Annotated in this window: 95 protein-coding genes and 5 tRNA genes (1 of these 100 running past the window's edge); 37 read left to right on the plus strand and 63 right to left on the minus strand. The window is 67.4% G+C overall.

What is annotated here, in order from left to right; all coding sequences use genetic code 11:
- The 4 genes in view from ABZ789_RS15335 to ABZ789_RS15350 are tightly spaced (at most 10 nt apart) and all read left to right on the plus strand, a layout consistent with a single transcriptional unit that may run on beyond the window.
- A protein-coding gene (locus tag ABZ789_RS15335) for an ABC transporter ATP-binding protein (RefSeq protein ID WP_358425068.1) crosses the window boundary here: on the plus strand, positions 1-267 show its 3' end. It extends 453 nt beyond the left edge of the window; 267 of the gene's 720 nt are visible here — the last part of the coding sequence; its start codon lies beyond the left edge, outside the window; it ends in the stop codon at positions 265-267.
- Between the two features lie 10 nt (positions 268-277).
- The gene (locus tag ABZ789_RS15340) at positions 278-1,156 is read left to right on the plus strand and encodes a branched-chain amino acid ABC transporter permease (RefSeq protein WP_358425070.1); all 879 of its coding nucleotides are present in this window, start codon (positions 278-280) and stop codon (positions 1,154-1,156) included.
- Positions 1,157-1,158: 2 nt separating this feature from the next.
- Positions 1,159-2,265, plus strand: a complete 1,107-nt coding sequence (locus ABZ789_RS15345; protein WP_358425072.1) for a branched-chain amino acid ABC transporter permease — start codon at positions 1,159-1,161, stop codon at positions 2,263-2,265.
- Positions 2,262-3,524, plus strand: coding sequence for an ABC transporter substrate-binding protein (locus ABZ789_RS15350; RefSeq protein WP_358425073.1), 1,263 nt, complete (start codon positions 2,262-2,264; stop codon positions 3,522-3,524). The genes ABZ789_RS15345 and ABZ789_RS15350 overlap by 4 nt, the downstream gene beginning before the upstream one ends.
- A 21-nt stretch (positions 3,525-3,545) precedes the next feature.
- Here the strand turns inward: ABZ789_RS15350 and ABZ789_RS15355 are convergent, their stop codons facing one another.
- Positions 3,546-4,508, minus strand: coding sequence for a YafY family protein (locus ABZ789_RS15355; protein ID WP_358425074.1), 963 nt, complete (start codon positions 4,506-4,508; stop codon positions 3,546-3,548).
- Between the two features lie 61 nt (positions 4,509-4,569).
- Between ABZ789_RS15355 and ABZ789_RS15360 the strand changes: the two genes are divergently transcribed.
- A complete protein-coding gene (locus ABZ789_RS15360) occupies positions 4,570-5,142 on the plus strand; it encodes a DinB family protein (protein WP_358425076.1) in 573 nt (190 codons plus the stop codon).
- 1 nt (position 5,143) lies between these two features.
- Entirely contained in the window at positions 5,144-5,581 is a 438-nt protein-coding gene (locus ABZ789_RS15365) for a VOC family protein (RefSeq protein ID WP_358425078.1), read from the plus strand.
- A gap of 17 nt (positions 5,582-5,598) precedes the next feature.
- Here ABZ789_RS15365 and ABZ789_RS15370 read toward each other — a convergent pair whose 3' ends face one another.
- On the minus strand, positions 5,599-5,988 hold the full coding sequence (locus ABZ789_RS15370) for a VOC family protein (protein WP_358425080.1): 390 nt from the start codon (positions 5,986-5,988) through the stop codon (positions 5,599-5,601).
- A 71-nt stretch (positions 5,989-6,059) separates the two neighbouring features.
- On the opposite strand from ABZ789_RS15370, the gene ABZ789_RS15375 reads away from it, so the two are divergent.
- Entirely contained in the window at positions 6,060-6,827 is a 768-nt protein-coding gene (locus ABZ789_RS15375) for a TetR/AcrR family transcriptional regulator C-terminal domain-containing protein (protein ID WP_358425232.1), read from the plus strand.
- 16 nt (positions 6,828-6,843) lie between these two features.
- Here ABZ789_RS15375 and ABZ789_RS15380 read toward each other — a convergent pair whose 3' ends face one another.
- Together ABZ789_RS15380 and ABZ789_RS15385 are read right to left on the minus strand one after the other, a co-directional pair.
- Positions 6,844-7,506 carry an NAD(P)-binding domain-containing protein gene (locus ABZ789_RS15380; RefSeq protein ID WP_358425082.1) on the minus strand — a complete coding sequence of 221 codons (663 nt, stop codon included), beginning with the start codon at positions 7,504-7,506 and terminating at the stop codon, positions 6,844-6,846.
- A gap of 79 nt (positions 7,507-7,585) precedes the next feature.
- Positions 7,586-8,335 (minus strand): SDR family oxidoreductase, encoded by a 750-nt coding sequence (locus ABZ789_RS15385; RefSeq protein WP_358425084.1) that lies wholly within the window; start codon positions 8,333-8,335, stop codon positions 7,586-7,588.
- 94 nt (positions 8,336-8,429) lie between these two features.
- Between ABZ789_RS15385 and ABZ789_RS15390 the strand changes: the two genes are divergently transcribed.
- On the plus strand, positions 8,430-9,038 hold the full coding sequence (locus ABZ789_RS15390; protein ID WP_358425086.1) for a TetR/AcrR family transcriptional regulator: 609 nt from the start codon (positions 8,430-8,432) through the stop codon (positions 9,036-9,038).
- 3 nt (positions 9,039-9,041) lie between these two features.
- On the opposite strand, the gene nhaA is transcribed toward ABZ789_RS15390, so the two are convergent.
- The 4 genes from nhaA to ABZ789_RS15410 form a co-directional block, all read right to left on the minus strand.
- Positions 9,042-10,892, minus strand: a complete 1,851-nt coding sequence (gene nhaA / locus ABZ789_RS15395; protein WP_358425088.1) for a Na+/H+ antiporter NhaA — start codon at positions 10,890-10,892, stop codon at positions 9,042-9,044.
- Positions 10,893-11,192: 300 nt separating this feature from the next.
- Positions 11,193-11,639, minus strand: coding sequence for a hypothetical protein (locus tag ABZ789_RS15400; RefSeq protein ID WP_358425090.1), 447 nt, complete (start codon positions 11,637-11,639; stop codon positions 11,193-11,195).
- Positions 11,640-11,745: 106 nt separating this feature from the next.
- Positions 11,746-11,819, minus strand: a tRNA-Ile gene (locus tag ABZ789_RS15405).
- 190 nt (positions 11,820-12,009) lie between these two features.
- Positions 12,010-12,082 (minus strand) — tRNA-Asn (locus tag ABZ789_RS15410).
- 148 nt (positions 12,083-12,230) lie between these two features.
- Between ABZ789_RS15410 and ABZ789_RS15415 the strand changes: the two genes are divergently transcribed.
- Entirely contained in the window at positions 12,231-12,476 is a 246-nt protein-coding gene (locus ABZ789_RS15415; protein WP_358425092.1) for a hypothetical protein, read from the plus strand.
- 3 nt (positions 12,477-12,479) lie between these two features.
- Here ABZ789_RS15415 and dnaG read toward each other — a convergent pair whose 3' ends face one another.
- The 3 genes from dnaG to ABZ789_RS15430 form a co-directional block, all read right to left on the minus strand.
- Positions 12,480-14,369, minus strand: coding sequence for a DNA primase (gene dnaG / locus ABZ789_RS15420; protein WP_358425094.1), 1,890 nt, complete (start codon positions 14,367-14,369; stop codon positions 12,480-12,482).
- 66 nt (positions 14,370-14,435) lie between these two features.
- The gene (locus ABZ789_RS15425; protein WP_358425234.1) at positions 14,436-15,707 is read right to left on the minus strand and encodes a deoxyguanosinetriphosphate triphosphohydrolase; all 1,272 of its coding nucleotides are present in this window, start codon (positions 15,705-15,707) and stop codon (positions 14,436-14,438) included.
- Between the two features lie 39 nt (positions 15,708-15,746).
- Positions 15,747-16,439 carry a YdcF family protein gene (locus ABZ789_RS15430; protein WP_358425096.1) on the minus strand — a complete coding sequence of 231 codons (693 nt, stop codon included), beginning with the start codon at positions 16,437-16,439 and terminating at the stop codon, positions 15,747-15,749.
- Between the two features lie 86 nt (positions 16,440-16,525).
- Here ABZ789_RS15430 and ABZ789_RS15435 point away from each other — a divergent pair, with 86 nt between their 5' ends.
- Together ABZ789_RS15435 and ABZ789_RS15440 are read left to right on the plus strand one after the other, a co-directional pair.
- Positions 16,526-18,523 carry a TPM domain-containing protein gene (locus ABZ789_RS15435; RefSeq protein ID WP_358425098.1) on the plus strand — a complete coding sequence of 666 codons (1,998 nt, stop codon included), beginning with the start codon at positions 16,526-16,528 and terminating at the stop codon, positions 18,521-18,523.
- 3 nt (positions 18,524-18,526) lie between these two features.
- Positions 18,527-19,597 (plus strand): DUF6670 family protein, encoded by a 1,071-nt coding sequence (locus tag ABZ789_RS15440; RefSeq protein WP_358425100.1) that lies wholly within the window; start codon positions 18,527-18,529, stop codon positions 19,595-19,597.
- A gap of 63 nt (positions 19,598-19,660) precedes the next feature.
- Here the strand turns inward: ABZ789_RS15440 and ABZ789_RS15445 are convergent, their stop codons facing one another.
- Positions 19,661-21,052 carry a glycine--tRNA ligase gene (locus tag ABZ789_RS15445; RefSeq protein WP_358425102.1) on the minus strand — a complete coding sequence of 464 codons (1,392 nt, stop codon included), beginning with the start codon at positions 21,050-21,052 and terminating at the stop codon, positions 19,661-19,663.
- A 177-nt stretch (positions 21,053-21,229) separates the two neighbouring features.
- Here ABZ789_RS15445 and ABZ789_RS15450 point away from each other — a divergent pair, with 177 nt between their 5' ends.
- Both ABZ789_RS15450 and ABZ789_RS15455 read left to right on the plus strand, forming a co-directional pair.
- Positions 21,230-21,613 (plus strand): metalloregulator ArsR/SmtB family transcription factor, encoded by a 384-nt coding sequence (locus ABZ789_RS15450; RefSeq protein ID WP_358425104.1) that lies wholly within the window; start codon positions 21,230-21,232, stop codon positions 21,611-21,613.
- Positions 21,610-22,026 (plus strand): Fur family transcriptional regulator, encoded by a 417-nt coding sequence (locus tag ABZ789_RS15455; RefSeq protein ID WP_358425106.1) that lies wholly within the window; start codon positions 21,610-21,612, stop codon positions 22,024-22,026. Before ABZ789_RS15450 ends, ABZ789_RS15455 begins: the two co-directional genes overlap by 4 nt.
- Before the next feature lie 11 nt (positions 22,027-22,037).
- Here the strand turns inward: ABZ789_RS15455 and ABZ789_RS15460 are convergent, their stop codons facing one another.
- The 4 genes from ABZ789_RS15460 to recO are packed head-to-tail and all read right to left on the minus strand — an operon-like array spanning position 22,038 to position 24,682.
- A complete protein-coding gene (locus tag ABZ789_RS15460) occupies positions 22,038-22,589 on the minus strand; it encodes a hypothetical protein (protein ID WP_358425108.1) in 552 nt (183 codons plus the stop codon).
- Positions 22,586-23,011 carry a hypothetical protein gene (locus ABZ789_RS15465; protein WP_358425110.1) on the minus strand — a complete coding sequence of 142 codons (426 nt, stop codon included), beginning with the start codon at positions 23,009-23,011 and terminating at the stop codon, positions 22,586-22,588. The genes ABZ789_RS15460 and ABZ789_RS15465 overlap by 4 nt, the downstream gene beginning before the upstream one ends.
- The gene (locus ABZ789_RS15470) at positions 23,008-23,814 is read right to left on the minus strand and encodes an isoprenyl transferase (protein ID WP_358425111.1); all 807 of its coding nucleotides are present in this window, start codon (positions 23,812-23,814) and stop codon (positions 23,008-23,010) included. The genes ABZ789_RS15465 and ABZ789_RS15470 overlap by 4 nt, the downstream gene beginning before the upstream one ends.
- The gene (gene recO / locus ABZ789_RS15475; RefSeq protein ID WP_358425113.1) at positions 23,771-24,682 is read right to left on the minus strand and encodes a DNA repair protein RecO; all 912 of its coding nucleotides are present in this window, start codon (positions 24,680-24,682) and stop codon (positions 23,771-23,773) included. Before recO ends, ABZ789_RS15470 begins: the two co-directional genes overlap by 44 nt.
- 102 nt (positions 24,683-24,784) lie before the next feature.
- Here recO and ABZ789_RS15480 point away from each other — a divergent pair, with 102 nt between their 5' ends.
- The 4 genes from ABZ789_RS15480 (at position 24,785) to ABZ789_RS15495 (ending at position 29,259) form a co-directional block, all read left to right on the plus strand.
- Positions 24,785-26,194 (plus strand): amidase, encoded by a 1,410-nt coding sequence (locus ABZ789_RS15480; RefSeq protein ID WP_358425115.1) that lies wholly within the window; start codon positions 24,785-24,787, stop codon positions 26,192-26,194.
- Complete coding sequence (locus ABZ789_RS15485; protein ID WP_358425117.1) at positions 26,191-26,760, plus strand: TetR family transcriptional regulator; 570 nt, start codon at positions 26,191-26,193, stop codon at positions 26,758-26,760. Before ABZ789_RS15480 ends, ABZ789_RS15485 begins: the two co-directional genes overlap by 4 nt.
- Positions 26,761-27,031: 271 nt before the next feature.
- Entirely contained in the window at positions 27,032-28,573 is a 1,542-nt protein-coding gene (locus ABZ789_RS15490; RefSeq protein WP_358425119.1) for a permease, read from the plus strand.
- Between the two features lie 41 nt (positions 28,574-28,614).
- Positions 28,615-29,259, plus strand: a complete 645-nt coding sequence (locus tag ABZ789_RS15495; protein WP_358425120.1) for an isochorismatase family cysteine hydrolase — start codon at positions 28,615-28,617, stop codon at positions 29,257-29,259.
- Positions 29,260-29,283: 24 nt separating this feature from the next.
- Here the strand turns inward: ABZ789_RS15495 and era are convergent, their stop codons facing one another.
- The 5 genes from era to ABZ789_RS15520 form a co-directional block, all read right to left on the minus strand.
- A complete protein-coding gene (gene era / locus ABZ789_RS15500) occupies positions 29,284-30,201 on the minus strand; it encodes a GTPase Era (RefSeq protein WP_358425122.1) in 918 nt (305 codons plus the stop codon).
- Positions 30,198-31,514 carry a hemolysin family protein gene (locus ABZ789_RS15505; RefSeq protein ID WP_358425124.1) on the minus strand — a complete coding sequence of 439 codons (1,317 nt, stop codon included), beginning with the start codon at positions 31,512-31,514 and terminating at the stop codon, positions 30,198-30,200. The genes era and ABZ789_RS15505 overlap by 4 nt, the downstream gene beginning before the upstream one ends.
- Before the next feature lie 58 nt (positions 31,515-31,572).
- The gene (gene ybeY / locus ABZ789_RS15510) at positions 31,573-32,115 is read right to left on the minus strand and encodes an rRNA maturation RNase YbeY (RefSeq protein WP_358425126.1); all 543 of its coding nucleotides are present in this window, start codon (positions 32,113-32,115) and stop codon (positions 31,573-31,575) included.
- Positions 32,116-32,164: 49 nt separating this feature from the next.
- Positions 32,165-33,223 (minus strand): PhoH family protein, encoded by a 1,059-nt coding sequence (locus ABZ789_RS15515; protein WP_358425128.1) that lies wholly within the window; start codon positions 33,221-33,223, stop codon positions 32,165-32,167.
- A 102-nt stretch (positions 33,224-33,325) separates the two neighbouring features.
- Complete coding sequence (locus ABZ789_RS15520) at positions 33,326-33,976, minus strand: TetR/AcrR family transcriptional regulator (RefSeq protein ID WP_358425130.1); 651 nt, start codon at positions 33,974-33,976, stop codon at positions 33,326-33,328.
- A 132-nt stretch (positions 33,977-34,108) separates the two neighbouring features.
- Between ABZ789_RS15520 and ABZ789_RS15525 the strand changes: the two genes are divergently transcribed.
- Positions 34,109-35,719, plus strand: a complete 1,611-nt coding sequence (locus ABZ789_RS15525) for an MFS transporter (RefSeq protein ID WP_358425132.1) — start codon at positions 34,109-34,111, stop codon at positions 35,717-35,719.
- Here ABZ789_RS15525 and ABZ789_RS15530 read toward each other — a convergent pair.
- Genes ABZ789_RS15530 through hrcA form a run of 4 tightly spaced genes read right to left on the minus strand, consistent with a single transcriptional unit; the run spans position 35,663 to position 39,494 of the window.
- A complete protein-coding gene (locus tag ABZ789_RS15530; RefSeq protein WP_358425134.1) occupies positions 35,663-36,475 on the minus strand; it encodes a prolyl oligopeptidase family serine peptidase in 813 nt (270 codons plus the stop codon). The two genes, ABZ789_RS15525 and ABZ789_RS15530, sit on opposite strands and share 57 nt — an antisense overlap.
- A gap of 8 nt (positions 36,476-36,483) precedes the next feature.
- Positions 36,484-37,242, minus strand: coding sequence for a 16S rRNA (uracil(1498)-N(3))-methyltransferase (locus tag ABZ789_RS15535; protein ID WP_358425136.1), 759 nt, complete (start codon positions 37,240-37,242; stop codon positions 36,484-36,486).
- Positions 37,243-37,251: 9 nt separating this feature from the next.
- Positions 37,252-38,403, minus strand: a complete 1,152-nt coding sequence (gene dnaJ, locus ABZ789_RS15540) for a molecular chaperone DnaJ (protein WP_358425138.1) — start codon at positions 38,401-38,403, stop codon at positions 37,252-37,254.
- 47 nt (positions 38,404-38,450) lie between these two features.
- On the minus strand, positions 38,451-39,494 hold the full coding sequence (gene hrcA / locus ABZ789_RS15545) for a heat-inducible transcriptional repressor HrcA (protein ID WP_358425140.1): 1,044 nt from the start codon (positions 39,492-39,494) through the stop codon (positions 38,451-38,453).
- Positions 39,495-39,670: 176 nt separating this feature from the next.
- Between hrcA and ABZ789_RS15550 the strand changes: the two genes are divergently transcribed.
- Positions 39,671-40,042, plus strand: a complete 372-nt coding sequence (locus tag ABZ789_RS15550; RefSeq protein ID WP_358425141.1) for a type II toxin-antitoxin system VapB family antitoxin — start codon at positions 39,671-39,673, stop codon at positions 40,040-40,042.
- 12 nt (positions 40,043-40,054) lie between these two features.
- Here ABZ789_RS15550 and hemW read toward each other — a convergent pair whose 3' ends face one another.
- The gene (hemW, locus tag ABZ789_RS15555; protein ID WP_358425236.1) at positions 40,055-41,308 is read right to left on the minus strand and encodes a radical SAM family heme chaperone HemW; all 1,254 of its coding nucleotides are present in this window, start codon (positions 41,306-41,308) and stop codon (positions 40,055-40,057) included.
- 363 nt (positions 41,309-41,671) lie between these two features.
- Here hemW and ABZ789_RS15560 point away from each other — a divergent pair, with 363 nt between their 5' ends.
- The 7 genes from ABZ789_RS15560 to ABZ789_RS15590 all read left to right on the plus strand — a co-directional run bounded on the left by ABZ789_RS15560 (position 41,672) and on the right by ABZ789_RS15590 (position 49,153).
- A complete protein-coding gene (locus ABZ789_RS15560; RefSeq protein WP_358425143.1) occupies positions 41,672-43,390 on the plus strand; it encodes a nitrite/sulfite reductase in 1,719 nt (572 codons plus the stop codon).
- 49 nt (positions 43,391-43,439) lie between these two features.
- Positions 43,440-44,168 carry a phosphoadenylyl-sulfate reductase gene (locus tag ABZ789_RS15565; protein ID WP_358425144.1) on the plus strand — a complete coding sequence of 243 codons (729 nt, stop codon included), beginning with the start codon at positions 43,440-43,442 and terminating at the stop codon, positions 44,166-44,168.
- The gene (gene cysD, locus ABZ789_RS15570; protein ID WP_358425146.1) at positions 44,165-45,109 is read left to right on the plus strand and encodes a sulfate adenylyltransferase subunit CysD; all 945 of its coding nucleotides are present in this window, start codon (positions 44,165-44,167) and stop codon (positions 45,107-45,109) included. Before ABZ789_RS15565 ends, cysD begins: the two co-directional genes overlap by 4 nt.
- Before the next feature lie 2 nt (positions 45,110-45,111).
- The gene (locus tag ABZ789_RS15575) at positions 45,112-46,446 is read left to right on the plus strand and encodes a GTP-binding protein (protein WP_358425148.1); all 1,335 of its coding nucleotides are present in this window, start codon (positions 45,112-45,114) and stop codon (positions 46,444-46,446) included.
- Positions 46,443-47,189, plus strand: coding sequence for a sirohydrochlorin chelatase (locus ABZ789_RS15580; protein ID WP_358425150.1), 747 nt, complete (start codon positions 46,443-46,445; stop codon positions 47,187-47,189). Before ABZ789_RS15575 ends, ABZ789_RS15580 begins: the two co-directional genes overlap by 4 nt.
- Positions 47,190-47,295: 106 nt before the next feature.
- A complete protein-coding gene (gene ppk2 / locus ABZ789_RS15585; RefSeq protein WP_358425151.1) occupies positions 47,296-48,186 on the plus strand; it encodes a polyphosphate kinase 2 in 891 nt (296 codons plus the stop codon).
- An 82-nt stretch (positions 48,187-48,268) separates the two neighbouring features.
- Positions 48,269-49,153 (plus strand): universal stress protein, encoded by an 885-nt coding sequence (locus tag ABZ789_RS15590; protein ID WP_358425153.1) that lies wholly within the window; start codon positions 48,269-48,271, stop codon positions 49,151-49,153.
- Between the two features lie 6 nt (positions 49,154-49,159).
- Here ABZ789_RS15590 and ABZ789_RS15595 read toward each other — a convergent pair whose 3' ends face one another.
- From ABZ789_RS15595 to ABZ789_RS15620, 6 genes are all read right to left on the minus strand, one after another.
- Positions 49,160-50,149, minus strand: a complete 990-nt coding sequence (locus tag ABZ789_RS15595; protein WP_358425155.1) for a TOBE-like domain-containing protein — start codon at positions 50,147-50,149, stop codon at positions 49,160-49,162.
- Positions 50,146-50,952 (minus strand): sulfate ABC transporter permease subunit CysW, encoded by an 807-nt coding sequence (cysW, locus tag ABZ789_RS15600; RefSeq protein ID WP_358425157.1) that lies wholly within the window; start codon positions 50,950-50,952, stop codon positions 50,146-50,148. The genes ABZ789_RS15595 and cysW overlap by 4 nt, the downstream gene beginning before the upstream one ends.
- Entirely contained in the window at positions 50,949-51,746 is a 798-nt protein-coding gene (gene cysT, locus ABZ789_RS15605; protein WP_358425238.1) for a sulfate ABC transporter permease subunit CysT, read from the minus strand. Before cysT ends, cysW begins: the two co-directional genes overlap by 4 nt.
- Before the next feature lie 111 nt (positions 51,747-51,857).
- On the minus strand, positions 51,858-52,883 hold the full coding sequence (locus ABZ789_RS15610; protein ID WP_358425159.1) for a sulfate ABC transporter substrate-binding protein: 1,026 nt from the start codon (positions 52,881-52,883) through the stop codon (positions 51,858-51,860).
- Positions 52,884-53,039: 156 nt separating this feature from the next.
- Positions 53,040-53,132, minus strand: a complete 93-nt coding sequence (locus ABZ789_RS15615; protein WP_358425161.1) for an Ms4533A family Cys-rich leader peptide — start codon at positions 53,130-53,132, stop codon at positions 53,040-53,042.
- Between the two features lie 154 nt (positions 53,133-53,286).
- A complete protein-coding gene (locus ABZ789_RS15620) occupies positions 53,287-53,493 on the minus strand; it encodes a hypothetical protein (RefSeq protein WP_358425163.1) in 207 nt (68 codons plus the stop codon).
- A gap of 66 nt (positions 53,494-53,559) precedes the next feature.
- On the opposite strand from ABZ789_RS15620, the gene ABZ789_RS15625 reads away from it, so the two are divergent.
- Complete coding sequence (locus ABZ789_RS15625) at positions 53,560-55,506, plus strand: glycoside hydrolase family 15 protein (protein ID WP_358425165.1); 1,947 nt, start codon at positions 53,560-53,562, stop codon at positions 55,504-55,506.
- A 49-nt stretch (positions 55,507-55,555) separates the two neighbouring features.
- Here the strand turns inward: ABZ789_RS15625 and ABZ789_RS15630 are convergent, their stop codons facing one another.
- Both ABZ789_RS15630 and lepA read right to left on the minus strand, forming a co-directional pair.
- Positions 55,556-56,488: a nitronate monooxygenase gene (locus ABZ789_RS15630; protein ID WP_358425167.1), complete on the minus strand. Its 933-nt coding sequence runs from the start codon at positions 56,486-56,488 to the stop codon at positions 55,556-55,558.
- A gap of 34 nt (positions 56,489-56,522) precedes the next feature.
- A complete protein-coding gene (gene lepA / locus ABZ789_RS15635) occupies positions 56,523-58,418 on the minus strand; it encodes a translation elongation factor 4 (protein ID WP_358425239.1) in 1,896 nt (631 codons plus the stop codon).
- Positions 58,419-58,481: 63 nt separating this feature from the next.
- Here lepA and ABZ789_RS15640 point away from each other — a divergent pair, with 63 nt between their 5' ends.
- The gene (locus tag ABZ789_RS15640) at positions 58,482-59,105 is read left to right on the plus strand and encodes a type II toxin-antitoxin system PemK/MazF family toxin (RefSeq protein WP_358425169.1); all 624 of its coding nucleotides are present in this window, start codon (positions 58,482-58,484) and stop codon (positions 59,103-59,105) included.
- Between the two features lie 30 nt (positions 59,106-59,135).
- On the opposite strand, the gene ABZ789_RS15645 is transcribed toward ABZ789_RS15640, so the two are convergent.
- A complete protein-coding gene (locus ABZ789_RS15645; protein WP_358425171.1) occupies positions 59,136-59,990 on the minus strand; it encodes an aquaporin in 855 nt (284 codons plus the stop codon).
- Positions 59,991-60,229: 239 nt separating this feature from the next.
- Here ABZ789_RS15645 and rpsT point away from each other — a divergent pair, with 239 nt between their 5' ends.
- Positions 60,230-60,490, plus strand: a complete 261-nt coding sequence (gene rpsT, locus ABZ789_RS15650) for a 30S ribosomal protein S20 (RefSeq protein WP_006554505.1) — start codon at positions 60,230-60,232, stop codon at positions 60,488-60,490.
- Between the two features lie 124 nt (positions 60,491-60,614).
- Here the strand turns inward: rpsT and holA are convergent, their stop codons facing one another.
- From holA to ABZ789_RS15720, 14 genes are all read right to left on the minus strand, one after another.
- Positions 60,615-61,586 (minus strand): DNA polymerase III subunit delta, encoded by a 972-nt coding sequence (gene holA / locus ABZ789_RS15655; RefSeq protein WP_358425173.1) that lies wholly within the window; start codon positions 61,584-61,586, stop codon positions 60,615-60,617.
- Positions 61,583-63,949 carry a DNA internalization-related competence protein ComEC/Rec2 gene (locus ABZ789_RS15660; protein ID WP_358425175.1) on the minus strand — a complete coding sequence of 789 codons (2,367 nt, stop codon included), beginning with the start codon at positions 63,947-63,949 and terminating at the stop codon, positions 61,583-61,585. The genes holA and ABZ789_RS15660 overlap by 4 nt, the downstream gene beginning before the upstream one ends.
- A complete protein-coding gene (locus ABZ789_RS15665) occupies positions 63,946-64,758 on the minus strand; it encodes a ComEA family DNA-binding protein (protein ID WP_358425177.1) in 813 nt (270 codons plus the stop codon). The genes ABZ789_RS15660 and ABZ789_RS15665 overlap by 4 nt, the downstream gene beginning before the upstream one ends.
- A gap of 145 nt (positions 64,759-64,903) precedes the next feature.
- On the minus strand, positions 64,904-65,752 hold the full coding sequence (locus ABZ789_RS15670; protein ID WP_358425179.1) for a DegV family protein: 849 nt from the start codon (positions 65,750-65,752) through the stop codon (positions 64,904-64,906).
- Between the two features lie 5 nt (positions 65,753-65,757).
- Positions 65,758-66,540 carry a diglucosylglycerate octanoyltransferase gene (gene octT / locus ABZ789_RS15675; protein WP_358425181.1) on the minus strand — a complete coding sequence of 261 codons (783 nt, stop codon included), beginning with the start codon at positions 66,538-66,540 and terminating at the stop codon, positions 65,758-65,760.
- On the minus strand, positions 66,527-67,177 hold the full coding sequence (locus ABZ789_RS15680; RefSeq protein WP_358425183.1) for a histidine phosphatase family protein: 651 nt from the start codon (positions 67,175-67,177) through the stop codon (positions 66,527-66,529). The genes octT and ABZ789_RS15680 overlap by 14 nt, the downstream gene beginning before the upstream one ends.
- Before the next feature lie 17 nt (positions 67,178-67,194).
- A complete protein-coding gene (gene rsfS / locus ABZ789_RS15685; protein ID WP_358425185.1) occupies positions 67,195-67,605 on the minus strand; it encodes a ribosome silencing factor in 411 nt (136 codons plus the stop codon).
- On the minus strand, positions 67,602-68,327 hold the full coding sequence (gene nadD, locus ABZ789_RS15690) for a nicotinate-nucleotide adenylyltransferase (RefSeq protein WP_358425187.1): 726 nt from the start codon (positions 68,325-68,327) through the stop codon (positions 67,602-67,604). The genes rsfS and nadD overlap by 4 nt, the downstream gene beginning before the upstream one ends.
- Positions 68,328-68,346: 19 nt before the next feature.
- A complete protein-coding gene (locus ABZ789_RS15695) occupies positions 68,347-69,792 on the minus strand; it encodes a VWA domain-containing protein (RefSeq protein WP_358425189.1) in 1,446 nt (481 codons plus the stop codon).
- On the minus strand, positions 69,792-70,688 hold the full coding sequence (locus ABZ789_RS15700; protein WP_358425191.1) for a MoxR family ATPase: 897 nt from the start codon (positions 70,686-70,688) through the stop codon (positions 69,792-69,794). Before ABZ789_RS15700 ends, ABZ789_RS15695 begins: the two co-directional genes overlap by 1 nt.
- Positions 70,689-70,718: 30 nt before the next feature.
- A complete protein-coding gene (locus ABZ789_RS15705) occupies positions 70,719-72,002 on the minus strand; it encodes a glutamate-5-semialdehyde dehydrogenase (protein ID WP_358425193.1) in 1,284 nt (427 codons plus the stop codon).
- 49 nt (positions 72,003-72,051) lie between these two features.
- Entirely contained in the window at positions 72,052-73,158 is a 1,107-nt protein-coding gene (locus ABZ789_RS15710; protein WP_358425195.1) for a D-alanine--D-alanine ligase family protein, read from the minus strand.
- A gap of 44 nt (positions 73,159-73,202) precedes the next feature.
- Positions 73,203-74,363 (minus strand): cystathionine gamma-lyase, encoded by a 1,161-nt coding sequence (locus tag ABZ789_RS15715; protein WP_358425197.1) that lies wholly within the window; start codon positions 74,361-74,363, stop codon positions 73,203-73,205.
- Positions 74,360-75,358, minus strand: a complete 999-nt coding sequence (locus ABZ789_RS15720) for an NAD(P)H-dependent glycerol-3-phosphate dehydrogenase (RefSeq protein ID WP_358425199.1) — start codon at positions 75,356-75,358, stop codon at positions 74,360-74,362. The genes ABZ789_RS15715 and ABZ789_RS15720 overlap by 4 nt, the downstream gene beginning before the upstream one ends.
- A gap of 145 nt (positions 75,359-75,503) precedes the next feature.
- Here ABZ789_RS15720 and cofC point away from each other — a divergent pair, with 145 nt between their 5' ends.
- Genes cofC through ABZ789_RS15735 form a run of 3 tightly spaced genes read left to right on the plus strand, consistent with a single transcriptional unit; the run spans position 75,504 to position 79,363 of the window.
- Positions 75,504-76,199, plus strand: coding sequence for a 2-phospho-L-lactate guanylyltransferase (gene cofC / locus ABZ789_RS15725; RefSeq protein ID WP_358425201.1), 696 nt, complete (start codon positions 75,504-75,506; stop codon positions 76,197-76,199).
- A gap of 32 nt (positions 76,200-76,231) precedes the next feature.
- A complete protein-coding gene (locus tag ABZ789_RS15730) occupies positions 76,232-78,391 on the plus strand; it encodes an RNA degradosome polyphosphate kinase (RefSeq protein WP_358425240.1) in 2,160 nt (719 codons plus the stop codon).
- Between the two features lie 12 nt (positions 78,392-78,403).
- Positions 78,404-79,363, plus strand: coding sequence for an NUDIX domain-containing protein (locus tag ABZ789_RS15735; protein WP_358425203.1), 960 nt, complete (start codon positions 78,404-78,406; stop codon positions 79,361-79,363).
- Positions 79,364-79,427: 64 nt separating this feature from the next.
- Here the strand turns inward: ABZ789_RS15735 and ABZ789_RS15740 are convergent, their stop codons facing one another.
- The 3 genes from ABZ789_RS15740 to leuC all read right to left on the minus strand — a co-directional run bounded on the left by ABZ789_RS15740 (position 79,428) and on the right by leuC (position 82,281).
- Complete coding sequence (locus ABZ789_RS15740; protein ID WP_358425205.1) at positions 79,428-80,057, minus strand: HU family DNA-binding protein; 630 nt, start codon at positions 80,055-80,057, stop codon at positions 79,428-79,430.
- A gap of 171 nt (positions 80,058-80,228) precedes the next feature.
- Positions 80,229-80,825, minus strand: coding sequence for a 3-isopropylmalate dehydratase small subunit (leuD, locus tag ABZ789_RS15745; RefSeq protein WP_358425207.1), 597 nt, complete (start codon positions 80,823-80,825; stop codon positions 80,229-80,231).
- A 28-nt stretch (positions 80,826-80,853) separates the two neighbouring features.
- On the minus strand, positions 80,854-82,281 hold the full coding sequence (gene leuC, locus ABZ789_RS15750; RefSeq protein ID WP_358425209.1) for a 3-isopropylmalate dehydratase large subunit: 1,428 nt from the start codon (positions 82,279-82,281) through the stop codon (positions 80,854-80,856).
- A gap of 116 nt (positions 82,282-82,397) precedes the next feature.
- Between leuC and ABZ789_RS15755 the strand changes: the two genes are divergently transcribed.
- Complete coding sequence (locus tag ABZ789_RS15755) at positions 82,398-83,099, plus strand: IclR family transcriptional regulator (protein WP_358425211.1); 702 nt, start codon at positions 82,398-82,400, stop codon at positions 83,097-83,099.
- Between the two features lie 56 nt (positions 83,100-83,155).
- Positions 83,156-83,668, plus strand: a complete 513-nt coding sequence (locus ABZ789_RS15760) for a PPOX class F420-dependent oxidoreductase (RefSeq protein WP_358425213.1) — start codon at positions 83,156-83,158, stop codon at positions 83,666-83,668.
- A gap of 53 nt (positions 83,669-83,721) precedes the next feature.
- Here ABZ789_RS15760 and ABZ789_RS15765 read toward each other — a convergent pair.
- The 5 genes from ABZ789_RS15765 to ABZ789_RS15785 all read right to left on the minus strand — a co-directional run bounded on the left by ABZ789_RS15765 (position 83,722) and on the right by ABZ789_RS15785 (position 86,589).
- A tRNA-Glu gene (locus tag ABZ789_RS15765) sits at positions 83,722-83,794 on the minus strand.
- An 84-nt stretch (positions 83,795-83,878) separates the two neighbouring features.
- Positions 83,879-83,951 (minus strand) — tRNA-Glu (locus tag ABZ789_RS15770).
- A gap of 84 nt (positions 83,952-84,035) precedes the next feature.
- Positions 84,036-84,107: transfer RNA gene (locus tag ABZ789_RS15775), tRNA-Gln, on the minus strand.
- A gap of 166 nt (positions 84,108-84,273) precedes the next feature.
- Positions 84,274-85,746: a glutamate--tRNA ligase gene (gltX, locus tag ABZ789_RS15780; protein WP_358425215.1), complete on the minus strand. Its 1,473-nt coding sequence runs from the start codon at positions 85,744-85,746 to the stop codon at positions 84,274-84,276.
- Between the two features lie 66 nt (positions 85,747-85,812).
- A complete protein-coding gene (locus ABZ789_RS15785; RefSeq protein WP_358425217.1) occupies positions 85,813-86,589 on the minus strand; it encodes a fumarylacetoacetate hydrolase family protein in 777 nt (258 codons plus the stop codon).
- Between the two features lie 110 nt (positions 86,590-86,699).
- Between ABZ789_RS15785 and ABZ789_RS15790 the strand changes: the two genes are divergently transcribed.
- Complete coding sequence (locus tag ABZ789_RS15790) at positions 86,700-87,893, plus strand: MFS transporter (RefSeq protein WP_358425219.1); 1,194 nt, start codon at positions 86,700-86,702, stop codon at positions 87,891-87,893.
- A 49-nt stretch (positions 87,894-87,942) separates the two neighbouring features.
- Here the strand turns inward: ABZ789_RS15790 and ABZ789_RS15795 are convergent, their stop codons facing one another.
- From ABZ789_RS15795 to ABZ789_RS15820, 6 genes are all read right to left on the minus strand, one after another.
- Entirely contained in the window at positions 87,943-88,953 is a 1,011-nt protein-coding gene (locus ABZ789_RS15795; protein ID WP_358425220.1) for a 3-isopropylmalate dehydrogenase, read from the minus strand.
- Positions 88,954-89,033: 80 nt separating this feature from the next.
- Positions 89,034-90,626, minus strand: a complete 1,593-nt coding sequence (gene serA, locus ABZ789_RS15800) for a phosphoglycerate dehydrogenase (RefSeq protein WP_358425222.1) — start codon at positions 90,624-90,626, stop codon at positions 89,034-89,036.
- 208 nt (positions 90,627-90,834) lie between these two features.
- Complete coding sequence (locus ABZ789_RS15805) at positions 90,835-92,649, minus strand: SulP family inorganic anion transporter (protein WP_358425224.1); 1,815 nt, start codon at positions 92,647-92,649, stop codon at positions 90,835-90,837.
- Positions 92,650-92,796: 147 nt separating this feature from the next.
- Positions 92,797-93,798, minus strand: coding sequence for a ketol-acid reductoisomerase (ilvC, locus tag ABZ789_RS15810; RefSeq protein WP_358425242.1), 1,002 nt, complete (start codon positions 93,796-93,798; stop codon positions 92,797-92,799).
- Positions 93,799-93,848: 50 nt separating this feature from the next.
- Positions 93,849-94,352, minus strand: coding sequence for an acetolactate synthase small subunit (gene ilvN, locus ABZ789_RS15815; protein ID WP_006554535.1), 504 nt, complete (start codon positions 94,350-94,352; stop codon positions 93,849-93,851).
- Positions 94,349-96,289 (minus strand): acetolactate synthase large subunit, encoded by a 1,941-nt coding sequence (locus ABZ789_RS15820; protein WP_358425226.1) that lies wholly within the window; start codon positions 96,287-96,289, stop codon positions 94,349-94,351. The genes ilvN and ABZ789_RS15820 overlap by 4 nt, the downstream gene beginning before the upstream one ends.
- 264 nt (positions 96,290-96,553) lie before the next feature.
- Between ABZ789_RS15820 and ABZ789_RS15825 the strand changes: the two genes are divergently transcribed.
- Together ABZ789_RS15825 and ilvD are read left to right on the plus strand one after the other, a co-directional pair.
- A complete protein-coding gene (locus ABZ789_RS15825; protein WP_358425244.1) occupies positions 96,554-97,099 on the plus strand; it encodes a PH domain-containing protein in 546 nt (181 codons plus the stop codon).
- A gap of 140 nt (positions 97,100-97,239) precedes the next feature.
- Entirely contained in the window at positions 97,240-99,081 is a 1,842-nt protein-coding gene (gene ilvD, locus ABZ789_RS15830) for a dihydroxy-acid dehydratase (RefSeq protein ID WP_358425228.1), read from the plus strand.
- Positions 99,082-99,217: the final 136 nt, after the last annotated feature.

The following is a 99,217-nucleotide window of genomic DNA, read 5'->3' on the forward strand; positions in this document are numbered from 1 at the left end:
GCACTGGTCGCGCGACCCTCACTGCTCCTCCTCGACGAGCCGTCGCTGGGTCTCGCACCGCGCATCGTGGACCTCATCATGACGGTCCTGCGCGACCTGCGCGACCGTACCGGGCTCACAGTGGTGCTCGTCGAGCAGAACGTCCACAGCGCCCTCCCGATCGCCGACCAGGCGATCGTGCTGGCACTGGGCCGCATCGTCGTCGCCACTTCGGCTGCAGAACTCGTGATGGACAGCGACTTCCGCACCGCCTACCTGGGATTCTGAGGAGTAACCGATGGACAGGTTCCTGTTTCTCACTGTGGACGGACTCGCGCGGGGTGCCGTTTTCGCAGCGTTCGCTCTGGCCCTGGTGCTGATCTGGCGCGGCACCCGCGTGATCAACTTCGCGCAGGGTGCGATGGCCGCGGCCACCACGTACATCGCCTATTCGGTGACGTCGGCAACCGGTTCGTACTGGTACGGCCTCGTCGCAGCGGTCGTCAGCGGCTTTCTCCTGGGAGCGCTCGTCGAGCGGGTGCTGATCCGGCGTCTCGACCGCGGACGTCCACTGGCCGCGGTGATCGTCGCACTCGGACTCGTCATGGTGATCCACTCCGTCCTGGGCATGATCTACGGCAACGACTTCCGGCCCATGCAGTTGCCGTTCGGTCGTGACCCGTTGCGAGTGGGGAACGTTCCGCTCTTGTCCCCGTACGACGTGTTCGTCTTCGCCGCGGTGGGAGTGGTGGTCGTCGGACTCGGCCTTCTGTTCACCCGGACCGATCTCGGCTTGAAGATGCGTGCCTCTGCGTTCGCACCGGACGTGTCGAGGCTGCTGGGGGTGAAGGTCTCGTCGATGCTCACCCTCGGCTGGGCGCTGGCCGGTGCGGTCGGGGGGCTCGCAGCCTTTCTCGTCGTACCCACCGAGCTCGGATTGAACCCGCACTCGGTCGATCTCGTGTTCATCTTCGCCTTCACCGCAGCTGTGATCGGCGGGCTCGACAGCCCGGTGGGCGCTGTCCTCGGCGGTCTCGCGACGGGCGTGCTGCTGAGCTTCGTCAGCGGTTACCTCAGTGGGAGCGTAGCGCCGATCGCGGTACTGGTGATGCTGCTGGCAGTGCTCCTGCTGCGGCCCCAGGGCATCTTCTCCGGCGTCACTGCCAGGCAGGTCTGATCATGCACAGGTACCGTTTCGATTCGTTTGCCGGGCGCGCGGCGGTGGTCGGTGCCGTCACTGTCTCCGTCATCGCGATCATCTTCGTGTTACCGCCTTTCCGGAACTACCAACTGGCCACGATCGCCGCCTATCTGTGCGCGACCGCCGGTCTGACAGTGCTCATCGGCCGCAACGGTCAACTCTCACTCGGACACGGAGCGTTGATGGCCTGCGGCGCATACTCGTTCGCGCTGACCTCGAACGCGATGGGCGACGCGGGTGCCACCGGGATCTCGATTCTGCTCGTGCCGCTCGCGGCTTCGGTGATGGTCACTTCCGTGGTCGGGGTCGTCGTCGGGGCAGCCGCGGCGCGGTTGCACGGCCCCTACCTGGCCGGCTTGACGCTCGCGCTCGTGGTCGTGATCCCCTCCGTCACAACCACGTTCTCGAGTGTGCTCGGCGGCGACCAGGGACTGTGGGCGTACGTCGAGGGTCCACCGAGCAGCATCGCGGCAGCCTTCACGGTCGAACAGTGGCAGGCCACGATCGCCGTGCTGGCAGCGGCCCTGACTGTGCTCGCCTTGTCGAACCTCGTTGCCGGCGACTTCGGCCGCCGCATGCAGGCCGTGCGCGACGACGAGATCGCTGCGCGCCTCACCGGTATCGACGTGGCCCGCACCAAGATCACCACATTCGTGGTGAGTGCCGGTGCCGCGGGTCTCGGGGGCGGTGTGCTCGCGATGGTGTCCCAGAGCGCCTCCCCGGGGGCGTTCGGCGTCACCTTTTCACTGTTCCTCCTGATGGGCGTGGTCATCGGTGGCCTCGGATCCCTTCTCGGCGCGGTGTGGGGCGCGGTACTTCTCGTCGTGCTCCCCGCCCTCGTGTCCGCGCTCACCGACTCGCTCGCGCTGTCTCCGTCCCTCGCCGAACGGCTGGACGGAAACCTTGCGCTCGCCGTCTTCGGCGTCGCCGTCATCCTCATCGTGCTGCTCGCCCCGGCCGGCCTCCAGGGCCTGTTCGGTGCAGCGATCCGCCGCCTCCGGCCGGGTACCCGCAGGACCCGGCATGGACGTCCCCGCAATTCCGCTTCCGTCTCCACCCCACCGAAAGCAGAGGCCAGTATATGAAAACGGTTCGGCGGCACCAACTCTCCCTCGTCGCGGTAGCCGCGACGACTGCCTTGACGCTTGCCGCGTGCGGCAGCGGCACCAGCGCTTCGACCGGGGCATCCGGGGACGGCGACACCACCGGTGTCACCGACACCTCCGTGCTGATCGGTACACATATGCCGCTCACGGGCCCGGCCGCTGCCGGATACTCGAAAATCCCACCCGCCACCAAGGCATATTTCGACTACATCAACGAGCAGGGTGGCGTGCACGGCCGCGCCATCGAGTACAAGGTCCTCGACGACGGGTACAACCCGTCCAATACCCAGCAAGTGGTTCGGGAGCTGGTGCTGCAGGACCGCGTGTTCGCGATACTCGGCGGACTGGGAACGCCCACCCATTCGGGTGTACTCGACTTCCTCGACTCCAACAACGTTCCGGATCTGTTCGTCGCGTCCGGCTCGCGAGTGTGGAACCAGCCCGACAAGTATCCCAACACCTTCGGCTTCAACGCCGACTACACCGTCGAGGCCAAGATCATGGCGCAGTACGTCAAGGACAACCTCCCGGGCAAGAAGGTGTGCACGCTGGGGCAGGACGACGATTTCGGGCGCGACTATCTGGCGGGAGTCGAGCAGATCGTCGGCGCCGACGCAGTCGTCGAAAAACAGTTCTACGCGACCAGCAACACCAATGTGGCTCCGCAGATCGGCGCGCTTCAGGCGGCAGGGTGCGAGGTCGTCATGCTCGCCACGATTCCCGGTTTCACGGCGTTGGCGATCGGGACCGCCGGCCGGCTCGGATTCCGTCCCCAGTGGACCACCGCATCGGTCGGCGGCGACTATCTGACGCTGTCCAAGACACTCGGTGAGGCGGCCCCGCTCGCCGAGGGGCTGCTCAGCACCAACTACCTGTCCTCGCACTTCAGTGAGGACGACGAGTGGACCACCAAGTTCCGGGAGATCAACGCGCAGTACAACAACGGCGCCGAGTTCGACGGCAATGTCGTCTACGGCATGTCCATGGCGCACACCTTCGTGCAGGCACTCGAAGCTGCGGGCGAGAATCCCACGCGCGAATCGATCGTCGAGGCGGTCCGGACGACCGACTTCACCGGCCCCAACCTTGTGCCGTTCCGGTTCTCCGAGGACGACCATTCCGGGGCCGGGGGCGCACGGGTCAATCAGGTCGTCGACGGTGTCCAGGAGTACTTCGGACCCGCGTACACCACCACCGACGCGGCCGGCGACCCCGTGGTGGAGTACCGACCGGAATAGCCCACGCCTCAGCGGCCGGTCTCAGTCCGTAACGGTCGCCATCGCGGACAGTCGGCGCGCGAGAAGTGCTGCGGCCTGCCGCAGCTCGGGAGGTTCCACGATGACGGCTTCGAAACCCAGGCGTGCGATGTGCAGGGCCAGCCAGTCCAGGTCGTCTCCGCCGACCACGAGCACACACCACCCGTCGGGGCCGTCCTCGACCCGCCCGACCTGCGGCGGCACGAGGTCACGCACCTGTCCGGCATGCGCATGCAGGCGGACGCGGGCGATGTAGCGATACGGCGACTCGGTCACGGACCGCTGGACGTAGGCCGCCGGATCGGGGTGCTTTCGCGGCCGGAACCGCCACGTCGTGGCCGTCACCTCCCGCATCCGGTCGAGCCGGTAGGTACGCCAGTCGTCGCGGTCGACGTCCCAGGCCATGAGATACCAGTTCGGTCCGGCAGCGACCATCCGTACCGGTTCCACGGTGCGCTCGTCGTCGACGTCGTGCCTCGTGGTGTAGCGGAACCGCACGCGGGTCGCATCGCGACAGGCTCGGGCCAGTGCGATGAGCACGTCCGCGTCGATCTCGGTTCCCGCTCCGACGACGGTCTCGGTGGCGCCGTATACGGCCCGCACCTGTTCACGCAGGCGTGGCGGCATCACCTGGTCGAGTTTGGTCAGGGCGCGTAGGGCCGCCTCGGCCGCGCCCGCGATCGTGCTGCCCGACGCCAGTCGCAGCGACACCGCCGTGGCGATCGCCTCGTCGTCGTGCAGGAGCAACGGCGGCAGCCTCGTGCCGGCTCCGAGTTGATAACCGCCACCGACTCCCGGCGTCGCACGTACCGGATAGCCGAGGGCGCGCAAGCGCTCCACGTCACGGCGCACCGAGCGCTCGGTCACGCGAAGCTCCTCGGCCAGTTCGACCCCCGTCCAGGACGGGCGGCTCTGCAGCAGCGCCAGCACCCGCAGGACCCGCTCGGTGGTCGACTCGACGGTCACACCACGATGGTCGCACGGATCACGGACCGTAGCTGTCCGCAATGTGCGCGAGGGTGAGTCCATGACCGAGTACAGCTTGAACGATCTGCTGCGGGAGCAACTCGTCTATCCGGCACGCCGCCGCCTCGACGGCCTCACCGACGACGAGTACTTCTTCGAGCCCGTGCCGGGCTGCTGGAGTGTGCGAGCCCGCGGTACGAGTGCCGCGCCCGTGCAAGCGGGAGCCGGGGCGATGACCATCGATTTCGCGTTCCCCGAACCCGATCCACCGCCGTTCACGACGATCGCGTGGCGCCTCGGGCACGTCATCGTCGGCGTGCTGGCAATGCGGAACGCGAGCCATTTCGGGCGTGCCCCCACCGATTACGCGTCGTTCGAGTACGCGGCGACCGCCGACGAGGCCCTCGCCCAACTCGATACCGAACTCGCCACATGGACGGCAGGCGTCGAGTCTCTCGGCGAAGAGGGGCTCGCTCGTCCCTGCGGCGAAGCGGAAGGACCGTACGCCGACTACCCCATGGCACTACTGGTCCTTCACATTCACCGAGAACTCATCCATCATCTGTCCGAGGTCTGCCTCTTGCGGGATCTCTACGAACATTCCCTACCCGGAGTCCGCCAGGAGGCGAGCTGACATGACCCGCGAAGTTCAGATCACGTTCGATTGCGCCGATCCCGGATCCCTTGCGGAGTTCTGGGCCGAGGCCCTCGGCTACGAGATTCAGAAGCCCCCGGGCAGTTTCACCTCGTGGGACGACGCACTCGATGCGATGGGAGTGCCGCCCGAACGGCGCAACGACGCGTCTGCGGTCGTCGATCCCGACGAAGCCGGACCACGGCTGTTCTTCCAGAAGGTGCCCGAGGGCAAGCAGGCCAAGAATCGGGTACATCTGGATGTGCGGGCCGCTCCCGGGCTCGACGGCACGGCACGCATGAACGCCTTGGAGGCCGAAGCCGAGCGCCTCGTCGCGTGTGGGGCCACCCGCCTCGAGCGCCATGACCCGCATCTCCCCTTCGGGGCCGGACACATCGTGATGGCCGACCCCGAGGGCAACGAGTTCTGCCTGGACTGAACCCCTTCCGGAGGCGATCAGGCCGGGTCCGAGACCCAGTGCACGAGCTGCCAGACGATTCCGTTGGGATCGGCGAACTGGCAGTACCTCTCACCCCACGGCTCGGTTTCCGGCGGCGTCACCACCGTTGCGCCGGCGTCCGCGATACGCGCGAATTCGGTGTCGACGTCGTCGACGACGAAGGCGATGAGCATGCCCTGCCCCGCCGAGCCGGCGATGGATGCGGGTTTGAAGGTTCCCAGCCCGGTACGCAGGAGTGCGATGTTGAAAGCTGCGTCCGGGTGGGTGAGCGAGACGAATCCGTCCGCCGACATCTCTTCTCTGAAACCGAAATGCTCGATCGCGAACTCGGCCGAGGAGGCGGGGTCGGGGACGTTCAGGGACAGAGCTGTCGCATGGATCTTCACGGTACCTCCCGAGACAGAAACCTTGTACAGCGTATAGATTACGCTTGACGCAAGGAGTCCGGGAGGAATACATGGCGCGCGACCTGATCGATCTGCTGTGGCGCGACCACCCTGATGCCCCACCGAGTGGCTCGCGCGGACCGAAAGCCAGGGTCACCACGACTTCCGCGGTAGACTCTGCCGTTGCCCTCGCCGACACGGACGGCATCGAGTCGGTGACGATCCGTCGTCTCGCGACGGAGCTGGGCATCTCGGCGATGGCCCTGTATACCCACGTCGGATCGCGCGACGACCTCCTCGTCCTCATGGTCGACCGGGTACATTCCCGGCAAGAGCGGCCACCGTTCGTGTCGCCCTCGTGGCAGGAACGGATCCGGCAGGTCGCCCACGCTGAACTCGAGCACTACGAAGCACACTGGTGGCTCCTGGACGTCGACGACCAGCGCACTGCGCTCGGACCCGGAACGATCGCGAAGTACGACTACGAATTGCACGCCTTCGACGGAACACCCGTGAGCGACGTCGATCGCGACGCGGCGCTCACGTTCGTCGCTGACTTCGTCCGGGGTGCGGCGCGAGCACGCCGCCCCGACCCGCACGCCGCGGACATGGCCGAGACGTGGACGAGGTGGAACGACCGCCTGGCCCACTATCTCGGCGACACCCACCCGCTCGCGCAACGTGTCGGCGGGGCCGCCGGGGAAGCGATGAACGCCGCCTACAGCCCTGAACACGCGTGGGAGTTCGGCTTACAGCGGGTCCTCGACGGTCTCGAGCCCCTCGTCGCGACTTCGGTGGGTCGAGCCCCGGAAACCGGGGTCCGACCCACCGAGGAATGACTTTCCCGCGGGCGTCCTACAGGCGGTAGGCGGATCGTTCCCGCCGCGCCGAGGCAAGATTGTCGATCAGCTCGGAGCGGGTCTGGCGCTCATGGGCGTCCCAGGCCGGCTGGCCGGGTTCGGTACGCCAGGATTCACTGAGGGGACTGTTGTCGACGGTGTCGAACCCGAACCGATCGTAGAGCTCGGTTGCGACTGCGACCGCCTCGGGGAAGTTGCTCGAGACGGACAGAGCGATGCGGCCGGGAGTTCCTGCGGGCCGCCCCGCCGTGGTGATGCGGGGAGCCTGGATATGGGTGAACGCCTTGGCCACCTTGGAGGTGGGCAGATGATCCTGACGCAGCTCGTGGACCGTCTTCTCCCCCGAGTCGACGAGCGGATAGCGCCCGTCGCGCCAGGGCATGTAGTTGTTGGTGTCGAGCACGACCTTCCCGGCGAGCTCGTCGACCGGCATGTCGTTGACCGGCTTCAACGGGACCGCAATGACTACGAAATCGCCGGCCGCAGCCGCGTCGGTGGCGGTTGCGGCACGCGCCGACGGCCCGAGTTCGTCGATGAGATCACTCAGGGTGTGCGGCCCACGCGAATTGGCGATGACCACCTCGTAACCGCTCGAGACCGCAGCCCGGGCCACCTGGCTGCCGATTTCACCCGCACCGATGATGCCGATGACTTTCATGGGTCCATACCTCGATCAGATCGGGGCGAGAGGAGAGCACTGCCGGCCGGGACTCGCCTTCCCGGCCGGCCGAGGAAGCTCAGACCTGGTTCATGCCACCGTCGACGTACAGGCTCGAACCGGTGACGAAGCTGCTCTGCTCGGAGGCGAGAAATGCCACGGCAGCGGCGATCTCGTCCGGGTGGGCGAGCCTGCCGAGCGGAACGTGTGCGGCCAACTGCTGCCTGAAGCCCGCAGCGTGTTCCTCGTCGGGCATGAGTCCCGACAAGCCGGGAGTGTCGGTCGGCCCTGGCGTGATGGTGTTGACCCGGATGCCGCGGCCCCGGAGTTCGTTGGCCCAGGTTCGGGCGAACGACCGAGTGGCGGCCTTGGTCGCCGCGTAGACGCCGAATGCCTCTGCGCCGACGTCGGCGTTGGTGGAACCGTTCAGGATCACCGATGCACCGTCGTTGAGGACCGGCAGCGCTTTCTGCACCGTGAACAGCAACCCTCGGACATTGATGCCGAAGAGGGTGTCGAAGTGCTCCTCGGTGATGTCTTCGAGTCTGACGAACGCCGCAACGGCCGCGTTCGCGAACAACACGTCCAGCCCTCGCCCGGTGTTCGCGATCGTCTCGTAGATCCGGTCCAGGTCGGCCAGGTTCGAGATGTCACCGGCGATGGCGGTGGCCTGCGGCCCGATCTGTTCCACGGCCGCGTCGAGTTCGACCTTGCGTCTACCGGTGATGAAGACGTGCGCGCCCTCGGCCGCCAGTCGTTCGGCACTGGCCAGTCCGATGCCGGTGCTGCCGCCGGTGACGAGTGCGGTCTTTCCTTCGAGTGATCCCACGCGGATGCCTCCTCCTAATTGTGCATCGATCGATGCACAATTAGGACCGTAGCACTTCCGCATCGATCGATACAAAATAGGTACACTGAGGTCCGTGGCAACCAAACAGAGCGGGAAGGTCGGCCGACCACGCGGATTCGATGCCGACGAAGCACTCGACCGGGCAATGCGGGTCTTCTGGGAACACGGTTACGAGGGCGCCAGCCTCTCCTGCCTGACCGAGGCGATGGGCATCTCGACGACGAGCATGTATTCCGCCTTCGGCAACAAAGAGGAACTGTTCCGGAAGGTATTGGAGCGCTACACCGCAGGTCCGGGCGCCTATCTGAACCGAGCGCTCGACGAGCCCACCGCACGCGAGGTCGCCGCCGCGATACTCGACGGCGCCATCCGGGCCACCACGTGCCCGACGAATCCCGCTGGATGCCTGGGTGTCCAGAGCGCATTGAGCGTCGGCGATTCCGGTCGTGAGGTTCGCGACCTCCTCGCCGACTGGCGAAACAACGGGTGCTCCCGTGTCCACGAGCGGTTCCGGCAAGCCGTCGACACAGGTGATCTACCTGCCGGTACCGATCCGGGGCTGTTGGCCCGATACGTCACCACCTTGGTCTTCGGCATCTCCGTTCAGGCGGCGAGCGGCGCCACTCGTGACGAACTCCAGGAGATGGCCGACGCCGCCATGCGCAGCTGGCCCATCCACTGAGCCCTACCGGTCGTGCACCTCTTCGAGCTTCCGGATCAGGGTCGCCGCGTCGAACGGGCCGGTGTGCAGGGCTAGCTCCGAGCCGGTGGCGCCGAGATAGAAGGTGGGTGTCCCGTGCAGGTCGCTGGTCTCTGCGTCGAGGTCGTCGTCCTCGACGCGATGCCGGTACCGCCCCAGTCGTATGTCCTCGTCGAACCGCTCCATGTCGAGCTCCAACTGCGCGGCGTGTTCGTAGATCTCGTCTCGGGACAGAGCGTCGCTGTGCGCGAAGAGATGGTCGTGCATGTCCCAGAATCGTCCCTGGGCAGCGGCCGCTTCGGCAGCTTCGGCAGCGAAACGCGCGTGGGGGTGGACCTCATCGAGCGGCAGATGCCGGAAGACGTAGCGCAGGTTCTCGCCGAAGTGCCTGTGCACGTCCCGGATACTGCCGGTCGCCCGGCTGCAGAACGGGCACTCGAAGTCTCCGTACTCGACGAGCGTGAGCGGGGCATCGTGCGGTCCACGCACATGATCGCGCTCCGGGTCGACCGGCCGCAGCAACACGAGCCCCGCCGGCCCCTGAGGCGGATGACGCAGATCAGACAGCCGGAACAATGCCCAGCCCAGAACCGTGGCCAGAACGGCGGCGAGAAGCACGCCGATCCGGGCATCGTCGGCTTCGGGCTGTTCGAGCGCCAGCTCCACGATGAACAAGGAGATCGTGAATCCGATTCCGGCGAGCGCGGCACCACCGCTGATCCGGGAGAGCGTGAGCCCCGGCGGCAAACTGCCGGGACGCAGCCGCGAGAAGGCAGCTGTGGCCCCGGTGATGCCGACCAATTTGCCCACCACCAACCCGAGGACGACACCCCACGTGATCGGCGACCGGATCGCGCTCCCGAGAGTCTCGACGGAGATCACCACCCCGGCATTGGCGAGGGCGAATATCGGCACCACGAGAAACGCGGTGTACGGCCGGTAGAACCGCAACAACCGCTCATTGACGGAGACCGCGCGGAGCACGCCGAGCTGCGCTGCCCGCGCATAGTCGGAGTTGGGCGACTGACGGAATGCTCGGGAGAGTTCGCCCGCGCGTTCCACCTCGCTGCGCCGCGGCGGATAGACGGGAAGGATCAACGCGATGAGCACACCGGCGAGGGTCGGGTGCACACCGGATTCGTAGAAGGCCACCCAGGTTCCTGCCGCGACGACGAAGTAGACCACGCCCCGCCATACCTCGAGGCGGCGGAACTGCAGGATCAGAAGTAGTCCGATCGCCGCGGGTATCAAGAAGACCGGCCGCAGCTCGTCGGTGTAGACGAACGCGATGATGGCGAGTGCCCCGATGTCGTCGGCCACGGCGAGCGTGAGGATGAATACGCGCAACCGTGCCGGGCACTTGGGGCCGACCAGCGCGAGCGCACCGAGGACGAAGGCAGTGTCGGTGGAAACGACCACTCCCCACGCTCCCGCGGCCTCCCCACTGGGATTGAGCAGTAGGAACAGCGCTGCAGGCAATGCCAGACCCGCGATCGCCGCCACCAGCGGAACCGCCGCGCGCGCCCGATCGGTGAGCTCACCGATGGTGAGTTCGCGCTTCACCTCGAGGCCGACGACGAAGAAGAACAGCGTCATCAACGCGTCGTTGACCCAATGCTTCAGGTCCAGGTGGATCCCGTAATCGCCGATGCTGATGCTCAACGGCGTATGCCAGAACGCTTCGTACGAGTCGCCCAGGTTGGCCCAGATCAGCGCGACGATGGTGGCAGCGAGTACGAAGCCCGCCGCGAGCGCGTCGTCGTCCGTGCCGTCGCGCACTCCTGCGAGCAGTCCGGACATCCGGCGGAGCACCGTCGGATTCTCGTCGACCGTCATGTGCCCCTCGTTCCGCCGCCCGATCCGAGTCGCCGTCGCCGTGGGTCACCCCAGTCGAGGTAACCGACGAATCCTCACAACAGCGACGACATCGTCGATTATTTCCGGGACCGACCCCGTTCGTCGCCAACTCCTCCGACTACCGGACTGCTGACGCAGGGAGCACCGCCACGATCCACCGAAGCGCGATTGCGAATCTCGTTCGGCACGAACGATTTCTCGGTCCCTTTCAGGACTGTGTCGTGTGACCGGCTCCGATCGCCGGCCACCGCCTCCCCGGAGCGAACCTGGTTGTCCCGGCTAGGCCGTCAACACCAGCAGGTACCCGCCTCCGGCCGATTCGATCCGAGTGTCGAACCGCACTTCCGGCTCCAGGCGCGACAACCGGTCGAGAAGCCATTCGGCGGCGTCTTCCGCGTCCGTTTCTTCCGGACACCGGGCGACGGCGACGCGACCGCCTTTACGTGCGAGTTGTTCGACCACGCCCACGATAGGCGCAGGATCGACGACGAACAGCCGGTCGGGCCACGGCACAACAGGCTTGACGGCACCCTTCCTGGTGTTGCAGGCCCGATGCGCGAGACGTTCGACGCCGCTCCCTTTACCCTTGCCACCCTTCCTGGCGGTGTTGATGCTGTCGATGCTGGGACCGCGCGGGTCGTTGACCGACATGTCGGGGTCCACCGGCTCGTCGCACAGCCAGCAGCGCCACGCTTCGCGGTCGCCGACTTCTCGAAGGGTGCTCATGAGGCCGAACGCTACCGCGCCGACCGGAAAGGACGCGCCGTGGCCGGAAGCGACCGAAAGGGGAACGGGTCGGCCCGTGAGAAGCGGACCGAGTCGCGTTCCGAGGTGGGGCGGGCGGGGCTCGAACCCGCGACCAGCGGATTATGAGTCCGCGGCTCTAACCGACTGAGCTACCGCCCCGTCGCGACGACCAGTTCGCCGCACAGCACCGCACTCGTAGCGCGGCGCGATCGAATGCTACCCGGATGCAGCGAGCAATACTGCCCCGGGTGCGAAGTAGCCGAAGTCACATGAATGGAAACCCCACCGCATCCGTGCCCCGCATGCAAAGAATCCTCCCACCCGTGACGGGTGGGAGGATTCTTCGACGCTCCCCCGGCTGGACTCGAACCAGCAACCGTTCGATTAACAGTCGAATGCTCTGCCAATTGAGCTACAGGGGATTGTCCTGCGGTGCTCCGCGGTTTCCCTCGGTGCGTGAAAAACCATAGCGTCCTACCCGCCGCAGCGCCAAATCGCCTGCTTGTGGGCATGCCGCGGGGTCATCGGGCAGGATGGTGGCGACGCAGTCACGGGTGGAAGGACAACACATTGATGGGTTTGTTGGTCGGGGTCGCTGCGGGATACGTGCTCGGTACCCGAGCAGGGCGCGCCAGGTACGAACAGATCAGCAAGACGGCCAGGGCGGTGGCTGCGAGCCCCGTCACGAAGAAGGCGATCGAGGTGGGCCGGCAGAAGCTCGCCGACTCGCTCAGCCCTCAGCCCAAGCTCGAACCGATGAAGCCCATCGACGAGACGACCACGATCATGATCCCGCGGGATCAGCTGAAGAAGTAGCTATCAGCCGACCAGGCCGTCACCGATGGCCTGGTCGAGCAGGCTCCGCCGGTACTGTTCGAGCGCCATGAGGTCCCCGAGCAGGGCGTGGAATTCCTCCGACTCGGTTGCCGGGGAGATCCGCTGCAGTTTGGACTTCAGTTCGGCCACCTGCTCACCGACCCACACTTCCTGCAACCGCGCCAGAACCCCGCCGATGTAGCGCGGAAGCCGATCCTCTTCGGCGGGGACCGGCTCGACGGCGAGTTCCATCACGAGCGAACGCGCGACGGGATCCGTCGCCGCTCGTCCCACGGCGTCGACCCACTCGGCTCCCCCGAGACCGGCAGCCGTCCCCCCTGCGAGGGCGACGGCTTGACGCACCGCCGCGTAGGCAGGATCGGTGAAGGTCTCCGGCGGCAGGGAGTCGAACACGGTCCCTGCGATGCCCGGATACTGCAGTGCAGCCTTGAGCGCGTCGCGCTGCGGCCACAGTGCCGGATCGTTCGGGCGCGGCCGCCGCAGCGCCGACACGGGCTTCGCCGTCGCAGTGCGCGTCTTCGCTTCCGGCGCACGAACTCCGCGACGTGCCTCCTCCTGCACACGCCGGCGCACTGTGGGGATGTCGTCCCATCCCGTCCAGTGCGCGAGTTGCACCGCGTAGTTGTCGCGGATGGTCCGGTCCTTGATCCGGGCCACCACCGGAACGCATCGCCGCAGGGCCTCGACGCGGCCTTCGACTGTGTCGAGGTCGTGTTCGGAGAGAATCGATTTCACGACGAACTCGAACATCGGGGTACGACGCGCCACGAGGTCGCGCACCGCTCCGTCGCCCGACTCCTGTCGCAGCTCGCACGGATCCATCCCCTTGGGCGCGATGGCCACATACGTTTTCGCCGCGGTCTTCTGATCCCCCTCGAACGCCTTCATCGCCGCCGCACGACCGGCGTCGTCGCCGTCGAAGGTGTAGATGACCTCGCCACGGAAGAAACTGTCGTCCATGAGCAGGCGACGCAGCAGCGCGAGGTGCTCGTCGCCGAAAGCGGTCCCGCACGCTGCGACTGCGGTTCTCACGCCAGCCAGATGCATGGCCATGACGTCGGTGTATCCCTCGACGATCACCGCCTGATGCGACTTTGCGATCTCACGCTTGGCGAGGTCGAGTCCGAACAAGACCTGAGACTTCTTGTACAGCACCGTTTCCGGTGTGTTCATGTACTTCGCGGTGATCTGGTCGTCGTCGTACAGGCGCCGGGCACCGAAACCGATGACGTCGCCCGCGAGGTTGCGGATGGGCCACAGAAGACGACGGTGGAACCGGTCGATCGGCCCGCGCCGTCCCTGGCGCGACAGTCCGGCGGCCTCGAGTTCGGAGAACTCGAACCCGCGGCCCAGGAGATGCTTGGTCAGCGCGTCCCATCCCGCCGGCGCGTAACCGCAGCCGAACATCTCCGCAGCCGCCTGATCGAAGTTGCGTTCGGTGAGATAGTCGCGGGCGGCCTGCGCTTCCGGGGTGCGCAATTGCTCGGCGTAGAACTGCTGAGCCGCCGCGTTCGCCGCGACCAACCGGGCGCGGGTGCCACGGTCGCGCTGGACGGACGGGCCACCACCCTCGTAGTTCAGCGTGTACCCGACGCGCTCGGCGAGCTGCTCGACGGCTTCGACGAAGCTGACGTGCTCGATCTTCTGCAGGAAGGAGTAGACGTCGCCGCCCTCACCGCAGCCGAAGCAGTGGAAGTGCCCGTGATTGGGCCGCACGTGGAACGACGGGGACTTCTCGTCGTGGAAGGGGCACAGTCCCTTGAGCGAGTCGGCGCCACCGCGTTTGAGCGCGACGTACTCGCCGACGATGTCCTCGATGCGCACGCGGTCGCGAATGGCCGCGATGTCTCTGTCTGAAATACGGCCGGCCACGGTGACGAGTCTAAGCCGCCGCGCCGACGGTCCGGCACGACGGTCCGCCCACAGCGTCTCGGCGCGTCAGCCCCAGCTCGCTTGGGCGGCGAGGCTGTCGCGATCGATCCGTTCGAGTCGTGATTCGGTGCACGACGCGATCTGATCGACCACCACCCGAACCTTCGCGGCATCGTCGGGCGCCGTCTTCCAGGCGGCGACGAAGAACGGGTCGAGCCCGACCGGCGCGGTACGCAGCAGCCATTCGGCGACGCGGTGGATGCGTTCGCGTTGCGATTCCTGCCGGGTCCGGTGTGCACGATCGGACATGACGAACTGCAGCGCCATCGTCTTGAGCAGGGCGACCTCCGAGGCCACGACCGGCGGAACCACGAGATCGGCGTCGTACCTGCTCACAGGCCGGCTCTCGGTCGCTTCCCGTGTTCCGAGGATCGCCGCGGTCGCGTATCGGCCGACCAGCTCGCTCGTCAGTCGCTTCAATGCGACGGAGCAGGCGAGTGTGCCGTCGAAGGTACCGACCTCGCGGACCACCGGCATCGCCGACAATCGCTTGGCCGCCTCGGTCAGCTCGGCCGGATCCAGACCCGAGAATTCGCGCATGCCCACCTCGATGAGCCCGGCGACCTCGTCGGCGTCGCCGAGCACACGCAGGTCGATCCGGCCGTCGATGACGCCGTCCTCGAGGTCGTGCACCGAATAGGCGACATCGTCGGACCAGTCCATGATCTGCGCCTCGAGGCACTGCCGGCGGTCGGGTGCCCCCTCTCGCACCCAGGCGAGCACCTCGGCATCGTCGTCGTACGCACCGAACTTCGCTCCCGGCCGCGGGCGGGTCCACGGGTACTTCAGCGTCGCGTCCAACGACGCCCGCGTGAGGTTCAGTCCCGCGCTCGTGCCGTCGGGATAGAGGACCTTCGGTTCGAGGCACGTGAGGATCCGCAGGTTCTGCGCGTTACCTTCGAACCCTCCGCAGGACTCTGCGACCGCGTCGAGCGCGCGCTCGCCGTTGTGGCCGTAGGGCGGGTGCCCGATGTCGTGCGCGAGGCCGGCGAGGTCGACGAGGTCGGGGTCGGCTCCGAGCCCTTCGGCGATGCTGCGGCCGATCTGCGCGACCTCCATCGAGTGCGTCAGGCGAGTCCGTGGGGTGTCGCCGTCGCGGGGTCCGACCACCTGGGTCTTGTCGGCCAGACGGCGCAGAGCGGCACAGTGCTGCACACGGGCGCGGTCGCGTGCGAAGGCGGTACGTTCCGACGCCGCGCCCTCCGACCCCGCGAGGGCAGAGGTCTTCCGTGACTCGACGACGCGCCGCTCGAGATCGTGTTCGCTGTAGCCCTGCACGTCACTGCCTCCCCTCACCCAAGAACCCTACGTTCCGCCTCACTGCTCCGCCGTGTACGGGAAATCTGCGGAGAAGTGGGTGATCTGGTACCAGATCAGGGCACCGGTCTCGCGGGCGATCCCGCGGAACTGCGACTCGCGGGTGAAAACCGCCGGGCCCTGCCGGGTGGGTGCTGTCCACGCGTCCAGCCCCGCATCGCGCGCCATGGTGCGGGTGCGCAGCGAATGCCATGGGTCGCTCACCAGCACGACCGACGACAGTCCCAGATCCGACATCTCCCGGCTGACTGCCTCCACGCTGCGCAGCGTGTCGGAGCCCTCTTCGACCGCGACGATCGAATCGGCGGGCACACCGCGAGAGACGAGGTAGTTCTTGCCCGCGGCAGCCTCGGTGAACAGGTCGCCTTCCTGCTTGCCTCCGACCGTGACGATCCGCGGGGACACTCCGGCCTCGTAGAGCTTGAGCGCTTGTTCGAGCCGGGCCTCGAACACCGACGACGGCGTACCCGAATACTGGGCCGCACCGAGCACGACGATGGCGTCGGCATGGGTGCGGTCGTCGACCCGCGCGACCTGCCACACCCGCAGCGCCGTACCTGCGACGACGAGGAGCGTGGCGAGCAGGACACCGACGAGCAGTCGTCTGAACCAACGAGCGATACGCGCGCCCGTCCCGGGATCGTCCCCGGTGTACGTCGCGTCGGTGCCGTTGCGGCGGGATGCGGTGCTCACCCCCCGATTCTGCCAGCGAACACCAACGCATCGGCCGGACGACGCGCCGACCCCGCTCACGCCTCACAGCCACTAGATTCGAGTTCATGCCACACCTATCGGCCGCACCGTTCCCGCGACCCGCACGTTCCGCGCTCGCGTTCGTCCCTGCTCTGCTGGCAGTGGCCGCGTGGCTGCTCCTGCCGGCGATGGCTTCCGCCGAACCCCCGTCGCGGCTACCCCAGCCGATCACCGACTCGGCAGGAGTGCTGGACCAGGCCGACATCGCGCGTATCCAGGAGGCCACGAACACGCTGTACGACGAGCGTGGGCTGCAATTGTGGGTGACCTACGTGTCGAGCTTCGACGGGCGCGATTACGACAGTTGGGCGCAGGCCACCGCACAGGCGAGCAACTTCGGTCGGAACACGGCCCTGCTGGCGGTCGCGACGGCGGACCGCGAGTACGCGCTGTGGACTCCGACGGGATCCGAGATCTCCCAGAGCGAACGCGACCGGATCAGTTCGTCCGACATCGAACCTGCCTTGCGGAACAGTGACTGGGCGGGTGCCGCGGTGGGTGCGGCGGACGGTCTGAACAACGCCCTCGCGCCGTCCAGCGCACCGGTGACGACCCTGGTCGTCGGTGGGGGCGTGGTCGCGGCCGGCGGCGCCGGCGTGTACGCCTACACCCGGCGGTCGAAGAAGAAGCGCGCCGAGGCCGGCGCCGCGCAGGCCGCGCAGATCGATCCGGCCGACACCACAGCCTTGCGCGCCCTCCCGATCGAAGGTCTCGACCAGTACGCCCAGACCCTGCTGGTCGCGACCGACAATGCGGTCCGCTCCAGCTCCGAAGCCCTCGAACTTGCCCGAGACGAATTCGGGGACGCGGCGGTGGCTCCCTTCGACCGCGCCTACCGGCAGGCTCAGGGCGCGCTGGCGAACGCGTTCGAAATCCGCCAGCGTCTCGACGACGACATCCCCGAGACACCGGAGCAGCAGCGCGACATGCTCGTGCAGTTGATCTCCTCGTGCGGTCAGGCCGACCGCGAACTCGAAGCGCAGGTCGAGGCGTTCGACGAGATGCGCAACCTCCTTCTCGACGCACCGGCCCGCCTGGACGGCCTCACGCAGCGCGCGATCGCGTTGCAGGCGCGCATCCCCGACGCAGAAAGCATTCTCGGGCAGTTGCATGCAGAGTTCCCTGCCGGCGCCCTGACACCCGTGGCGGACAACGTTTCGCTCGCGCGAGAAGAGATCGCGTTCGCGGAGAACGCGGTCGATCAGGGCCGCGCAGCGGTGGCACGACCGGTCGGCGAGCAGGGCGACGCAGTGCGGGCGATCCGCGAGGCCGAGCGGGCTCTCGGTCATGCCTCGACGCTGCTCGACGCGCTCGATCACGCCGCCGAGGACATTCGGCGCGCGATTGCGACACTTCCGGCCGCGATGGAGGACGCCGAGCAGGGCGTGACGGACGCGAAGCAACTCGTTGAGGCGGGCGGTCCCGAACTCGCCGACGCGCTGAAGGCCGTGCAGGAGGCCCTCGAGCATGCGCGCGCGGAGCAACACACCGACCCGCTGGGCAGCTTCACGCGGGTGGTGGAGGCCGACGCGCGGCTCGACGAACTGCGGGCGCGAACCCGGCAGGCTCAGCAACAGGCCGCGGAGATGCGTCGTCGTCTCGAGCAGGATCTGACCGCGGCGCAAGCCCAGGTCACGGCTGCGGCCGACTTCATCGGAACGCGCCGGGGTGTCGTCGGCGCACAGGCACGCACGCGACTGTCGGAGGCCCAGCGGCACCTGCAGGCCGCACAGCAGGCCGCGGACTCCGATCCGGCAGCTGCGGTCCAGTACGCCCGGTCCGCTGCATCGCTTGCCGTTCAGGCTCTGCGCAGCGCCCAGAACGATGTGCAGCGCTGGGACTACCAGCAGCGCCCGCCGCGCGGTGGTTCTTCGGGCGGGAACATCGCCGGGGCGGTGCTCGGTGGCATCCTCATCAACAGCGTGCTCAACAGCGGGCACGGGGGCGGTTTCGGCGGCGGCGGATTCGGCGGTGGCGGATTCGGGGGAGGTGGTTTCGGCGGGTCGAGCGGCGGGCGCTTCTAGGCCATGCGTGCGATCGCAGCACGCGCACTCGGCGCCGGTCTCGGCTCGGCGATCCGCCTGTTCGATTCTGCCGACGGGTCGGACGGAAAGCCCTTCTCGGAGCCCGACATTCTGCGCCCCCGCGTCGATTCACGGCGGTTCGGGTGGGTCCACTACGGCGTCATGATTCCGGACCTTCCCGAACCGCACCGGTTCTTCTCGATGATGTCGCTCGTCGGCGCAACGGGTTCGCTGGCCTTCGACAACGACGACGCGCTCGTCGCGCCGCCGCGACGCAATGCCTCGGTGGTGGCCGGAACGGCAGCCTCTCATCCCGCGCACTTCGGGAACTACGCGGTGGGAGACACTTTCGTGTCCTCGCCGGACGGCTCGCTCGTGCAGTTCGGCGACGACGTGAGGTTGACCGGACGCTTCCCGCGCTACGAACTCGTGGGTCGGCTCGGCGGAGTCGACGTCGCCTTGACGCTGACCAACACCCCCACGGTGTCGTGGTTCTTCCGGAGTCCCGTCTACAAGCACTTCGGGCTGCTCACCGAGTACGAAGGCACCTTCACATGTGACGGGCACACCATCGCGGCCGAGGGTCTGTGCTCGTTCGAGTACGGCGCGATGCCGAGTCCGTATCTGGTGCGGTCCACTCCCCTGTCTCCGGCAGCGAAGGTACCCCTCGACCTTTTCGTCTACCAGATCGCCGATCTCGACGCCGACACGCAGATACTGCTCAGCCACTACACGATCGGCGGCAGGCCGTTGATGACGACGGCGATCCTGCGCACCCGCACCGGCTACGGAACCCGATTCCGGGACGTGAAGTTCGACGTGCTCGAACTGCGTGACGAACCCGAGCCGACTCCCTACGGCATCCCGATGCCCGTGCCGCGCCGAACCCGCTTCCTGGTGAAGGATTCCGGCGGCCGTCCCTGGCTGGATCTCGAAGCGACGATGGACACCCCGTTCACCTTCGGTCTGGGCACCGGATTCGTCACGGGCTTCGCCTATTCGGCGACCTGGCGCGGAACCGGGATCACCGGGCGCGGCTACTTCGAGTACATCGATCGTCGTTCGGCCGGCTGAGTGTGCAGACGACGGTGCCCTCCGGCCCAGTCGGACCGGAGGGCACCGTGTCGGGCGAAACCGTCAGCAGCCGAGCAGGCGCTGCGCGAGGTAGCCCTCGACCTGGTCGAGGCTCACACGCTCCTGCGCCATCGTGTCGCGTTCGCGGATCGTGACTGCCTGATCGTCGAGGGTGTCGAAGTCCACCGTGATGCAGAAGGGCGTGCCGATCTCGTCCTGCCGGCGGTAACGGCGACCGATCGCCCCGGCGTCATCGAACTCGATGTTCCAGTTCTGACGCAGCTTGGCTGCGAGGTCCTTGGCCTTGGGGCTGAGGTCGGCGTTGCGGCTGAGCGGCAGCACAGCGGCCTTGACGGGCGCGAGGCGACGATCGAGGCGCAGCACGGTGCGCTTGTCGACACCGCCCTTGGCGTTCGGCGCCTCGTCCTCGGTGTAGGCATCGACGAGGAAGGCCATGAGCGAGCGGGTCAGGCCGGCCGCCGGCTCGATGACGTAGGGCGTGTACCGCTCGTTGGTGGCCTGATCGAAGAAGCTCAGGTCGGTGCCGGAGTGCTTCGAGTGCGTCGACAGGTCGAAGTCGGTGCGGTTCGCGACGCCCTCGAGCTCACCCCACTCACTGCCCTGGAAGTGGAAGCGGTACTCGATGTCGACGGTGCGCTTCGAGTAATGCGACAACTTCTCCTGCGGGTGCTCGTACAGGCGCAGGTTGTCCTTGTTGATGCCCAGATCGGTGTACCAGTTCATGCGGTAGTCGATCCAGTACTGGTGCCACTGCTCGTCCTCGCCGGGCTTGACGAAGAACTCCATCTCCATCTGCTCGAACTCGCGGGTGCGGAAGATGAAGTTGCCGGGCGTGATCTCGTTGCGGAAGCTCTTGCCGATCTGGCCGATGCCGAAGGGCGGCTTCTTGCGCGAGGTGGTGAGCACGTTGGCGAAGTTCACGAAGATGCCCTGCGCGGTCTCCGGGCGCAGGTAGTGCAGACCCTCTTCGCTCTCGATGGGACCGAGATAGGTCTTGAGCATCATGTTGAAGTCGCGGGGCTCGGTCCACTGACCTTTGGTGCCGCAGTCCGGGCAGACGATCTCGGTCATCGGCACGGCATCGGGGTCGTCGAGCTTGTTCTTCTCGGCGTAGGCCTCCTGCAGGTGGTCCTGCCGGTGGCGCTTGTGACAGTTCAGGCACTCCACGAGCGGGTCGTTGAAGACCCCGACATGGCCTGATGCGACCCAGACCTGGCGCGGCAGGATCACCGACGAGTCGAGGCCGACGACATCGTCCCGGCTGGTGACCATGTTGCGCCACCACTGCTTCTTGATGTTGTCCTTGAGCTCCACACCGAGCGGCCCGTAATCCCAGGCCGACCTGGTGCCGCCGTAGATCTCACCGCAGGGATAGACCAGGCCCCGGCGCTTGGCGAGGTTGGCGACGGTATCGATCTTGGATTTGGGTGCCACTCGGATTCTCCATCTTCGATGCGGGGTTTTCGCAGCATGCGTCGATCTGTAAGCCTATCGCTCCGCGTTCGGAGCTCGAATTCGCGCCGGTTGACATGCACAACCATGCATATCAAAATGGAATCGATTTGCAATAAGGCCCGCCGCCCGGCGGCCACCCCGCCTCCGAGGAGCCCCGTGAGCATCGACGCCGATCCACGTGAGTGCAGCACGGGCGAGCGTGCCCGCAGACCGCTCGGGACCGACGCCCTGACGTCCCCGCTCGACGTGTCCCCCGGCAACCTGACCGCGGCGGGTGAACTGCTGCGCGCCCTGTCGGCGCCCGTTCGCATCTCGATCGTGCTCGAACTGCGTGAATCCGCCCGCTGCGTGCACGAGCTCGTCGGCGCTCTCGGCGTCACCCAACCGCTCATCAGCCAGCATCTTCGCGTGCTCAAGACCGCCGGTGTCGTGCGCGGCGAACGCTCGGGCCGCGAAGTGCTCTACCACCTCGCCGACGACCATCTCGCCCGCATCGTCGTCGACGCCGTTGCTCACGCCCAGGAAGGACGATCTCAGTGACCTCCGCCCGCAAACCTCTCGTGGGGGTCCGCTCGACCCGTCAACGCAGCGCCATCGTCGACCTGCTCGACAACACCGTGGAATTCCGGTCCGCCCAGGACCTGCACGACGAGCTGCGCAAACGCGGCGAGGGAATCGGCCTGACGACGGTCTACCGCACACTGCAGTCGCTTGCGGAGGCCGGAAGCGTCGATGTGCTGCGCACGGACAGCGGAGAGTCACTGTTCCGGCGTTGCTCCTCCGGGCACCATCACCATCTCGTCTGCCGTCACTGCGGCTTCACGGTCGAGGTGGACGGCCCGGAGGTCGAACGCTGGTCGCACGAGGTGGCCGAGTCGAACGGCTTCGTCGATGTCAGTCACACGGTCGAGATCTTCGGTGACTGCCGCGAGTGTGCGCTCGCGAACAACTGATCCCGCGGCGCTCAGCCGCAGTCGCAGTCGCCGCACCCGCAGCCGTCGACCAGCAGATTCTCTTCGTCGTCTTCTTCACCGTCGAAGACGGACGCTTCGCCGCCGAGGCGCTGCGCCAGCACGCGTGCCTGTTCGACGACCGGGACGAGTGCTGCCACGGCCCGCACGAGGTGGATCGGGACGAGCGGTGAGGCCGCGACCCGCAGTTCGGCGGTCACCTTGTCCTTGTCGAGGACGAACTTCACCTCGGGGAATTCGATCTGCAGATCGCCGAGAACTTCCGCTGCCCGGGTCCGGCCCGTGACATCTTCCACCAGATAGGTGGTGAGCAGCACGAAACCGCCTTCGGCGTCCACCACGGCGTAGGTGAGCACGTTGTCGATCCAGATCGGGATCTCACCGTCCTCGTCGGCCTCGGGGGCTTCTTCGAGAATCTGCGACAGTGTCTCCACGACGGCCGCGCGCAGGGCATCGTCGTCCTCGGTCGGTATCGCAACGGCGAACGACCCGTCCACGGCGACAGCCTCCTCGGCAGTAGCGGTCTCGACGTCGGGCGTGGTCACGAGTTCTCCTTGGGGTCGGGGGTGCCGGCGACAGAAGCTCGCGCTTCGGCGGCACCGTCGAGTACGAGCAGCAACATGGTGGTCAGCGCCGCGTCCTCGAGACCGGTCGCCGGGAACGAGTAGCGCAACACGACGTCGGCATCGTCGTCGCGTTCGATGAGGTGGACCGATCCGAACTGCAGGGCGTCGGCGGCGGTCGCGACGCGGGCGCGGGCAATGGTGTCGAGCGGAAGATCCCACGCGAGCACTCCGGTTACCGAAACCACATCGAGTCCTTCGGTGAGGGTGACGACCTGCAACGCGAAGGGAACGGCGCCGTAGTCGAATCCGAACGATCCGTCGCCGTTGCCGGAAGCCGATGGCGTGCGAACGTCGACGAAGGGAGTGAGGGCGGCCGCGATCCGCTCGCGGAGCGTGGTCACTTCACTCCTCCGAATCGTCGGTCGCGGGAGGCGTACTCGACACACGCGGCCCACAGGTCGCGCCGGTCGAAGTCGGGGAACATCGTGTCCTGGAACACCAGTTCCGCGTAGGCGGACTGCCAGAGCAGGAAGTTCGAGGTCCGCTGCTCACCCGAGGGCCGGAGGAACAGATCGACGTCGGGCATGTCGGGCTCGTCGAGGTACCGGGCGACGGTAGCCTCGGTGACACGCTCGGGATCGAGCTCGCCTGCCGCAACTCGACGCGCGATTTCCCTTGCAGCGTCTGCGATCTCGGCTCGGCCACCGTAGTTGACGCACATCGTCAGAGTCATGACGTCGTTGTCCTTCGTCAGCTCCTCGGCGATCTCGAGTTCCTTGATCACACTGCGCCACAAACGCGGCCGGCGGCCGGCCCACCGGACGCGCACACCCATCTCGTGCATCTCGTCACGGCGTCGGCGGATCACGTCGCGGTTGAAGCCCATGAGGAATCGAACCTCGTCGGGGCTGCGCTTCCAGTTCTCGGTGGAGAAGGCGTAGGCCGAGAGCCACTTGACACCCATCTCGATGCATCCGCACACCGTGTCCATCAGTACGGCCTCGCCGCGCTCGTGCCCTGCAGTGCGCGGCAGACCCCGCTCCTGCGCCCAGCGACCGTTACCGTCCATGACGAGTGCCACGTGCTGGGGGATCAGCTCCGGCTGCAGCACGGGCGGTCGCGCACCGGACGGGTGCGGGTCGGGCGGGCGGATCGCGCGATCAGGCGGTGGGGACGTGGTGCGTCGTCGAATCACGTTCCCCATCCTGCCCGACGGCTCCAGCGGGGTCACCGACGCGGTGCGTCGAAAGGTCACCGACGCGGTGCGTCGAAAGGTCGCTACCGCGGTGCGCAGAGAGGTCGCCGGCGTGGTGTGCCGGGAGGTCACCAGCGGCCCGACCGCTTCCGCGCTCGACGAGGGGCAACGAACGCAGCTGACGCTCGAGATGCCACTGCAGATGCGCTGCGACGAGACCGCTGGCCTGTCTCCGCACCGCCGCGTCGACCGATTCGGTCTCGGCCCATCGTCCGTGGTTGAGCGCGTCGAGAAGTTCGAACACCCCTGGGGCCGGCGTGGCCGCGCCCGGTGGCCGACAGTGCACACACACCGCACCGCCCGCGGCGACGTGGAAGGCGGTGTGCGGGCCGCTTCGGTCGCAGCGCGCGCAGTGCGTGATCGCCGGTGCCCATCCTGCGTAGGTCATGGCCCGGAGCAGGTAGGCGTCGAGCACCAGTTCGGGGGGCCTGGTGCGATCACACACCGCACGGAGGGCACCGACGGTCAGTGCGTGCAGGCGGGGGACGGGCGCACGCTCCTCACCGGCGAGGCGCTCGGCGGTTTCGAGGATCGCGCATGCGGTGGTGTAGCGGGAGTAGTCGTCGACGATGCCTACCGCGAAGGCATCGAGGGTCTGTACCTGGGTGACGACGTCGAGATTGCGGCCCGGGTGGAGTTGGACGTCGATGTGGGCGAACGGTTCGAGCCGGGCACCGAACTTCGATCGTGTCCGGCGCACGCCCTTCGCGACGGCCCGCACGAGGCCGTGCCGGCGCGTCAGCAGGGTGACGATGCGGTCGGCTTCGCCGAGTTTGTGCTGGCGCAGCACCACCGCGTTGTCCCGATAAAGCCTCACTCCCCGAGTCTGTCATGCTCCGGCGACACGGGACGACTTCCGTGGCCGCTCGACACCACAAACGAGAACAGGTTATTGTTCGTTCGAACGAACGGGGGACCAATGGACGCTCGGACCGGCTTGCGCGATCTGACCGCGACCGTCGACGCACTCGATCGCGGCGCGGTCACATCCACCGAACTCGTACAGGCGAGTCTGGACAGGATCGACGCATCGCAACCGCATCTGAATGCCTTCCGGACCGTGCGTCGCACCGCCGCCCTCGAGGAAGCCCGCGAGGCGGATCGGCGCCGCGCGAACGGTGAACGTCGCCCGCTGCTCGGCGTCCCGATCGCTGTCAAGGACGACACCGACATCGTGGGCGAGACGACCATGTTCGGATGTGCCGGCACCTTCGACACGAAGGACACCGACGCCGAAGTAGTGTGCCGCCTGCGGGAGGCCGGCGCGGTGATCGTCGGTAAGACGCACTCTCCCGAACTCGGACAGTGGCCACTCACCGGCGGCGATGCTTTCGGGCACACCCGCAGTGCATGGTCGCGTGAACATACCCCGGGTGGTTCGTCGGGCGGCAGCGCCGTGGCCGTCGCGGCCGGTCTCGTCCCAGCAGCACTGGGTTCCGACGGAGCCGGGTCGGTTCGGATCCCGGCCTCGTGGTCCAACCTCGTCGGAATCAAGCCGCAGCGTGGCCGAATCTCCATGTGGCCGGATGCCGAGTCCTTCAACGGGCTGACCACACACGGCCCGCTCGCCCGCACCGTCGCCGACGCGGCGCTGCTCCTCGACGTCGTTGCCGGGAATCACCCCGGCGACCGGCACCGCTGCGCTCCGCTCACCGTCTCCGACGCCGTGGGACGCGAGCCGGGCAAACTGCGGATCGCCTTGTCGCTGAAGCTTCCGTTCACCGCGACACCCACCCGCCTCGACGCTCGTGTCCGCACCCGCATCGCCGCGCTCGCCACCGTGCTGCGCGATCTCGGCCACGAGGTGACCCTCGCCGATCCCGACTACGGAATCCTCTTCGGCCTCTCCTTCCTTCCGCGGTCGATGGCCGGAATCGAGGAGTGGTTGCATCGTTTGCCCGATCCGTCCCTCGCCGATGTCCGCACCCGCGCGAACGCGCGCACCGGCCGACTGCTGCACGGATTTCCGCTGCGTGCGGCGCGGGCGGCCGAACCGCGACTGCACCGGCGGGTCGGCCGGATCTTCGATCGCTTCGACGTCGTGCTCGCGCCCACCACCGCGACACCCCCACTGCCGGTGACAGCGATCGACGGAATCGGCGGCTGGGCGACCGACAAGGTCATCACCGGGGCATGCCCGTACGCGTGGCCGTGGAACGTGCTGGGCTGGCCGGCGATCAGCCTGCCCGCCGGATTCGTGGAAGGCCGTCTCCCGGTGGGCGCTCAGCTTCTCGGCCCGGAGAACTCCGAACCGCTCCTGGTGTCGCTCGCATCGCAGCTGGAGTCGGTGTTGCGCTGGCACGAGCACATCCCGGAGCCGTGGTGGTGACGACGAACGACGACGCACGCTCGCGGATCGTCCGTGCCACATTGCATCTCGTCGGCACGGACGGTGTGGCGGGCGTGACGAACCGGCGTATCGCTGCGCACGCGAAGGTGTCGCTCGGGTCGATCACCTACCACTTCCCCACCCAGGCCGATCTGTTGCGCGCCGCACTCGAACACTTCGTCGACGAGGAGACCGAGCGCCTGGCAGAACTCGCCGGGCAGTATCGCTCGCAGGCACTGTCGCTGACCGAGGCTGCGACGCTAACCGAACAGGTCGCACGCGACCTCGCCTTCACCGCCGAGCGCATCGCTCCCTTCGAGCTGTACGTGCAGGCTGGGCGCGACCCCGAACTACGGCAGGTCGCCGAGCGGTGCTGGCGCGCCTACGACACGCTGGCCGTCTCCGTCCTCTCCGCACTCGGTGTCCGGCACCCCGAAGCTCTGGCGCCGACGATCGTCGCCACCATCACCGGGTTGCAGCTGCGCCGTCTGTCCACGGGGACCGACACGAATCTGTCGGAATCCGTTCTGCTGCTTCTGCATGCCGAGGCCGTGGAACGGCCCTGAGCCGCTCGTACACCGCCGCGGCCGGGATCACGACGTGACCACACGTTCACGTCGAGTACCCCAGGAAACGTCGTGGTCACGAACAGTGCACTGTGCACAGGCGGTGCCGTGCACGAGTGACTGATCGGCCCATTGCCGGTGCTTGCACCGGACCTCAAGATCGAACGTGTTCCCGGCCCACGACGGTTGCGTCGCCCCATCGATGTTGCGGCGCCGATCGATCCGTCCACGGTCGCTGCCCGCTGCACGTTCTCTCGTCGAGGAGCTGCTCGTGACCGTCGCGCACATCGTGTTCCTGCTCGGCCTGCTCGTCCTGCTCGTCGCCATGGCATTGCGCAAGAACGTCCTGATCCCGGCGGTCCTCGCAACCTTCGCCACCGCATTGGCCTACGACGGCAACATCGCCTCCGCCATCATGTCGGTCTTCCGTGCGAGCTTGACCGCGGGTGGCGCCCTGTTCGAGATCTTCGTGGTCATCGCAGCTGTGACATCGATGCTCGCCGCGATGCGTTCGATCGGCGCCGACGAACTCATGGTGCGCCCGTTCGGACGATGGATGATCGACGGCCGCATCGCCTACATCGTGCTGTTCGTCGTCACCTACCTGTTGTCGTTGTTCTTCTGGCCGACACCGGCGCTCGCGCTGATCGGCGCGGTGCTGCTTCCGGCGGCGATCAAGGCGGGCTTGCCGCCGCTCGGCGCTGCGCTCGCCCTCGCCATCTCGGGGCAGGGCATGGCGCTCGCTTCCGATTACGTCATCGGTCTGGCGCCCTCGATCTCGGCGAGCGGTGCCGGCGTGCCGGCAGATGACATCGCCGACCGCGCGCTGGTGCTGTCCTTGATCGTCGGCCTGACCGCAGCCACGCTCGCATGGTTCCTCACCGTCCGTCGCGAGATCGCGCGCCGCAGCCGGGATTCCGAGACACCGGACGGCGGTTCGGGCGCCGGTGGTCTCACGCCGCGTGAGCCCGCAGCGGGTACTGCCGCGGATCTGCGGTCCGGCGACGGGAACCGTCCGGCACCGGTCGGCACGGTGCCCAGCACCGACGCTGTCGTGATGCCGAGCGTCGACGCAGTCCTTCCCCGGACGAGCACCCCCGTTCTGACCCGCCCCGCATCCGCCCGAGCCTGGGCGATCGGCGTTCCGGTGACATTCGGGCTCGTGCTCGTCTACATGATGCTGGGGCGTTTCACCGATTTGGTTCCGTGGTCGGACGGAGCAGGAGCGTCGTTGGTCGGCGGCAGCGCGCTTCTCCTCATGGCCGCGGTGACCCTGACGACGCAGAAGTCCGACGCGCTCGAGCACTGCGCCACGCACTTCGTGGACGGGCTCGCCTACGCCTTCAAGGCCATGGGAATCATCCTGCCTGTGGCCGGATTCGTCTATCTCGGCATCCCCGACTACTCCGGGTCGATCCTGGGACTCGAGGAGGGCACCGGACCGGCGTTCCTCTTCGACGCCGTCGAGCGGGTCCAGGAGTACACCCCCGACAACGGACTCTTCGCGGCGCTGAGCATGGTGGTGATCGGGATGCTCATCGGCCTCGACGGATCCGGCTGGGCCGGACTGCCGCTCACCGGCGGCATCGCTGCGTCACTCGCCCCGGAAGCCGGCATGGACACCGCGACGCTCGCTGCCCTCGCGCAGAACGCCGCGACCTGGACCGGCGGCGGCACTCTCGTCATCTGGTCGTCGCTGATCGTGGTCGCGGGATTCTGCCGCGTTCCGGTCGGAGATCTCGTGCGACGCCTCGCGATCCCGGTGGTGAGCGGATTGCTCGTCGCCGCCGTCGCCGCTGTGGTGCTCTGGTGACGATCACACGCAATGAACGATTTCGACGAGAGGACCCTCGCATGAACGAGTCGGGATTCCGCTACGACCCGAAGCGGTGCGCTCTGGTGGTGATCGACATGCAGAACGACTTCTGTTCTCCGGATGGGGCTCTGGCCGGATGCGGGTTCGACGTCTCGGCCGCTACGGCGATGACACCGCGACTGGCGAACCTGATCGACCACGCCCGTGATGCCGGTGTGCCGGTCGTGTGGGTCCGCACCGAGCACGACGAGACGACCGACTCGCCCCAATGGCTCGGCCGGGTCGGCAACGGTCCCGGCACCGCGCGGACCGGTCTCACCTGCCGACCGGGAACCCCCGGAGCCGAGTTCTACGGTGTCCGTCCGGCGGTGGGCGAACCGCTGGTGGTCAAGCACCGCTTCAGCGCGTTCGTCGGCACCGACCTCGATCGCGTGCTGCGCTCACGAGGCATCGAATCGTTGCTGTTCACCGGCGTGGCTACCGAGATCTGCGTCGAATCCAGCTTGCGGAGCGGCCTTTTCCACGAGTACTGGGTGTCGCTCGTCGAGGACTGCGCGGCGTCCTACGATCCGGCCGCGCACGCGGCCTCCGTAGCCGTGGTCGCCCAGAACTTCGGAACCGTGGTCACCGCAGACGAACTCATCTCGAGATGGCCTGCCCGCCCGGTCACCAGGTCTGCGTGACCGGTGCCGGGCGGAGCGGCGTGATCAGAATCCCAGACGCCCGAGCTGTTTGGGATCACGCTGCCAGTCCTTCGCGACCTTCACGTGCAGATCGAGGTAGATCTTCACTCCGAGCAGCTTCTCCATCTGGGTGCGCGCTGCTGTGCCCACCTCGCGCAGGCGCGCGCCACCCTTCCCGATGACGATGCCCTTCTGGCTCGGGCGTTCGACGTAGAGCAGGGCGTGCACATCGAGCATCTCACCCTGCTTCTCGGTGCGGCCCTCGCGTTCGGTCACCTCTTCGATGACAACCGCGAGCGAGTGCGGCAGCTCGTCGCCGAGCCCTTCGAGCGCAGCTTCACGGATGAGCTCGGCCATCAGGGTCTCCTCCGGCTCGTCGGTGAGTTCGCCGTCGGGGTAGAAGGCCGGTCCGGGTTCCATGTGCGAGACGAGGACATCGACCAGGACCTCGACCTGCTCACCCGACGTCGCGGAGACCGGCACGACCTCGCAGTCTTCGCCGAGCAGCTTCGACACTGCGAGCAGCTGCGCCGCGACCTGTTGCTTCCCCACCTTGTCGATCTTGGTGACGATGCCGACGATCGGAGTCTTCGGCGCCACGTGCCGCACCTGCTCCAGGATCCAACGGTCGCCGGGTCCGACCTTCTCGTCGGCGGGGAAACACATGCCGATCGCGTCGACCTCGGAGTAGGTGTCCTGCACCAGGTCGTTGAGGCGCTGCCCGAGAAGAGTGCGCGGCCGGTGCAGTCCGGGAGTGTCCACCAGGACGAGCTGGGCGTTGTCGCGATGGACGATGCCGCGGATGGTGTGGCGGGTCGTCTGCGGACGCGAAGAAGTGATCGCGATCTTGCTGCCGACGAGCGCGTTCGTGAGCGTCGACTTCCCCGTGTTGGGCCGTCCGACGAAACAGATGAAGCCGGAACGGAAATCGGGGTCGGTCATGCATGCTCCTCGGTCGTGGCGGTGTCGATGTCGCTGTTGTGTTCTTCGGATTCCGCCCGCTGCACGAAGACGGTGCTCACACGCACGCGTCCGCGGACATCCGGGCCGCCCTCCCCGCGGAGCAGCAGGCCGTGGGTCCGGACTTCCGAGCCGGGCAGGGGAACCCGGCCGAGCTCGTAGCCGAGCAGCCCGCCGACGGTGTCGACCTCGTCGTCCTCGATGTCGATGCCGAACAGTTCCCCGAGGTCCTCGACGGGCAGCCGCGCGGAGACCCGGTAGGTGTCGTCGCCGAGATCCTCCACGTCCGGGATCTCCCCGGTGTCGTACTCGTCAGCGATCTCACCGACGATCTCCTCGATGACGTCCTCGATGGTCACCAGCCCGGCGATGCCGCCGTACTCGTCGACGAGCACCGCCATGTGGTTGCGGTCGCGCTGCATGTCGGCGAGCAGATCGTCGAGGCGCTTCGAATCCGGTACGAAGACCGCGGGTCGCATGACGTCGGCCACGGACACGCTGCGTCCACCGTCCCGGTGGTAGTAGGTCTGTTTGACCAGATCCTTGAGGTAGACCACACCCCGGATGTCGTCGACGTTCTCGCCGACCACCGGGATCCGTGAGTGCCCGCTGCGCACGGCCAGCGAGGTGGCCTGGCCGGCCGTCTTGGTCTCCTCGATCCACACCATCTCAGGGCGCGGAACCATGACCTCGCGAGCAGTGGTGTCGCCGAAGTCGAAGACCGACTGGATCATCCGGCGCTCCTCGTCGGCCACCACCCCCGTCTCCTGGGCGAGGTCCACCAGTTCGCGCAGTTCGATCTCGTTCGCGAACGGGCCGTTCCGGAAGCCGCGGCCAGGTGTGACAGCGTTGCCCACGCTGATGAGGATCCGGCTGATCGGACCGAGCAGGACACCGAGGATGCGGAGCGGGCCGGTGGCAGCGAGCGCGATCGGGTAGGCGTGCTGACGACCGAGAGTTCGCGGACCGACGCCGATCACCACGTAGTCGACGATCACCATCACCGTGGCTCCCACCACGAGCGCCCATGTGCGGTCGAGCACGTCGAGCATCACACCGACGAACACCACGGTGGCAGCGATCTCACAGAGGATCCGCAGCAGAACCGTCAGATTGATGTAGCGGGGCCGATCGTCGAGCAGACCGAGCAACCGTCGCGCGCCGGCACGCCCTTCCTTTGCCAGTTCCTCTGCACGCGCGGCGGATACGGTGTTCAGCGCCGAGTCGACGGCGGCGAACAGTCCGCCGAGCACCACCAGGACGACTGCGAGGACGACTAGGGGTACGGTACTCACTCGGGCGTTCCTCCCTCGGTCGCTCCGGCCGGGTCAAATCCGTTCGTTCTGTCGCCGCTCATGATTCGGGAGTGTCGACGAAACCGGCCTTGCCCAGCAGTTTGCGGTCGCGGGCTGCGAGGCGCGCCTCCTCTTCGGCGCGGCGGATCTCCTCGTACCATTCGGCGAGGAGTTGGTTCTGCAGGCCGAACATCTCCTTCTCCTCCTCCGGTTCGGCATGGTCGTAACCGAGGAGATGAAGCATTCCGTGCACGGTGAGCAGGGCGAGTTCGTGAGCGACGGAATGGCCCGCCTTGACTGCCTGGTCGGCGGCGAACTGCGGGCACAACACGATGTCGCCGAGCATCGACGGTCCGGGTTCGGGGGCGTCCGGACGGCCACCCGGTTCGAGTTCGTCCATGGGGAACGACATCACGTCGGTGGGTCCGGGCAGGTCCATCCACCGCACGTGCAGGTCGGCCATGGTGTCGAGGTCCACGAGCACCATCGACAACTCCGCCGCCGGATGCACGTCCATCCGGGCGATCACGAAACGAGCGACGTCGAGGAGTTCTTCCTCCGAGACGTCCATTCCCGATTCGTTCGAGATCTCGATGCTCATGACTGGAAATCCTTCTGCACGACGATATTCGGTTGATCTACAGGTAGGTTCATCGACGCTGCACCCGGTGTGCACGACGTTGGGCGCGGTTGCCGGGGATTCCGTCGCCGTCACGAGCGGCCTCGAAACGGCTGTACGCATCGACGATGTCGGAGACGAGGCGGTGTCGCACGACGTCGCTGCTGTCGAGTCGCGCGATGTGGATGTCGTCGATCCCCTCGAGGATCTCGGTCGCGGCCGCGAGACCCGAGCGGGCACCGCCCGGCAGGTCGATCTGGGTGATATCGCCCGTCACAACGATCTTGGAGCCGAAGCCCAGGCGTGTGAGGAACATCTTCATCTGCTCGGCGGTGGTGTTCTGCGCCTCGTCGAGGATGATGAAAGCGTCGTTGAGGGTGCGGCCTCGCATATAGGCCAGCGGTGCGACCTCGATGACCCCGGCCTGCATGAGCTTCGGGATGGCTTCGGGATCCATCATGTCGTGCAGCGCGTCGTGCAGGGGGCGCAGGTAGGGGTCGATCTTCTCGTGCAGGGTGCCCGGCAGGAAGCCGAGACGCTCGCCGGCCTCGACGGCGGGACGGGTGAGGATGATGCGGTTGACCTGCTTGGTCTGCAGCGCCTGCACAGCCTTCGCCATGGCGAGATAGGTCTTGCCGGTACCCGCCGGTCCGACACCGAAGACGATGGTGTGGGCGTCGATGGCGTCGACGTACCGCTTCTGGTTCAGCGTCTTCGGCCGGATCGTCTTCCCGCGCCGGGACAGGATGTCGAGGCTGAGCACGTCGGCCGGCGACTCGGAAAGACCCTGAGTGAGCATCCCGACGGTGCGCCGAACAGCGTCGGGGCCGAGCGGCTGTCCGCGGCGAACGATGGTGACGAGTTCGGCGAGGGCCCGTTCGGCGAGGGCGACATCGGCGGGCGCACCGGTCAGCGTGACCGTGTTGCCACGTACGTGGATGTCCGCCGCGAGCAGGGTCTCGAGGGCGATCAGATTCTCGTCTGCGGCTCCGAGCAGGGGCGCTGCGACCTCCGAAGGGAGATCGAGGCTCGACCTGACCGTTGTCGGTTCGAGTTCTGTGGGCTCGTTGGGTCGGTCTGGTTCACTCACGTGGACGGTGTGTCCTGCTTTCGGGTCGGCTCCTGCACGACGGACGTCGTGTTCGTGCCAGTCTAGCGCCGGGCGAGCCGCCTCCTCCCGCAACAGCGCATTTCACCGGGGTCCGCCACCGTCGTCGTCCGGAGCGGCGTCCTCGAGCCACTGCCGGGCCGCGGCAAGGATCTCGGGCGCCCGGTCGGGTGACACCCCGGCGAGCACGAGGTTGCCCAGGACGATGGTGTCGCCCGAATCGTCGACCAGGCCCATATTGGCCTGCTCGAGAGTGGCCATCGTGAGTCCTTCCATCATTCCGACGAGGACCGCCGCCGGGAGGTAACCGGAGAACTGACCCTGCGCGCGGCCACGTTCGACGAGACCCAGGACACGCGAGCGCACAGGCGCGATGAGGTCGGCGATGCGCTGTTCTCCCATTTCCCTGCGTGCGAACGACAGCAAGACCCGGTAGCGGTCGCCGATCGGCCAGGTCCGCAGCGCCTCGACCGCCAGCCCGACCGCGGCATCCTCCGGCTCGGGATGGTCGAGGGCGCGGGCGAGCGCGGAGGCGGCGTCGTCGGCGATTCCCTCGACGAGAGCCTCCCGGTTGGGGAAGTGCGCGTACACCGTGCGACGGACGACTCCTGCGGCTCGTGCGACGTCGTCCATGCTCGAGTCGGGGTCGGAGGCGAAACACACCATCGCCGCGTCGAGTATCCGCACGCGGTTCGCATTGAATCGGGTTCGCGGCCGGGTGACCGGGTTCTCCACGTTCTTCGTCCTCTCCCGCGAGTGTGATCTGTGTTTCATTTTAGTTGCACGCAGATGTGCAGCTGCGTAGCTTGCACAGCGCCGTGTAAACGGAGCCGGGCCCTGGCCCGTCCCGCGTCCCGAGGAGACCCGATGACCACCGCCACTCGAGCAAACGGGACCGCAGCGACGGAACCCTACCGGCTCCGCCGGCCCGCACTCGCCGTGCTGTGCCTGAGTCTCCTCATCGTGGTGATGGCGAACACCTCCCTGATCGTCGCGGCACCCGGCATGTTGCGCGACCTGCAGCTCACCAGCGCCGACATGCAGTGGATCATCGACGGTTACACCGTCCCCTACGCCGCACTCATGCTGTTGTTCGGGGTGCTCGGTGACCGGTACGGGCGACGGAGGGCACTGCTGGGCGGATTGGCGACGTTCGCCGCCGGCGCGGTGTACGGATCACTGGCCGACAACGCCGGCGACGTCGTTCTTGCCCGAATCGTGATGGGTGTGGGCGCCGCCGTCATCATGCCTGCGACCCTGTCGCTGCTCGTCGCCATGTTCCCCGCGCACGAACGTGCCCGCGCGATCGCGGCGTGGGCGGCTACATCGGGTCTCGCGATCGCCCTCGGCCCACTGCTCGCCGGATGGCTTCTCGAATCGCACTCGTGGGGCTCGACCTTCCTCATCAACGTACCGATCGCAGCGTTGGCTGCGATCGCAGCGCTGATCCTCGTGCCCGCATCCAAGGCGGAGGATCTCACCCGCACCGACTGGGTCGGCGGCGCACTGTCGGTGGTCGCGCTCGGCGGAACCGTCTTCGCGATCATCGAGGGGTTCCATTTCGGTTGGAGCACCGGCGTGATCGTGACCTCGGTCGGTTCGATGATCGCCGCAGCGCTCTTCGTGGTGTGGGAGCTGCGCCATCCCCGGCCCCTGCTCGATCTGCGCCGGGTCGCGGACCGAGCCGTCGGTGGCGCATGTGTGGCCGTACTGCTGCTGTTCCTCGTCGCATTCGGTGCCATCTATTTCGTCGCACAACAGTTCCAGTTCGTGCTCGGCTACGGACCCCTCGAGACCGGCCTGCGCCTGCTTCCCCTCGCGGCGACCGTCTCGCTCGGTGCTGCGCTGAGCGGCAGACTCGCGCCCCTTCTCGGCGCGCGGATCCTCGTCGCTGCCGGCATGATCGCCGCCGCAGCAGGCGTTTTCGTCCTCACCGCGCCAGAGGCAACCTCCGGCTACTCGACGTTCCTGGTCTCTCTGCTGCTCGTGGGACTGGGCATCGGGCTGGCCACGCCTCCGTCCACCGACCTGATCATGGGCGGCTTCCCCGAGTCGGATCTCGGTGCTGCGGGTGGATTGAACGACACCGCAGTGGAATTCGGTGGATCGTTGGGCATCGCAGTGCTGGGGTCGGTGCTGGCGACCACCTATCATCGCGAGATCTCCGGTTTTCTCGGCGACCTACCCTCGGCCGCTCTGACGGGTCCGATGGCCGATCAGGCCGCGATGGCGATCGAGGCGGCAGGCGACTCGGTGGGCGGCGCCGCGATCGTCGCAGAAGAACTCGCAGCGAACCCGTTCGCCGCGTCGTACGCACAGCCACTGCTCGACGCCTCGTCCGCAGCGTTCGCACAAGCGATCTCGTCTGCGAGTCTCGTCGCCGGCATCGTTCTGCTGGTGGGTGCCGCGGCGGTTACCGCGCTACTCCCCCGCAGGCTCCACACACCGTCCCGCAGCGAGGCCGAGATCGCCCGCTGACCGCGCCGTGAGCAGCTCGAGCGAGCGCTCCCATCCCCGGGTTCTGCGATCCAGGAATGCGACATGGTCCTCACCCTCGAACAACTCCAGCGACACGGGGTCGCCGGTCGCCGAGGCCGCGTCGGAGTAGCGGCGCGCGACGCTCACCGGCACCTGCTCGTCCGCCGTTCCGTGCAACACAGCGACCGGCACGGCGATCGGGAGCCGGTGGGTGGGTGAAGCCGCCCGATAACGTTCGGGCATATCGTCGAAGGATGCACCGAAGAGCGCCTCGAACTGCTGCACCCGGCGGCCACGCTCACCGGCAGTGACGAGGTCGAGTGCCCCGGCCTGCGAGACCACGAATTCCGGTCGCACCGAGGTGTTCTCCCCTGCCAGCCACACGGCCAGCTGGCCTCCCGCCGAGTGGCCGACGAGCCGGACACGTCGGGGATCGATCTCGATACCGGCGTGCTGCGCGTGCGGTGCGACCAGGGTGAAGATCGCCTCGAACGCAGCGAGCACGTCGGCGGACATCTCGTCCCACGCGCCACCGGCCTCGAGGCGCCGGTACTCGATGTTCCAGGCCACCACGCCGCGACGCGCGAGTTCGACGGCGATCGGGGTGCCGAGATTGAGGTGATAGCGGCCGTGCCACGAACCGCCGTGGATCACCATCACCACGGGCGCAGGCGCCGTGACCGTGTCGGCTGCGGGCAGATAGAGGTGGCCGAACTGCGCAGGTTCCGGACCGTAGTCGAGTCGGGTACGGGACATCGGCGACCTCAGTGCAGCGGACGTGCGCGCCAGCGGTCGGTGAGCACACCGATCGCTCCGAGGGCTACGGCCGCGGCGGTGGAGGTGCGCAGCACGGTGGGCCCGAGACCGACCGCCACCGCTCCCGCGTCGACGAGTGCCTGCACCTCCGCGTCGTCGAGGCCCCCTTCCGGCCCGACGATCAGGGTCAGCGCATCGGCCTCGCGAACGGGCAGGGCGGCGAAGAAGGTGGTCGCGGACTCGTGGAGCACCGCGACGACATCACCGCGCGCCACGGCCTCTCGGACACCTGCGACGACCTCGGCTGTGCGGTGCAGGCCCGCCACCGTCGGCACGTACGCGCGGCGGGACTGCTTCGCCGCCGCGATCGCGACCGCCTGCCACTTGGCAACACCCTTGTCCGCCTTGGCATCCCACCGTGCGACACAGCGCGCCGCCTGCCACGGAACGAACTCGTCCGCTCCGGCCTCGGTAGCCAGTTCGACGGCGAGTTCGGACCGGTCGGACTTCGGCAGCGCCTGCACGACCGTCACCCGTGGACGCGGCGGGTCCACCATGCGGCGCACCAGGACGAGAGCTTCGAGCCGATCCTTCGCCACTGCCGTGACCTCGACGTCGGCGACCTCGCCGGCGCCGTCGGACAGCACGAGCCGTTCACCGACGGCGATGCGGCGCACCGTTGCGGCGTGCCGGCCCTCCTTGCCGTCGAGCACGGCCGTCTGCCCCTCGGCGGGCAACGGGTCGAGATAGAACAGTGTCGCGGCCACCTGACGGACCTAGCGGGCGCTGAACGCGTCGCGCAGGCGCGAGAACAGGCCACCGGAGTTCTGCGAGCCGGTGGTCACGACCTCGACACCTTCACGGTCGCTGTGCTTGCGAAGATCCTCGAGCAACTTGGTCTGCTTGTGATCGAGCCGGGTCGGCACCACGACCTCGAGGTGAGCGTGCAGGTCGCCACGCGTCCCCGAACGCAACTTCGGCATGCCGTGACCGCGCAGGACCGCGACCGAACCGGGCTGCGTGCCGGCATCCACCGTGATCTCGGTGGGGCCGTCGAGGATCGTGTCGACGGTGACGCTGGTGCCGAGCGCCGCGTCGACCATGGGCACGCGGATCGTGCAGTGCAGGTCGTCACCGTCGCGCACGAAGACCTCGTGCTGCTGTTCGATCACCTCGACGTAGAGATCGCCTGCGGGGCCGCCGCCCGGCCCGACCTCACCCTGGGCCGCGAGGCGGATACGCATCCCGTTGCCGACACCGGCCGGCACCTTGACCGTGATCTCACGACGTGCGCGCACACGACCGTCACCGCCGCACTTCCGGCAGGGATCCGGGATCGTCTCGCCGACACCCCGGCAGGTCGGGCAGGGACGCGAAGTCATGACCTGGCCGAGGAACGAACGCTGCACCGACTGCACCTCGCCGGCGCCGCCGCAGGTCTCGCAGCGCACGGGCTTCGAGTCGCCGTGCGTGCCCGAACCGGTACACGCATCGCACAGGATCGCGGTGTCCACTGTGACCGTCTTGGTGACGCCGCGGGCGCATTCCTCGAGCGTCAGGCGGGTGCGGAGCAACGAGTCGGCCCCGGGCTGGACGCGGCCGCGGGGACCGCGGGAACCTCCGGCGCCGCCTCCGAAGAAGGCCTCGAAGACGTCGCCGAGACCGCCACCGAAACCGGCACCGCCGAAGCCACCCGCACCGCCTCCACCGGGCTCGAGCGGATCACCACCGAGATCGACGATCCGGCGCTTCTCCGGATCCGACAGCACCTCGTAGGCAGCGGAGATCTCCTGGAAGCGCTTCTGGGCCGCTTCGTCCGGGTTCACGTCGGGATGGTGCTCGCGCGCCAGCTTGCGGTACGCCCGTTTGATCTCCTGGTCGGTAGCGTTCTTGGACACGCCGAGCGTCCCGTAGTAGTCCCGTGCCACGTTAAGTTCTCGTCCTTACTTCGTTCTACACAGAAAATGGACGGTGCTCAGCGTTCGCCGAGCACCTCACCGATATATCTCGCAACGGTGGCAACCGAGGCGATGGTTCCCGGATAGTCCATCCGGGTGGGGCCGAGCACCCCCAGGCCACCGAAGACCGTACCCGCGGCACCGTAGCCGGTCGACACGACGGAGGTGGTGCGCATCTCCTCGAACTGGGTCTCCTCACCGATGCGGACGGTGACCCGGCCGGCGTCCTGGCTGGAAGCGAGCAATTTGAGCACCACCACCTGCTCCTCGAGCGCTTCGAGGACCGTACGCAACGATCCCGGCACGGTGCCGTAGCCGTCGAAGTCCGCGGCGTTGCGGGTGAGATTGGCGGTGCCCCCGAGCACGAGACGTTCCTCCGGATGCTCGACGAGGGTTTCCACCAGGACTGTGGTGCACCGGATGAGCGCATCGCGCAGATCCTCCGGCGCGTTGTCGGCCAGTTCGGTGACCGCGACGGATGCGGCGGCAAGACGCTTGCCGCCCAGCGCTCCGCCCAGCAGTTCACGCAACCGCGACAGGCCGTCCTCGTCGATCACGTCGCCGAGTTCGACGATGCGCTGGTCCACACGACCCGAATCCGTGATGAGTACGAGCAACAGTCGCGCCGGCGTCAGCGCCACCACCTCGAGATGTCGCACGGACGACGCCGACAGCGTCGGATACTGCACGACCGCCACCTGACGGGTGAGTTGTGCGAGCAGTCGCACGGCGCGTCGCAGGACATCGTCGAGGTCGACGCCGGACTCGAGGAACTGCAGGATCGCACGACGCTCGGCCGCCGAGAGCGGTTTGACCTCCGCAATCCTGTCCACGAATTGGCGGTATCCCTTGTCGGTGGGCACGCGGCCGGAACTCGTGTGGGTCTGTGTGATGTATCCCTCGGCCTCGAGAACAGCCATGTCGTTGCGAACCGTGGCGCTGGATACGCCGAGATTGTGCCGGTCGACGAGAGTCTTGGAACCGATCGGCTCCTTGGTGGAGACATAATCCGCCACGATGGCGCGCAAGACCTGAAATCTCCGCTCCTCGGTACTCGACAACCCGCCACCTCCGTTTCCGCTGCCTGCAGGACTGCACTGTTCGAGGCCGTACCCTGCCAGTCTAATCGTGTGACGACCGCGCAGGCGCCGGGCACACACGCGAGTTCGGGCACACGCGCGAGGCATTGCCCACACCGCACGCGACGTCGGCGCCACGTTCGCCGTAATCTGGTCACATGATCTTCAAGGGGGTCCGGGACGGCAAGCCGTATCCCGATCACGGGCTGTCTCTGCGCGACTGGTCGAAGATTCCGCCCCGGCAGGTGCGTCTCGACGAAATCGTCACGACGACGAAGGTTCTCGAACTCGACCGCCTGTTGTCGGAGGACTCGACCTTCTACGGCGATCTGTTCCCGCACGCCGTCCAGTGGCAGGGCGTGCTGTACCTCGAGGACGGACTCCACCGGGCGGTTCAATCCGCCCTCCGGAACCGGCCGGTGATGCACGTGCGCGTGTTCGAATACGACGCGCTCATCCCGTCGGGCGGTACGTCGTCCGCCCGCCGTACCGACGGTCCCGACGATTCGTCGCTGCCGGATCTGCCCTGAACCGCGATTCGACTAGCGGTCGGCTCCGAGCAGGATGGTGCGCACGACCGCGTCGGCGAGCAACCGACCCCGGTCGGTCAGCACGAGATGCTCGTCGCGCAGCACCCCCAGTCCGTCGGCGACGACCGTTCGTGCGGCCTCACGTTCGCCGTCGTCGAGCACCGACAGCGGCAGGCCCGTCCGCAGCCGGACGGTGAGCATCACAAGTTCGGTGTGCCGGTCCGCAGTGGTGAGATGTTCGCTTCCCGCCACGGGGAGCGCACCGTCCGCGAGAGTCGCGGCGTAACGGGCGGGGTGCTTGACGTTCCACCAGCGGACCCCACCGACGTGACTGTGCGCACCCGGCCCGGCGCCCCACCAGTCGCCGCCGTCCCAGTAGCCGAGGTTGTGGGCGCAGCGGGCCCCAGGATCGTCCACCTTCGCCCAGTTGGAGACCTCGTACCAGGTCAGCCCGGCCGCGGTGAGCCGCGCATCGATCCGTTCGTAACGCGCGGCGAGCACATCGTCGTCCGGGCTGGGCAGCTCGCCGCGCCGGACGCGGCGTGCGAGCGCCGTGCCGTCCTCGACGATGAGCGCGTACGCCGAGACGTGGTCGACGCCCGCCTCGAGTGCGGCGTCGAGAGAGGCCTCGAGATCGGCATCGCGCTCACCCGGTGTGCCGTAGATCAGGTCGAGGTTGACGTGGTCGAATCCGGCTGCGCGTGCTTCCTTCGCCGCCGCGACCGGCCGCCCCGGCGTGTGAGTGCGGTCGAGTACCGCGAGCACATGCGGCGCCGCGGACTGCATCCCCAGCGACACGCGGGTGTATCCGGCCTCCCGGATCGCCGCGAAGAACTGTGGCGAGGTCGACTCGGGATTCGATTCGGTGGTTACCTCGGCTCCCGGCGCGATACCGAACGAGTCGCCGATCGCGTCGAGCACCTGCGCGAGACCGTCCGCGCCGAGCAGGGAGGGAGTGCCGCCGCCGACGAATACGGTCTCTGCTGCGGGCGTTCCCCGGTCGGCTCCGGTCAGCAACCGGGCCCCGGCGTCGAGTTCACGACGCAGTCCCTCGAGCCACGACTGCGGGGATGCGGCACTGCCGAGTTCTCCCGCCGTGTAGGTGTTGAAATCGCAGTAGCCGCAGCGAGTCGCGCAGAAGGGCACGTGGACGTACACGCCGAACGGACGCGTCCCCACCCCGGCGAGCGCCGCAGCCGGCAGTTCGAGACCGGCCGGACGACCTGCGATACCGATTTCCGTGCCGCTGCGTCGATCGATCTCCATGGTGTTCACGACCTCCAGTGTTCCAGAGACCCGACGGGCGCCTCGCGGCGCGAGGCGCCTACCTCGACATTTCCCGGATTTCGGGTGGAAATGCCGGCCAGAATTCGGAATCGCCCCGGTGACGTGGCACAATGGCGGCATGACAGGACAGGGAGTGCGACTCGTGGCGCGACGCCACGTCGACCTCAAGCGTGTCTGCGCGTCCTGTTGTCTGCCTTGCGCCGCTTGTCTGTGCGCCGACTGTCTCTAGTCGGCACTCCCCCGGCACATCCCAGATCCCGCCGGGTCGAAGCATGCGTGCACGAGGCTCAGCCCCCTCCTGCGCTCGTCGATCCGGTTCCAGCGAACATCAGGAGACCCTGTATGTCGTCGACCACCGACGTCACGCCCGCCGACGAGTCTGCCCAGCCTGCACGCCGTGCCGCGCGACCGGCCAAGCGTCGCGCAGAAGGACAGTGGGCACTCGGCTACCGCGAGCCGCTCAACGCCAACGAGCAGACGAAGAAGGACGACAATCCGCTCAACGTCCGTCAGCGTATCGAGAACATCTACGCGCAGACCGGATTCGACGGAATCGACAAGAGCGACCTGCGCGGCCGGTTCCGCTGGTGGGGTCTGTACACCCAGCGCGAGCAGGGTTACGACGGCACCTACACCGGTGACGAGAACATCGATCTGCTCGAGGCCAAGTACTTCATGATGCGGGTGCGCTGCGATGCCGGCGCCCTGAACCTCGCCCAGCTGCGGACGATCGCCGGTATCTCCACCGAGTTCGGCCGCGACACCGCCGACCTGTCGGACCGCGAGAACGTCCAGTACCACTGGATCGAGGTCGAGAACGTCCCCGAGATCTGGCGACGTCTCGAATCGGTGGGCTTGAAGACGACCGAGGCCTGCGGCGACTGCCCGCGCGTCGTGCTCGGTTCACCGCTGGCCGGGGAGTCCCTCGACGAGATCATCGACGGCACACCGGCGATCGACGAGATCGTACGCCGCTACATCGGCGACCCGCAGTACTCGAACCTGCCGCGCAAGTTCAAGACGGCGATCTCCGGACAGCAGGACGTGGTGCACGAGATCAACGATGTCGCCTTCGTCGGCGTCGAGCATCCCGAACACGGTCCGGGTTTCGATCTGTGGGTCGGCGGCGGTCTGTCCACCAATCCGATGCTCGCGCAACGGGTCGGGGCGTGGGTGCCCCTCGACGAGGTGCCCGATGTCTGGGAGGCAGTGGTCGCCATCTTCCGCGACTACGGTTACCGCCGGCTGCGGTCCAAGGCTCGGCTGAAGTTCCTCGTCAAGGACTGGGGTATCGAGAAGTTCCGTGAGGTGCTCGAGACCGAATACCTGAAGCGTCCGCTCATCGACGGTCCGGCCCCGGCCGCTCCCGAGCGCCCGATCGACCACGTCGGCGTCCAGAAACTGCGCAACGGCCTCAACGCCGTCGGTGTCGCGCCGATCGCGGGTCGCGTCTCGGGCACGATCCTCTCTGCGGTCGCCGACGCCGCCGAACGTGCGGGTTCGGACCGGATCCGGTTCACCCCGTACCAGAAGCTGATCGTGCTCGACGTGGCCGACGACAAGGTCGAGCAGCTCGTCGCCGAGCTCGAGGCACTGGGGCTTCCGGCCTCGCCGTCGCCCTGGCGGAAGAACCTCATGGCCTGCACCGGAATCGAGTTCTGCAAGCTGTCGTTCGTCGAGACGCGCAAGCGTTCGCAGGCTCTCGTTCCCGAACTCGAGGAGCGGCTGGCCGACATCAACGCGCAGCTCGATGTCCCGGTCACGATCAACATCAACGGTTGCCCGAACTCGTGCGCGCGTTCCCAGATCGCCGACATCGGTTTCAAGGGTCAGCTCGTCGACGACGGAGAGGGCAACCAGGTCGAGGGCTTCCAGGTGCACCTCGGTGGCGCACTGGGCTTCGACGCGAAGTTCGGGCGCAAGCTGCGCCAGCACAAGGTGACCAGCGCCGAGCTCGGCGACTACATCGAGCGGGTGGTGCGCAACTTCGTCAAGGGGCGCACCGAGGGTGAGCGCTTCGGCGAATGGGTCGTCCGGGCCGAGGAGGTCGACCTGCGATGACGGGCACTGCTGCATCGGTCGACACGACGAAGGATCGGAAAGGGACGCGATGACGATCGACACGAACATCGACGAGCTCCGAAGTATCGCCGCGCAGGGGGCGGCGGAACTCGAGGGCGCTTCGGCACAGGATCTCCTGCGGTGGACCGACGAGACCTTCGGTACCCCCACCACCGACGGCGGACGTAGCGGCTACATCGTCGCGTCCAACATGCAGGACGGTGTCCTCGTCCACCTGGCCGCGCAGCAGCGCCCCGGTGTGGACGTGCTGTTCCTCGACACCGGCTACCACTTCGCCGAGACGCTCGGCACGCGCGACGCGGTGGAGCAGGTGTACGGCGTGAACATCGTCGATGCGCGGGCCCAGCAGTCCGTCGCGGAACAGGATGCCCTGCTCGGCAAGGATCTGTTCGCCCGCGATCCGAACGAGTGCTGCCGCCTACGCAAGGTGGTGCCGCTGAAGGAGAGCCTGAAGGGCTACCGCGCCTGGGTGACCGGCATCCGCCGTGTCGAGGCCCCCACCCGCGCGAACGCACCGCTCGTCTCGTTCGACGAAGCGTTCGGACTGGTGAAGATCAATCCGATCGCCGCATGGTCCGACGAGGACATGCAGAACTACATCGACGAACACGGGATCCTCGTCAATCCCCTCGTCGACGAGGGCTACCCGTCCATCGGGTGCGCCCCGTGCACCACCAAACCACTTCCCGGAGCCGATCCGCGCAGCGGGCGCTGGGCCGGCCGAGCCAAGACCGAATGCGGGTTGCACGCCTCATGACACTCACCGAATTCAATCCCACCGACTCCCGGAAGCTCCTGGACGGCGACCGGTTCGACACGCTGGACGCACTCGAATCGGAGGCGATCCACGTCTTCCGCGAGGTCGCGGGCGAGTTCGAACGTCCGGTCATCCTGTTCTCCGGGGGCAAGGACTCCACGGTCCTGCTGCATCTGGCGATCAAGGCCTTCTGGCCCGCCCCGCTGCCGTTCGCTCTGCTGCACGTCGACACCGGGCACAACCTCCCCGAGGTTCTCGAGTTCCGCGACCACGTGGTGGCGAAGTACAACCTGCGACTGCACGTCGCGAGCGTCGAGGACTATCTCGCCGACGGCCGGCTCACCGAGCGACCCGACGGCATCCGCAACCCGCTGCAGACCGTGCCGCTGCTCGACGCGATCTCGGAGAACCGGTTCGACGCCGTCTTCGGCGGTGGCCGCCGCGACGAGGAGCGTTCGCGCGCCAAGGAGCGGATCTTCTCGCTGCGCAACGCATTCGGCCAGTGGGATCCGAAGCGTCAGCGCCCCGAGCTGTGGAATCTCTACAACGGGCGGCACGCACCCGGTGAGCATGTGCGCGTCTTCCCGCTCAGCAACTTCACCGAGCTCGACATCTGGCGCTATATCGCCCGCGAGAACGTCGAACTGGCGAGCATCTACTACGCGCACGAGCGTCCCGTCTACCGCCGCGACGGCATGTGGATGACGCCGGGTGTCTGGGGCGGTCCCGCCGAGGGCGAAGAGCTCGAGGTGCGTTCGGTGCGCTACCGCACCGTCGGCGACGGGTCGACCACCGGCGCGATCCTGTCCGAGGCCGCCACGAACGACGAGATCCTCGCCGAGGTCGCGGCCTCACGACTGACCGAGCGCGGCGCCACCCGCGGCGACGACCGGGTTTCCGAAGCGGCGATGGAAGACCGCAAGCGAGAGGGCTACTTCTGATCATGAGCGACCTTCACGAGCAGAGCGTGCAGAGCGACACGCAGCTGCTGCGCCTCGCCACCGCCGGTTCGGTCGACGACGGCAAGTCCACCCTGGTGGGCCGGCTGCTCTACGACACCAAGTCGGTGCTCGCCGACCAGATCGATGCCGTCACCCGCGCATCGGTCGACCGCGGCCTCGACACGCCCGACCTGTCGCTGCTCGTCGACGGCCTGCGCGCCGAGCGTGAGCAGGGCATCACCATCGACGTGGCGTACCGCTACTTCGCGACACCGAAGCGCAGTTTCGTCCTGGCCGACACGCCCGGTCACGTCCAGTACACCCGCAACACGGTGTCGGGCGCCTCCACCGCGCAGCTCGTCGTCCTGCTGGTCGACGCGCGCAAGGGTGTCGTCTCGCAGACCCGCAAGCACGCCGCCGTGCTGGCCCTGCTCGGTGTTCCGAAGCTCGTCCTCGCGGTCAACAAGATCGACCTCGTCGAGGATCCGGCGTCGGTGTTCGCGCAGATCTCCGCGGAGTTCGGCGAGCTGACGAGCTCGCTCGGCTGGGCACCCGAGGACGTGCAGGAGATCCCCGTCTCCGCACTGCACGGCGACAACGTGGCGGTGCGCAGCGAGAACACGCCCTACTACGACGGTCCGACCCTCATCGAGCACCTCGAGTCGGTCCCCGTCGACGCCGATGTGCACGGCCGGCACGAGACCGGTCTGCGCTTCCCGGTGCAGTACGTGATCCGGCCCCGCACGGCCGAGTTCCCCGACTACCGCGGCTACGCCGGTCAGGTCGCGGCGGGCTCCGTGCGACCCGGCGACGAGGTCGTCGTACTGCCGTCCGGTGTCCGCACCACCGTCGAGCGCATCGACAGTGCCGACGGAGCATTCGACGTCGCGCACGCGGGGCGGTCGGTGACCCTCGTGCTCGCCGACGACGTCGACGTCTCCCGCGGCGACATCATCGCCACCCCGGAGGCGGCACCCGAGCCGCTGTCCGAGTTCGAGGCCACCGTGTGCTGGCTCGCCGAGAAGCCGCTGCGCCCCGGCGCCCGGTTGCTGCTCAAGCACGGCACCCGCACCACGCAGGCCATCGTCGGGACGATCGACGAGCGGTTCGACGAGCAGAATCTCTCCTCCGTCCCGAGCCCGGACTGCATCGAGCTCAACGAGATCGCGCGCATCACGGTGCGTGTGGCCGAGCCGATCGCCGCCGACGACTACCGCGTCAACCGTCGCAGCGGCAGCTTCCTGCTGATCGATCCGGCCGGAGGCAACACCCTCGCCGCGGGTCTCGTGGGCGACGGACTCGCCGACATCGAGCTCGGGGACCGCGTCCCGGCATGATGCCGCTCGTCGCCGTCGCGCACGGCAGTCGCGACCCGCGGTCCGCGCGGGCCGTGGCTGCCGCGCTCGACACCGTCCGGGCCGAGAACCCCGGCCTGGACGTGCGACTCGCCTTCCTGGACCTGAACACCCCGTCGGTCGGTCGGATCCTCGACGCGCTCGCCGCGGACGGCCATCGGCAGGTCACGGTGGTGCCCCTGCTACTCGGGAGCGCATTCCATGCACGGGTGGACCTGCCCGCCCTGCTGCGCGAGGCGCGGCTGCGCAATCCTCGGCTCGAGGTGCTGTGCTCACCCATCCTGGGCGACGACGAGCGTCTCGTCGCCGCGGCACGCGAGCTGATCACCGCATCGGGGGTGTCCGTGGACGACCCGTCCATCGGCGTCGCGGTGTGTGCGGTGGGATCACGTCGCCCCGAAGCGAACCGGGCGACGGAGCTGGTCGTCCCGCGGATCGTCGCCGGAACGGCCTGGACGAGAGCGTCGGTGTGTTTCGCCACTTCCGCTGAACCGTCGGTGGGCTCGGCCCTCGATGCCCTCTCGCGCAGCGGTGCGAGCGTCCTCGTACTGGCGCCGTGGATGCTCGCTCCCGGATTGCTGTGGGATCGTGCGTGCGCCGCGGCCGAGTCGGTGCCCTACGTGCGGGTCGCGGCCACATTGGCGGATCACGATGCCCTCGCCCGGGTGATCGTCGCGCGCTACACCGAGGCCGTGAACGGTACACGCGTTTCGCGAGCGGCCTGACACTCTCCCGGCGGTGCCGGTGAGAATCCACGCGGCCGTTCACCTTCCTCCTATAGAAACGAGGATCACAGCGTCACTCGACATCCGTGATCCGGGAGGACACCGCGTGCAGAACGAACTCCGTCGCTACATCGATCGGCTCCGCACCGAGGGGTACTCGGTACGCGACGATCACGGCGAGGATCCGGATCTGATCGACATCGAGGGCCGGGCCGTCGACACCTGGCGGGAGAACTATCCGTACGACACCCGGATGGACCGGGCCACCTACGAGGTCGAGAAGTATCTCCTGCAGATCGAACTGCTGAAGTTCCAGTCGTGGGCAAAGGACAACGGATCCAAGCACATCATCGTGTTCGAAGGCCGTGACGCGGCCGGCAAGGGCGGCACGATCAAACGATTCCAGGAGTACATCAACGTCCGGCACGCCCGGACGGTCGCGCTGAACAAGCCCTCGGACCGCGAGCAGGGGCAGTGGTACATGCAGCGTTACATCCAGCACTTCCCCACTGCGGGTGAACTCGTGATGTTCGACCGGTCCTGGTACAACCGCGCCGGGGTGGAGCGGGTCATGGGCTTCTGCAGCGACGACGAGTACGAACGGTTCATGGAACATGTCCCCTTGTTCGAGCAGCTCATCGTGGACGCAGGCATCTCACTGACGAAATTCTGGTTCTCGGTCACCCGGAACGAGCAGCGCACCCGCTTCGCCATCCGGCAGCTCGATCCGGTGCGGCGGTGGAAACTGTCGGAGATGGACCTCGAGTCGCTCGACAAGTGGGACCTCTACACCGAGGCAAAGGAGGAGATGTTCCGTCGCACCGACACCGACCACGCACCGTGGACGACCATCAAGTCCAACGACAAGAAGCGGGCCCGGATCAACGCGATGCGCTTTTTCCTGAACCAGTTCGACTACGACGACAAGGACCGGCAGATCGTCTTCCCGGCCGACCCGAAGATCGTCCAGCGTGGTAAGGACGCCGTCGGCGACTAGCCGGCTCTGCGCCCCGAGTCGGCCGGGGCTGGCGCACACCATGTGATCCGTACCACACTGGACGGTGATGTGAGGAGGCGACATGGCCACAGCCAAGGCCGGTGACGGCATCGTCGTGGGGATCGACGGCTCTGACAGCGCGGTCGATGCCGCTCGCTGGGCCGCCTTCGTCGCGCGGCGGCTCGGCGAGCCGATCGAACTCGTGCACGTGCATTCTCCCGGCTCCGACAACGAAAACGAACAGTCGGAAGCCGTCCTCACCGCCGCCGAAGCCGCGATTCGCGCGGAGGTCGATCCGATCGAGATCCGCCGGTCCACGCCGTCGGGCAAGCCGGACAAGGTGCTCACCGACCTGTCCCGAACAGCACGGATGATCGTCCTCGGCCACACCACCACCACCGAGTGGGAGTCGATGGTCCGGCGATCCGATGTGGTGTCCGTCGCCAACCATGCCGAGTGCCCGGTCGTGACCTGGCGTAGCCGGGACGGTTTCCAGCCACCCGACGGACGTCCGGTCATCGTCGGAGTGGACGGCACCGAACTCAGTGCGTCCGCCGTCGAACATGCCTTCGAGACCGCTGCCGCACTCGAGGCACCGCTTGCCGTGCTCCACACCTGGAGGGAGCAGTCGACGCTCACCTACGGCGAAGGCTCACGCTTCACGGACTGGTCGGCCTATGTCGAATACCGAAAGGACGAGATGCTCGAGAACACGAACGGATACACCGAGCAGTATCCGGACGTAGACGTCTCCTACCGGGTGGAGCGCGGCAAGCCCGACATCGTGCTGCTCGAGGAATCGAAGACCGCCCAACTCGTCGTGGTGGGCAGCCACGGCCGAAGCCCGCTGGCCGCCGCCGTGGTGGGCTCGAGCAGTCAGGGTCTGATCCACCACAGCTGCTGTCCTGTCATGATCTGCAGGGCCCGCCGTCATGCGGCCACGGATGCCGATGCCGAAGCCCGCTGACCCGGCTCACTGCGCGGCGGTACCGAGCGGTTCCACCTCCGATGTACCGGGGGCGTGCGCGTAGACGATGTCGCCGGCTGCGAGGCCCAGATCCTGGGCTTCGCTACGGGTGATCTGCGCTGTGAACTGCTCGCCGGAGGTGGCATCGCGTAGTTCGATCCGGACCTCGAACCCGAGCCGAACCACCCGCTCGACGGTCGCCCGCGTGGCACCGGCAGATCCACCGGACGTGTCGGAGTGCCGGGTGAGCCGGATGTCGTGCGGACGTACCAGCGCACCGTCGAGTTCGGACACCCTCCCCAGGAAGGACATCACGAAGTTGTTCGTCGGCCGGTCGTAGAGTTCCTCGGGCGTTCCGATCTGCTCGATGCGTCCGGCGTTCATCACCGCGATGCGGTCGGCGACGTCGAGCGCCTCCTCTTGGTCGTGGGTCACCAGCACTGTGGTGACGTGGACCTCGTCGTGCAGGCGGCGCAACCAGGTCCGGAGGTCGGAGCGGACCTTCGCATCGAGGGCTCCGAAAGGCTCGTCGAGCAGCAGGACCTGAGGATCGACCGCGAGGGCTCGTGCGAGCGCCATGCGCTGACGCTGACCTCCGGACAGCTGTGCCGGATAGCGTCGCTGGAATCCGCCCAATCCGACGATCTCGAGGAGCTCGTCGACCCGCTTGTCGATCTCCTTCCTGGGCCGTTTGCGGATCTTCAGCCCGAAGGCGACGTTCTCGCGCACCGTCATGTGCTTGAACGCCGCGTAATGCTGGAACACGAAGCCGATGTCCCGTTTCTGCGGAGAGATGTCGGTGACGTCCTTGCCGGCGATGTGGACGGTGCCTGCGTCGAGGGTTTCGAGGCCGGCGATCGAGCGCAGCAAGGTCGACTTTCCCGAGCCCGACGGCCCCAGCAGCGCGGTGAGCGAGCCGGCTGGGATCTCGATGTCGACCTCGTCGAGTGCGGCGAAGCTCCCGTAGTTCTTGCGTGCCCCGGTGACGGTGATCATTCGGTACTCCTCTTCCTGTCCAGCAGGGTCATCAGCAGCAGCACAATCACGGCGATGGCCATGAGCAGGGTCGCTGCGCTGTAGGCGCCGAAGGTGTTGTGGTCGTCGATGTAACGCGCGTGGACGAGCAGCGTCAGCGTCTGCGAAACTCCGGGGAATCCGGACGAGACCATGATGACCGCGCCGAATTCGCCCAACGCGCGCGCGACGGTGAGGACGATGCCGTAGGTCAGCCCCCAGCGGATCGCGGGCAGGGTGATCCGCCGGAAGGTCTGCCAGGTATTCGCGCCGAGGGTCGCCGCGGCCTCCTCCTGTTCCTCGCCGATCTCTCGCAGCACCGGTTCGACCTCGCGCACGACGAACGGCAACGTCACGAAGATGGTCGCGAGGACCATGCCCGGCAACCCGAAGATCACCTTGAAGCCGAGATCCTCGACCGCACCGAACCAGCCGCCGGCCCCCCACAGCATGATCAGCGCGACACCCACGACGATGGGTGAGACCGCGAACGGCAGGTCTACCACCGCCTGCAGCAGCCCTCTGCCGGGGAACCGCCCCCGCACCAGCGCGAGCGCGACGACGATGCCGAACACGACGTTGACGGGTACGACGATCGCGACGATCAGCAGCGACAGATTGAGCGCCGAGATCGCGGCCGGGGTGCTGATCGACTCGGCGAAAGCCACGACACCGTTCTCGAAGGTGCGGTAGAGGATCACGCCGATCGGCACGAGCAACAGCACGAACAGGTACGCGAGCGCGACGAAACGCAGCGACAGCCTGGACACGAGTGACGGCCTCACCGGTCATCCTCCTCTCGGCGCGTTCCGCGGTTCGCGATCGCGCGCAGCACGAACAGCACGACGAACGCGATGAGCAGCAGCGCGACGGAGACTGCGGCGGCGTTGACCGGCCGGTCGATCTCGATCTGCTGCTGGATGTACTGCGACGCCACTTGCGTCTTGTACGGGATGTTGCCACCGATGAGCACGATCGAGCCGTATTCGCCGATCGCCCGGGCGAAGGCCAGTCCGGCGCCCCCGAGGATCGCCGGCGCGAGCACGGGCAGCACAACGGTGCGGAAGATGGTGAAATTGCCGGCACCGAGCGAGGCGGCTGCTTCTTCGACCTCCCTGTCGGTTTCGATGAGCACCGGCTGCACGGAGCGCACGACGAAGGGCAACGTGACGAACGCCAGCGCGACGACCAGGCCCGGCTCGGTCGCGTTGAGTTGCACACCGATCGGGCTCTGCGGTCCGTACAGCGACAGCAGCACGATGCTCGCGACGATCGTGGGCAGGGCGAAGGGGAGATCGATCAGGGCGTTGACGACCTTCTTCCCCGGGAACTCGTCGCGGACGAGAACCCAGGCGATCACCGTGCCCATCACGGCATTGATCACGGCGACGACGAGCGAGACGACCACCGTGATCCGCAAAGTCGCCAGGGCCGCCGGTGCGGTGACCGCCTCGACGAAGGCCCCGAAACCCTCCGAGACGGAGTGGAAGGCCAACGCGGCGAGCGGCAGCAGGACGATCAGGCTCAGCCACAGGGTGGCGACACCGATGCCGAGTGGACCCACCGCGCCGGTGAACATCCGGCGCCGGCGGGTCGGGAGCGCATTCGCCGGTCCGCGAGGCGAACCCGCCGGGGTGGGAGCCGAATCTCCCGCCCCGGCGGCGTGTTTCGAAACAGTCACGTTCGTGCTCTACTTCGTGGCGGTGTCGTAGATCAACGCGATGGTGCCGCTGCCGTCCGCGAACAGCTCCTCGTCGACGGTTTCCCAACCACCGAGATCGTCGATGGTCCAGAGCTTCTCGGGCTGAGGAAATTGCCCGGCGAACTCCTCTGCGACGGCCGGGTCGACGGGACGAAAGCCCGCTTCCGCCCACAACCGTTGTGCCTCCGGGGTGTACAGGAAGTCGTTGAAGGCCTGAGCGACCTCGACGTCCTTCGCGTTCTTCAGCACTGCGGCAGGGTTCTCGATCTTGAATGTGACAGGTGGTGTGACGTGCTCGACGGGATCGCCGTTGCGCTCGATGAACAGCGCTTCGTTCTCGTAGCTCAGCAGCACGTCGCCGGTGCCCTGCAGGAAGGTCTCGGTGGCCTCACGCCCGGACTTGGGCTGCACCTTCACATGATCGGTGACGAGCGCGGTGACGTAGTCGACACCGGCCTGCGGGTCGGCACCACCGTTGCTCTTCGCGGCGTACGGGGCGAGAAGGTTCCACTTGGCCGATCCCGAGCTGAACGGGTTGGGGGTGACGACCTCGACATCCGGACGCAACAGATCGTCCCAGTCCCGGATGTTCTTGGGATTGCCCTCGCGAACGACGATGGTGACGACCGATCCGAACGGAATGCCCTTGTAGGCGTTGTCCTTCCAACGCTCGTCGACGAGACCGGCGTCGACCAGGCGGGTGATGTCGGGTTCGACGGAGAAGTTCACGAAGTTGGCCTCGGCGCCGTCGCGCACCTTGCGGGACTGATCACCGGAGGCGCCGTAGGACTGCTGGAATACGACACCCTCCCCCTCCTCGGTCTGCTCGAATGCCGGGATCACCGAGTCGAAACCGACCTTGGGCACCGCGTACCCGTAGAGGTTGACGGTGCCACCGGATCCGTCGGCGCCGGCCTCCGCGCCGACGTTGTCGCTCGACCCGCCCGCGCACGCGGTCAGGGTGGTCGCAGTGATCGCCGCGAGTGCGACGACGAGACGCTTGCAACGTTTCATGGGACGAGCCTCCTGAGGGGCTGTTCGAAGGGAGAAACGCGAACCGGACGGATCGATCCGACTGGGCGGTCCGGAATCGGACCTCTCCGGATTCGCGAGGATGCGGCACCGCCGGAGCGGAAGAGTGCAGGAGGCGGAACCGTAGAAAAGAAGGGTTCAGCGACAACAGTCGATGTCGGCGACCGAAGGCATGCCCACAGCGATCAACGCCAGTTCATGGCGGATGCGCGGCACTGTGATCGAGGACACGCGGCAGAGACTAGCAGAGGTCGAGGTACGACCGAAATCGATGATTCATGCATCGCGACCCTTCGGCCGCGGTCTTCACAGGGAGAGGAGCCAGGCGACGATTACGATGAGCAGCAGCGCGATGAGCGCCAAGGTCACGCGCGAACGCGGCATGTCAGTAATCCTCCGTCTTCGTGGCGGGCGAGTCCGTCTCACCGCGTCCGAGCAACACGAACACGCCGGCCATCGCCCGATCGAGCAGCCACGCGACCCCGAAGCAGGCCGGCACCAGCACTGCCAGCACCAGGGCCACCTGGGGAACGAAGGACAGGCCCGCGAGCCACAGCTCGAAACCGTCCCACCACGATGCCAATCGATCCATTGCCTACACCCTAATGGGTTGCCCGACCGCGCTGCGATCCACCCGCTCCGCGACGATCATGGAGGGATGGACAACCATCACTCCGCATCGCCGTTGTCGGGGACCCCCTTCCACCGGAGCCCCTTCCCGCCCATCGACGATTACGCATTCCTCTCGGACTGCGAGACCACGTGCCTGGTCGCACGCGACGGCACCGTGGAGTGGATGTGCGTGCCCCGGCCCGACTCTCCTAGTGTGTTCGGGTCGCTGCTGGACCGCAGCGCAGGCCATTTCCGACTCTCACCGCATGATCGCACCGTTCCCGCGGCCCGTCGGTATCTGCCGGGCGGACTGGTGCTCGAGACGACCTGGCAGACGGACACCGGATGGATGATCGTGCGCGACGCACTCGTCATGGCGCCCTGGTACGACGTCGACGAGCGCTCGAGGTCGCACCGGCGTACACCCTCGGACTGGGAGGCCGAGCACATGCTTCTGCGGACGGTCCGCTGCGTCAATGGCACCGTGGATCTGTTCGTCAGTTGTGAGCCGGCCTTCGATTACCACCGCGGCCGAACGGAGTGGCGCTACACCGGCAAGGTGTACGAAGAGGCCACCGCCGTATGCAGGAACGCTCCGGACCAGCACCCGCTGCTGCGCGTGACGACAGATCTACGCCTCGGGATCGAGGATCGCGAGATCCGCGCCCGGCGTCGCCTGAACAAGGGTGACACGGCGTTCGTCGCCCTGTCGTGGTCGGACCGCCCGATGCCTCACACTTTCGACGACGCCGTCACCAAGATGGTCGCCACCCAGGACTACTGGAGGGAGTGGATCACGACGGGACGCTTCCCGGATCACCCGTGGCGTACCTATCTGCAGAGCAGCGCGCTCACGCTCAAAGGACTGACCTACAGCCCGACGGGAGCACTGCTCGCGGCATCGACGGCCTCACTTCCGGAAACCCCTGGTGGAGAGCGTAATTGGGATTACCGATATGCATGGGTGCGGGATTCGACCTTCGCGCTCTGGGGGCTCTACACGCTCGGATTCGATCGCGAGGCCGACGACTTCTTCTCGTTCATCCTCGACGTCTCGCGTGATGAGGACGGAGTCAGGCATCCCCTGCAGGTGATGTACGGGGTGGGAGGCGAACGTGAATTGCCGGAGGCGACCCTCGGCCATCTGAGCGGTTACGACGGCGCCACCCCTGTCCGGATCGGGAACGATGCGTATCATCAACGACAGCACGACATCTGGGGCACACTCCTCGATTCGGTCTATCTGCACGTGAAGTCCCGAGGACATTTCCCCCAGACGTTGTTGCACACCCTGCGTCGCCAGGTCGAGGAGGCATCGGCGAAGTGGCGCGAACCCGATCGTGGCATCTGGGAGGTCCGCGGCGAACCTCAGCATTTCGTGTCGTCGAAGGTGATGTGCTGGGTGGCACTCGATCGCGGTGCGAAACTCGCCGAGTTCCAAGGACGCCCGGACTACGCCAGAAAGTGGGCGGCCATCGCGGACGAGATCAAGGCCGACGTTCTCGAGCACGGTGTCGACGAACGCGGTGTATTCACGCAGCGTTACGGCCATCCTTCGCTCGATGCCTCGGCACTGCTGATCCCGCTGTTGCGGTTTCTGCCCGCGGACGACCCCCGTGTCCGAGCTACCGTGCTGGCAATCGCCGACGAACTCACCGTGGACGGTCTCGTGCTTCGCTACCACGTCGAGACCACCGATGACGGGCTGTCAGGCGAGGAGGGATCGTTCACGATCTGCTCGTTCTGGCTGGTGTCCGCCTTGGTCGAGATCGGCGAGGTCGAGCGGGCGACCGCACTGTGCCAGCGTCTGCTGGACTATGCGAGCCCGCTGAAACTGTATGCGGAGGAGATCGACACGAAGACAGGACGACATCTGGGGAACTTCCCGCAGGCTTTCACACATCTGGCTCTCATCAACGCCGTCGTACACGTCATCAGGGCCGAGCGCGAGATCGGCGCGGGGAACTTTCGGCCGGCGCATCTCGGTCCGTGATCCGCACCCGGGGCGGCAGGTGACGACGGGTTCGGCGCCGGCCTCGTCCTCAGCGGAAGCGCGACAGCAGAGCCTCCGCCTGCTCCGCAATCTCTTGGACGACCTCGCCCGCCGGTCGCTCGGAGCGCACCAACCCGGCTGCCTCGCCCGCGTACACCACCCCGGTCTCGGGATCATCGGCCGTGTACGCCCGAGCGAGAGTCTCTTCGTCGGCGTTGCGATCGTGCCATCTGTCGGTGAACGCGTTGCGCAATGCACGCCCACCCCAGCGGGCCGGCCACGGCTGATGGCGGGCCTTGTCGAACACGTCGGTGTAGACCGTGTCGGCGCTGCTCGCCTCCACGATCCTGGTGCGGGCGTAGTCGGGACCGACCGTCTCGGGACTGGCGAGCAACGCCGTACCCACCAGCGCACCCTCCCCACCGGCGGCGAGCACCGCCGCCAGACCGCGGCCCGAGGCGATCCCTCCCGCAGCGAGAACCGGTAGGGAAGTCGATTCGAGCACTTCCTGCAGCAACGGCAGGGTGCCGATCCTGCCGGTGTGCCCACCTGCCTCGTGCCCCTGAGCGACCACCGCATCGACGCCTGCAGCCTCCACCACTGCCAGGTCGTCGAGCGTGTTGATCTGCGATACGACCAGGGCACCCGCATCGTGGACTCGGCCGACGTACGGCGCGGGATCGCCGAACGAGAGCGTCACCACCTGCGGCCGGTGGGCCAGTACGGCGGTGAGGAGGCTGTCGTCGTCGTCCAGCGACCACGTCATCAACCCGAAACCGAGCGGACCGCCGCCGATCTCGCGTGCGGTGCGAACCTCCCCCTCGATCCAGTCGGCCGTGTTGTACCGGGCGGCACCGATGAGGCCGAGGCCGCCGGCACGCGTCACTTCGCCGGCAAGCCGCCCACCGGCACGGCCCCCCATCGGCGCACCCAGCAGCGGAAGCGAGATTCCGAGTTCACGGGTGAGCCAGGTATCGAGCACGCGAATCCTTCCGGGGACGTACGGCGTCGGACTATTACTTCTTCGGCTTGTCGGAGGACGCCTCGGACGACAACGCGGCTACGAACGCTTCCTGCGGGACGTCCACCCGCCCGATGGTCTTCATCCGCTTCTTGCCCTCCTTCTGCTTCTCGAGCAGCTTGCGCTTACGGCTGATGTCGCCGCCGTAGCACTTGGCGAGCACGTCCTTGCGGATCGCCCGGATATTCTCACGGGCGATGATCTTCGAGCCGATCGCAGCCTGGACGGGGACCTCGAACTGCTGCCGCGGGATGAGTTCCTTGAGCTTGGTCGTCATCTTGTTGCCGTAGGCCGCGGCAGCGTCCTTGTGGACGATCGCACTGAAGGCGTCGACGGCCTCGCCCTGGAGCAGGATGTCGACCTTGACCAGCGCTGCTTCCTGCTCACCGGCCTCCTCGTAGTCCATCGACGCGTAGCCGCGCGTCCGCGACTTCAGCGAATCGAAGAAATCGAAGATGATCTCGGCCATCGGCAGCGTGTAGCGCAGTTCGACACGGGTCTCGGACAGATAATCCATGCCGTTGAGCTCACCGCGCCGCGACTGGCACAGCTCCATGATCGAACCGATGAACTCGCTCGGCGCGATGATGGTGCATTTGACGATCGGTTCGTAGATCTCGCGGGCCTTGCCCTCGGGCCAGTCGGACGGATTCGTCACCACGTGTTCCTGTCCGCCCTCGAGCACGACGCGATAGACGACGTTCGGCGCGGTGGAGATCAGATCGAGGCCGAACTCGCGTTCGAGGCGCTCGCGGGTGATCTCCATGTGCAGCAGGCCGAGGAAGCCGCACCGGAAACCGAAGCCGAGAGCCACCGAGGTCTCGGGTTCGTAGGTGAGGGCGGCGTCGTTGAGTTGCAGCTTGTCGAGCGCGTCGCGCAGTACGGGGTAATCGGAGCCGTCCACCGGATACAGGCCGGAGTAGACCATCGGGCGGGGCTCGCGGTAACCGGTCAGCGGCTCCTGCGCACCGCCCCGCGCGGTCGTGACGGTATCGCCGACCTTCGACTGGCGCACGTCCTTCACGCCGGTGATCAGGTAGCCCACCTCGCCGACCCCGAGCCCGGCCGTGGCCTTCGGTTCGGGCGAGACGATGCCCACCTCGAGCAGTTCGTGGGTCGCGCCCGTCGACATCATCTTGATCTTCTCGCGGGGCACGATCCTGCCGTCCACGACACGCACATAGGTGACGACGCCCCGGTAGGTGTCGTAGACCGAGTCGAAGATCATGGCGCGGGCAGGCGCATCGGGATCACCGACCGGCGCGGGCACCTGGCGGATCACCTCGTCGATGAGTTCGGGGACGCCTTCACCGGTCTTGCCCGAAACACGGAGCACATCCGAGGGCTCGCAGCCGATGATGTTCGCGAGCTCGGCCGCGTACCGGTCGGGATCGGCCGCGGGGAGGTCGATCTTGTTGAGCACCGGGATGATCGTCAGGTCCTTGTCGAGCGCCAGGTAGAGATTGGCGAGGGTCTGCGCTTCGATTCCCTGCGCAGCGTCCACCAGCAGAACCGCACCCTCGCATGCCTCGAGAGCGCGGGACACCTCGTAGGTGAAGTCGACGTGACCGGGCGTATCGATCAGGTGCATCACGTAGTCTTCGCCGTCGACCTTCCACGGCAGGCGCACGTTCTGCGCCTTGATGGTGATTCCCCGCTCGCGCTCGATGTCCATGCGGTCGAGATACTGGGCGCGCATCTGCCGCTCCTCGACCACCCCGGTGAGCTGCAGCATCCGGTCCGCAAGCGTCGACTTTCCGTGGTCGATGTGCGCGATGATGCAGAAGTTCCGGATCTTCGTGGGGTCCGTGAACGTGGTGTCGGCGAAGGTGCTGATGTCGTGCTCCTGACTCGGACTGGCAGCGGCCTGCAGACCGCGGTCACCCTGCAGAATATCCAAGTCGGGCGGCGGCCGGGACGTCGCCTGTGCCCGGTCCGGTTAAGCTCGGCTCTCGTGGCTGGTACATGGAAGAAGTTGGGCAGGCAGCTGGGCCGTCTCGCCGTCGAGCAGGGCCCGAAGGTCTACCGGCAGTTGCAGCAGTCCGGAGCACTCGACAAGGCACGAACCGCACTGGGCGGAGCCACACAGCCCGGCACTGCGAGTGGTTCGGGCGAAGGCCGCGCACCCGGGCCGGCTTCGCGTCCCGCAGGTACGAAAGGTCCGGTACCCGGCCGGCCGGTGGCCTCGCGCACGAGCCCGACCGCACAGCGCGCCCGCCGGCTCGAGTACTCCCCCGACCTGGACGGCCGCGCCGATCCCGGTGAGATCGTGTGGACCTGGGTGGCCTACGAGGACGATCCGACGCAGGGCAAGGATCGCCCGGTGCTCGTCGTGGGACGCGACGACTCGACACTCCTCGGACTGATGTTGTCGTCGAACTCCGATCGTGACGGCGACCGCGACTGGCTCGGGATCGGCTCCGGCCGGTGGGATGCGGAGAACCGCCCCAGTTGGGTGCGACTCGATCGCGTGCTCGATGTCCCCGAGGACGGCATCCGCCGCGAGGGTGCGATCCTTCCCCGCGCGCGCTTCGATCAGGTCGCAGCCCGGCTCCGCAACGATTTCGGCTGGAGCTGATCCGGGCCGGCGGGGATCAGTTCTCGGGGATCACGACGGCCTGAGCCCGTATCGCCGCCCGAAGAGGAAGACGTACACGAAGGCTCCGATCGCACCACCGATGAGCGGGAACACGATGAACGCCCACAGCTGGCCCAGCGCCCCGTTCTGGTAGAAGGCGACGGCGAGACTGCGTGCAGGGTTGACGGACGTGTTGTCGATGGGGATCGCGATCAGGTGGATGACCCCCAGGGTGAACCCGATCGCGATGCCCGCGATGGGCACGTCGGCGATCTGGTCGGTCGCCGAGAGAACGACGAAGACCAGCAATGCTGTGAGCAGGACCTCGACGACGATCGTGGCCCCGAGACCGTAGCCGTTCTGGAGGACACCGCCGAGGGGGCCGCGGACGGCCGACGGACTGTGCGCGCCCCATCCGTTGGCCCCGAGACCGTCCGCAGCACGGTCGTAGGCGGGCAGCGACGACGCGACGGCGAAGATCGCGATGCCGGCGACGAGCCCTCCGGCGATCTGCGCGAGCCAGTAGCCCACGGCACGCACGGGTGTGACGTAGCCGGTGATGAGCCGCGCGAGGGTCACGGCCGGGTTCACGTGACAGCCCGAGATCGGGCCGATCGTGTACACCAGGAACAGCAGGGTCAGACCGAACGCCAGCGCCACACCGAGTTGTCCCACATAGGTGCCGGCGAACACCGCGGTACCCACCGCGGAGAACACCAGCACGAACGTCCCGAGCGCCTCGGCCGCGTATTTCCGGAGATCCGAGAATTCCTCGGGTTCGCTGATCTCGAGCGAGGTCTCGCGCTCGGGAGGCGGGGCGGATGGGACGATGTCGTCGTCGCGTGTGGCTCCGACGTCGGAAGTGTCTTCACGGTGGGGTTCCATGACTCACCTCTGAGCGTTGCGGCTCCGCAGCAGCGGAACCTCGCGGATTGCGCTCTCGCCAACGGACGATACGGAGACCGGGCGGTCTCCGCGGCGAAACCGTCGTACCGGCCCGAAAAGGGCTACTTGCCCGCACCGGTTTGGGTTTCGCACCCGGTTCTTGGTACTGTTGCCAGTCGGTGCCCTCACGCACCCAGAGCTTTCAGACCAGCTACCAGCAAGACGACAGGATTTTACGCGTGGCCAACATCAAGTCCCAGGTGAAGCGGATTCGCACCAACGAGCGCAACCGACTCCGGAATCAGTCGGTGAAGTCGTCCCTGCGCACGGCGATCCGTTCCTTCCGCGAGGCCGCGGCAGCCGGCGACAAGGACAAGGTCAACGAGCTCCTCGTCGCCACCAGCCGCCAGCTCGACAAGGCAGCCAGCAAGGGTGTCATCCACCCGAACCAGGCAGCCAACAAGAAGTCTGCCCTCGCGAAGCTCGCGAACAAGCTCTGAGCTGATCGCTCCGAGGTAGTAGACGCAGGCTCTGCTTCCGAAGGCCGCACCCATCGTCGGGTGCGGCCTTCGTCGTATCGGGCCGACTCGGGTGCTCGGCGGCCCCTGGACGCCCGGCGCGGGGTCAGCCGGCCATCTGCGAGATGACCCGCACCGCGTGCTCGAGCGCATAGTCGGGATCGGCCGCCGCTCCCTTGACGTCGGCGTTGAGCGCGGCGACCACTGTGAGCGCGGTACCGATGGAAGCCGGTGCCCACGTGCGGGCCTGAGCCTGGGCCTTCTTCACCTTCCACGGCGGCATGCCGAGCGACGACGCGAGCGAGAACGGGTCGCCTCGACCGGCCGAACCGACGCGCGCGATGGTATGGACGGCATCGGCGAGGGCATCGGCGAGCAGGACGTGTGCGACGCCGCGATGCATCGCCCACCGCAGCGCTTCGAGCGCACCGGCGGTGTCGCCGGCAACGGCCTTGTCGGCCACGTCGAATCCCGACACTTCGGCCTTGCCCGAGTAGTAGCGCCGCACCGCGGCGGCATCGATCTTGCCGCCGGTGTCGGCCACGAGCTGGCTGCATGCGGCCGCCAGCTCGCGAAGGTCGGAGCCCACCGCTTCGATGACGAGCTGTTCGACGTCCCCCGAGACCCGCACACCCGCTGCCTGGAACTCCTTGTGGACGAACGTCCGCACCCAGGTGGCCTTCTCCCCCGCCTTTGCGGGCGCGGCACACGCATGTTCCTCCGCACCGCACTTGCGCAGCGCGGGCACCATCGTTTTCGTGCGACCGCCGCCGCTGTGCAGTACGACCAGCGTCACCCCCGGGGGCAGGTCGGACGCGACCTCGAGTATCAGTGCCGCTGCGTCTTTTCCGGCGTCCGCGGTGGATTCGAGAATCACGATGCGTTCCTCGGCGAACAGCGAGGGACTCAGCACCTCGGCGAGCTCGGGCACACCTGCATCGCCGGCGCGGAGCCGGGAGACGGGGAGATCGGCCGGGGACCCGCTACGGGACCGGACGTCGGACACGATACTCGCGACAGCGCGGTCGACTAGCAGTTCTTCTTCACCGAGGACCAGATGCAGGGACGCGTCGCTCACGGTTCGATCGTGCCACGCACCTCCGACACCACCGCGAGCGCCCCGGAGCCCGCGCGGACCACGGCGACGTCGCCGTGCAGATCCGTGCGCAGCACACGCGCTCCCGAATCGTCCAGTACCGAGACGATCTCGGGATGCGGATGCCCGAACAGGTTGTCGCGTCCGGCGCTGATCACCGCGACCCGCGGACGCACCGCCTCCAGGAATCGCGCCGGTGTGGTGCGAGAGCCGTGGTGCGGCACCTTCAGCACGTCCGCGCGCACATCGATGCCGGATCGCACGAGCGCATCGAGCGCGGCTTCCTCGGCATCACCCGGCAGCAGGATGCGGCCGACGGGCGTCTCGACGATCAACACGAGCGACTCGTCGTTCGCGGAGCGGCCCGCCCCGTGCTCGGTGGGTCCGACCACCCGAAGGTCCAGGTCGCCGGCGTGCAAAACCGCACCGGCACGCACTTCCCGGACCATGACACCGCGGTCGGCCGCAGCACGCAGAGCGTCGATCCCCCCGTCACGCGCGGCAGCGCCCGGTCCGATCAGCACGATCCCGACCGCCCGCCCGTCGAGAGCGCCTCTTATGCCACCAGCGTGGTCGGCGTCCGGATGCGACAACACGAGTGCCACGATCTCGCGAATCCGCAACCTGCGCAGGCACCGATCGATCGGTTCCGGCTCGACGCCGGTGTCGATCACGACGGCGCGCCCGCCTCCGGCGGAGAGTGCAAGCGCATCTCCCTGGCCGACATCGCATGCCACCAGCACCCAGTCGGAGCCGGGCCAAACGGGCATCAGGACACGCATCGGCCACCACCCGGATGCAGCTGCCACCGTGATCACCAGAGCCGCGACCCGCGACCGCCGATGACGGGCCAGCGACCATGCCGCACCCACCAGGCCGGCCGCGACCAGGGCGCCGGTCGGCCCGTCGGGTACCTCCAGTTCGGCCGACGGCAACGACGCGGCACGGTCCGCCACGGTGATCAGCCACCACAGGAGCGGTCCGGTGCCGCGCGCGAGCACCTCGCCCGCCCACGGCAGGACGGACGCGGCGACGGCGACCAGCGAGCCGAGGACGGTCAGGGGCGCGAGTACCGGCGCGACGAGAACGTTCGCACCGACCGAGACCACGCTGACCGTCCCACTCACCGCCGCGACGAGAGGTGCGGTGACCGCGAATGCGACCAGCGACACGGCCGTGATCTCCGCGACAGGGCGCGGCCACCCGCGCCGCGTGAGTCGCTCCACGACGGGCGGAGCGACGACGATCAGGGCCGCCGTCGCCGACACCGAGAGCGCGAACCCGACGTCGACGGCCAGATCGGGCATCAGTACGAGCAACCCGCCCACCGCGGCACACAAGGCAGGAAGTGCCTGGCGCTCACGGCCCGTCACGAACGCCAGCAGCCCGATCGACCCCATCGCCGCGGCGCGTACCACGCTCGCCGACGGGCGGACCACGATGACGAAGGCGATGAGAGCCGTTGCCGCGAGGCCTGTTCCGGACCGCGGCCCGAGTCCCGCCGCACGCACCAGCAGCAGTACCGCTCCCAGCACGATACTGACGTTGGCGCCGGACACGGCGGTGAGGTGCGTCAGTCCTGCCACCCGGAAGTCTTCGCGGACATCGTCGGTGAGCGCTCGGGTGTCCCCGACCACCAGACCTGGTAACAAGCCGGCCCTGTCGGCGGGAAGCACCGCCGAGCCTGCCTGTTCCAGGCGCTCGCGGACCGTGCCCGCCCACCGCTGCCAGACCGGCGGCGCGCCCACCGCCGTCGGCGCGGTCTCCGCGCGGAGCATCGCCAACGTGGTGCCCGGACCGGCATGCGGCGCCAGGCGCACACGAGCCGCGACCGACTGCCCCGGAAGAAGATCGCCCCATGATTCGGCAGGCGCGAACACCACCACCGATCCCCCGGTGCTCATCGCTCGTCCGCGAACGGTGACCTGTTCGAGGCGTGCCGCCAGGCGCACCCGCGGGGTGTCGTCGAACGACGCCGCCCGGATGCGGCGCGGATCGTCGGTCGGGACGAGAACGACAGTGGCCCAGGCTCCTTCTTCTGCTGCCGCGGAAACAGGATGGTGCTCCACCGCCCACATCCGTGCCGCCGTGGCCGGTGCGAATCCCGCGACGACGGCCAGCGTCGCGATCACGAACCACACACCGGGCCACCGCCGGACGCGGCCGGTCACCGCGAGCCCGATCGTCCCCGCGCAGGCGACGACGGCCACGACCGCCACGCCGGCCACGATGCGCCATCCGGTGTACAACCCGAGGAGAGTCACCGACCACGCGGCCGCGGCGCACGGCACCAGTCGCGCATCGAGAACCGGTGCAGCTGCCGGATCTCCGTACTGCGAGTTCACACCGTCACCAGTTCGCGGAGCCTGGCCAGGCGCGCCGGTCCGATCCCGTCTACTTCGCCGAGTTGCTCGACGTCCCTGAACGATCCGTTCGCCTCTCGCCACGCAACGATCGCCGCGGCCGTCACCGGCCCGACGCCGGGCAGCGCGTCCAGAGCGGACTCGTCCGCGTCGTTGAGATCGAGCAAACCGTTCGCACCGGGAGGCGCGGAATCGCCCCCTTGCGCACCCACGATTCCACTTTCGTGCGGAACAGGTTGGGGCGGAACAACTCCTACGAGGATCTGATCGCCGTCGGCCACGCGGCGAGCGAGGTTCAGTCCGATGAGATCGGCACCTTCGGCAGCACCACCGGCCGCCTCGAGGGCATCGGCGACGCGCGCCCCCGGTTCCAACCGCACGAGTCCGGGACGCGCCACCGCTCCCACGACACTGACAACGGTCTCCGCGACCTCCTGTTGCGTTGCCGCCGAGGATTCGACGGGTTCCACCACTTCTACCCGCGGAAGGGGCGGAACCGGCTCCGGGACGGGCCGGTCGCGCAGGACGACCACGAGTGCCACTGCCGCTGCGAGCACTCCGACCAGTGCGAGTGCGGCGGTTCCCCGCCGTCCTGTGTCCCATCGCGCCGTCCTCAACCGGTCGACGAGCCGATCGGAGTCGGCTCCGGATCGCGCGCGGCCGTCGTCGACGGCCGGATCCGGCCATCGCTCGTCGCCCACCCACGGTGGTTCCTCCGGCATCCCCGCCGTGGGGCGCGTGATCGCGCCGAGCCGGGTGCGCGCGAGATCACCGTGGTCACTGCTCGCCATGCCGCGACGCTAACGGGGTTCGCGGTGAGCGGATTCTGCGTTCTCGGGCGATCGGCCCGGACTGTGGATGAATCCCGCCCCTGGGGATGAAGGTCCGTACCGGCCCCGGAGTGGCGGGATACGATCGGGGACGTGGTGTAGGGGTTCAGCTCCCGGATTCGCCGACGGTGCCGGTTGCGCTCGACGCGACGACAACACCGACGGCACCCGGCCCCACGTGTGCGCCGAGAACTGCGTCGAGTTCGGACACGACGATCTCGGTGCCCTCCGGAAGACGCGAGGCGAGCTGGTCGGCGAGGCTGCGCGCGCGGTCCGCGGCGCCGCGGTGGTGCACCGCGACGAGCGGCGCGTCGCCGGCCTCCGCGACAGCTCCGTCCACCAGCTTCGCCATGGCTTTGGTCATCGTTCGCGTCTTCTCCCGCAGGACGAGCTTGCCGTCCGAGATGTGCAGCACGGGTTTCATCGCGAGTGCAGTGCCCAACAATGCTGTGGCCGTGCTGATCCGGCCACCCCGGCGCAGATGGTCGAGCCGGTCCACGACGAGGAGGGTCCGTGCCGACGCCGCGACCTCCACTGCCCGGTCGTACACTCGCGTCAGATCAGCCCCGGTCCGAGCTGCGCGCACGGCTTCGAGAACAGCGAAGCCCGAACCCATTGCGGTGTTGTGCGAGTCGACGAGCCGGATACGGTCACCCAGCGACTCTGCTGCGTGCCGTGCGGCATCCCACGTACCGGACAACAGACGTGAGAGATGCACGGCGACGACACCGTCGCCGCGACTCGCCGCGAGTGCTTCGGTGTAGACATCCGTGAGTTCCGCAGGGGACGGCCCCGAGGTGGTCACGGTCGACAGGTCCTCGGGCAACTCGTCGACACCTTCGCGGAGGTCGCGTCCGTCCGCGATGATGTGCAAGGGCACGACGCGGATCTCGTACCGACGAACCAGTTCGGGATCGATACAACTCGACGAATCTGTGACGACGACGACGGACACGACGCCTACCGTATGCCCTCCACCGGGACTTCCGCATCCCGGTGCACGATCCGAACGGCCTCTCCGACGGAGGCCGCGACACGACGGTGTCCTTCCCAACCCCAGTGGATCCCGTCGGGGTTCGCATCGTCGGAGAAGACGTTCTCGCGCACCGCTTCCGCAAGATCGACCAGGGGGACCGACTTCTCGGCTGCCCATGCGGTGATCGCGCGAGCCGCGGGGAGACGGCCGCGGTGGACCGACCGGTACTGCTCGCTGCGGTGCACCGAAGGCAGGGTGCCGATGACGGGTAGGTCGGGACGCATGTACGCCAGTGCGTCCCTGATCGTTTCCAGGTATTCGACACTGACTCGTGGCGGCAGTGCGACGGGACGCCCGAGCGGCGACAGCCTCGGTTGCAGCCATCCGTAAGCGGTGCGCGCCGCACGACGCAGGGCCGGTGGGCGGAGGTAGCGCAATCCTTCCCGCAAAGCGGTGGGCAACGGCGACGGCAGCGTGTCCATACCGCCCACGGCCAGTACGACGGCGCCGGCATGCGGGATCGCGGCCCACACTCGTGGGTCCTGGGTCATCGCCCACCACGCGTCGCGCGTGGTCCAGCCGATGCGAGCGACGAGTTCGACGTCCCACCCGAGTTCCGCCGCGACCAGGTTGGGCCAGATCTGCGGATGGTCGGCGGGCAGGCCGCCCTTCGGGCCGTAGTAGCTCAGCGAGTCTCCGATCACCAGCAGAACCGGACGCCGCGGACCGGCCCCGCCCTCGGCCGGCACCGGTTCAGAGGACGTCATCGGGCGCCACCGTGGCCGACGCGTTCCATACGTCGAGGCGCCACGACGGCACCTCGCCGTACCCGCTGAGCTGCACCCAGCCTGTGTTGCCGAGGCCACCGAGGACGGGCCACCGGTCTACCGGCAGATCGAGCAGTGCCGCGGTGAGCGCAGCGATCAGGCCGCCGTGTGCGACCAGCACGATGGGCCGCTCCCCCCAGTTCTCGTACTTGTCGAGCAGTTCGCCGACGACGACCGTGCTGCGACGGGCCACATCCACGCGGCTCTCACCTCCCGGTGGCGCCCAGGTCGCGTCCGCGCGCCATGCGCTTCGCGCCCCCGGGGCGAGTGCGTCGACTTCGGTGTGTGTCAGCCCCTGCCAGTCACCGAGGTGCGTCTCCCGCAGCCGAGTGTCGATCGCGACGGACAGTCCGACGCGGTCACCGAGCGCAGTCGCCGTGTCGTAGGCCCGGCGCAGATCCGACGAGACGACGGCGAGCGGATCGAATCGGGCGATCACCTCGGCGACGGCGAGCGCCTGCCGTCGACCGAGTTCCGACAGGTCCGTATCGAGCTGGCCCTGCATCCGCCGGGTCGCGTTGTACTCGGTCTGACCGTGACGCAGCAGCACCAACTGCCGCACACGGGGGTTCTGCATCCCCGGTTCCGGACGACTCACACATCCTCCGCGGAGTCGGCACCGGAGTCGAGAGCCGAGCGGGGTCCGCCGACGCCGTCCACCTCGATGATGGGGCAGTCCTTCCACAGGCGGTCGAGGGCGTAGAAGTTGCGCTCGTCCTCGTGCTGGATGTGCACCACCACATCGACGTAGTCGAGGAGGGTCCACCGTCCTTCTCGGGTGCCCTCGCGGCGTACCGGCTTGTGCCCTGACAGACGCAGCTTCTCCTCGACGTTGTCGACGATGGCGTTGACCTGGCGCTCGTTGGGGGCGGACGCGATGACGAAGCAGTCGGTGATCACCAGCTGCTCGGACACGTCGAGCACCACGACATCGGTGGCCAGTTTCTCGTCGGCGGCCAAGGCTGCGATTCGGGCCATCTCCGTGGCTTCTGCCGTTGCGCTCACTGCGTGCTCTTTCTCTCGATGGGGCCGGGGGTGTTTCCGTCGAGCACCGGGAGGGGGTCTCCGTCACGGTGCGTGTCGTCGCGGTCTCCGCCGCGGTACAGCCGGCGTTTACTGATGTACTGCACCACCCCGTCGGGCACGAGATACCAGACCGGCCGGTCTTCGCGGGCTCTCGTGCGGCAGTCCGTGGATGAGATCGCCAGCGCCGGGATCTCCATCAGGCTCACCGCCTCCGGCGGGAGCTCCTCCAGGTGTGGAGCCAGATGCTCGGCGTGCAGATCGTAGCCCGGCCGCGACACGCCGACGAATTTCGCGAGGTCGAACAGGGTCTGCCAGTCCTGCCAGGACAGGATGGATCCCAGCGCGTCGGCACCGGTGATGAAGTACAGATCCGCATCGGGATACCGGTTGCTGAGATCCCGCAGTGTGTCGACGGTGTAGGTCGGTTTGCGACGATCGATGTCGACGCGGCTGACGGAGAATCGCGGATTCGACGCGGTCGCGATCACCGTCATCAGATAACGGTCCTCTGCGGGACTGACCTCGCGGCCGGTCTTCTGCCACGGTTGTCCGGTCGGCACGAAGATCACTTCGTCGAGGTCGAAACGCGCAGCGACCTCACTGGCCGCCACGAGGTGTCCATGATGGATCGGGTCGAAGGTTCCACCCATCACTCCCAGGCGGCGCCTGGAGCCCGATTGCCGATCCGTTGGCTGATGCACGGTTGTCCAGCTTACGGGTTCACACCGGGAGCAGACTCGCCACCACCGCTGCGAGCTGCTGCGCCGACCGGCATTCGTGCATCGTGACGACCTCGCTGTAGACGCGCGCCGCCGAATCGCCCGACCCCCACTGCCCCTTCGGCTCGGGATTGAGCCAGTGCGCGTGCCGCGCGACGGAGACCAGATGCTCGAGGGCTTCGAGGTTCGGATTGCGGTAGTTGGTGCGGGCATCCCCGAGGATCAGGAGTGAGCTGCGGCTCGTGACGGCATGTGCGTGGTTCTCGGCGAAGGTGCTCAGAGCGTTGCCGTAGTCGGAGTGGCCGTCGTAGGTGATCAACTCCGCCTCCCGCAGCATCCGCGACATCGACTCGCCCAGATCTGTACCGGCGGAGAAATAATGGGTGACCTCGTCTGCGGTGTCGATGAAGGCGAAGACTCGCACGCGGGAGAACTGTTCGCGAAGAGCATGTACGAGCAGCAGCGTGAAGTGCGAGAATCCGGCGACCGAACCGGAGACGTCACAGAGCACGACGAGTTCCGGACGCGCAGGTCGTGGCTTGCGGTTCACCAGGTCGATGGGCACGCCGCCGGTGGACATGGATCTACGCAACGTGCGCCGCAGGTCGATCGCGCCTGCGCGTGCGCGCCGACGCCGCGCCGCGAGGCGGCTCGCGAGCAGCCGCGCGAGCGGCATGACATTGCGTCGCAGGGCGACCAGTTCCGCGTCGGAGGCCCGCAGGAAGTCGACTTCTTCGGCGAGTTTGGGCACCCCGTACTTCTCCACGCGCTCACGGCCGAGCTGCTCCGCAGTGCGCCGACGGGTCTCACGTTCGACCATGGCGCGGAAATCCGCGATCCGCTGGGCCGCGGTGCGTCGCGCGACCTCGCTCTCGTAGGCGGCGTCGTCACGTTCCTCACGGGTGCCGTTGCCGAGCAGTCCCTCGAGAATCCTCGTCAGCAAGGTCTCCGGAGAGACGTCGCGCAGCGCCTGGTAGGCGGAGAAGGACGGGCCCTTCGACGACGCGTACTGGCCGAGTTCCTCCACGATGGCGGAGACGAGCATCTCGGTGGTCTCGAGTGCCTGCGGGGACTCGTCGGCCAACAACTCCGCGAGCAGGTCGCGCAATGCTTCGAAGTCGACCTCGCCGGTCGGGGTGCGCGGGATGCTCACCTGTGGACCGGCGGCCTCGCGGCGCCCGATGGCAGAGGGGAACCACAGGTCGAACAGAACGTCGAAGGTCGGGCGGTGAGTCGGGCGACGGAGCAGAGTACATGCGAGACCTTCACGGAATGCCTCCCGATCGAGGAGATCGAGCACGGTCATCACCCGTCCGGCGTCGACCGTCTCGGACGGCCCGACCGCGATCCCGCGGCGACGCAACGCCTCCACGAAGCCGACGAGGTGACCGGGCAGCCCGTGAGGTGCCTGGGGTGCCTCGGATCCGGGAAGGGGCGTTCCGGGCATCAGTTCAGCCGGAGCTCGGCGGCAGCACGGACCTGGTCGGACTGGTGTTTGAGGATCACGCCGAGCGTGCTGCGAACCGCGTTGTCGTCGAGAGTGTCGAGTCCCAGCGCGAGCAGGGTGCGTCCCCAGTCGATGGTCTCCGCCACCGACGGCACCTTCTTGAGCTGCATGCCGCGGAGCACCCGGACGGTGCGCACGAGCTGTTCGGCCAGTGCGCCGGGCAATTCGGGAACCCGGCTCGCGAGAATCCGGCGTTCGAGATCGGCGTCGGGGAAGTCCAGGTGCAGGAACAGACACCGTCGCTTGAGCGCTTCGGACAGTTCGCGGGTGGCGTTCGATGTGAGCACGGCGAAGGGCTTGCGGGTGGCGCGGATCGTGCCCAGTTCCGGCACCGTGACCGCGAAGTCGCTGAGCACCTCGAGAAGCAGACCTTCGATCTCGACGTCGGCCTTGTCGACCTCGTCGACGAGCAGAACCGTCGGATCCTCACGGCGGATCGCGGTCAGAAGTGGCCGCGACAACAGGAACTCCTCGGAGAAGACGTCCTCCTTGGCCCGGTCCCACGACTCACCGGCGGCGGCGTTCGCCCCCGCCGACTGGATACGGAGGATCTGCTTGGCGTGATTCCACTCGTACAGCGCGCGGGATTCGTCGACTCCCTCGTAGCACTGCAAACGCACCAGCTCCGCACCGGAGGTCTGGGCGACCGCCCTGGCCAGTTCGGTCTTGCCCACGCCCGCGGGTCCCTCGACGAGCAACGGCTTACCGAGACGGTCGGCGAGGAACACCGCGGTGGCGGTGGATTTGTCGGCGAGATATCCGGTATCGGCCAGCCGGTCGATGACGTCCTGGACGTCCGCGAAGATCGGCGAGGTGGTGGGCAGCGCACGATCCACGCTGTTTCCTTTCGTCGGACCGGAGAACGATCAAGCCGGGCGGATGTGGCCGTCTCCCCACACCACCCACTTCGTCGACGTCAGCTCGGGCAAGCCCATCGGACCGCGCGCATGCAGCTTCTGGGTGGAGATACCGATCTCCGCTCCGAACCCGAACTGCTCACCGTCCGTGAACGCCGTCGAAGCGTTGACCATAACGGCTGCGGCATCCACACGCGCGGTGAACTCCCGCGCAGCAGCAAGATCCGAGGTGACGATCGCTTCGGTGTGGCCGGTGCCGTAGCGGTCGATGTGGTCGACGGCGGCGTCGAGGTCGTCGACCACCGCAAGCGCCACGTCGAGCGAGAGGTATTCGTCCGTCCAGTCCTGCTCGGTCGCGGGCACGAGACCGGGCAGGTCGCCGTGGACGACCACGCTGTGCGACTGCAGGGCCTGCAGCAACTTCGGTACGGCGATGTCGGCGATCGCCTTGTCGACGAGGATCGTCTCCGCGGTATTGCACACGCTGGGCCTGCGTGTCTTCGCATTGATCACGATCTTCTCGGCCATCTCCAGATCGGCCGCGGCGTGGACGTAGACGTGGCAGTTGCCGGTGCCGGTCTCGATGGTGGGAACGGTTGCGTCGCGCACGACCGCCGCGATCAGACCTGCGCCACCCCGCGGGATCACCACGTCCACGAGCCCGCGGGCCTGGATCAGATGGGTGACCGACGTGCGGTCGGCACTCGGCAGCAACTGCACGGCGTCGGCCGGGAGACCCTGGGCCTCGAGCGAGGCACGCAGCACCTCGACGAGCGCGGCGTTCGACCGCGCCGCCGACGACGAGCCACGCAACAGCGCGGCGTTACCGGACTTCAGGGCGAGGCCGAACGCATCGACCGTGACGTTCGGCCGCGCCTCGTACACCATCCCGATCACACCCAGCGGGACGCGCACCTGACGCAACTCCAGCCCGTTGGGAAGAGTCGAACCGCGGACGACTTCGCCGATCGGGTCCGGCAGTCCCGACACCTGGCGCAGACCGGCGGCGATCCCGTCGATCCGGGCGGTGGTCAGACGCAAACGGTCGAGGATGGCCTCCTCGGTGCCGCCGGCACGTGCAGCCTCGATGTCCTCGGCGTTCGCGGCGAGGACGGTGTCAGCGGCCGCCAGCAGTGCGTCGGCGGCCGCGTGCAGGGCCGCATCCTTCTCCGTGGTGGTGAGCAGCGCGAGACGACGCGAGGCCACGCGCGCACGGCGGGCGGCGGTGTGGACGACCTCGCGGACGTCCGAGCCTGAGGCGGTCGCAACTGAGTCGGGTGTCACGGCAGTCATGGGTCCAGACTAGTCGCGACGACTGCACCGGTCACAGGCGCAGTACCCCTCAGCGCAGACCTGTCCCCCTGGCGATCGCGGTCTCCACGAGGATCGACAGCAGACGCGGGTAATCCACGCCGGCGGCCTCCCACATGCGCGGGTACATCGAGATCGAGGTGAAGCCGGGCATGGTGTTGATCTCGTTGATCACCGGCCCGTCCTCGGTGACGAAGAAGTCGACTCTGGCGAGTCCCTGGCAGTCGAGAGCGCGGAAGGCACGGACGGCGAGCGCGCGAATCCCGTCGGAAGTCTCCTCGTCCAAGCGGGCGGGCACATCGAATTCACAGATGTCGTCGAGGTATTTCGTGTCGAAGTCGTAGAACGCCTCGTGGTCCGCGGAGGTGTCGGGCATGCGGATCTCGGCAACCACGCTCGCGCGGACGTCACCGTCGGGAAACTCGAGCACTCCGCACTCGACCTCACGGCCTACGATCGCCGATTCCACGATGACCTTCGGGTCGTGGAGGCGCGCCTTGGCGACCGCCGCGTCGAATGCCGCCCAGTCCGCGACCCGGCTGACGCCGATCGAGGAGCCACCCCGGGCAGGCTTGACGAAAACGGGCAGTCCGAGACGGTCCTTCTCCTCGTCGGTCAGGCTCGACGTCCCGGGGCGCATGACGATCTGGAAGCCCACCGGAAGTCCCTCGGCGGCGAGCAACTTCTTCGTGAACTCCTTGTCCATCCCGGCAGCACTCGCGAGGACACCCGGACCGACGTAGGGGATTCCCGCCAGTTCGAGGAGACCCTGGATCGTGCCGTCCTCTCCGTAGGCGCCGTGCAGTACGGGGAATACGACATCGACGGAGGCAAGGACCTCGCCCCATCCGCCCTCGTCGAGGGTGACGATGTCGCCCGCCCGGGTCGGATCGGCGGTGAGCATCAGTGCCCGGCCGGTTCCATCGACGACGGGCAGCTCACGCCCGGACTGCGCGAGACGAGCGGGATCCGTGTCGCCGAGCACCCAAACACCCTCCCGGGTGATCCCGACAGGTACGACCTCGTACTTCTCGGGATCCAGGTTGCGGAGGATACTGCCTGCCGAAACGCAGGAGACGGAATGTTCGTTGCTGCGGCCACCGAAGACGAGGGCCACCCGGGTGCGGGGCGTACTCACGCGTCGACCGTACCGGTAGACGATTCCCGAGCGGCGGGCGAGTCCTACGCACGCGAGACCGGCCCGCTCGCCGACGCCACCGCCAGGGCCGCATCGAGATCGGCGAGCAGATCAGGGGTGTCCTCGATTCCGCACGACAACCGGACGAAGCCCTCCGGCACCGCGTCACCCCAGCGTGCGCGACGATCAGCGGTGGTGTGGATGCCTCCGAAACTGGTGGCCGGTGCGACGAGGGTGGCGGCTCGGACGAAGCGGTGCACCTGCTCGCGGTCGGACAGGCGGAAGGTGACGAGGGGGCCGAATCGACTCATCTGCCGGGCCGCGACGGCGTGTGCCGGATCGGTGCCGAGTCCCGGATATCGGACCCCGGTCACCGCGGGGTGAGCCCGCAGCATCTCGGCGACCGCGAACGCGTTGGCACACTGACGCTCGAAGCGCAGGCCGGCCGTGCCGAGACTGCGGTGTGCGAGCCAGGTCTCGAACGGCCCCAGCACGGTTCCCGACAGCAACCGCTCCCGGTCGATGGCCGGAAGCAACTCGGTGTCCGCGACGGCGATGTACCCGAACAGCAGATCACTGTGTCCGCTGAGCGATTTCGTTCCACTCGCGACGACGACGTCGGCACCGAGGTCGAGCGGCAACTGCCCGAGTGGAGTCGCGGTCGTGTTGTCTACGAGCAGCAATGCGCCGGCACCGCGACAGGCGTCCGCGGTCGCCCGTAGATCCACCGTGTCCAGACCGGGGTTCGACGGGGTCTCGGCGAGCACGATCGCACCCGGGCCCGCCGAATCGAGCACTCGTTCGAGCGAGCCGTCCCCGAATTCGGCGACGGAGAGTTCGTGGACGTCGATGCCGTGGAGCGCGAGGAACTCGGACGCGAACAGGCGCACCTGGTAGTAGCCGTCGGACGGGACGACCACCGTGCCGCCCGGGGAGGTGAGCGATCTCAACGCCACCGTGATCGCCGACATGCCCGAGCCGACGACACGTGCAGCCGAGGCGTGTTCGAGCGCTGCGAGTGCCGATTCGAGTGCACGCCAGCCCGGATTCGACGCTCGCGCATAGGTGTCGATGTCGTCGCGTTCGTCCTCTCCGAGTAGATACGGCGCTGCGAAGACCGGCCCGGCCTGCAAGGGCGAACCCGGAATCCCCTCTTGGGCAACCGCATTCACGCAGCGCGTCGAATCACCCGGCGTGCGGCTCATTCCGGCTTGATCCGTCGTCCGAGGAGCAGGCCGATCGCATCCGGAACCGACATACCTTCGTGGCACACACGATGCACCGCGTCGGTGAGCGGCATCTCCACGTCGTAGCTCGCGGCCAGAGCGCGAACCGAAGTGCACGACTTGACACCCTCGGCCACCTGTCCGTGCGTGGCCTTCTGCGCACTCTCGAGCGTCTCTCCACGGCCGAGACGTTCACCGAACGTGCGGTTGCGCGACAACGGCGAAGTGCACGTCGCGACGAGATCGCCGACGCCGGCGAGACCGGCCAGGGTGGCCGGCTTGGCCCCGAGGGCAGTTCCGAGACGGATGATCTCGGCGAGGCCGCGCGTGATGATGGTCGCGATGGTGTTGTCACCGAGCCCGACACCGGCAGCCATTCCGCACGCGAGGGCGATGACGTTCTTGCAGGCCCCGCCGATCTCGCAACCGATGACGTCCGAATTCGTGTAAGGACGGAAATATCCTGTCGCGCAAGACTTCTGAATCTCCATCGCGCGGGTCGAATCCGGGCACGCGATGACTGTCGCTGCCGGTTGCCGTGCGATGATCTCGCCGGCGAGGTTCGGTCCGGACAGTACGGCGATCCGATTCTGCTCGGCACCGGCGACTTGAGCGATCACCTGGCTCATTCGCATAAGGGTGCCGCTCTCGATTCCCTTGGCGAGGCTCAGCAGGGTCGCATCGGATCCGATATCCGCTTTCCACGCCTCCAGATTGGTCCGCAAGGTCTGGCTCGGTACGGCGAGGACGACGAAGTCGGCCCCGTCCACGGCCACCCGGTGATCGGCGGTCGCTCTCAGCGACGGCGGCAGTTCCACGCCGGGCAGATAGTCGGGGTTCTCGTGCCGTTCGGCGATGCACCGCGCCACCTCCTCGCGCCGTGCCCAGATCGTCACGTCCGTTCCGGCGTCGGCCAGCACTTTGGCGAACGCCGTACCCCACGAACCCGCGCCCAGAACTGCTGCTGTGGTCACGCGATCCTCACTCTCGTCCGATGCCGGCACGGGCGGTCACCACCCGCGGTCGTACCCCAGTATCGCGCAGGCGCCACGGTGCCGTACCCCGTCGCCCGGCGGACCGCCCGCCCTACCGGTCGCGTCGTCCTGGCACAATCGGGCAATGCCCGCGACGCACGTGCTCGTCCCCGTCAAGGCCCTCGGCCTGGCGAAGTCGCGGCTCGCGCATGTGCTCGACCCGGCAGCGCGGGAATCACTGGTGATCGCGATGTTGCAGGACACGGTGGCCGCCGCCCTGGCCGCCGGAGACGTGGAGGTCACCGTCGTCACTGCCGACGAGCGCGTCGCGGCGGCCGCGCGGTCGTGTGGCGCCGCCGTCCTTCCCGATCCCATCGCGCCGGGCTCCCCCGACCCACTCAATGCCGCTCTGCGGGCAGCGGCCCACCGGATACGTGAGCGCGTACCTGCCGCCGAACTCGTGGCACTGCAGGCCGACCTGCCGTCCATGCGAGCCGAGGAGTTCGCGCACGCACGCGAGGTCGCACGGAGGACCGGCTCGGCGGTCGTCACCGACCACACCTCCAGCGGTACGACGGCCCTGCTGCACTGCGTGGCCGGCAGCTTGCCGCCGCTGTCGTTCGGACCCGGGTCGGCCCGCCGCCACATCGACGCAGGCGCATATCCGGTGCCGGACGCACTCCCCGGACTCCGACTCGATGTGGACACACCGGACGACCTCGCCGCCGCGCTGCAACTCGGCGTCGGACCGGCGACCGCCACCGTGCTGGACGGATCCGGGTTTCACCGCACCCGCGACAGCGCTGCGGGGAGCCGACGCTCTGCCACAATGAACAGGTGACCAACGGCGATTCCCCCGATCTCTCGAGTTCCGTGCACGCGGCCCCGTCCGGCGCCTCACGGCCCCCCGGTCGTGTGGCCACGGCCACCAGCGCGCCTCCGGCCGCGACGGGCCTGAGGTCGACGGCCGATCACGACAACACGCTTCCCGTCGACCGGTATCTCAACAGGGAGCAGAGCTGGCTCGATTTCAACGCTCGCGTCCTCGCACTCGCGGAGGACACCTCCCAACCGTTGCTCGAACGCGCCAAGTTCCTCGCAATCTTCGCGTCGAACCTCGACGAGTTCTACATGGTGCGTGTCGCCGGCCTCAAACGTCGCGCCGAGACCGGATTGTCGGTTCGGTCGGCGGACGGGTTGTCACCGCGGGCTCAGCTCGCCCTGATCGCCTCGAGCACGCGCGAGCTCGCCGGACGCCACGCGCAGGTGTTCCTCGACTCGGTCATGCCCGCTCTGGCTGCCGAAGGAATCTCGATCATCCGATGGGCGGATCTGACACCCGACGAACGTGTTCGGCTGACTCGATATTTCGCCGATCAGGTCTTTCCGGTACTGACGCCACTCGCGGTCGATCCGGCTCATCCCTTCCCCTACATCAGCGGCTTGTCCTTGAATCTCGCTGTCACGGTGAAGGATTCAGAATCTTCGGGTGAGCACTTCGCGCGGGTGAAGGTACCCGACAACGTCGATCGTTTCGTGCGGGTGGATCGCGCGGATTCTCCCGGCGGCCTACCGGCCTTCCTCCCGCTCGAAGAACTGATCGCCGCTCACCTCGACGTGCTCTTCCCCGGCATGGAAATCGTCGAACACCACGCCTTCCGGGTCACCCGCAACGCCGACTTCGAAGTCGAGGAGGACCGCGACGAGGACCTCCTCCAGGCCCTCGAACGCGAACTCGCCCGCCGACGATTCGGTTCTCCCGTACGGCTCGAGGTGTCGGACGACATGACCGAGCACATGCTCGAACTCCTGCTGCGCGAACTCGACGTCGACAGGGTGGATGTCGTCCAGTTGCCCGGACTGCTCGACCTGTCGTCGCTGTGGCAGGTCCACGCCGTCGACCGGCCCGACTTGAAGGACGCGCCCTTCGTGCCGGCGACCCATCCCGCGTTCGGTGAGCGCGAGACCCCGAAAAGCGTGTTCTCCACGCTGCGCGAGGGGGACATCCTCGTCCACCATCCGTACGACTCCTTCTCCACGAGTGTCCAGCGATTCATCGAGCAGGCCGCCGCCGACAGCCAGGTGCTCGCGATCAAGCAGACCCTGTACCGGACCTCGGGCGACTCGCCCATCGTCAACGCCCTGATCGCCGCCGCCGAAGCCGGCAAGCAGGTCGTCGCGCTCGTGGAGATCAAGGCCCGCTTCGACGAGCAGGCCAACATCAAGTGGGCCCGCAAGCTCGAGCAGGCGGGCGTCCACGTCGTATACGGCCTCGTCGGTCTCAAGACCCACTGCAAGACCTGCCTGGTCGTCCGGCGCGAGGGTTCGACGATCCGCCGCTACTGCCATATCGGCACCGGGAACTACAACCCCAAGACGGCGCGCTTGTACGAGGATGTCGGGCTGCTCACCTCGTCACCCGAGATCGGCGCCGACTTGACCGACCTGTTCAACACTCTCACCGGGTATTCCCGTAAGGCCCAGTACCGCAATCTGCTCGTCGCACCGCACGGAGTACGCAAGGGCATCATCGAACGCGTAGAACGTGAGATCGAGCACCACCACTCCGGTCGCCCCACCGGGATCCGGCTCAAGGCCAATGCCCTCGTCGACGAGCAGGTGATCGACGCGCTCTACCGTGCCTCCCGCGCGGGAGTCCGGGTCGAGGTGGTCGTGCGAGGTATCTGCGCCCTCAAGCCGGGAGTGCCCGGTCTGAGCGAGAACATCACCGTGCGATCCATTCTCGGCCGCTTCCTCGAACACTCGCGACTCTTCCATTTCCGGGGTAGCAACGAATACTGGATCGGCAGCGCCGACATGATGCACCGGAATCTCGATCGCCGTGTCGAGGTGATGGTCCAGGTCAAGAACGCCCGGCTCGCCGCGCAGTTGGACGGCATCTTCGATTCCGCGCTCGATCCCGCCACACGCTGCTGGGTACTCGAGGGAGATGGCACCTGGACGGCGTCGCCCGAGCCGGGCACGGCTGCTCGGGACCATCAGGTCGAGCTCATGCGCAGCCGCGCGTCCTGAGTGGAGGAAACGTTGTCCGATTCACGCGACAAGCCTGTGAAGGCCAACATCTTCGCCGCAGGTGCGATCCTCTGGCGGCCCGCCGCCGAGAAGGCCCCGCACGACGCGGAGATCGCCCTGGTACACCGGCCTCGATACGACGACTGGTCGTTTCCCAAAGGCAAACTCGATGCCGGCGAGACGGCGGTGGTCGCCGCGGTACGGGAGATCGAAGAGGAGACCGGCTTCCGCGCCGCGCTCGGGCGCAGCCTCGGGAAGGTGGTCTACCCCGTCCCGGGACACCGCAAGCTCAAGCGGGTCGACTACTGGGTCGCCCGCTCTCTCGACGGGCAATTCACCCCCAACGATGAGGTGGACGAATTGCGTTGGGTAACCACCGGAGAAGCGTTCGACCTGTTGTCCTACCCGATGGACCGCAGTGTCCTGCGTCGCTTCCGTCGCATTCCGCTCGACACGACCACCGCGCTGATCGTCCGGCACGCCAAGGCGGGAAGCCGCAAAAAGTACAAGGGAGACGACCGCTACCGACCACTCGACGCCTCCGGCCGAGCCCAGGCCGCTGCGCTCGTCGCACAGCTGACGGCGTTCGGCGGCGATCGGGTGGTGTCGGCCGATCGCACCCGTTGCGTCGCGACGGTCGAACCGTTCGCCGACCGGCACGGACTCGGGATCACGCTCGAACCCTCCTTGTCGGAGGAGGAATATCGGGCCGATCCTGATCACGGGCGCAAGCGGGCACTGGAGATCGCATCCGGCCCCGGTACACCCGTGATCTGCAGTCAGGGCAAGGTGATCCCGCCGCTGCTCGAGTGGTGGGCCGAGCGCGACGGTCTCGTCCTGCCGGCGGCCAGAAATCGGAAAGCGAGCATGTGGGTGCTGTCCCTGCGCGGCGATCGCCTCGTCGCAGCGGACCATATCGACAGCCCTCTTCCCCTCGACGGACGGGCGAGGGTGGCCGGCGACGGAATCTGAACCGCCACATGCGACGGCGGCCACCGGATACCCGGTGGCCGCCGTCGTGGCTTCGAGGAAGTTCCTACTTCTTGGCCGCGCTCTTGCGAGCCGTGGTCTTCTTCGCAGGGCTCTTCTTGGCTGCGGTGGTCTTCTTCGCCGCAGTCGACTTCGTCGCCGTAGTCTTCTTCGCCGCAGTCGACTTGGCCGCGGTGGTCTTCTTGGCTGCGGTGGTCTTCTTCGCCGCAGTCGACTTCGTCGCCGTAGTCTTCTTCGCCGGAGTCGACTTGGCCGCGGTGGTCTTCTTCGCCGCAGTCGACTTCGTCGCCGTGGTCTTCTTCGCCGCAGTCTTCTTGGCCGCCTTCTTGGCTGCTGCGGTCTTCTTGGCCGCCGCAGCGGCACCGCGCTTCACAGCGGGACCCGTGGCGGGGAGCTTCTGGGTGCCCGCGATGATGTTCTTGAAGGATTGACCGGGTCGGAAGGCCGGCACCGAGGTCGGCTTGACCTTGACCGTCTCACCCGTACGCGGGTTCCGGGCGACGCGAGCGGCCCGGCGACGCTTCTCGAAGACACCGAATCCGGTGATGGTGACGCTCTTACCCTCGTGCACGGCGCGAACGATCGCGTCCACCATGTGCTCGACGGCCGCCGTAGCGGTGCGCCTGTCCGAACCGAGTTTCTCGGTCAGAACGTCGATCAGTTCTGCCTTGTTCATTGATTTCCTCCGCACGTACACGGTCCACCGTCAGACCGTCTCAAGTCCACGGTAGACCCGCAAACGGGCAAGAGTCTATGTGCCACGCGGATTCTCATGCAAATAACAGCCGGGCCCGGCCCGACGGGAGTGTCGGACCGGGCCCGGCCGGAGCCTGATTCAGGGGCTTTCTCAGGGCGCCGGAAGGGTGCTCGGTTTCCATGACGGCCTTGACTTTTCGTACTCGGAAATCGCGTCTACCTGCCGCAACGTCAATCCGATGTCATCCAGCCCTTCCAGCAGACGCCACCTCGTGTAGTCGTCAATGGTGAACGGCACCACGGTGGTTCCGGCGGTTACTGTCCGCTCTGTCAGATCCACCTCGAGTTCGAGCCCGGGTTGCTGTTCGATGAGCTTCCACAGCAGTTCGACGTCGTCCTGCGCGACCTGAGCGGCCAGCAGACCCGCCTTTCCGGCGTTGCCGCGGAAGATGTCTGCGAACCGGGACGAGATGACAACCCGGAACCCGAAATCGGACAGTGCCCACACCGCGTGCTCGCGTGACGAACCGGTACCGAAATCCGGACCGGCAACGAGAACGCTGCCGCGATCGAAAGGCGGTGTGTTGAGTACGAAGGACGGATCGGTGCGCCATGCGGCGAACAAGCCGTCCTCGAATCCCGTACGGGTGACACGCTTCAGATAGACGGCCGGGATGATCTGATCCGTGTCGACATTGGACCGGCGCAACGGGACGCCGATGCCCTTGTGAGTGGTGAAGGCTTCCATCGAAATTTCTCCTCGTCGGTCCTGTGGTCTAGTCCAGATCGGCCGGAGCGGAAAGGGTTCCCCGAACCGCCGTTGCTGCCGCCACGGCCGGCGAGACGAGATGCGTACGTCCGCCCTTACCCTGGCGTCCTTCGAAGTTCCGGTTCGATGTCGACGCCGAGCGCTCCCCCGGTGCGAGCTGATCAGGATTCATACCCAGGCACATCGAGCATCCGGCCTGACGCCATTCGGCGCCTGCAGCGCTGAAGATCTCACCGAGGCCCTCCTGTTCCGCCTGTGCGCGCACGCGCATCGAACCGGGCACGACGAGCATCCGGACACCGTCGGCGACCTTGCGGCCCTTCAGGACATCCGCGACCGCTCGCAGATCCTCGATGCGACCGTTGGTGCACGAACCGACGAAGACTGTGTCGATTTTCACCTCGCGCAGCGGCATGCCGGGCTCGAGATCCATGTAGCGCAGCGCCTTCTCCGCAGCAGACCGCTCGGTTTCGTCCGAGATCTCCTCGGGCACCGGAACCGTCGACCCGAGCGGAGCACCCTGGCCGGGGTTGGTGCCCCACGTGACGAAGGGCGTCAGAGCACTGCCGTCGATGTGGACCTCGGCGTCGAAAACCGCGTCGTCATCGGTCTTCAGCTGTTCCCACGCCTCGACCGCCGCGTCCCAGTCGGCGCCCTTCGGCGCGTGCGGGCGGCCCTTGATGAACTCGTAGGTGGTCTCGTCCGGCGCGATCATACCGGCGCGAGCACCTGCTTCGATCGACATGTTGCAGATGGTCATCCGCGCTTCCATGGAGAGCTCGCGGATTGCCTCGCCCCGGTATTCGAGGACGTAGCCCTGTCCTCCGCCGGTCCCGATCTTGGCGATGATGGCGAGAATGAGGTCCTTGCTCGTCACTCCGGGCTGGAGCTTGCCGTCGACGTTGATCGCCATCGTCTTGAACGGTCGCAGCGACAGCGTCTGGGTCGCCATGACATGTTCGACCTCGCTGGTGCCGATACCCATTGCCAGAGCACCGAAGGCCCCGTGCGTCGAGGTGTGACTGTCGCCGCACACCACCGTCATACCGGGCTGGGTGAGACCGAGCTGCGGACCCACCACGTGGACGATGCCCTGATCGAGATCGCCCATGGGGTGCAGTCGAACACCGAACTCCTCGCAGTTGCGCCGGAGGGTCTCGACCTGCGTACGCGACACCGGGTCGGCGATCGGCTTGTCGATGTCCACCGTGGGGACGTTGTGGTCCTCGGTCGCGATCGTGAGATCGGGACGCCGGAGCTTGCGTCCGGCCAGCCGCAGCCCGTCGAAGGCCTGCGGGCTGGTCACCTCGTGTACGAGGTGCAGGTCGATGTAGATCAGGTCCGGCTGCCGCGCCGCTCCCTCTCCTTCACCGCGCACGACCACGTGCTGGTCCCACACCTTCTCCGCCAGAGTCTTTCCAGCCATCTTCTCCACCCTTGTCGTACGTGACGAACGCGAGATCCGGGAGCCGTCCGGCCGCGCATGGTGTCGTCTCCACCACTCTCGCCATGCGTTATGCTTCCCATTATGCGAGACGGAGGTATCGACCTGTGAGACAGCATAGCGGGATCGGTGTGCTGGACAAAGCCATGACTGTTCTCCATGCAGTGGCCGAACAACCGTGCAACCTCAACGAGTTGTGCGCGCGCACCGGACTTCCCCGTGCAACGGCCCATCGCCTGGCCGTCGGTCTCGAAGTGCATCGCTTGCTCATGCGCGACGGCGACGGCCAGTGGCGGCCGGGGCCCGGTTTGGCCGAATTGTCCGCGGGCGCAGGCGACACCCTCGTGGAAGCTGCCTCGCTCGTGCTCCCCCGCCTGCGCGAGATCACCGGTGAGAGCGTGCAGTTGTACCGCCGTGAAGGTACCCAACGTGTGTGCGTCGCCGCCCTCGAGCCCCCTACCGGGCTGCGCGACAGTGTGCTCGTCGGCGCGCGCCTGCCGATGACGGCCGGTTCGGGCGCGAAAGTTCTGCTCGCATGGGCCGATCCGGCGACCCAACGCGCCATCCTCCCCGACGCGGCCTTCGGTGAGCGCGTACTCGTCGAAGTCCGACGCCGTGGCTGGGCGCAGAGTGCCGCCGAACGCGAACCCGGAGTGGCGTCGGTCGCCGCGCCGGTGCGCGACGGTGCGGGGACGGTGATCGCCGCGATCTCCGTGTCGGGCCCCATCGACCGTATGGGCCGCCGGCCGGGAGCCCGATGGGCCGCCGATCTTCTCGCGGCTGCAGAGGCGCTCCAGAAGCGCCTCTGAACCGCACCGGGAGGAATGCGGGCACTCTGCCCGTCCCCTGTGCCACAGTGCTTCGCATGGGAACCAACCGCCGCGCAGACATCACCATGACGGACTCGGAGATCGACGAGTTCCTCCGTCACAGCCGGGTCGCGAGCCTGGCCACTCTAGGACCGACGGGCACGCCCCACCTCGTCGCCATGTGGTACGCGGTGCTGGACGGCGAGATCTGGTTCGAGACGAAGGCGAAGTCGCAGAAGGTCGTCAATCTCCGCCGCGACGATCGCATCACCGTCCTGGTCGAGGCCGGCGACACCTACGACCAGTTGCGCGGTGTCTCGATCGAGGGGCGCGCGGAGATCATGGACGATCACGACCGGCTCTTCGCTGTCTGCCGCGAGGTGTGGGAGCGGTACACCGCCCCGTACACGGACGAGGCACGACCCGCCGTGGAGCAGATGATGCGCAAGCGCGTGGCCGTTCGAGTGGTGCCCGAGCGGGTGCGCTCGTGGGATCACCGCAAGCTCGGGATGCCCGCCATGGATGTGGGCGGTACGACGGCCGCCCATCTCCGCTCCGCCGCGTACTGACAACCGATACGAGAAAGGCTCTCCGATCCAGGATCGGAGAGCCTTTCGGTGCGTACCCCCGATGGGATTCGAACCCACGCTACCGCCGTGAGAGGGCGGCGTCCTAGGCCGCTAGACGACGGGGGCCTGGAACTTTCCTCGACGCCGACAGGTCGGCGCCTATGGAGAGAAGAACACCCACCGACCCGGAGATCGATGGGTAGTCCGTTGTACCCCCGATGGGATTCGAACCCACGCTACCGCCGTGAGAGGGCGGCGTCCTAGGCCGCTAGACGACGGGGGCCTGGAACTTCTTCTCTTCGCTTCCCGAAGGAAGCTCAGCCAGCTTAGCTGGCCGAGACGCTGCGGGCAAACCACCGCGTCTCAGCTGGGGTACCAGGACTCGAACCTAGAATGGCTGAACCAGAATCAGCTGTGTTGCCAATTACACCATACCCCAATGGTCTGTCTCTTCAGCCGCGTCGCGACCTCCGTTCCGAACCGAGAAGAAGATTAGCACCAACCCCGCCACCAACTACAAATCGCCTGGTCAACGGCATTGAAACGGGCTCGATATACACCTCGGCCCGCCGTCCTACGACAGGGACGGCGGGCCGAGGCGATCCTCAGGAGATGCGGGCGCGGGCGGCCTGCAGTCGAGCCAGTGTGCGCTCGCGGCCGAGGAGCTCCAGCGACTCGTACAAGGGAGGGCTGATGTGCGATCCGGTCGCCGCGACGCGCACGGGCGCGAAGGCCTTGCGCGGCTTGAGTTCGAGACCGTCGATCAGTGCGACCTTCAAGGCTTCCTCGATCGCCGGAGTCGTCCATGCGGTCAACCCTTCGAGGGCGGCGAGGGAGGCGTCGAGCACCGGCGCGGCGTCGTCCTTGAGATTCTTCGAAGCGGACGCCTCGTCCAGCCGGAAATCGGCCTCGTCGACGAAGAGGAACTTCAGCAGATCCCACGCGTCACCGAGCACGACGATGCGCGTCTGCACGAGGTCCGCGGCCGTGCGGAAGAGCGTGTCGTCGACGTCGGCACCGATACGGCCGTGCTCGACGAGATAGGCCTTCAGCCGCGCGGCGAAATCCTCCGGCGTGAGCATCCGGATGTGCTCGGCGTTGATCGCGTCCGCCTTCTTCTGGTCGAACCGAGCCGGATTGGAGTTGACCTTGGAGATGTCGAAGGCAGCGACCATCTCGTCGAGGGAGAAGACGTCACGATCGTCGGCGAGACCCCAGCCGAGCAGCGCGAGGTAGTTGAGCAATCCCTCGGGGATGAATCCTCGATCGCGGTGCAGGAAGAGATTGGACTCCGGGTCCCGCTTGGAGAGCTTCTTGTTGCCCTGTCCCATCACGAACGGCAGATGACCGAACTCCGGTGTGAAATCCGTTACGCCGATCCGCTTCAGCGCCGCGTAGAGCGCGAGCTGACGGGGGGTCGACGACAACAGGTCTTCGCCGCGCAGCACGTGCGTGATCTTCATCAACGCGTCGTCGACGGGATTGACCAGCGTGTAGAGCGGGATGCCGTTCGCGCGGGTGAGAGCGAAGTCCGGAACGGTGCCGGCCTTGAAGGTCGTCTCGCCGCGGACGAGGTCGTGCCAGGTGAGATCCTCGTCGGGCATCCGCAGCCGCACGACCGCTTTGCGTCCCTCGTCGAGGAAGGCCTGCCGCTGCTCGGGCGTGAGGTCCCGGTCGAAATTGTCGTAGCCGAGCTTCGGGTCGCGGCCGGCCGCCTTGTGCCGCTCCTCGACCTCTTCGGGCGTCGAGAACGACTCGTACGCCTCACCGGCATCGAGAAGCTTCTGCACGACCTCGAGGTGCAGGTCGCGGCGCTGCGACTGCCGGTACGGCGCGTACGGACCGCCGACCTCCGGACCCTCGTCCCATTCGAGGCCCAGCCACCGGAGGGCGTCGAGGATCGCCTGATACGACTCCTCGCTGTCGCGCGCGGCGTCGGTGTCTTCGATGCGGAACACGAAGGTGCCGCCGTGATGACGCGCGAACGCCCAGTTGAACAGTGCGGTGCGCACCAGACCCACGTGCGGGGTTCCGGTCGGTGACGGGCAGAAACGTACGCGTACTTCGCTGGTGGTCATGACTCGCTCGGGGTTGGGGATCGACGGGAGACCATCCCAGGCTATCCGCCCAGCCCCGAGCGTCGGTCAGGCTCCCTTGGCGACGACGGGATTCGTGAGCGTACCGATGCCCTCGACGGTGATCGAGACGGTGTTCCCGGGCTCGATCGGGCCCACTCCCTCCGGCGTGCCGGTGAGGATGACATCACCCGGGAGCAGTGTCATGACGCCGGAGATCCATTCGATGAGCTTCGGGATGTCGTGCACCATCTTCGACGTCCGACTGCGCTGCCGGACCTGCCCGTCGACCTCCGCGGAGATCTCGAGATCGGATGCGTCGATGTCCGTCTCGATCCACGGCCCGAGCGGGCAGAAGGTGTCGTGTCCCTTGGCTCGCCCCCACTGGCCGTCCTGACGCTGGTGATCGCGTGCGGACACGTCGTTGGCGATCGTGTACCCGAGGATGGCCTCCCGTGCCTTCGACGCGGGAACGTCCTTGCAGGGGCGCCCGATGACCACAGCCAGTTCGGCCTCGTGATGGACGAGGGAGGTCGTCGGCGGGATGACGATGGGCGCTCCCGGTCCCACGATCGACGTGTTCGGCTTGAGGAAGATCACCGGCTCCTCCGGCACCTCGTTACCGGACTCTGCGGCGTGCGCGGCGTAGTTGCGGCCTACGGCGATCACCTTGGTGGCAAGGATCGGGGCGAGGATTCGCACGTCGGCGAGTGGCCAGCTGCGGCCGGTGAAGGTGGGGTTACCGAAGGGATGCTCGGCGATCTCCTTCGCCGTAGCGGAATCCCCCTCCCCCTCGATGCTCACAAACGCGACACCATCCGGGCTGGCAATTCGACCAAGGCGCATGTGCGGAGTCTAACGGGGCGGGCGCTCAGCGATCGACGCCCGGGTGCCACGGGTATAGAGTCCGAACCAAATTTCATATAACGGAACGTTAATCTCAGATAGTGAGACATATGGACATATCGAGCATCGGCCGGCGACGGTGGCTCATCCTGGCGCTCGGCGTCTTCGCGCAGGCTGCACAGGCCACCGTGGTCAACGGCGTCGCCTTTCTCATTCCGACGCTGGGCGAGGCCGGCTTCACCCTTGCCCAGGCCGGTACGCTCGCCGGCGCACCACTCCTCGGCGGCGTCTTCACGCTCGTGGTGTGGGGCGCGATCGCGGACCGCTTCGGCGAGCGCCTCGCACTGGCCGCCGGGCTCGGGATCGCAAGCGTGGCGATGGGTCTCGCAGGCCTGACCGCCACCCTCGGTCTCACGGGTACGACCTCCGCCGCACTGCTGGGCCTTCTGCTGGTGTGCGCGGGAGCCGGGGCGGTGAGCGCCAATTCGGCGAGCGGCCGCGTCGTCGTCGGATGGTTCCCTCCACACCGGCGCGGACTCGCGATGGGGATCCGGCAGATGTCGGTGCCACTGGGCGTCGCTGCGGGTGCACTCGCCATTCCGACCCTCGCGGGCGTCCACGGAATCGCTTGGGCACTCGCCTTTCCCGCCGTCGTGTGCGGCGGGGCCGCCCTCGCCTGCGCAGTAGGCGTGATCGATCCGCCGCGCCCGGGCCGAGCGGAGGCCGAACGCGCGGGTGTTCTCGGAAATCCGTACCGGACGTCGTCATCCCTCACGAGAATTCATGTCGCGTCGATACTGCTCGTGGTTCCGCAGTACGTCGTGTGGACCTACGCCCTGGTGTGGTTGATCGCCGACCGTGGATGGGACGAGGTCGGCGCCGGACTCGTCGTCACAGCGGCCCAGATCCTCGGCGCCGTCGGGCGTGTCGTCGCCGGGGCGTGGTCCGACCGTGTGGGCAGCAGGCTGGGGCCGATGCGTCTCGTCGCTGCGTCGGTCGTCGTGTCGATGATCGCGCTCGCCGTTGCGTCGTGGACGGAATCGGCCACCGCCGTGGGCGTTCTGCTCGTCGCTTCGATACTGACGTCGGCTCCGAACGGGCTGGCGTTCACGGCTGTAGCCGAGATCGCCGGACCTTTCTGGGGAGGTCGCGCGCTCGGGATCCAGAACACCGGGCAGTTCGTATTCGCTGCGGCCGTCGGCCCCGTGTTCGGAGGGCTCATCACCGCGGTCGGGTTCCCGGCCGCATTCGCGCTCGCCGCGGTGGCTCCCGCGGCGGCGGTCCCGGTGGTGCCCAAGGACTGAGAGACCGCGTGTGGTTCCGGCGGAATGCGCCGGAACCACACGCCGGACATCAGAGTGCGGCGACGATGCGGTCGCCGACCTCGGTGGTGACGACCGGTCCGGTACCGCGGGTCGAGAGATCGGCCTCCACGGCCCGCTCGACGCGGGCGGCATCCTCTTCGCGTCCCAGATGGCGCAGCAGCAGAGCGGTGGACAGGATCGCGGCGGTGGGATCGGCGATGCCCTTGCCCGCGATGTCCGGTGCCGAGCCGTGGACGGGCTCGAACATGGACGGGTTGGTGCCCGAGGCATCGATGTTGCCGCTCGCGGCGAGACCGATACCACCGGTGACCGCACCGGCCAGGTCCGTGACGATGTCGCCGAACAGGTTGTCGGTGACGATCACGTCGAACCGCGACGGGTCGTCGACCATGTAGATCGTCGCCGCGTCGATGTGGCAGTACGCAGTCGTGACCTCGGGGAACTCCTTGCCCACGGTCTCCATCGCCCGTGTCCAGATCGCGCCGGCATTCGAGAGCACGTTGGTCTTGTGGATCAGCGTCAGGTGCTTCCGGCGGGTCTGCGCGAGTTCGAAGGCATAGCGCACCACACGTTCGGCACCGAACCAGGTGTTCACCGAGACCTCGGTGGCGATCTCGTGCGGCGTCCCCACCCGGATCGCTCCTCCGTTGCCCGTGTACGGCCCTTCGGTGCCTTCACGGACCACGACGAAATCGATCTCATGGTCGGCAGCGAGCGGCGACTTCGCGCCCGGGTACAGACGGGACGGCCGCAGATTGACATGGTGATCGAGCGCGAATCGCATGTTCAGCAGGAGACCGCGTTCGAGCACACCGGGCGTGACGGAGGGGTCACCGATGGCGCCGAGAAGGATCGCATCGTGTTCACGGATGGCGGCGAGATCGGCCTCGGGAAGTAGTTCACCGGTGGTGTTGTACCGGCGGGCACCGAGGTCGTATTCGGTCGTCTCGAGATCCGGGACGAGCGCTCGGAGGACCTTCAGGGCCTCGGCCGTGACCTCGACGCCGATGCCGTCTCCGGGAATGACCGCAAGTTTCATGGACGCTACTCACTTCCTGTGCGACGGTGGCCGCGACCGTGCAGACGGTCGCGGCCACCGGATGATGGGGAACGAAACGATCAGGACAGGTCGACCTGCTCCACGCGGGCGTCGAGCGCCTCGGTGATCTGGGCAATCTCCGAATCACCCACGACACGGTCGACGCGCAGGATCACGGTGGCGCCCGGTCCCTCCGCGTCCTGGCTCAGAGCCGCCGCCTGGATGTCGATATTCGCGTTGCCGAGCACGGTGCCGAGCGTTCCGAGGACACCCGGACGATCCTGGTAGTGGACGATCACATTGTGGCCCTCGGCCCGCAGGTCGAAGCTGCGACCGTTGATGTTGACGATCTTCTCGACCTGCTGCAGACCGGTCAGCGCACCCGCGACCGACGTGACGTGGCCGTCCGGTGCCACGGCCCGAACCTCGACGGCGCTGCGGTGCGTGCGAGCCTCGCTCACGCGCTCCACCTCGACGGTGACTCCACGCTGCTCGGCGAGCTTGGGGGCGTTGACGAAGGTGACCGGCTCGTCGCTGCTCGCGGAGAACAGCCCCCGCAGTGCGGCGAGACCGAGGATGTCGACATTCTCCGCCGAGAGCTCACCGCTCGCGACGACCTGTACGTTCTGCACGGCCTCGGGCGACAAGGTGCCGGCGAGCAGGCCGAGCTTGCGGACGAGCTCGAGCCACGGCGCGACCTCCTCGCCCACGGGACCACCCGACACGTTGACGGCGTCGGGCACGAACTCGCCGGCGAGGGCGAGCAGCACGCTCTTGGCGACGTCGGTGCCGGCGCGGTCCTGCGCTTCGGCGGTGGATGCGCCCAGGTGCGGGGTGACGACGACGTTGTCGAGGTCGAACAGCTTCGAATCGGTGCACGGCTCGGTCTCGAAGACGTCCAGACCGGCGGCACGCACCTTGCCGTCGACGAGCGCGTCGTACAGCGCGTCCTCGTCGATCAGGCCGCCGCGAGCGGCGTTGACGATGATGACACCGTCCTTGGCCTTGGCGAGCCGCTCGGCGTTGATCAGACCGGCCGTCTCCTTGGTCTTGGGCAGGTGCACCGAGATGAAGTCCGCGCGCGCGACGAGTTCGTCGATGTCGACGAGCTCGATGCCCAGCTGTGCGGCACGCGCAGCCGGCAGGTAGGGGTCGTACGCGATGACGTGGGTCTCGAAGGCCGCGAGCCGCTGAGCGAACAGCTGGCCGATACGGCCGAGGCCGACGACGCCGACCGTCTTACCGAGGATCTCGGTGCCGTTGAAGCTCGACCGCTTCCAGGTGCGCTCGCGCAGAGTGCGGTCGGCGGCAGGGACCTGACGAGCCGCGGACATGAGGAGCGCGACAGCGTGCTCGGCAGCGGAGTGGATGTTGGAGGTAGGCGCGTTGACGACCATCACTCCGCGTTCGGTGGCAGCGGCGATGTCGACGTTGTCGAGGCCGACACCGGCGCGACCGACGATCTTGAGATTGGGTGCCGCAGCGAGCACCTCGGCATCGACGGTGGTCGCGGAGCGGACCAGCAACGCCTGAGCCTCGGGTACGGCCGCAAGTAGGGCGGGGCGGTCCGGGCCGTCCACCCAGCGCACCTCGACACCGTCACCGAGCGCATCGACGGTCGACTGCGCAAGCTTGTCGGCGATCAGGACTACTGGACGGCCATTCTGGCTCACGTGCGAACTCCCTGTGTCGTGAATGTGTGGGTGGTCGTCGGCGCCGGCGTCCGGCAGAAGGCGTGTTCACCCAGGACCGCTCACAGTTTAGTGCCCCGGTCCCCACTACGGGCCCACCGGGATCGCCCTCCGGTGAATATCACGTCGGGTGGGGCCTCGCGCGATCCTGGGCCGAACCGATAACCGGCCGAAAGACGTCGCCGTCCCCTCAGCGTCGCCGCCGCAGATGCCTGGCGCCCGGTGCCGGACGCGGCCTCCGCCGTGCGCGCCGTCCGGCGATCCCCGTCGGCGAAATGTCCGAACGCGCACGAATTGTCCGGCGCGTGAGACCGGTGTCGTGCCGGTGCCGGAAGGCGATCACGGCAGCACGAGGCGTGGGATGGAACCGGTCCCGGTCGAAACGGTTCGCCGATTGCAGGTGCATGAGCTTGTCTCTCTGCCGGTCCTCCAATGCCGCAAAACCGAATCGAATTCCGTTGTGGGACAGGTACTCATCGAGACGCTCGACTTCTTCGACCGACGTCGTGTCGAGATCGGTGATCGGCTGGGCCACGAGGATCACCCACTCCACCCGATCGGATCGCTCCTGTACGAGTGCGCGCACATATCCCGTGAGAATCGAGCCGTTCGCGAAGAACAGCGGTGCGTCGAACCGCACCAGTAGGAGACCTCTGATCCGGTGACCTTCGGGATGGCGATCCCTGTCGTGATATCCGGCGATTCCGGGGACTTCGACGAGTTCGGCACGGTGAGGCCGCCATGCCTGGATCGCCAACGCCATCAGCGACAGCGCGATCGCGATCAGTACACCTCGCAGCACGCCCGTGAGAATGACGGCGACCGATGCCGCGATGCACAAACCGAATTCGATCTTGGCGACCCGCCACAGATGCCCGACCTTGGCGAACTTGAACTGCGCGCTCGCAGCGACGATGACGACGGCGCTGAGCGCAGAGCGCGGGAGGTCGCCCGTCGCGCCGGGTGCGAGCAGGAGGAAGGCCGCGACCGTCAGCGCTCCCACCACTCCGGCGAGTTGTGTGTGCGCACCCACACGTTGGACGACAGGCGTGCGGCTTCCGCTACCGCACACCGGGAACCCGCCCGTGACACCGGCCGCGAGGTTCGCGACGCCGAGCGCCCGCATCTCGGAGCTCCCGTTCACGTCCTCACCGCGCTCGGACGAGAAAGCGCGGGACACGACGGCGGTGTCGGCGAAACCTATGATGGCGATCGCGACAGCGGGGCCGAGCAGCGTCGCGACGTCGCTCCACGCGAGCCCGCCGAGGGAAGGACCCGGGAGCCCCGACGGGAGCGCGCCCACCGTCTCGAATTTGTCGCCCAGCCCGAAGGCGGCCGTCACCCCGGTGGCCATGACGACCCCGACCAGGATGCCCGGAACGCGTGGCCACAGCACCTTTATCACCACGATCAGGATCAGGGTCCCGCCGCCGAGGAGGAAGGCGAGCGATTCGAGCGCACCCCCGCGCACCGCGTCCGCAGCATTCCGGAGGTTCGCGAAGAAGTCGGTCGCCCGGGTATTCGCACCGAGCAGGTGCGGAACCTCGCTCGTGATGACGATCAGAGCGATGGCGTTGAGAAATCCGACCCTGATGGGGTTGGACAGCAGTTCTGTGATGAACCCGAGACGGAGAATCCCGCTGCACAACAGCAGAATTCCGACTATCAGGGCGAGCAGACCGGCAAGCGCAGCGGCGCGGGCGGGATCTCCCGCCGCAGCGAGGGGAACGACCGCCGCAGCGATCAGCGGTGCCAGGGCCGAAGACGGAACGACCACGAGGATGCGCGACGGACCGACGAGCGCGTACACCAGCATCGGCACGATCGTGGCGTACATGCCCATGTGGGCGGGCAATCCCGCCGCTGCCGCGTATCCCATGCCGGTGGGCACGAGAAGTGCGCTGACCACCAGACCCGCAGTGATGTCGGCCCGCAGCCATCCGCGCTGATACCTGCGCGCCGTGGCGATGCCGGGAATCCGGCTCACGGCGGCCGAAAGCCACATTGGGCAAGTATGGTCCGTCGGCGTCGTCCCCGTCCGGCACGTGGAGAGATTCGTTTCGGCGCGCACCGAGCGCAGGCATCACTCGGAACGACGGCAGCCCGCCACCTTTTCGGTGGCGGGCTGCCGTCGCGGCCGGGATGGAGACGACTAAGCGGTCTCGGTGATCGGGCGATCGACCCAGCTCATCAGGTCGCGCAGCTGCTTGCCGACGACCTCGATGCCGTGCTCCGCATTCTCCTTGCGCAGTGCCTCGAGCTCCTTGTTGCCGCCCTCGACGTTGGCGACGAGGCGCTTGACGAAGGTGCCGTCCTGGATGTCCTTGAGGATCTCCTTCATGCGCTCCTTGGTGCCGGCGTCGATGACGCGCGGGCCGGAGAGGTAGCCACCGAACTCGGCGGTGTCGGAGACCGAGTAGTTCATGCGGGCGATGCCACCCTCGTACATGAGGTCGACGATGAGCTTGAGCTCGTGGAGAACCTCGAAGTACGCCATCTCGGGGGCGTAACCCGCCTCGACCATGACGTCGAAACCGGTCTTGACCAGTTCCTCGGTGCCACCGCAGAGCACGGCCTGCTCACCGAACAGGTCGGTCTCGGTCTCTTCCTTGAAGGTGGTCTTGATGACACCGGCGCGGGTGCCGCCGATGCCCTTGGCGTAGGACAGCGCGAGCGCCTGGCCCTCACCCTTGGGGTCCTGGTGGACGGCGATGAGCGCCGGAACGCCCTTGCCGTCGACGAACTGGCGCCGCACGAGGTGGCCGGGGCCCTTGGGGGCGACCATCGCGACGGTGACGTTCTCGGGAGCCTCGATGAGACCGAAGTGGATGTTGAGGCCGTGGCCGAAGAACAGCGCGTCGCCGTCCTTCAGGTTGGGCTCGATGTCGTTCTTGAAGATCGACGCCTGCGCGGTGTCGGGAGCGAGCACCATGATGACGTCGGCCCACTCGGCGACCTCTGCGGGGGTGCCGACGGTCAGGCCCGCCTCCTCGGCCTTGGCCCGCGACTTCGAGCCTTCCTTCAGACCGATGCGAACGTCGACGCCCGAGTCGCGCAGGCTCAGCGAGTGCGCGTGTCCCTGACTGCCGTAGCCGATGACGGCGACCTTACGACCCTGGATGATCGACAGGTCGGCATCGTCGTCGTAGAACATCTCGACTGCCACAGTAATTACCTCTTTCAGCAAGTATGGGTGTGTTAAGGCTAACGGGTAGCCGTGATGGACTTCGGACCGCGTCCGACCGCGACGACACCGGACTGGACGATCTCGCGGATTCCGTACGGTTCGAGCATGCGCAGCAGCGCATCGAGCTTGGACCGTGTACCGGTGGCCTCGATGGTCAGCGACTCGGGCGAGACGTCGATCACCTTGGCCCGGAAGAGATTCACCGTCTCGATCACCTGGGTGCGGACGCTCGCGTCCGCCCGCACCTTGATGAGCACGAGTTCGCGGGCGACGGACGCCTCGTCCTCCTGCTCGACGATCTTGATGACGTTGACGAGTTTGTTGAGCTGCTTGGTGACCTGCTCGAGCGGAAACTCGTCGACGGTCACCACGATCGTCATCCGCGAGATGTCGGGCACCTCGGTGCCACCGACCGCAAGGGACTCGATGTTGAATCCGCGGCGCGAGAACAGCGACGCGACGCGGGCGAGCACGCCCGGCTTGTCCTCGACGAGAACACTGAGAGTGTGGCTCGTGCTCACTTGGTCTCCTCCTGGGCCGCAGCGTTCTCGGTGCGGGCTTCGAGCGCATCGATGGTCTCGTGGATGACGGCAGGATCGTCGGCGGCAGCGTCGTCGTCGAACAGCGGCCGGATGTCGCGCGCGGCCATGATCTCGTCGTTGCTCGTGCCGGCGGCGACCATGGGCCACACCTGCGCGTCCTTGCCGACGATGAAGTCGATCACCACGGGACGGTCGTTGATCTCCTGCGCCCGGCGGATGGCCGGCTCGACGTCCTCTTCGCGCTCGACTCGGATACCCACACAACCGAGGGCCTCGGCGAGCTTGACGAAGTCGGGGATCCGCAGCGAGTGCGTGGCCAGGTCGGTGTTCGAGTACCGCTCCTCGTAGAAGAGCGTCTGCCACTGCCGGACCATGCCGAGATTGCCGTTGTTGATCAGGGCGACCTTGATCGGCACGCCTTCGACAGCGCAGGTCGCGAGTTCCTGATTGGTCATCTGGAAGCAGCCGTCGCCGTCGATGGCCCACACCTCGGCCTCGGGCCGACCCATCTTGGCGCCCATCGCGGCGGGCACCGCGTAGCCCATGGTGCCCAGACCACCGGAGTTGAGCCAGGTGCGCGGCTTCTCGTAGTCGACGAACTGTGCGGCCCACATCTGGTGCTGGCCGACCCCGGCGCAGTAGATCGCATCCGGGCCGGCGAGCTTGCCGACGGCCTGGATGACGTACTGCGGCGACAAGGTGTCGTCGGCGGGACGGTCGTAGCTCAGCGGGTAGGTGCGACGGATGTCGTCCAGATACGCCCACCAGGCCGAGTAATCGAGCTTCGTGCCGGTCGCGAGATCGGCGCGGATGGCCTCGATCAGCTCGACGATGACCTCCTTGCAGTCACCGACGATCGGAACGTCGGCGTGCCGGTTCTTGCCGATCTCCGCCGGGTCGATATCGGCGTGGATGACCTTGGCGTCGGGCGCGAAGGAGTCGAGCTGCCCGGTCACGCGATCGTCGAAACGAGCACCGAGGGTGATGAGCAGATCGCTCTTCTGCAGTGCGGCCACCGCGGCGACGTTGCCGTGCATACCGGGCATTCCGCAGTGCAGGTTGTGGCTGTCGGGGAAGGCGCCGCGGGCCATGAGCGTCGTCACGACCGGGATGCCGGTCAGCTCGGCGAGCTCGAGCAACTCGGCTGACGCCTCGGCCTTGATGACACCGCCGCCGACGTAGAGCACGGGGTTCTTCGCATCGGCGATCAGTCGCGCGGCTTCGCGGACCTGCTTACCGTGCGGCTTCGTCACGGGACGGTAGCCGGGCAGGTGCATCTCCGGCGGCCAGCTGAAAGTGGTCTGCGCCTGGAGGATGTCCTTGGGGATGTCGACGAGGACAGCACCGGGACGCCCCGACGAAGCGAGGTAGAACGCCTCGGCCAGGATGCGCGGGATGTCGGCGCCGTCGGTGACGAGGAAGTTGTGCTTGGTGATCGGCATCGTGATGCCGGAGATGTCCGCTTCCTGGAAGGCGTCGGTGCCGATGAGGGGACGACCGACCTGGCCGGTGATCGCGACGACGGGCACGGAGTCCATCTGCGCATCGGCAAGCGGGGTGACGAGGTTGGTCGCGCCCGGACCGGAGGTGGCCATGCACACGCCCACCTTGCCGGTGGCCTGGGCGTATCCGGTGGCCGCGTGGCCGGCGCCCTGCTCGTGCCGGACGAGCACGTGGCGCACGCGCCGCGAATCGAAGAGCGGATCGTAGACGGGGAGGATCGCGCCGCCGGGAATACCGAATACCGTGTCGACCTCGAGTTCCTCGAGTGCGCGGACCACCGACTGCGCGCCGGTGACCCGCTCGGGGGCGACCTGGCGTCGGTTGGCGGGCTGCGCTGCTGCAGCTGCGGGAGTCGGGGTAGCGGACCCCGGCTTGCGCGGCGAGGGTTGAGGCCGTGCGGTTGGTGCGCTCACTGCGAATTCCTCTGATTCTGCTCCGGGCAACAAAAAACCCTCGTCAGCGAGTTGCTGTACGAGGGTGGCGCGTCGTGGGCGAGTTGCAGGATGCGGCTCAGGCGACGACGCGCCGGCCGATTACGAGCAACCCATTCTGATTCACGCGCTCGACGTTAAGCGCATGGTGTCCAGACAGTCAACTTGGTGCGGTCGACCGTCCCAGAATGTGAGATGCCGCGGCTGCAGTGCGAAGATGTAGAGGTGTCATCTTCCCAGCAGCCCGTGCCACCTTCTCCATCATCCCACACGCCCGATTCGACGACGCAGGTCATCCAGATCTCGCGCCTGTCCTTCGTCGCATGCGGCATCCTGTTCCTCGCGCTGGCCTCTCCCGCCCTCGCGTGGCCCGCAGCCTTCGCCTGGACCCTGATCATCCCGTTCCTCGTCGCCGCATGGGTCGTCCGTGTGCGGACCGTCGTCGGCCCCGAGGGCATAGTCGCGCGCTCGACCTTCTCGACCACCACCTTGAAGTGGGATTCTCTCGACGGCCTTCGGTTCCCGAAGCGGGGCTGGGCCCGCGCACGGCTCACCGACGGCAGCGAGGTCGCGCTGCCCGTGGTCACCTTCGGCCGCCTGCCACAACTGTCGGAGGCGAGCGGAGGCCGTATCCCCGATCCGTATGCGGCAGCCCGCCGGGCAGAGGAAGAAGAGGCCGACCGCGCCGAGGCAGCACCCGATCCCGTTCCGGAAGCCGACATCAACGACGATGCTGCCACCGTCGAGAAGACCGACGAGCCCACCGTCGAGAAGAAGGACGAGTCCTCCTGAGCCGTGCGACCGGACGCGAATAGCCGCACCCGACAGCACGCGAGTAGATTCGTCGGTGCCGCTGCCCGGCTCCGCCCAGCCCGGCGACCGGATGCGGCCAGGCCGATTGCGCACACAGCCACCGTCAAGGAAGTCAGCCCATGCCCCCGTTGAGGTCACGCACCACCACCGTCGGACGAAATGCTGCAGGAGCGCGCTCCCTGTGGCGCGCGACCGGCCTGACCGATTCCGATTTCGGCAAGCCGATCGTCGCGATCGCGAACTCCTACACGCAGTTCGTGCCGGGTCACGTCCATCTGAAGGATGTCGGTGAGATCGTCGCGAAGGCGGTGCGCGAAGCCGGTGGCGTCGCACGCGAATTCCACACGATCGCCGTCGACGACGGTATCGCCATGGGCCACGGCGGCATGCTCTACTCGCTGCCGAGCCGCGAAATCATCGCCGACTCCGTCGAATACATGGTCAACGCACACACCGCCGACGCACTGGTGTGCATCTCGAACTGCGACAAGATCACCCCGGGCATGCTCAATGCCGCGATGCGCCTGAACATCCCGACGATCTTCGTCTCGGGTGGCCCGATGGAGGCCGGCAAGGCCGTCGTGGTCGACGGTGTCGCGCACGCACCCACCGACCTCATCACCGCGATCTCCGCCTCCGCCAGCGAGGCCGTCGACGACGCGGGTCTCGACGAGGTCGAGCGCAGCGCATGCCCCACCTGTGGTTCGTGCTCGGGCATGTTCACGGCCAATTCGATGAACTGCCTCACCGAGGCCCTCGGTCTCGCGCTGCCCGGCAACGGCTCGACCCTCGCCACCCACGAGGCGCGACGCGCCCTGTTCGAGACCGCCGGCACGACGATCGTCGAGGCGGCCCTGCGCTATTACCGGGACGACGACGAGTCGGTGCTGCCGCGCAACATCGCGACCCCGGCCGCCTTCCGCAACGCCATGGCGCTCGACGTCGCGATGGGCGGCTCCACGAACACCGTGCTGCACACCCTCGCTGCCGCCCAGGAGGGCGAGGTCGACTTCGACCTGTCGACCATCGACGAGATCAGCCGCCGTGTGCCGTGCCTGGCGAAGGTGTCCCCGAACTCCGACTACCACATGGAGGACGTGCATCGCGCCGGTGGCATCCCCGCGATTCTCGGCGAATTGCGGCGCGGCGGCCTGCTCGAGACCGACGTCTCCACCGTCCACACCGAGAGCTTCGACGAATGGCTCGACACCTGGGACATCCGCTCCGGTAAGGCATCCGAGACGGCCCTCGAACTCTTCCACGCCGCGCCGGGCGGTGTCCGCACCACCGAACCCTTCTCGACGAACAACCGCTGGTCGTCGCTGGACACCGACGCGGCCGGCGGCTGCATCCGTGACATCGAGCACGCCTACACCGTCGAAGGCGGCCTGTGCGTGCTGCGCGGCAATCTCGCGCCGGACGGCGCCATCCTCAAGACTGCGGGTATCGACGAGGATCTGTTCCACTTCGAAGGGCCGGCCTTCGTCGTCGAGTCGCAGGAGGAAGCCGTCTCGGTCATCCTCGGCAAGAAGATCAAGCCGGGCGACGTGGTGGTCGTGCGCTACGAGGGTCCCGCCGGTGGCCCCGGTATGCAGGAGATGCTGCACCCCACCTCGTTCCTCAAGGGCATCGGCCTGGGCAAGGTCTGCGCCCTGATCACCGACGGCCGCTTCTCGGGCGGCACCTCGGGCCTGTCCATCGGCCACGTCTCCCCCGAGGCCGCATCCGGTGGTGTCATCGGCCTGGTCGAGAACGGCGACCGCATCCGCATCGATGTCGCGACCCGCACCCTCGAGGTGCTCGTCGACGACGACGTCCTCGCCGATCGACGCGCCAAGATGGAGGCCTCCGAGCGCCCGTGGCAGCCCGTCGACCGCGAACGAACGGTCTCGAAGGCGCTCCGTGCGTACGCAGCGCTGGCCACTTCCGCCGACAAGGGAGCCGTCCGCCGCGTGCTGTGAGGCGGACCGAGTGCCGACGAGGAGGGGCCCCGCGATCACCGGGGCGGGTTCACATGATCGTCGCAACACTCTCAACGAGAGGTTGCGACGATCATGTCGTTTGCGGAGGACTGCGACCGGTTCGGTAACCATCTGG

The organism is Rhodococcus sp. NPDC047139 (assembly GCF_040643435.1).
Classification (GTDB): domain Bacteria; phylum Actinomycetota; class Actinomycetes; order Mycobacteriales; family Mycobacteriaceae; genus Rhodococcus.

Coding starts and splice junctions, on each gene's coding strand:
- ABZ789_RS15340 (WP_358425070.1), top strand. CDS start 278: ATGGACAGGTTCCTGTTTCTCACTGTGGACGGACTCGCGCGGGGTGCC.
- ABZ789_RS15345 (WP_358425072.1), top strand. CDS start 1,159: ATGCACAGGTACCGTTTCGATTCGTTTGCCGGGCGCGCGGCGGTGGTC.
- ABZ789_RS15350 (WP_358425073.1), top strand. CDS start 2,262: ATGAAAACGGTTCGGCGGCACCAACTCTCCCTCGTCGCGGTAGCCGCG.
- ABZ789_RS15360 (WP_358425076.1), top strand. CDS start 4,570: ATGACCGAGTACAGCTTGAACGATCTGCTGCGGGAGCAACTCGTCTAT.
- ABZ789_RS15365 (WP_358425078.1), top strand. CDS start 5,144: ATGACCCGCGAAGTTCAGATCACGTTCGATTGCGCCGATCCCGGATCC.
- ABZ789_RS15375 (WP_358425232.1), top strand. CDS start 6,060: ATGGCGCGCGACCTGATCGATCTGCTGTGGCGCGACCACCCTGATGCC.
- ABZ789_RS15380 (WP_358425082.1), bottom strand. CDS start 7,506: ATGAAAGTCATCGGCATCATCGGTGCGGGTGAAATCGGCAGCCAGGTG.
- nhaA (WP_358425088.1), bottom strand. CDS start 10,892: ATGACGGTCGACGAGAATCCGACGGTGCTCCGCCGGATGTCCGGACTG.
- ABZ789_RS15400 (WP_358425090.1), bottom strand. CDS start 11,639: ATGAGCACCCTTCGAGAAGTCGGCGACCGCGAAGCGTGGCGCTGCTGG.
- ABZ789_RS15435 (WP_358425098.1), top strand. CDS start 16,526: ATGCCACACCTATCGGCCGCACCGTTCCCGCGACCCGCACGTTCCGCG.
- ABZ789_RS15440 (WP_358425100.1), top strand. CDS start 18,527: ATGCGTGCGATCGCAGCACGCGCACTCGGCGCCGGTCTCGGCTCGGCG.
- ABZ789_RS15470 (WP_358425111.1), bottom strand. CDS start 23,814: ATGGGGAACGTGATTCGACGACGCACCACGTCCCCACCGCCTGATCGC.
- ABZ789_RS15480 (WP_358425115.1), top strand. CDS start 24,785: ATGGACGCTCGGACCGGCTTGCGCGATCTGACCGCGACCGTCGACGCA.
- ABZ789_RS15495 (WP_358425120.1), top strand. CDS start 28,615: ATGAACGAGTCGGGATTCCGCTACGACCCGAAGCGGTGCGCTCTGGTG.
- era (WP_358425122.1), bottom strand. CDS start 30,201: ATGACCGACCCCGATTTCCGTTCCGGCTTCATCTGTTTCGTCGGACGG.
- ybeY (WP_358425126.1), bottom strand. CDS start 32,115: ATGAGCATCGAGATCTCGAACGAATCGGGAATGGACGTCTCGGAGGAA.
- ABZ789_RS15525 (WP_358425132.1), top strand. CDS start 34,109: ATGACCACCGCCACTCGAGCAAACGGGACCGCAGCGACGGAACCCTAC.
- ABZ789_RS15530 (WP_358425134.1), bottom strand. CDS start 36,475: ATGTCCCGTACCCGACTCGACTACGGTCCGGAACCTGCGCAGTTCGGC.
- ABZ789_RS15550 (WP_358425141.1), top strand. CDS start 39,671: ATGATCTTCAAGGGGGTCCGGGACGGCAAGCCGTATCCCGATCACGGG.
- hemW (WP_358425236.1), bottom strand. CDS start 41,308: ATGGAGATCGATCGACGCAGCGGCACGGAAATCGGTATCGCAGGTCGT.
- ABZ789_RS15560 (WP_358425143.1), top strand. CDS start 41,672: ATGTCGTCGACCACCGACGTCACGCCCGCCGACGAGTCTGCCCAGCCT.
- ABZ789_RS15565 (WP_358425144.1), top strand. CDS start 43,440: ATGACGATCGACACGAACATCGACGAGCTCCGAAGTATCGCCGCGCAG.
- cysD (WP_358425146.1), top strand. CDS start 44,165: ATGACACTCACCGAATTCAATCCCACCGACTCCCGGAAGCTCCTGGAC.
- ABZ789_RS15575 (WP_358425148.1), top strand. CDS start 45,112: ATGAGCGACCTTCACGAGCAGAGCGTGCAGAGCGACACGCAGCTGCTG.
- ABZ789_RS15580 (WP_358425150.1), top strand. CDS start 46,443: ATGATGCCGCTCGTCGCCGTCGCGCACGGCAGTCGCGACCCGCGGTCC.
- ABZ789_RS15590 (WP_358425153.1), top strand. CDS start 48,269: ATGGCCACAGCCAAGGCCGGTGACGGCATCGTCGTGGGGATCGACGGC.
- ABZ789_RS15595 (WP_358425155.1), bottom strand. CDS start 50,149: ATGATCACCGTCACCGGGGCACGCAAGAACTACGGGAGCTTCGCCGCA.
- cysT (WP_358425238.1), bottom strand. CDS start 51,746: ATGTTCACCGGCGCGGTGGGTCCACTCGGCATCGGTGTCGCCACCCTG.
- ABZ789_RS15610 (WP_358425159.1), bottom strand. CDS start 52,883: ATGAAACGTTGCAAGCGTCTCGTCGTCGCACTCGCGGCGATCACTGCG.
- ABZ789_RS15620 (WP_358425163.1), bottom strand. CDS start 53,493: ATGGATCGATTGGCATCGTGGTGGGACGGTTTCGAGCTGTGGCTCGCG.
- ABZ789_RS15625 (WP_358425165.1), top strand. CDS start 53,560: ATGGACAACCATCACTCCGCATCGCCGTTGTCGGGGACCCCCTTCCAC.
- ABZ789_RS15645 (WP_358425171.1), bottom strand. CDS start 59,990: ATGGAACCCCACCGTGAAGACACTTCCGACGTCGGAGCCACACGCGAC.
- ABZ789_RS15665 (WP_358425177.1), bottom strand. CDS start 64,758: ATGGCGAGCAGTGACCACGGTGATCTCGCGCGCACCCGGCTCGGCGCG.
- octT (WP_358425181.1), bottom strand. CDS start 66,540: ATGACGTCCTCTGAACCGGTGCCGGCCGAGGGCGGGGCCGGTCCGCGG.
- ABZ789_RS15680 (WP_358425183.1), bottom strand. CDS start 67,177: ATGCAGAACCCCCGTGTGCGGCAGTTGGTGCTGCTGCGTCACGGTCAG.
- ABZ789_RS15695 (WP_358425189.1), bottom strand. CDS start 69,792: ATGCCCGGAACGCCCCTTCCCGGATCCGAGGCACCCCAGGCACCTCAC.
- ABZ789_RS15705 (WP_358425193.1), bottom strand. CDS start 72,002: ATGACTGCCGTGACACCCGACTCAGTTGCGACCGCCTCAGGCTCGGAC.
- ABZ789_RS15715 (WP_358425197.1), bottom strand. CDS start 74,363: ATGAGCCGCACGCCGGGTGATTCGACGCGCTGCGTGAATGCGGTTGCC.
- cofC (WP_358425201.1), top strand. CDS start 75,504: ATGCCCGCGACGCACGTGCTCGTCCCCGTCAAGGCCCTCGGCCTGGCG.
- ABZ789_RS15740 (WP_358425205.1), bottom strand. CDS start 80,057: ATGAACAAGGCAGAACTGATCGACGTTCTGACCGAGAAACTCGGTTCG.
- leuD (WP_358425207.1), bottom strand. CDS start 80,825: ATGGAAGCCTTCACCACTCACAAGGGCATCGGCGTCCCGTTGCGCCGG.
- ABZ789_RS15760 (WP_358425213.1), top strand. CDS start 83,156: ATGGGAACCAACCGCCGCGCAGACATCACCATGACGGACTCGGAGATC.
- gltX (WP_358425215.1), bottom strand. CDS start 85,746: ATGACCACCAGCGAAGTACGCGTACGTTTCTGCCCGTCACCGACCGGA.
- ABZ789_RS15785 (WP_358425217.1), bottom strand. CDS start 86,589: ATGCGCCTTGGTCGAATTGCCAGCCCGGATGGTGTCGCGTTTGTGAGC.
- ABZ789_RS15790 (WP_358425219.1), top strand. CDS start 86,700: ATGGACATATCGAGCATCGGCCGGCGACGGTGGCTCATCCTGGCGCTC.
- ABZ789_RS15795 (WP_358425220.1), bottom strand. CDS start 88,953: ATGAAACTTGCGGTCATTCCCGGAGACGGCATCGGCGTCGAGGTCACG.
- ABZ789_RS15805 (WP_358425224.1), bottom strand. CDS start 92,649: ATGTGGCTTTCGGCCGCCGTGAGCCGGATTCCCGGCATCGCCACGGCG.
- ilvC (WP_358425242.1), bottom strand. CDS start 93,798: ATGTTCTACGACGACGATGCCGACCTGTCGATCATCCAGGGTCGTAAG.
- ilvD (WP_358425228.1), top strand. CDS start 97,240: ATGCCCCCGTTGAGGTCACGCACCACCACCGTCGGACGAAATGCTGCA.